General features: G+C 61.7%; 95 protein-coding genes, 2 tRNA genes and 1 pseudogene (2 of these 98 running past the window's edge). 56 read left to right on the top strand and 42 right to left on the bottom strand.

What is annotated here, in order from left to right; translation table 11 throughout:
- The 13 genes from ACSSVH_RS02915 to ACSSVH_RS02855 all read left to right on the top strand — a co-directional run.
- Positions 1-448, top strand: the 3' end of a protein-coding gene (locus ACSSVH_RS02915) for a response regulator (protein WP_115127297.1). Its footprint begins 1,223 nt before the window's first position; the window shows 448 of its 1,671 coding nt (coding positions 1,224-1,671); the start codon falls outside the window, past its left edge; its stop codon occupies positions 446-448.
- A gap of 54 nt (positions 449-502) precedes the next feature.
- A complete protein-coding gene (locus ACSSVH_RS02910) occupies positions 503-2,464 on the top strand; it encodes a methyl-accepting chemotaxis protein (RefSeq protein WP_169952049.1) in 1,962 nt (653 codons plus the stop codon).
- Between the two features lie 297 nt (positions 2,465-2,761).
- Positions 2,762-3,217, top strand: coding sequence for a type II 3-dehydroquinate dehydratase (gene aroQ, locus ACSSVH_RS02905; RefSeq protein WP_170042526.1), 456 nt, complete (start codon positions 2,762-2,764; stop codon positions 3,215-3,217).
- A gap of 24 nt (positions 3,218-3,241) precedes the next feature.
- Positions 3,242-3,706, top strand: a complete 465-nt coding sequence (accB, locus tag ACSSVH_RS02900; protein WP_029297651.1) for an acetyl-CoA carboxylase biotin carboxyl carrier protein — start codon at positions 3,242-3,244, stop codon at positions 3,704-3,706.
- Between the two features lie 17 nt (positions 3,707-3,723).
- Positions 3,724-5,085: an acetyl-CoA carboxylase biotin carboxylase subunit gene (accC, locus tag ACSSVH_RS02895; protein ID WP_003188188.1), complete on the top strand. Its 1,362-nt coding sequence runs from the start codon at positions 3,724-3,726 to the stop codon at positions 5,083-5,085.
- Between the two features lie 274 nt (positions 5,086-5,359).
- Positions 5,360-6,238 (top strand): 50S ribosomal protein L11 methyltransferase, encoded by an 879-nt coding sequence (gene prmA / locus ACSSVH_RS02890; protein WP_170058633.1) that lies wholly within the window; start codon positions 5,360-5,362, stop codon positions 6,236-6,238.
- 30 nt (positions 6,239-6,268) lie between these two features.
- The gene (locus tag ACSSVH_RS02885) at positions 6,269-7,477 is read left to right on the top strand and encodes a DUF3426 domain-containing protein (RefSeq protein ID WP_492634058.1); all 1,209 of its coding nucleotides are present in this window, start codon (positions 6,269-6,271) and stop codon (positions 7,475-7,477) included.
- Between the two features lie 186 nt (positions 7,478-7,663).
- The gene (dusB, locus tag ACSSVH_RS02880; RefSeq protein WP_169952057.1) at positions 7,664-8,677 is read left to right on the top strand and encodes a tRNA dihydrouridine synthase DusB; all 1,014 of its coding nucleotides are present in this window, start codon (positions 7,664-7,666) and stop codon (positions 8,675-8,677) included.
- On the top strand, positions 8,674-8,994 hold the full coding sequence (gene fis, locus ACSSVH_RS02875; protein WP_003186237.1) for a DNA-binding transcriptional regulator Fis: 321 nt from the start codon (positions 8,674-8,676) through the stop codon (positions 8,992-8,994). Before dusB ends, fis begins: the two co-directional genes overlap by 4 nt.
- Before the next feature lie 81 nt (positions 8,995-9,075).
- The gene (gene purH, locus ACSSVH_RS02870; protein ID WP_169952059.1) at positions 9,076-10,683 is read left to right on the top strand and encodes a bifunctional phosphoribosylaminoimidazolecarboxamide formyltransferase/IMP cyclohydrolase; all 1,608 of its coding nucleotides are present in this window, start codon (positions 9,076-9,078) and stop codon (positions 10,681-10,683) included.
- A 155-nt stretch (positions 10,684-10,838) separates the two neighbouring features.
- On the top strand, positions 10,839-12,131 hold the full coding sequence (gene purD / locus ACSSVH_RS02865; RefSeq protein ID WP_170042520.1) for a phosphoribosylamine--glycine ligase: 1,293 nt from the start codon (positions 10,839-10,841) through the stop codon (positions 12,129-12,131).
- 102 nt (positions 12,132-12,233) lie between these two features.
- Positions 12,234-15,011: a response regulator gene (locus ACSSVH_RS02860; RefSeq protein WP_169952063.1), complete on the top strand. Its 2,778-nt coding sequence runs from the start codon at positions 12,234-12,236 to the stop codon at positions 15,009-15,011.
- A 233-nt stretch (positions 15,012-15,244) separates the two neighbouring features.
- Positions 15,245-15,841 (top strand): MarC family protein, encoded by a 597-nt coding sequence (locus ACSSVH_RS02855; protein WP_003171467.1) that lies wholly within the window; start codon positions 15,245-15,247, stop codon positions 15,839-15,841.
- Positions 15,842-15,849: 8 nt separating this feature from the next.
- Here ACSSVH_RS02855 and ACSSVH_RS02850 read toward each other — a convergent pair whose 3' ends face one another.
- From ACSSVH_RS02850 to cobG, 5 genes are all read right to left on the bottom strand, one after another.
- On the bottom strand, positions 15,850-16,632 hold the full coding sequence (locus tag ACSSVH_RS02850) for a hypothetical protein (RefSeq protein WP_169952065.1): 783 nt from the start codon (positions 16,630-16,632) through the stop codon (positions 15,850-15,852).
- 298 nt (positions 16,633-16,930) lie between these two features.
- The gene (cobJ, locus tag ACSSVH_RS02845) at positions 16,931-18,568 is read right to left on the bottom strand and encodes a precorrin-3B C(17)-methyltransferase (protein WP_492634057.1); all 1,638 of its coding nucleotides are present in this window, start codon (positions 18,566-18,568) and stop codon (positions 16,931-16,933) included.
- Positions 18,568-19,302 carry a precorrin-2 C(20)-methyltransferase gene (locus tag ACSSVH_RS02840; protein WP_407073407.1) on the bottom strand — a complete coding sequence of 245 codons (735 nt, stop codon included), beginning with the start codon at positions 19,300-19,302 and terminating at the stop codon, positions 18,568-18,570. Before ACSSVH_RS02840 ends, cobJ begins: the two co-directional genes overlap by 1 nt.
- A complete protein-coding gene (locus ACSSVH_RS02835; protein ID WP_169952069.1) occupies positions 19,299-19,925 on the bottom strand; it encodes a precorrin-8X methylmutase in 627 nt (208 codons plus the stop codon). The genes ACSSVH_RS02840 and ACSSVH_RS02835 overlap by 4 nt, the downstream gene beginning before the upstream one ends.
- Positions 19,918-21,222 (bottom strand): precorrin-3B synthase, encoded by a 1,305-nt coding sequence (gene cobG, locus ACSSVH_RS02830; RefSeq protein ID WP_492634691.1) that lies wholly within the window; start codon positions 21,220-21,222, stop codon positions 19,918-19,920. The genes ACSSVH_RS02835 and cobG overlap by 8 nt, the downstream gene beginning before the upstream one ends.
- 112 nt (positions 21,223-21,334) lie before the next feature.
- On the opposite strand from cobG, the gene cbiE reads away from it, so the two are divergent.
- The 13 genes from cbiE (at position 21,335) to ACSSVH_RS02765 (ending at position 34,189) form a co-directional block, all read left to right on the top strand.
- Positions 21,335-22,540 (top strand): precorrin-6y C5,15-methyltransferase (decarboxylating) subunit CbiE, encoded by a 1,206-nt coding sequence (cbiE, locus tag ACSSVH_RS02825; protein WP_492634056.1) that lies wholly within the window; start codon positions 21,335-21,337, stop codon positions 22,538-22,540.
- Positions 22,537-23,262, top strand: coding sequence for a cobalt-precorrin-6A reductase (locus tag ACSSVH_RS02820; protein WP_492634055.1), 726 nt, complete (start codon positions 22,537-22,539; stop codon positions 23,260-23,262). Before cbiE ends, ACSSVH_RS02820 begins: the two co-directional genes overlap by 4 nt.
- Before the next feature lie 56 nt (positions 23,263-23,318).
- On the top strand, positions 23,319-23,651 hold the full coding sequence (locus ACSSVH_RS02815) for a type II toxin-antitoxin system RelE/ParE family toxin (RefSeq protein WP_492634054.1): 333 nt from the start codon (positions 23,319-23,321) through the stop codon (positions 23,649-23,651).
- A gap of 5 nt (positions 23,652-23,656) precedes the next feature.
- Positions 23,657-23,980: a helix-turn-helix domain-containing transcriptional regulator gene (locus ACSSVH_RS02810; protein WP_076961512.1), complete on the top strand. Its 324-nt coding sequence runs from the start codon at positions 23,657-23,659 to the stop codon at positions 23,978-23,980.
- Between the two features lie 102 nt (positions 23,981-24,082).
- Positions 24,083-24,478, top strand: a complete 396-nt coding sequence (locus tag ACSSVH_RS02805) for a DUF2946 domain-containing protein (protein ID WP_492634053.1) — start codon at positions 24,083-24,085, stop codon at positions 24,476-24,478.
- A 45-nt stretch (positions 24,479-24,523) separates the two neighbouring features.
- The gene (locus ACSSVH_RS02800) at positions 24,524-25,006 is read left to right on the top strand and encodes a copper chaperone PCu(A)C (protein ID WP_169952081.1); all 483 of its coding nucleotides are present in this window, start codon (positions 24,524-24,526) and stop codon (positions 25,004-25,006) included.
- A 19-nt stretch (positions 25,007-25,025) separates the two neighbouring features.
- Positions 25,026-25,448, top strand: a complete 423-nt coding sequence (locus tag ACSSVH_RS02795; RefSeq protein WP_492634052.1) for a DUF2946 domain-containing protein — start codon at positions 25,026-25,028, stop codon at positions 25,446-25,448.
- A gap of 94 nt (positions 25,449-25,542) precedes the next feature.
- The gene (locus tag ACSSVH_RS02790; protein ID WP_492634051.1) at positions 25,543-27,618 is read left to right on the top strand and encodes a TonB-dependent copper receptor; all 2,076 of its coding nucleotides are present in this window, start codon (positions 25,543-25,545) and stop codon (positions 27,616-27,618) included.
- Between the two features lie 151 nt (positions 27,619-27,769).
- Entirely contained in the window at positions 27,770-29,152 is a 1,383-nt protein-coding gene (locus tag ACSSVH_RS02785; RefSeq protein ID WP_492634050.1) for a PepSY-associated TM helix domain-containing protein, read from the top strand.
- Positions 29,153-29,305: 153 nt separating this feature from the next.
- Complete coding sequence (locus ACSSVH_RS02780; RefSeq protein WP_492634049.1) at positions 29,306-31,414, top strand: TonB-dependent receptor; 2,109 nt, start codon at positions 29,306-29,308, stop codon at positions 31,412-31,414.
- A gap of 35 nt (positions 31,415-31,449) precedes the next feature.
- Positions 31,450-32,238, top strand: a complete 789-nt coding sequence (locus tag ACSSVH_RS02775) for an ABC transporter ATP-binding protein (protein WP_492634048.1) — start codon at positions 31,450-31,452, stop codon at positions 32,236-32,238.
- Positions 32,235-33,182, top strand: a complete 948-nt coding sequence (locus ACSSVH_RS02770; RefSeq protein ID WP_170058623.1) for an ABC transporter substrate-binding protein — start codon at positions 32,235-32,237, stop codon at positions 33,180-33,182. Before ACSSVH_RS02775 ends, ACSSVH_RS02770 begins: the two co-directional genes overlap by 4 nt.
- Positions 33,179-34,189, top strand: coding sequence for a FecCD family ABC transporter permease (locus tag ACSSVH_RS02765; RefSeq protein WP_169952094.1), 1,011 nt, complete (start codon positions 33,179-33,181; stop codon positions 34,187-34,189). The genes ACSSVH_RS02770 and ACSSVH_RS02765 overlap by 4 nt, the downstream gene beginning before the upstream one ends.
- A 14-nt stretch (positions 34,190-34,203) precedes the next feature.
- Here the strand turns inward: ACSSVH_RS02765 and ACSSVH_RS02760 are convergent, their stop codons facing one another.
- Positions 34,204-40,119: a DUF4329 domain-containing protein gene (locus ACSSVH_RS02760; RefSeq protein ID WP_492634047.1), complete on the bottom strand. Its 5,916-nt coding sequence runs from the start codon at positions 40,117-40,119 to the stop codon at positions 34,204-34,206.
- A 295-nt stretch (positions 40,120-40,414) separates the two neighbouring features.
- Between ACSSVH_RS02760 and urtA the strand changes: the two genes are divergently transcribed.
- The 12 genes from urtA to ACSSVH_RS02700 all read left to right on the top strand — a co-directional run bounded on the left by urtA (position 40,415) and on the right by ACSSVH_RS02700 (position 51,827).
- The gene (gene urtA / locus ACSSVH_RS02755; protein ID WP_169952098.1) at positions 40,415-41,680 is read left to right on the top strand and encodes an urea ABC transporter substrate-binding protein; all 1,266 of its coding nucleotides are present in this window, start codon (positions 40,415-40,417) and stop codon (positions 41,678-41,680) included.
- A gap of 158 nt (positions 41,681-41,838) precedes the next feature.
- Positions 41,839-43,341, top strand: coding sequence for an urea ABC transporter permease subunit UrtB (gene urtB, locus ACSSVH_RS02750; protein ID WP_492634046.1), 1,503 nt, complete (start codon positions 41,839-41,841; stop codon positions 43,339-43,341).
- Positions 43,341-44,420 carry an urea ABC transporter permease subunit UrtC gene (gene urtC, locus ACSSVH_RS02745; RefSeq protein WP_170058621.1) on the top strand — a complete coding sequence of 360 codons (1,080 nt, stop codon included), beginning with the start codon at positions 43,341-43,343 and terminating at the stop codon, positions 44,418-44,420. Before urtB ends, urtC begins: the two co-directional genes overlap by 1 nt.
- A complete protein-coding gene (gene urtD, locus ACSSVH_RS02740; protein WP_463671612.1) occupies positions 44,417-45,277 on the top strand; it encodes an urea ABC transporter ATP-binding protein UrtD in 861 nt (286 codons plus the stop codon). Before urtC ends, urtD begins: the two co-directional genes overlap by 4 nt.
- A gap of 115 nt (positions 45,278-45,392) precedes the next feature.
- The gene (gene urtE / locus ACSSVH_RS02735; protein WP_170042502.1) at positions 45,393-46,091 is read left to right on the top strand and encodes an urea ABC transporter ATP-binding subunit UrtE; all 699 of its coding nucleotides are present in this window, start codon (positions 45,393-45,395) and stop codon (positions 46,089-46,091) included.
- Positions 46,092-46,121: 30 nt separating this feature from the next.
- Complete coding sequence (locus tag ACSSVH_RS02730; protein ID WP_492634045.1) at positions 46,122-46,961, top strand: urease accessory protein UreD; 840 nt, start codon at positions 46,122-46,124, stop codon at positions 46,959-46,961.
- A 144-nt stretch (positions 46,962-47,105) separates the two neighbouring features.
- Positions 47,106-47,408 (top strand): urease subunit gamma, encoded by a 303-nt coding sequence (locus tag ACSSVH_RS02725; RefSeq protein WP_032862374.1) that lies wholly within the window; start codon positions 47,106-47,108, stop codon positions 47,406-47,408.
- Between the two features lie 9 nt (positions 47,409-47,417).
- Positions 47,418-47,948, top strand: a complete 531-nt coding sequence (locus tag ACSSVH_RS02720) for a GNAT family N-acetyltransferase (protein WP_172312608.1) — start codon at positions 47,418-47,420, stop codon at positions 47,946-47,948.
- A gap of 5 nt (positions 47,949-47,953) precedes the next feature.
- Positions 47,954-48,487 (top strand): GNAT family N-acetyltransferase, encoded by a 534-nt coding sequence (locus ACSSVH_RS02715; RefSeq protein WP_492634044.1) that lies wholly within the window; start codon positions 47,954-47,956, stop codon positions 48,485-48,487.
- On the top strand, positions 48,484-48,789 hold the full coding sequence (locus tag ACSSVH_RS02710) for an urease subunit beta (protein ID WP_169952112.1): 306 nt from the start codon (positions 48,484-48,486) through the stop codon (positions 48,787-48,789). Before ACSSVH_RS02715 ends, ACSSVH_RS02710 begins: the two co-directional genes overlap by 4 nt.
- 113 nt (positions 48,790-48,902) lie before the next feature.
- Entirely contained in the window at positions 48,903-50,603 is a 1,701-nt protein-coding gene (gene ureC / locus ACSSVH_RS02705) for an urease subunit alpha (RefSeq protein ID WP_492634043.1), read from the top strand.
- 99 nt (positions 50,604-50,702) lie between these two features.
- Entirely contained in the window at positions 50,703-51,827 is a 1,125-nt protein-coding gene (locus tag ACSSVH_RS02700; RefSeq protein WP_492634042.1) for a sensor histidine kinase, read from the top strand.
- 454 nt (positions 51,828-52,281) lie between these two features.
- Here ACSSVH_RS02700 and ACSSVH_RS02695 read toward each other — a convergent pair whose 3' ends face one another.
- On the bottom strand, positions 52,282-53,226 hold the full coding sequence (locus tag ACSSVH_RS02695) for a DnaJ C-terminal domain-containing protein (RefSeq protein WP_492634041.1): 945 nt from the start codon (positions 53,224-53,226) through the stop codon (positions 52,282-52,284).
- A 272-nt stretch (positions 53,227-53,498) separates the two neighbouring features.
- On the opposite strand from ACSSVH_RS02695, the gene ACSSVH_RS02690 reads away from it, so the two are divergent.
- On the top strand, positions 53,499-54,767 hold the full coding sequence (locus ACSSVH_RS02690) for an Hsp70 family protein (protein WP_169952120.1): 1,269 nt from the start codon (positions 53,499-53,501) through the stop codon (positions 54,765-54,767).
- A 137-nt stretch (positions 54,768-54,904) separates the two neighbouring features.
- Here the strand turns inward: ACSSVH_RS02690 and ACSSVH_RS02685 are convergent, their stop codons facing one another.
- The 3 genes from ACSSVH_RS02685 to ACSSVH_RS02675 all read right to left on the bottom strand — a co-directional run bounded on the left by ACSSVH_RS02685 (position 54,905) and on the right by ACSSVH_RS02675 (position 57,259).
- Positions 54,905-55,918: an AI-2E family transporter gene (locus ACSSVH_RS02685; RefSeq protein WP_169952122.1), complete on the bottom strand. Its 1,014-nt coding sequence runs from the start codon at positions 55,916-55,918 to the stop codon at positions 54,905-54,907.
- A gap of 181 nt (positions 55,919-56,099) precedes the next feature.
- Entirely contained in the window at positions 56,100-56,399 is a 300-nt protein-coding gene (locus ACSSVH_RS02680) for a PsiF family protein (RefSeq protein ID WP_169952124.1), read from the bottom strand.
- A gap of 71 nt (positions 56,400-56,470) precedes the next feature.
- Positions 56,471-57,259: an AraC family transcriptional regulator gene (locus ACSSVH_RS02675; RefSeq protein ID WP_170058620.1), complete on the bottom strand. Its 789-nt coding sequence runs from the start codon at positions 57,257-57,259 to the stop codon at positions 56,471-56,473.
- 97 nt (positions 57,260-57,356) lie between these two features.
- On the opposite strand from ACSSVH_RS02675, the gene ACSSVH_RS02670 reads away from it, so the two are divergent.
- The gene (locus ACSSVH_RS02670; protein WP_169952128.1) at positions 57,357-58,229 is read left to right on the top strand and encodes a DMT family transporter; all 873 of its coding nucleotides are present in this window, start codon (positions 57,357-57,359) and stop codon (positions 58,227-58,229) included.
- Here the strand turns inward: ACSSVH_RS02670 and ACSSVH_RS02665 are convergent.
- A complete protein-coding gene (locus ACSSVH_RS02665) occupies positions 58,226-59,116 on the bottom strand; it encodes an esterase/lipase family protein (RefSeq protein ID WP_492634040.1) in 891 nt (296 codons plus the stop codon). The two genes, ACSSVH_RS02670 and ACSSVH_RS02665, sit on opposite strands and share 4 nt — an antisense overlap.
- A gap of 177 nt (positions 59,117-59,293) precedes the next feature.
- On the opposite strand from ACSSVH_RS02665, the gene ACSSVH_RS02660 reads away from it, so the two are divergent.
- Positions 59,294-59,824, top strand: coding sequence for a ferritin-like domain-containing protein (locus ACSSVH_RS02660; protein ID WP_169952132.1), 531 nt, complete (start codon positions 59,294-59,296; stop codon positions 59,822-59,824).
- Between the two features lie 112 nt (positions 59,825-59,936).
- Here the strand turns inward: ACSSVH_RS02660 and ACSSVH_RS02655 are convergent, their stop codons facing one another.
- Entirely contained in the window at positions 59,937-62,006 is a 2,070-nt protein-coding gene (locus ACSSVH_RS02655; RefSeq protein ID WP_172312604.1) for an AsmA family protein, read from the bottom strand.
- A gap of 368 nt (positions 62,007-62,374) precedes the next feature.
- Between ACSSVH_RS02655 and ACSSVH_RS02650 the strand changes: the two genes are divergently transcribed.
- Positions 62,375-62,713 carry a hypothetical protein gene (locus ACSSVH_RS02650; protein WP_170058617.1) on the top strand — a complete coding sequence of 113 codons (339 nt, stop codon included), beginning with the start codon at positions 62,375-62,377 and terminating at the stop codon, positions 62,711-62,713.
- Between the two features lie 152 nt (positions 62,714-62,865).
- Positions 62,866-63,498, top strand: a complete 633-nt coding sequence (locus ACSSVH_RS02645) for a TetR family transcriptional regulator (protein WP_076961541.1) — start codon at positions 62,866-62,868, stop codon at positions 63,496-63,498.
- Positions 63,499-63,503: 5 nt separating this feature from the next.
- Here ACSSVH_RS02645 and ACSSVH_RS02640 read toward each other — a convergent pair whose 3' ends face one another.
- Positions 63,504-64,022 (bottom strand): C40 family peptidase, encoded by a 519-nt coding sequence (locus ACSSVH_RS02640; protein WP_169952138.1) that lies wholly within the window; start codon positions 64,020-64,022, stop codon positions 63,504-63,506.
- Between the two features lie 309 nt (positions 64,023-64,331).
- Between ACSSVH_RS02640 and ureE the strand changes: the two genes are divergently transcribed.
- The 5 genes from ureE to ACSSVH_RS02615 all read left to right on the top strand — a co-directional run bounded on the left by ureE (position 64,332) and on the right by ACSSVH_RS02615 (position 68,028).
- Positions 64,332-64,832, top strand: coding sequence for an urease accessory protein UreE (ureE, locus tag ACSSVH_RS02635; RefSeq protein ID WP_492634039.1), 501 nt, complete (start codon positions 64,332-64,334; stop codon positions 64,830-64,832).
- Positions 64,829-65,503 (top strand): urease accessory UreF family protein, encoded by a 675-nt coding sequence (locus ACSSVH_RS02630; RefSeq protein WP_169952142.1) that lies wholly within the window; start codon positions 64,829-64,831, stop codon positions 65,501-65,503. Before ureE ends, ACSSVH_RS02630 begins: the two co-directional genes overlap by 4 nt.
- A 9-nt stretch (positions 65,504-65,512) precedes the next feature.
- Complete coding sequence (ureG, locus tag ACSSVH_RS02625; RefSeq protein ID WP_003217431.1) at positions 65,513-66,127, top strand: urease accessory protein UreG; 615 nt, start codon at positions 65,513-65,515, stop codon at positions 66,125-66,127.
- Between the two features lie 22 nt (positions 66,128-66,149).
- Positions 66,150-66,722, top strand: coding sequence for a HupE/UreJ family protein (locus ACSSVH_RS02620; protein ID WP_169952144.1), 573 nt, complete (start codon positions 66,150-66,152; stop codon positions 66,720-66,722).
- Between the two features lie 184 nt (positions 66,723-66,906).
- Entirely contained in the window at positions 66,907-68,028 is a 1,122-nt protein-coding gene (locus tag ACSSVH_RS02615) for an AGE family epimerase/isomerase (RefSeq protein WP_492634038.1), read from the top strand.
- Positions 68,029-68,139: 111 nt separating this feature from the next.
- On the opposite strand, the gene ACSSVH_RS02610 is transcribed toward ACSSVH_RS02615, so the two are convergent.
- From ACSSVH_RS02610 to amaB, 9 genes are all read right to left on the bottom strand, one after another.
- Positions 68,140-69,045, bottom strand: coding sequence for a cation diffusion facilitator family transporter (locus tag ACSSVH_RS02610; protein ID WP_169952148.1), 906 nt, complete (start codon positions 69,043-69,045; stop codon positions 68,140-68,142).
- Positions 69,046-69,209: 164 nt separating this feature from the next.
- Positions 69,210-69,974 (bottom strand): SDR family oxidoreductase, encoded by a 765-nt coding sequence (locus ACSSVH_RS02605; protein WP_169952150.1) that lies wholly within the window; start codon positions 69,972-69,974, stop codon positions 69,210-69,212.
- An 803-nt stretch (positions 69,975-70,777) separates the two neighbouring features.
- A complete protein-coding gene (locus tag ACSSVH_RS02600; protein ID WP_029300502.1) occupies positions 70,778-71,494 on the bottom strand; it encodes an ABC transporter ATP-binding protein in 717 nt (238 codons plus the stop codon).
- Positions 71,491-72,366: an ABC transporter ATP-binding protein gene (locus ACSSVH_RS02595; protein WP_029300504.1), complete on the bottom strand. Its 876-nt coding sequence runs from the start codon at positions 72,364-72,366 to the stop codon at positions 71,491-71,493. The genes ACSSVH_RS02600 and ACSSVH_RS02595 overlap by 4 nt, the downstream gene beginning before the upstream one ends.
- Positions 72,363-73,640, bottom strand: a complete 1,278-nt coding sequence (gene livM / locus ACSSVH_RS02590; RefSeq protein ID WP_169952152.1) for a high-affinity branched-chain amino acid ABC transporter permease LivM — start codon at positions 73,638-73,640, stop codon at positions 72,363-72,365. Before livM ends, ACSSVH_RS02595 begins: the two co-directional genes overlap by 4 nt.
- 2 nt (positions 73,641-73,642) lie before the next feature.
- On the bottom strand, positions 73,643-74,557 hold the full coding sequence (locus ACSSVH_RS02585) for an ABC transporter permease subunit (RefSeq protein ID WP_029300506.1): 915 nt from the start codon (positions 74,555-74,557) through the stop codon (positions 73,643-73,645).
- Between the two features lie 222 nt (positions 74,558-74,779).
- Positions 74,780-75,916 carry a branched-chain amino acid ABC transporter substrate-binding protein gene (locus ACSSVH_RS02580; RefSeq protein ID WP_104911477.1) on the bottom strand — a complete coding sequence of 379 codons (1,137 nt, stop codon included), beginning with the start codon at positions 75,914-75,916 and terminating at the stop codon, positions 74,780-74,782.
- Positions 75,917-76,305: 389 nt separating this feature from the next.
- A complete protein-coding gene (gene amaA, locus ACSSVH_RS02575; RefSeq protein WP_492634037.1) occupies positions 76,306-77,589 on the bottom strand; it encodes an L-pipecolate oxidase in 1,284 nt (427 codons plus the stop codon).
- Between the two features lie 152 nt (positions 77,590-77,741).
- Complete coding sequence (amaB, locus tag ACSSVH_RS02570; RefSeq protein WP_432754965.1) at positions 77,742-79,232, bottom strand: L-piperidine-6-carboxylate dehydrogenase; 1,491 nt, start codon at positions 79,230-79,232, stop codon at positions 77,742-77,744.
- Positions 79,233-79,382: 150 nt separating this feature from the next.
- On the opposite strand from amaB, the gene ACSSVH_RS02565 reads away from it, so the two are divergent.
- A complete protein-coding gene (locus tag ACSSVH_RS02565) occupies positions 79,383-80,270 on the top strand; it encodes a LysR substrate-binding domain-containing protein (protein ID WP_169952161.1) in 888 nt (295 codons plus the stop codon).
- A 65-nt stretch (positions 80,271-80,335) separates the two neighbouring features.
- Here the strand turns inward: ACSSVH_RS02565 and ACSSVH_RS02560 are convergent.
- From ACSSVH_RS02560 to ACSSVH_RS02530, 7 genes and pseudogenes are all read right to left on the bottom strand, one after another.
- A pseudogene (locus tag ACSSVH_RS02560) lies at positions 80,336-80,689 on the bottom strand (type VI secretion IcmF C-terminal domain-containing protein); the annotation flags it as partial.
- Positions 80,690-80,866: 177 nt separating this feature from the next.
- Positions 80,867-81,112, bottom strand: coding sequence for a PAAR domain-containing protein (locus ACSSVH_RS02555; protein WP_346343156.1), 246 nt, complete (start codon positions 81,110-81,112; stop codon positions 80,867-80,869).
- A 705-nt stretch (positions 81,113-81,817) separates the two neighbouring features.
- Complete coding sequence (locus ACSSVH_RS02550) at positions 81,818-82,213, bottom strand: hypothetical protein (RefSeq protein ID WP_169952167.1); 396 nt, start codon at positions 82,211-82,213, stop codon at positions 81,818-81,820.
- A 236-nt stretch (positions 82,214-82,449) separates the two neighbouring features.
- Positions 82,450-82,926 carry a hypothetical protein gene (locus tag ACSSVH_RS02545; RefSeq protein WP_169952169.1) on the bottom strand — a complete coding sequence of 159 codons (477 nt, stop codon included), beginning with the start codon at positions 82,924-82,926 and terminating at the stop codon, positions 82,450-82,452.
- Between the two features lie 1,010 nt (positions 82,927-83,936).
- The gene (locus tag ACSSVH_RS02540) at positions 83,937-84,719 is read right to left on the bottom strand and encodes a hypothetical protein (protein ID WP_492634036.1); all 783 of its coding nucleotides are present in this window, start codon (positions 84,717-84,719) and stop codon (positions 83,937-83,939) included.
- An 8-nt stretch (positions 84,720-84,727) separates the two neighbouring features.
- Positions 84,728-87,394, bottom strand: a complete 2,667-nt coding sequence (locus ACSSVH_RS02535) for an SH3 domain-containing protein (protein WP_492634035.1) — start codon at positions 87,392-87,394, stop codon at positions 84,728-84,730.
- 30 nt (positions 87,395-87,424) lie between these two features.
- The gene (locus tag ACSSVH_RS02530; protein ID WP_492634034.1) at positions 87,425-89,794 is read right to left on the bottom strand and encodes a type VI secretion system Vgr family protein; all 2,370 of its coding nucleotides are present in this window, start codon (positions 89,792-89,794) and stop codon (positions 87,425-87,427) included.
- Between the two features lie 388 nt (positions 89,795-90,182).
- On the opposite strand from ACSSVH_RS02530, the gene pncB reads away from it, so the two are divergent.
- Both pncB and nadE read left to right on the top strand, forming a co-directional pair.
- Positions 90,183-91,397, top strand: a complete 1,215-nt coding sequence (pncB, locus tag ACSSVH_RS02525; RefSeq protein WP_169952179.1) for a nicotinate phosphoribosyltransferase — start codon at positions 90,183-90,185, stop codon at positions 91,395-91,397.
- Between the two features lie 3 nt (positions 91,398-91,400).
- The gene (nadE, locus tag ACSSVH_RS02520) at positions 91,401-92,228 is read left to right on the top strand and encodes an NAD(+) synthase (protein WP_169952181.1); all 828 of its coding nucleotides are present in this window, start codon (positions 91,401-91,403) and stop codon (positions 92,226-92,228) included.
- Between the two features lie 133 nt (positions 92,229-92,361).
- On the opposite strand, the gene azu is transcribed toward nadE, so the two are convergent.
- On the bottom strand, positions 92,362-92,808 hold the full coding sequence (gene azu / locus ACSSVH_RS02515; protein ID WP_169952184.1) for an azurin: 447 nt from the start codon (positions 92,806-92,808) through the stop codon (positions 92,362-92,364).
- Between the two features lie 382 nt (positions 92,809-93,190).
- Here azu and ACSSVH_RS02510 point away from each other — a divergent pair, with 382 nt between their 5' ends.
- Entirely contained in the window at positions 93,191-93,379 is a 189-nt protein-coding gene (locus tag ACSSVH_RS02510) for a hypothetical protein (protein ID WP_169952186.1), read from the top strand.
- Positions 93,380-93,460: 81 nt separating this feature from the next.
- On the opposite strand, the gene ACSSVH_RS02505 is transcribed toward ACSSVH_RS02510, so the two are convergent.
- The 11 genes from ACSSVH_RS02505 to rnr all read right to left on the bottom strand — a co-directional run bounded on the left by ACSSVH_RS02505 (position 93,461) and on the right by rnr (position 110,482).
- Positions 93,461-94,357: a transglutaminase family protein gene (locus ACSSVH_RS02505; protein WP_492634033.1), complete on the bottom strand. Its 897-nt coding sequence runs from the start codon at positions 94,355-94,357 to the stop codon at positions 93,461-93,463.
- Complete coding sequence (locus tag ACSSVH_RS02500) at positions 94,357-96,843, bottom strand: circularly permuted type 2 ATP-grasp protein (RefSeq protein WP_170042466.1); 2,487 nt, start codon at positions 96,841-96,843, stop codon at positions 94,357-94,359. The genes ACSSVH_RS02505 and ACSSVH_RS02500 overlap by 1 nt, the downstream gene beginning before the upstream one ends.
- Positions 96,844-97,037: 194 nt before the next feature.
- Positions 97,038-100,322: a transglutaminase family protein gene (locus tag ACSSVH_RS02495; RefSeq protein WP_492634032.1), complete on the bottom strand. Its 3,285-nt coding sequence runs from the start codon at positions 100,320-100,322 to the stop codon at positions 97,038-97,040.
- A 467-nt stretch (positions 100,323-100,789) separates the two neighbouring features.
- Positions 100,790-103,093 (bottom strand): YgiQ family radical SAM protein, encoded by a 2,304-nt coding sequence (locus ACSSVH_RS02490; protein ID WP_169952196.1) that lies wholly within the window; start codon positions 103,091-103,093, stop codon positions 100,790-100,792.
- Between the two features lie 99 nt (positions 103,094-103,192).
- The gene (dnaB, locus tag ACSSVH_RS02485) at positions 103,193-104,587 is read right to left on the bottom strand and encodes a replicative DNA helicase (RefSeq protein WP_038445597.1); all 1,395 of its coding nucleotides are present in this window, start codon (positions 104,585-104,587) and stop codon (positions 103,193-103,195) included.
- Positions 104,588-104,695: 108 nt separating this feature from the next.
- A complete protein-coding gene (gene rplI / locus ACSSVH_RS02480) occupies positions 104,696-105,142 on the bottom strand; it encodes a 50S ribosomal protein L9 (RefSeq protein WP_003171376.1) in 447 nt (148 codons plus the stop codon).
- Between the two features lie 18 nt (positions 105,143-105,160).
- Positions 105,161-106,054 (bottom strand): YybS family protein, encoded by an 894-nt coding sequence (locus ACSSVH_RS02475; protein WP_170042461.1) that lies wholly within the window; start codon positions 106,052-106,054, stop codon positions 105,161-105,163.
- A 36-nt stretch (positions 106,055-106,090) separates the two neighbouring features.
- Positions 106,091-106,321: a 30S ribosomal protein S18 gene (rpsR, locus tag ACSSVH_RS02470; RefSeq protein ID WP_003171373.1), complete on the bottom strand. Its 231-nt coding sequence runs from the start codon at positions 106,319-106,321 to the stop codon at positions 106,091-106,093.
- Positions 106,322-106,350: 29 nt separating this feature from the next.
- The gene (gene rpsF / locus ACSSVH_RS02465) at positions 106,351-106,773 is read right to left on the bottom strand and encodes a 30S ribosomal protein S6 (protein WP_003217491.1); all 423 of its coding nucleotides are present in this window, start codon (positions 106,771-106,773) and stop codon (positions 106,351-106,353) included.
- 320 nt (positions 106,774-107,093) lie between these two features.
- Positions 107,094-107,849 (bottom strand): 23S rRNA (guanosine(2251)-2'-O)-methyltransferase RlmB, encoded by a 756-nt coding sequence (gene rlmB / locus ACSSVH_RS02460; protein ID WP_003217493.1) that lies wholly within the window; start codon positions 107,847-107,849, stop codon positions 107,094-107,096.
- Entirely contained in the window at positions 107,846-110,482 is a 2,637-nt protein-coding gene (rnr, locus tag ACSSVH_RS02455) for a ribonuclease R (RefSeq protein WP_170058090.1), read from the bottom strand. The genes rlmB and rnr overlap by 4 nt, the downstream gene beginning before the upstream one ends.
- Before the next feature lie 224 nt (positions 110,483-110,706).
- On the opposite strand from rnr, the gene ACSSVH_RS02450 reads away from it, so the two are divergent.
- The 4 genes from ACSSVH_RS02450 (at position 110,707) to ACSSVH_RS02435 (ending at position 113,792) form a co-directional block, all read left to right on the top strand.
- Positions 110,707-110,793, top strand: a tRNA-Leu gene (locus ACSSVH_RS02450).
- 179 nt (positions 110,794-110,972) lie between these two features.
- Positions 110,973-111,059: transfer RNA gene (locus ACSSVH_RS02445), tRNA-Leu, on the top strand.
- A 142-nt stretch (positions 111,060-111,201) separates the two neighbouring features.
- Complete coding sequence (locus tag ACSSVH_RS02440) at positions 111,202-112,227, top strand: extracellular solute-binding protein (protein ID WP_169952203.1); 1,026 nt, start codon at positions 111,202-111,204, stop codon at positions 112,225-112,227.
- Entirely contained in the window at positions 112,227-113,792 is a 1,566-nt protein-coding gene (locus tag ACSSVH_RS02435; protein WP_492634031.1) for an ABC transporter permease, read from the top strand. The genes ACSSVH_RS02440 and ACSSVH_RS02435 overlap by 1 nt, the downstream gene beginning before the upstream one ends.
- Positions 113,793-113,882: 90 nt before the next feature.
- Here the strand turns inward: ACSSVH_RS02435 and ACSSVH_RS02430 are convergent, their stop codons facing one another.
- Positions 113,883-115,343: the 3' portion of a methyl-accepting chemotaxis protein gene (locus ACSSVH_RS02430; protein ID WP_172312576.1), read on the bottom strand. The gene runs 474 nt beyond the window's last position; 1,461 of the gene's 1,935 nt are visible here — the last part of the coding sequence; the start codon falls outside the window, past its right edge — the gene reads right to left on this strand; its stop codon occupies positions 113,883-113,885.

The raw sequence follows: 115,343 nt of genomic DNA, 5'->3' as shown, positions 1-115,343 counted from the left end.
GAGCTTTGCCATGCTCGACATTGACCACTTCAAGCGGGTCAACGACAGCCACGGCCACCCCATGGGCGACCGCGTGATCAAGAGCCTGGCGCTGTTTCTCAAGCAACGCTTGCGCAAGACCGACTACATCGGCCGTTACGGCGGCGAAGAGTTCGCCATTGTGATGCCCGACACCGACCTGGACGCGGCCTGCAAAGTGCTCGACGAAATCCGTGGGCGCTTTGCCGAAATCCACTACCCGGCCCAGCCCCAGGATTTGTGGTGCACCTTCAGCGCCGGTGTGGTCGAGCTGTGCGATGGCTCCGACAGCCTGATGATGGCCGCCCAGGCCGACGAGGCGCTGTACCGCGCCAAGGATGCCGGGCGTAACCGGGTGCACGCCGCAGGCACCTCAAGGCAAAGTGCCACCTTTTCATCGGATTCCACTCAGTCCGTCATAACGCTGTAACGAAAACGCAATAACTTCAGGCACTTATCTTTCCGCCGTTGGTTGAAACCACGCATGCGCCTGAAGCTGCTGACGAATCTGAACACCCTTCTGCTGGTCGCCGTTTGCCTGGCCCTGGGCGCTACGCTCTGGTGGTCGCAGCGGGCCCTTGAGCGCCCGTACCTGTTGATGGAGCGCTACCTGGGCCTGTCCCAGGCCTTCCAGAACCAGACTGCGCGCAATATCGACGATTATCTTTCCAGCGGCGACGCCTTGCGCCTGAGCGCTGCCGGCCAGAGCCTGGAAAACCTGCTGCTGCACCTGGACGAGCTGCCGCCTGAGCTGACGCAAAAACTGCGGCCCGGCCTGCTCGACCTCGATGGTTTCAGCAAGACCGACCTGCTGGCCGCCGGCAAACTGGCCGGTGACCCACAAGCCCTGCTGCTGCAAGCCGAACGGGAGTTGGGGGCCAATCTGGAGCAATTGAGCCAGTACGCCATCGGCGTCAGCTCAGTAGACGCGCCCCGTTATCTGCCGCCGTTGCTCGCCGCCTCCCAGCATCTGGGCCGACTGTCCCTGGCACGGGACAAACTGGTGAGCAGCGGGCGCAGCGAACTGGCCGACGATGTAGAGCGCGAACTGGCCAACATCCGCAGCCAGGCTGATCTGCTTGGGCAACTGCCGCTGCTGGGCGTGACCGCCAGCAGTGCCTCCAACAGCGATGATTTTTCGGCGTTGATGGGCCTGGAAAGCAGCGAAACCACAGCCGCCGAAGACACCGGCGTGGGCCTCAAGCGCGAGCTCAACAGCCTGCTCACGCGCTACCCGGCCGAACTGGCGCGCACCCGCGAGCAAATCCACAAACGCACTGAGCTGGCCGCCGCCACCCATCTGAAAATCGACACCGTGCAGCAAGCCATTGCCGCACTGGAGCCCGAAGTGCGCGCCCAGCACGCCAGAATCCAGGGCGAAGTGCGGGTGATCCAAGGCGTGATGATTGGCCTGATCCTGCTGATCGCCCTGCTCATCGACACCCTGCAACGGCGCCTGGCGCGGGTGCTGACCAGCCTGGCACCGGCCCTGTCGACCTGGGCCGAGGGTGACTTCAGCCAAGAGATAGCCCTGGGTGCGACCAACCGCGAACTGCATGATATTGAAGCCTCCCTCAATCGCCTGCGGGCTTACCTGGTGAACCTGGTGGGCACTATTCGCACGAATGCCGAGCAAGTGGCCGGCAGCAGCCGCGCCCTGGCCGAACTGAGCGGCGGCCTGCATGACGGGGCCGAACGCCAGGCCGGGGACACTGCGCAAATCCGTGATTCATTGGGCGAGTTGGAGGCCACTATCCAGCAGGTTGCCGGTGACGCCAGCCAGGCTGCCGGGGCCAGCCGCAGTGCCGGCGAGGCCGTGGAACATGGCCAACGGGTGATCGGCTTGAGCCTCACCGGCCTGCACGCGCTGGTGGGCGAAGTGCAAGACAATGCGCAGATGATCGAAAAACTCGCCGAAGAGTCCGCAACCATTGGCAGCGTGCTCACGGTGATCCGCTCGATTGCCGACCAGACCAACCTGCTGGCGCTCAACGCCGCCATCGAAGCGGCCCGCGCGGGTGAGGCCGGGCGCGGGTTTGCGGTGGTTGCCGACGAAGTACGCTCCCTGGCCCAGCGCACGGCAGGCGCCACCGCCGAGATCCAGACCCTGATTGCCGGCCTGCAGACCGCAGCCCGGCAATCGGTGGAAGGCATGCGCGCCCAGGTCGAACACGCCGAAGCCACCGCCCAGCAGGCCCAGGCAGCCGACGGCGCGCTGGATGAAATCGTCGGCGCGATCCAGACCATTTCCGACACCGCCACCCGGATTGCCGAGGTGACGGCCCAGCAGAGCGGCGCGGTCAGTGAAATTCGCGATAACAGCGAGCGCATCCACCAGTTGGGCGAGGACAACCTGCTGCGGATCGGCCAGGGCCGCCGCCAGGGCGAGCATCTGTTGGTGCTCGGCGGGCAGCTTAATACGGCGGTGCAGGCATTTCGCGTCTGACGCCATCTCCCGCCCCATGAAGATCAAATGTAGGAGCTGGCTTGCCTGCGATAGCGGTGGATCAGTAGCCGATTAGTCGCCTGGCACACCGCTATCGCAGGCAAGCCAGCTCCTACAGTCGATCTTCATTGCTTTCCAGACCGTATTACCAATGACCGGATCGTGCGCCCCAGTCACATACTTTGCGCAATCCTCGCTAATCGTGCTGGCTATTGCAGAGAACTGGACAGTCACAAAGGCTTTGCGGCATAGTCGCCGGGTTCTGACGTACCTACCTCCAATAACAAGGAACAGCCGATGGCGACCTTACTGGTTCTGCACGGACCCAACCTGAACCTGCTCGGCACCCGCGAACCGGGTGTGTACGGTGCAGTGACCCTCGAACAGATCAACCTCGATCTGGAACGACGGGCCCGTGAAGCCGGCCACCATCTGCTCTACCTGCAAAGCAATGCCGAGTATGAATTGATTGATCGCATTCACGCCGCGCGCAGCGAAGGCGTGGACTTTATCCTGATCAATCCCGCCGCTTTTACGCACACAAGCGTTGCATTACGTGACGCGCTGCTGGCGGTGAGCATCCCATTCATCGAAGTGCATTTATCGAACGTGCATAAACGCGAAGCTTTCCGCCATCACTCTTACTTCTCCGACGTAGCGGTAGGAGTGATCTGCGGCCTTGGCGCCAGCGGTTACCGACTGGCCCTGGAGGCCGCCCTGGAACACATTGAAGAACAGGCTATACGCCCCTGACCGACCCTTGGGAGTTGATGATTCATGGATATCCGTAAAGTTAAGAAACTGATCGAACTGCTGGAAGAATCCGGTATCGACGAGCTGGAAATCAAGGAAGGCGAAGAGTCCGTACGGATCAGCCGTCACAGCAAGACCCCGGCCCAACAGTTCTACGCGCCACAGATGCAAGCGCCGGCGCCAGCCGCTGCTGCTCCAGCCGCCGCACCTGCTGCTGCCGCTGCACCTGCCGCACCAGCAGCGCCTGTGCTGAACGGTTTCGTGGTCAAGTCGCCAATGGTCGGTACTTTCTACCGCACCCCGGCACCGACCTCGCCAGCCTTCGTTGAAGTGGGCAAGACCGTGAAAGTGGGCGACACCATCTGCATCGTGGAAGCGATGAAGATGATGAACCACATCACGGCCGAAAAAGCCGGCGTCATCGAATCCATCCTGGTAGAAAACGGTCAGCCGGTTGAGTACGACCAGCCGCTGTTCACCATCGTTTGAACCGCGGAGCGCCTTCGATGTTGAAACCTGCGAAGAAACTGCAAAAAGTCCTGATCGCCAACCGCGGCGAGATCGCGCTGCGGATCCTGCGCGCCTGTAAGGAAGAGGGCATCAAGACCGTCGCTGTTTACTCGACGGCCGATACCGAATTGATGCACGTGAAACTGGCGGACGAAAGCATCTGCATCGGCCCGCCACTGGCCACGAACTCGTACCTGAAGGTCTCGAACATCATCGCTGCGGCTGAAGTGACCGGCGCTGATGGCATCCACCCTGGCTACGGCTTCCTCGCGGAAAACGCCGATTTCGCCGAACAGGTGGAAAAATCCGGCTTCGCCTTCATCGGCCCGAAAGCCGAGACCATTCGCCTGATGGGCGACAAGGTGTCGGCCAAGGACGCCATGATCGCAGCCGGCGTGCCTACCGTTCCAGGTTCCGACGGCCCACTGCCCGAGGACGAGGAAACCGCCCTGCGCATTGGTCGCGAAGTCGGTTACCCGGTGATCATCAAGGCCGCCGGCGGCGGTGGTGGTCGCGGCATGCGCGTGGTGCACAAGGAAGAAGACCTGATCGAAGCGGCCAAGCAGACTCGCTCCGAGGCGGGCGCCTGGTTCGGCAACCCGATGGTCTACCTGGAAAAATACCTGACCAATCCACGTCACGTGGAAGTCCAGGTACTGTCCGACGGCCAGGGCCACGCCATCCACCTGGGCGACCGCGATTGCTCGCTGCAACGCCGTCACCAGAAGGTCCTGGAAGAAGCTCCGGCACCGGGCCTGGATGAAAAAGCACGCCAGGAAGTCCTGGCACGCTGCGTCAAGGCTTGCATCGATATCAACTACCGTGGCGCCGGGACTTTCGAGTTCCTCTACGAGAACGGCCGCTTCTACTTCATCGAGATGAACACTCGTGTGCAGGTAGAGCACCCGGTTTCGGAGATGGTCACCGGTATCGACATCGTCAAGGAGATGCTGAGCATCGCCGCTGGCAACGTGCTGTCCTTCACCCAGGACGACGTGAAGATGCACGGTCACTCCCTGGAGTGCCGGATCAACGCCGAAGACCCGAAAACCTTTATCCCGAGTCCAGGCCTGGTCAAGCATTTCCACGCACCCGGCGGCAACGGCGTTCGCGTCGATTCGCACCTGTACAGCGGCTACAAGGTTCCGTCCAACTACGACTCGTTGATCGGCAAGCTGATCACCTGGGGCGCCACTCGCGACGAGGCCATGGCCCGTATGCGCAATGCCCTGGACGAAATCGTGGTCGACGGCATCAAGACCAACATCCCCCTGCATCGGGATCTGGTTCGTGATGAAGGCTTCTGCGAAGGTGGTGTGAACATTCACTACCTGGAACACAAGCTGGCCAACCAGTAAGTTTGTGCTCCACCCACAAAACCGCCTTCGGGCGGTTTTGTCGTTTATGCGCACACAAGAACACCACAAAACCCTGTAGGAGCTGGCTTGCCTGCGATAGCGGTAGGCCTGGCACTGATGAGCAAGCTGACACCCCGCCATCGCAGGCAAGCCAGCTCCCACATTTGGCTCCCGTGCTGTCAGTGGTGTCGTCTTCTGGCCTGCTCTCGCGTAAACTTGCGCCCTTTCGCAGCCCCACCCCGCTGCACACTCATTTTTTTCAAAGGTGCCCGCCATGCCTTGGCTGCAAGTCCGTCTCGCCATCAGCCCAGAACAAGCCGAAACCTATGAAGACGCGTTCCTCGAAGTGGGCGCCGTGTCGGTGACCTTCATGGACGCCGAAGACCAGCCGATTTTCGAGCCTGAGCTGAACACCACCCCGCTGTGGTCCCACACCCACTTGCTGGCGCTGTTCGAAGACGGCACCGACGCCAGCAGCGTGTTTGCCCACATGGAACTGCTCACCGGCGGCCCGCTGCCCGAGCACCATAGCGAAGTGATCGAAGACCAGGACTGGGAACGCAGTTGGATGGACAACTTCCAGCCTATGCGTTTCGGCCAGCGCCTGTGGATCGTGCCAAGCTGGCATGCGGCCCCGGAGCCTGAGGCAGTCAACCTGCTGCTGGACCCGGGCCTGGCGTTCGGCACCGGCACCCACCCCACCACCGCCCTGTGCCTGGAATGGCTCGATGGCCAGGACTTGCAAGGCTGCAACGTGTTGGACTTCGGCTGCGGCTCGGGGATCCTGGCCATCGCCGCGCTGCTGCTGGGCGCCAAGGAAGCCGTCGGCACCGACATCGACGTGCAGGCCCTGGAGGCCTCCCGCGATAACGCCGGGCGCAACAACATCCCTGAAGGCAAATTCCCACTGTACCTGCCGGAGCAATTGCCCCAGGTGCAGGCCGACGTACTGGTCGCCAATATCCTCGCCGGGCCGCTGGTCTCACTGGCCCCGCAACTGTCGAGCCTGGTCAAGCCGGGCGGGCGCCTGGCGCTGTCGGGGATCCTCGCCGAGCAGGGCGAAGAAGTCGCCGCCGCCTATGCCCAGGACTTCGACCTGGACCCCATCGCCAACCGCGATGGCTGGGTACGCATCAGCGGTCGTCGGCGCTAGAATGAGCGCCTGCATGAATCGGATGGCCGCATGACCGACAGTTTTGTCACCCAGTGCCCGCATTGCCAAACCCGTTTCCGCGTCAGCCATGCCCAGTTGAGCGTGGCCCGCGGCGTGGTTCGCTGCGGCTCTTGCCTGCAAGTGTTCAATGCCGCCCGGCAACTGCTGGAGCAGCGCGCCCACGCGCCTGAAACGCCGGCCGCCGAAGCCCCGCCGCGCGCCATCAGCCAGAAGCAATGGACCGCCGAGGAGCTGGACCTGGACCACCTGGACCTCGACGAAGAACTGGCCAAGCTGGAACGCCGGGAAATCCAGCACACCCAGCCCCAGGGCAGCGAACGACGCCAGGCAGGGGCGGACCGCCGGCAAAAAGACGAGCCGATGAGCGCCAGCCGCGACACCGCCAAGGCTGAAGAAGAACAATGGGCCGCCAGCCTGTTCAGCGACCCACCGGACGAACGGGCTGCGACAATCGCCCACGCCGAGCAAGCCGCCGAACCGGCCCCAGCCCCCACGGGCAAAACCCAGCGTACCGAGCCCTCGATGTCCTTCGACATCCACGAGGTGGACGACGAGCCCGTACTGCATGCTGACGAGCCTCTCGACCCGCCCGAGCCAACGCTCAGCAGCGAGCTGGACGAACCCGAGCCTGAGCCACGCCGCAAGCGCACACGCGCCACGGGCAACGCCCATGACGAGATGCTGCAGGACCTGGAAGACGACCCGCTGCACCTGTACACCGGCAAACGCCCGGCCGGCTGGGGCCGCCGTCTGCTCTGGCTGACCCTGGTGCTGCTGGCCGCCGCCGCCCTCGCTGGCCAGTACATCGCCTATCAGTTCGACGACCTGGCCCGTCAGGACAAGTACCGGCCATGGTTCCAGGAACTGTGCCCGAAACTGGGCTGCACCGTGCCGTCGCGGGTCGATATTGCCCATATCAAGAGCAGCAACCTGGTGGTGCGCAGCCATCCCGAGTTCGCCGGCGCGCTGGTGGTGGATGCGATCATCTACAACCGTGCGACGTTCTCCCAGCCGTTCCCGCTGCTGGAGCTGCGTTTTGCCGACCTCAATGGCCGGATGATCGCCAGCCGGCGCTTCAAGCCCGCCGAGTACCTCAGCGGGGAGCTGGCCGGCCAGACCGAGATGCCGTCCCAGACCCCGATCCATATCGCCTTGGACATTCTCGACCCAGGCAACAAGGCTGTGAACTACAGTCTCAGTTTCCACTCCCCCGAGTGATTCGCAGCGCACGTCAAGGTTCGGACGGCAGGTTATTGACTTGCTCGTCCACGACCAAACCGCTGGCGATAAGAAAATAACTGCTCAGATTTTATCCAATTCAGCCTTTAACCAGTCATCGAGAGCGGGTATCATGCCAACCCTTTTTCGAACTCTAATGATCCGGCCCCACAACAGGGAAGTCCTATGTCGGCGGTACGCATCGGCCCATATACATTGCCAAACGCTTTGATTCTCGCCCCGATGGCGGGTGTCACCGACCAGCCCTTTCGTCAGCTGTGCAAACGTTTGGGCGCGGGCCTTGTAGTTTCGGAAATGGTCACCAGCGACATGAGCTTGTGGAACACCCGCAAATCGCGGATGCGCATGATCCACGAAGGTGATCCCGAGCCGCGCTCGGTACAGATCGCCGGTGGCGACGCGCAGATGCTGGCGGATGCAGCCCGGGCCAACGTGGAGCTGGGTGCACAGATTATTGATATCAACATGGGTTGCCCGGCAAAAAAGGTCTGCAACAAGGCCGCCGGCTCCGCCCTGTTGAAGGATGAGCAGTTGGTGGCCGAGATCCTGCACGCCGTGGTGGGTGCAGTGGATGTGCCGGTCACCCTGAAGATCCGCACCGGCTGGGACCGGGACAACAAGAACGGCCTGACGGTGGCGAAGATCGCCGAACAGGCAGGCATTACAGCGCTGGCGGTGCATGGCCGTACCCGTGCGGACCTTTATACCGGCGAGGCTGAATACGACACCATTGCTGCGATCAAGCAGGCGGTGTCGATTCCGGTCTTTGCCAACGGCGACATCGACTCGGCCGAGAAAGCCCGGCGCGTGCTGCACGCAACCGGTGCCGATGGGCTGTTGATCGGCCGGGCCGCCCAGGGGCGGCCATGGATTTTTCGTGAGATCGAGCACTTCCTGCGTACCGGCGAAATCATGCCGGCACCGGGGCTGATCGAGGTGGAACGTATTCTGCTAGAGCATCTGGCCGCCCTACACACCTTCTATGGAGACGTGATGGGCGCGCGCATAGCTCGCAAGCATGTGGGTTGGTATCTCGCAACCCTGCCCGGCGCCAAAGAGTTTCGCGCCGGGTTCAATCGTTTGGATGAAACGCAAGCACAGGTCACCGCCGTTCGTGAGTTCTTTGCCGAACGAGACAAGAGCCTGAGAGCAGGGGACGCAGAAGGGGTGGCCGCATGACGATGATGACCGAGACTTTAGTGAGTGGAACAACACCCGTGAGCGACAACGTCAATTTGAAACAGCACCTCAACACGCCGAGCGAAGAAGGCCAGACCCTTCGCGGGAGCGTCGAGAAAGCGCTGCACAATTATTTCGCCCACCTTGAGGGCGCGGCCGTCACGGATGTGTACAACCTGGTGCTCTCCGAAGTCGAGGCGCCCTTGCTCGAAAGCGTGATGAACTACGTCAAGGGCAACCAGACCAAAGCCAGTGAGCTGCTGGGCCTGAACCGTGGGACCCTGCGCAAGAAGCTCAAACAGTACGATTTGCTGTAAGCATTCAATCAAACCAGAAAGGCGCCCGCGTAAAACCGGTCGCCTTTTTTGCTGACTCCTTTGCTTTTGATGGAAATTGAGATGACCGACCAGACTACCCGCCTGCCGATCCGCCGTGCCTTGATCAGTGTTTCCGACAAGACCGGGATCCTCGAATTTGCCCGGGAGCTGGAAGCCCTGGGCGTGGAAATCCTCTCCACGGGCGGGACCTTCAAACTGCTGCAGGACAACGGCGTGGCCGCAGTAGAAGTCGCGGACTACACCGGTTTCGCAGAAATGATGGACGGTCGGGTCAAGACCCTGCACCCGAAAATCCACGGCGGCATCCTCGGCCGTCGCGGTATCGACGATGCCATCATGAACGAGCACGGCATCAAGCCGATCGACCTGGTGGCCGTCAACCTCTACCCGTTCGAAGCCACCATCAACAAGCCAGGCTGCGACCTGCCGACCGCGATCGAAAACATCGATATCGGCGGCCCGACCATGGTGCGCTCGGCAGCCAAGAACCACAAAGACGTGGCCATCGTGGTCAACGCCAGCGACTACGCCCAAGTATTGCAAAGCCTGAAAGCCGGAGGCCTGACCTACGCCCAGCGTTTCGACCTGATGCTCAAGGCCTTCGAACACACCGCCGCCTATGACGGCATGATCGCCAACTACATGGGCACCGTGAACCAGGCCGCCGAGACCCTGAGCACTGAGGGCCGCAGCCAGTTCCCGCGCACCTTCAACAGCCAGTTCATCAAGGCCCAGGAAATGCGCTACGGCGAGAACCCGCACCAGAGCGCGGCGTTCTACGTGGAAGCCAAGCCTGCCGAAGTGGGGATCGCCACCGCGACCCAACTGCAGGGCAAGGAGCTGTCCTACAACAATGTGGCTGACACCGACGCCGCGCTGGAATGTGTGAAGAGCTTCGTCAAGCCGGCCTGCGTGATCGTCAAGCACGCCAACCCGTGCGGCGTGGCGGTGAGCCCGGACGCTGAAGGCGGGATCCGCCAGGCCTACGAGCTGGCCTACGCCACCGACACCGAGTCGGCATTCGGCGGCATCATCGCCTTCAACCGCGAACTGGATGCCGAGACTGCCAAGGCCATCGTCGAGCGTCAGTTCGTCGAAGTGATCATCGCCCCATCCGTCAGCGAAGAGGCTCGCGCCATCGTTGCCGCCAAGGCCAATGTGCGCCTGCTGGCCTGTGGCGAGTGGTCGGCTGACCGCGCCGCTGCCTGGGACTACAAGCGCGTCAATGGTGGCTTGCTGGTACAGAGCCGCGACATCGGCATGATCGGCAGCCAGGACCTGAAAGTGGTGACCCAGCGCGCACCGACCGAGCAAGAGATCAACGACCTGATCTTCGCCTGGAAAGTGGCCAAGTACGTCAAGTCCAACGCCATCGTCTACGCCAAGAACCGCCAGACCATCGGTGTCGGCGCCGGCCAGATGAGCCGCGTGAACTCGGCGCGTATCGCGGCGATCAAGGCTGAACATGCCGGTTTGCAAGTCGCGGGTTCGGTGATGGCATCGGATGCGTTCTTCCCCTTCCGTGATGGCCTGGATAACGCTGCAAAAGCAGGTGTTACTGCGGTGATTCAACCGGGTGGCTCGATGCGTGATGCTGAGGTGATTGCCGCGGCTGATGAAGCCGGCATTGCCATGGTCTTCACCGGCATGCGCCACTTCCGCCACTGATCCAAATGTGGGTGGGGCTTATGTGGGAGCGGGGTTGCTCGCGAATGCGGTGTGTCATTCGACACATTCCTCACAGGCCCACCGCTTTCGCGAGCAAGCCCGCTCCCACATTTTAAAGCGCTCCAGCAGCGCCTACAGAATTTGAGGTTTTTGAAATGAATGTTTTGATCATTGGCAGCGGTGGCCGTGAACACGCCCTGGCTTGGAAAGTCGCCCAGGACCCACGCGTGCAGAAAGTCTTCGTCGCTCCCGGCAACGCCGGTACCGCCATTGAAGCCAAGTGCGAAAACGTCGCCATCGACGTCTTGGCCCTTGAGCAACTGGCTGACTTTGCCGAAAAGAACGTGTCCCTGACCATCGTTGGTCCGGAAGTGCCGCTAGTGGCGGGTGTCGTGGACCTGTTCCGCAGCCGTGGCCTGGACTGCTTCGGTCCGACCGCTGGCGCCGCCCAGTTGGAAGGCTCGAAAGCCTTCACCAAGGACTTTTTGGCGCGCCACAAGATCCCGACCGCCGACTACCAGAACTTCACCGAGATCGAGCCGGCCCTGGCTTATCTGCGCGAGAAAGGCGCCCCCATCGTGATCAAGGCCGATGGCCTGGCCGCCGGTAAAGGCGTGATCGTCGCGATGACCCTGCAAGAAGCCGAAGACGCGGTACGCGACATGCTCGCCGGCAACGCCTTCGGTGACGCCGGTTCGCGGGTGGTGATCGAAGAATTCCTCGACGGTGAAGAAGCCAGCTTTATCGTGATGGTCGACGGCAAGAACGTCTTGCCCATGGCCACCAGCCAGGACCACAAGCGCGTCGGCGACGGCGACACCGGCCCCAACACCGGCGGCATGGGTGCCTACTCCCCTGCCCCGGTGGTCACCGCCGACGTGCACCAGCGCGTCATGGACCTGGTGATCTGGCCGACCGTGCGCGGCATGGCCGATGAAGGCAATGTCTACACCGGCTTCCTGTACGCGGGCTTGATGATCGACAAGGCCGGCAACCCGAAAGTCATCGAGTTCAACTGCCGCTTCGGCGACCCGGAAACCCAGCCGGTGATGCTGCGCCTGCAGTCGAGCCTGGTGCTGTTGGTGGAAGCCGCCCTGGCGCAAGCGCTGGACAAGGTTGAAGCGCAGTGGGACCCACGCCCAAGCGTCGGCATCGTACTGGCCGCCGGTGGCTACCCTGCCGACTACGCCAAGGGCGACCTGATCCAGGGCCTGGACGCAGCGGCTACACTGGAAGGCAAAGTGTTCCACGCGGGTACCGCGCTCAAGGATGGCCAGGTCGTCACCGCAGGTGGCCGTGTACTGTGCGCCACCGCCATGGGCGCCAGTGTCGATGCCGCCCAGCAGCAAGCGTACAAGCTGGCCGCGAAGATCGACTGGCAGGGCTGTTTCTACCGCAAGGACATCGGCTACCGCGCCATTGCCCGTGAGCGGGGCGAAGATCAGTAAGCAGCTGTCCGTTCGGCTAGGCAGGGGCCTTTGGCCCTTGCCGTCCCATTACGGTCCCGCGCATAGTTAACCCCGTGCATCAACCTACGAAGGGATTTCGCCGTGCGCTGGCTCAGGATCGCCATAGTTTTTACAGTCAGCCTGCTGACCCTGCTCTGCCTTTTGCCGGCCCAGGCCGCCGCACAAGGTAGCGGCTGGGCGGTATTGCTTGATGAACAGGCCGACCTGCAACTGAGCGACATTCGCTCGGCACGCTACACCAACCAATTTAGCCCCATCGAACTGGACCGGATCACCGCCGCCGAGCCCAATGGTGCGCTGTGGGTACGTTTCAGGCTGCAGCCCGGCAAGCACGAGCAAGTGCTGCGGGTCTTCGCGCCGGACCTGGCGCACCTCAACCTGTATGTGCTGGACGGCGACACGCTGATCGAGCAAGTGAACACCGGCACCCGCCAACCCCAGGCCGAACGCCCGCTGCCGAGCAGCGACTTCATGCTGCCCTTGCCCCAGAGCCAGAAGCCCCTGGATGTATATGTGCGCCTGGTTTCGGAGCACGAGCTGCGGCCATACCTGACCCTCGAACCCGCCGTGATGGCCGCCGCCAACCAGACCCAGACCCTGGTCTATGGCCTGCTGTTCGGCTGCCTGCTGATGCTGATCCTGCACAACCTCACCCGCTACGCCTACCATCGTTCGCGCAGCAGCCTGTGGCTGGCGGCCTGCGAAGTGCTGCTGTTGCTCAGCCTGTTGCTGCTGCTCAACCTGCTGGGCCCCTGGCTGCCGAACTGGCACGCCATGCAAACCCCGGGGGCCTATATGGCGTTGCTGCTGACCGCACCGTGCGGCCTGATGTTTGCCTACCGTTTCTTCGCGCCACTGGGCCCGCATCCACTGAACAAGCTGCTGATGGCGGACATCCTGCTGATCGTGCTGTGCGGCCTGTTGCTGCTGTTCGTCAACACCCTGCCACTGAACATCATCACCTATGCCCTGGTGGCGCTGGCCGGCCTGAGCATGCTGTTTGTCTCGGCCTACCACTGGCAAAAAGGCTACCGGCCGGCCCGCTTGTTCCTGCTGGCCATGGTGGTGTTCAACACCGGCACGCTGATTATCCTCCCGGCCCTGCTGGGCCTGACCCTGGTGGCCCCGCAAGGCCTGATCATCACCTTGCTGGCGGTGATCTGCGTCAGCGGCCTGCTGATGAGCCAGGCCCTGGGCGAGCGCCAGCGCAGCATCGTCGAGGACCGCTTCAGCCTCAGCCGCGACCTGGCTGCGAGCAACGCCGAAATCGCGGCCAAGGCCGAGTTCCTGGCGAAGATCAGCCACGAAATCCGCACCCCCATGAATGGCGTGCTGGGCATGACCGAGTTGCTGCTGGGCACGCCTTTGTCGGTCAAGCAGCGTGACTACGTGCAGACCATCCACAGCGCCGGTAATGAGTTGCTGACCCTGATCAACGAGATCCTCGACATCTCCAAGCTCGAGTCCGGGCAGATTGAACTGGACGATGTGCAGTTCGACCTCAACGCCCTGATCGAAGACTGCCTGAGTATCTTTCGCGCCAAGGCCGAGCAGCAGAACGTCGAGCTGATCAGCTTTATCCAGCCCCAGGTGCCCCGGGTCATCAGCGGCGACCCGACGCGCCTGCGCCAGGCCCTGTTGAGCCTGCTGGAAAATGCCCTGCAAAAGACCGACGAAGGCGAAGTGCTGATCGTGGTCGCCCTGGACGAGCGCAGCAGCAAACCGCGTCTGCGCATTGCCGTACAAGACAGCGGCCTGCCGATGGAAGCTGCCGAGCGCGACGCTCTGCTGCACAGCGAACTGCACAGCAAGAATTTCCTCTCGGCCACCCGCCTCAGCGGCCACCTTGGCCTGGTGATCGCCCGCCAACTGATCCTGTTGATGAATGGCGAGTTCGGCATCAAGGCTGGCAGCCAGCAAGGCAGCACGCTATGGCTGACCTTGCCGCTGGACCCGGAGCGCCTGGAACACCCGACCTCCGACCTCGACGGCCCGCTGCAAGGCGCACGGGTGCTGGTGGTGGACGACAACGACACCTGTCGCAAGGTGCTGGTGCAGCAATGTACCGCCTGGGGCCTGAACGTCAGCGCCGTGCCCTCGGGCAAGGAAGCCCTGGCCCTGCTGCGCACCAAGGCGCACCTGCGCGATTATTTCGATGTGGTGCTGCTGGACCAGAACATGCCTGGCATGACCGGCATGCAACTGGCGGCGAAGATCAAGGAAGACCCGAGCCTGAACCACGACATCCTGCTGATCATGCTCACCGGTATCAGCAACGCGCCAAGCAAGATCATCGCGCGCAACTGCGGGATCAAGCGCATCCTCGCCAAACCGGTCGCGGGCTACACCCTCAAGACCACCCTGGCCGACGAGTTGACCCAGCGCAGCAAAGGCGTGGTGCAACCCCGCCACCCCGCGCCGAGCGCCCCGGTGGCCGTCACGGTGCCCAGCGATTTCCGCATCCTGGTGGCCGAAGACAACAGCATCTCCACCAAAGTGATTCGCGGCATGCTCGGCAAGCTCAACCTGCAACCCGACACCGCCAGCAACGGCGAGGAAGCCTTGCAGGCGATGAAGGCCCAGCGCTACGACCTGGTGTTGATGGATTGCGAAATGCCGATCCTCGATGGTTTCTCCGCGACCCAGCAATTGCGGGTCTGGGAAGTCAGCAACCAGCGCACCCGCACGCCGGTGGTGGCGCTGACCGCGCACATCCTCTCGGAACACAAGGAACGCGCACGCCAGGCCGGGATGGATGGGCACATGGCCAAGCCGGTGGAGCTGTCGCAACTGCGCGAACTGGTAGAGTTCTGGGTGACGCAGCGTGAGCAGCCGGCAGAGCAGGCGCATACGTCCTGAATCACCACACATCCCTGCGGGTACCGGAGCTGGTTTGTGTAGGAGCTGGCTTGTGTGGGAGCTGGCTTGCCTGCGATAGCATCACCTGGATATACCTGATGTACCGAGGCGATGCTATCGCAGGCAAGCCAGCTCCTACACAAGCCCACTCCCACATTGGTTCGCAGTCGCGCCTTCCGGCCTGCAAGCCTGATAAACTCTCCCTCGCCCTTCCTTCGCTGTGAGCTCCCACCATGCTCCACGTGTTGTTCAGCGTTTATTTGAAGATGCTGGTGCTGTATAGCCCCTTCTTCGTCCTGTCCTGCTTTATCAGCCTGACCCGTGGCTATTCCAGCAAGGAACGGCGGCGCCTGGCCTGGAAGGTCGCCTTGGCGACGCTGGTGTCGAGCGTGTTGCTCTACCTGTTTGGCCGGGTGATTTTCAGTGTGTTTGGCATCACCGTGGATGCCTTCCGCATCGGCGCCGGGAGTGTGTTGTTTATCTCCGCCCTGGGCATGGCCCAGGGCAAGTCGGCAGTGCAGACCGACAACGTGCAGCAGGACGTGACCATCGTCCCCCTGACCATCCCCTTGACGGTCGGCCCCGGCACCATCGGTGCGCTGCTGGTGATGGGCGTCAGCCAGCCCCATTGGGATGACAAGCTCACCGCGATCCTGAGCATTGCCCTGGCCAGCCTGACGGTGGGCGTGGTGCTGTACTTGTCCAACCGCATCGAACGCATCCTCGGCGACCAAGGGCTGCAGATTGTCAGCCGCCTGATGGGCTTGTTCGTGTGCGCACTGGCAGCGCAGATCATCTTTACCGGAGTGCGCGGTTACCTGGTGCCCTGAGGCAACGGTCAGATCCGGTATTGGGCAATCGCCAGCAAGACCTTGTCGCCTGCACTCTCGCGCAACTGCTTGAGGGTTGCGTCGTTGACCACGGCGGGATTGAGCATCAGGCAGGTCTGGCCACTGTAGGCTTCGACCGTGGAACTGTCCCATTCAAAAAACGGCACCCCCACTTTCTTGCTCACGCCATGGGCGCTGTAGGTCACCAGCACCATCAACACCTCTCCGTCGACCTCAGAACAGGACGCCAGGCCAAAGTCGCCGCCCTCATGGTTGACGATATTGCGCTTGAACAGATCAAACGGTGCCGACAGCTGCTTCAACGCCTCGAAGGCATCCGCCGCCAACTTGGGCAGCGCCATGGCCAGGGAGCCCGACAGGAACGTCGAGGCCACCGTGGACGTGATGATGTTCAGCGCCGCCATCTGCACGCTCAGCCCCTTCACCGAAGTGGTGACCCGTTCGAAACTGCTGCGTATCGGCAACCACCCAAGGTTGCCCATGACCTTGATGAACTCGTCGTACCAGGCCTGCGTACCACGCCCCACTTTCAGCACATCACTCACGTAGCTACTGGCCAACAGGTAACTCTTGCGGGTGTATTCCTTGTTGAGGCGGCTCATACCCGCCACAAACGAAAACACACTGTTGTTGATCACCGCGCCATTCAAGTCGCCATCGGCCTGGGCGGGCCCTGGCGAACCCGACGGCTGACTGGTCAGTGGCAGCCGGTATGCCGCAATCAGCTTGTTCTTTTTCGCCACATCGATTCGTTTATGTTTGCGCTCCATAACTGTTTCTCCACAAAAACCCACACGGGCTTACAAGAAACACTAGTCGTGTGATTGAACTTTTTTCAGGGGGTACAAATAGGGTTATTTGGCCGTAGGAAAAACCTGCGCCCCTTGGCCCCCTCGCAAACACGGGGGATGGGGTGAAGCCTGATAACAGCAGGCTTACTTTCTGCAACTAAAAGGGAGGAACCGTTGATGGCATTGCGAAACGGCGGGGGTGAATGCAGAAATCTCTGTCATCGATGATTAGCGTTTTCTGACAGATCAGCGGCCCCATCGCGGGGCCGCTATCGTTTCAGGAGGCCGGCTTCTCGCCATACCAGCGTGGCGTGTACACCCACTCGCCACCGCCCACCCGAGGGAACGCGCAGGTGGTGGACGAACCGACCAGCACCATGGTGCGCATATCCACCTGGTCCGGGGTCAACTGGCCCAGGGTGGTGGTGCGCAGCGTCTGCCCGGGGCGACCGATATCGCGTCCCAGCACTACCGGCGTGCTGGCAACGCGGTGCCGGGCGACGATTTCCAGGGCGCGCCCCAGTTGCCAGGGGCGCGAACGCGAGATCGGGTTGTAGAACGCCAGGGCCAGGTCGGCCTCGCATGCCAGGTCCAGGCGCTTCTCGATGATCGACCAGGGCTTGAGGTTGTCCGACAGCGACATCACGCAGAAGTCGTGCCCCAGTGGCGCACCCGCCTGGGCCGCCGTGGCCAGGGACGCCGAGACCCCCGGCAGGATCTCCAGCTCGACCCGCTGCCAGGCCGGGTCGCTGGATTCGTGCAACGCCTCCAGCACCGCCGCAGCCATGGCGAACACCCCAGGGTCGCCGGAAGACACCACCACCACCGAACGCCCCTCGGCCGCCAGCGCGAAGGCATGCCGCGCCCGCTGCATCTCTTCGCGGTTGTCGGTGCAGTGCTGCACCTGGTCGGCCCGAAACGGCCCGGCCATGCGCACATAGGTTTCGTAGCCCAGCACGTCGGTACAACGCGCCAGCTCAGCCTTGACCGCCGGCACCATCAGTTCGGCAGCGCCGGGGCCCAGGCCGATCACCGCAAGGCGGCCACGGGGGTGGCCCAGTTGCGCCAGGTCCACCGGCGCAGCGCTCGAATGGATGACCAGCTCCGGTCCAGCGGCCAGCGCCGTAAAGCGCAGCGGTACGCCCAGCTCCAGCGCGGCTTCATGCAATTGGTCACTGGCCATATCGGCGTTATCGGCCAGCAGGCACGCCAGGGACTGCACGGCGATGCCATCCTGCTGCAACGCCTGGCGCACCTGCGCGGCCAAACCGGCGCCCGGGCGGCAGGTGATCCAAGTGTTTTTCGGATAGATCAGCAGCTCATTGGCCGCTGGCACCCGCTCGGCATTGCCGACATGAATGCTCAGGCGCGCCTGCTGGTCCTGCGCCAGGTTGGCCTGCTCCAGCCATGGCGCAGCGCCTTCGATACGCACATGCTCGCCGGCCAGCAGGTCCGAGACAAAGCGCTTGCCCAGTTCAAGGTCCGCCAGTTGATAACCCTGGGGCGGGTTGAGCAGGCAGGTGCCAAAACGCAGCTCACCACTGGTGGTAATCGCGGCAGCCACACCCAGGGCCGCCGCGATTTCCCGCGCCATGATATTCACCCCGCCCAGGCCACCGAGCAACGGCACCACCGCGCTACCGTCTTCAGCAACAGCCAGCACCGCCGGCTCCTCGCCTTTTTCCAGCAACAGCGCCGCCAACGTGCGGATCACAATCCCGGCCGCGCACAAGGCAATGATCGGCGTGCCCTGCTGATACAACTGACGCAGGGTCGCGCCAAATTCGCTATAGGCCTGGTCGGCCCCCTCCACCCGGCCGGCCAGGCCGTGGATCAAGGCGCCGGGGTACACCTGCTGGATACTGCGCGCGGTGGCCAGGCTGCCCTGGCCGAGGACTACGATCGCCGGCGTCATCACCCTTGCCACCTTTCGCCCGGCACGATGATCAGCGAGAAATACGGCGAAGACATGGGCTCGACCTGATCCAGCGCGACGATTTTCTGGTTGGCCATGGTGGCGCGCTCCACATACAGCGCGCGCCCGGCCAGCCCCAGCTCTTCAAGCACCTGGCGCACCTTGGTGAAGTTGCGCCCCAGTTTCATGATCACCGCCGCATCGGCATCGGCCAGGCGGCGCTTGAGCTCGTCGTGGGGCAGCACGCCGGACAATACCGACAGGCTCTGGTTGCGATACACCAACGGCGCGCCCAGCACCGAGGCGCCACCGAGCATCGAGCACACGCCGGGAATGACCTGGGCGTCGTAGCGTTCGGCGAGGCGGTCATGCAGGTACATGTAGGAGCCGTAGAAGAACGGGTCGCCTTCGCAGATCACCGCCACATCGCGCCCGGCATCCAGGTGCGCGGCCACCTCGACACTGGCAGCGTCGTAGAAATCGCTGATCACCTGTTCATAGGACAACGGCGCCGGCAAGGCTTCGGTGGTCACCGGGTACACCAGCGGCATCAGCGTCTGCTGGGGTACCAGGTGCTCTTCGATAATGCCGAACGCATTGCCCTTCTTGCCCTTGGCGACGAAGTACGCCACCACCGGCGATTCGCGCAGCAGGCGCAGGGCCTTGAGGGTAATCAGTTCCGGGTCGCCAGGGCCGACGCCCAGGCCGATCAAACGTCCACGCGCCTGCATCATTCGACCTCCGTGGCCAGGGCGTTGACCGCTGCGGCGGCCATCGCACTGCCGCCCAGGCGGCCCTGCATGATCACAAACGGCACGCCACGGCTGTCTGCGGCGAGCATCGCCTTGGACTCGGCGGCGCCGACAAAGCCCACCGGGAAACCGAGGATCAGCGCCGGCTTGGGGGCGCCGGCGTCGAGCATTTCCAGCAGGTAGAACAAGGCAGTCGGCGCGTTGCCGATCACCACCACGCTGCCAGCCAGGTGCGGGCGCCACAGTTCCAGGGCGGCGGCGGAACGGGTGTTGCCCAGCTCCCGTGCCAGCTGCGGCACGCTATCGTCGCGCAAGGTGCAGATCACCTCGTTGTTGGCCGGCAGGCGCGCACGGGTCACGCCTTCGGAGACCATCCGCGCATCGCACAGGATCGGCGCACCGGCGGCCAGGGCCTCACGGCCGGCCTTGCCTGCGCCTTCAGAGAACTGCAAACCGTCGATAGCCTCGACCATGCCGCAGGCATGAATCACCCGCACGGCGAGTTTTTCCAGGTCGGCCGGGATGCGATCCAGCTTGGCCTCTGCGCGAATGATCGCAAAGGAGTTGCGATAGATCTCCTGACCGTCGCGGATGTAATCAATCATCGGTGCTGCTCCGTGGACGGGCACGCAACACGGCGCCCGCCGCTTCAATAGAAAGGTTGTGCGCGTGCAGGCGGCCGAAACCCGGCTGGCCTGCATCGCGAAAATAGAGGTCGTAGTGCCCGGTGCCCACCGCCAGCAAGGTGACCGGGGCAATGTGCGCCGCAGCGCAGGTGCGCGGGCAGCCGGACAAGTGCACGTCGAGGCCCTGGCCGTGGTCCTGTAGCAACGTGGCCAGGTGCAGGGCGTCGGCCTTGGTGTCGGCCTGGGCCTTGGCGCAGCCGCTGGACCCGGTGCAGGCAATCATCCGCGCCAGGGCCTGGTCGGCCGAACAGAGGAAGCCCAACTGCGCCAGGCCTTCGGTAACGCCCGCGGCAACGTCCGGCGCCAGGTTGGGCAGCAGCAAGCCTTGCCATGGGGTGAAGCGCAATGTGCCGTCGCCATGCTCCAGGGCCAGTTGCGCAGCGCCTCGCAGCATGGCCGAGTCCAGGCGCCCCAATGGCGTGACGGCGGCCACGTAGACCCGCTGCGGTTGGCGCTGTGGATAAGTGCCCAGGCGCAAGCTGCTCGGGCTGGCGCGGCGGCGATAGCCATCGGCGCGGAGCAACGGCAGGTGCAAACGCCCGACGAAGTTATCCACAGACGTTTGCGCCAGCACCTCACGCATGCGGTTCTGCTCCGGGCGCGCCAGGTCGAGGAACAGCTCCAGCACGGCGACGACCAGCCCATGGCCTTGCTCCACGGGGACAGCGGCCAGCGGTTGATCTTGCGCGGGGCAACCGGCCAGGCCGAACGCCAGCCAGGTCTGGCCCTGCGCGGCATAGGCTGATAACCACAGGTCGTGATGATGCTCGAGCATCGCCAGGGCTTCGCCGCCATCCAGTTGCACGGCGAACTTGGCCGACAACTCATGGAACCGTGGATGGGTTTGCAAGGTGGCGAGGATCTGGTCCGCCAGGGGCCGGGTGTCCAGCAGCATGTCGCGGTCGATGCCTGCGCCGGGGCTGAGCATCACATTGCGCACATCATCACCGCCGGCGGTGGTCGGGCCCAGGCCTGCGGCCAGCAGATGCGCGATCAAGCCGTCATGCTCCGGGCCAATACCGCGAATCTGCAGGTTGGCGCGGTTGGTCGCCTCGATCACCCCACCGGCGTAAACCTGCGCGGCGTGCGCCACGGCCAGTGCCTGCGCGGCGGTGATGGCCCCACCGGCCAGTTTGATCCGGCAAATCCCGCCATCCAACGCCTGGACAATACGCAGCAACCCCGGGCAACCCGAGGGGCGTTTGCTAGTGGACAGAGGAAGTGGCTTCACGGGGGGCTACCGGTTCACGGGTAAAGGCGCGGTATTATGCCTGCTTTGTCCGGCGGCATGAAAAGCCTGCCCGTCGGATGTCGTTCAAGGAATCAATATGTCGCCCTGGCTGACGGTAGTAGGCATCGGTGAAGACGGCTTCAAGGGCCTGGGCAGGAATGCCCGGCATGCTCTGTTGCGCGCCTCTCGTATCATTGGCGGCCAGCGCCAGCTGGATTTGCTGCCGGTGTGCATCCGTGGCACACGCGAGCTATGGCCCAGCCCGTTTTCCCTGGAGCCGCTCTTGGCGCGGCGCTTTGAGCCGGTCTGCGTGCTGGCCAGCGGCGACCCGATGTTCTACGGCGTCGGCGCCAGCCTGGCACGGCAGGTAGCGGCGGATGAGCTGTTGATCCTGCCAGCGCCCTCGTCCGTATCGCTGGCGGCGGCGCGCCTGGGCTGGCCGTTGCAGGACGTGGTGACGCTATCGGTGGTCGCCCGCCCTGTGGCCGCGCTCAATGCCCATCTGGCCAGTGGCGTGCGCTTGCTGGTATTGAGCAACGACGGCCAGAGCCCGACCGCCATCGCCGCGTTGCTGCGCGCCAGCGGGTTTGGCCCGAGCCGCCTGAGTGTGTTTGAACACCTCGGTGGCACCGCCGAGCGGCGCATCGATGGCCACGCCGAAGGCTGGCAAGACCCACCGATTGCCACGCTGAACCTGATCGCCATCGACTGCCACGCCGACGCCAATACCCCACGCCTGTCACGCCTGGCCGGCCTGCCGGATGCGGCGTTCAAGCATGACGGCCAACTGACCAAGCGCGATGTGCGGGCCATGACCTTAGCGCGCCTCGCCCCGACTCCCGGCGAATTGCTGTGGGATGTGGGCGCCGGCAGCGGCTCCATCGGCATCGAATGGATGCGCGCCCACCCCAGCTGCCGCGCCCTGGCAATTGAAGCCGACGCCGGCCGCCAACAGTTGATCGAACACAACCGCGAGGCCCTCGGCGTGCCTGGCCTGCAATTGATTCGCGGCAGCGCGCCCCAGGCCCTGGCAGGGTTGGAGGCGCCCGATGCAATCTTCATCGGCGGCGGCGTAACCCGCGACGGCGTGCTCGATACCTGCTGGCAACACCTGCGTCCCGGCGGACGGCTGGTGGCCAATGCCGTGACCCTGCAAAGCGAGATGACCCTGATGAACTGGCGCGCACAACACGGCGGCGAACTGACCCGCATCCATGTGGCCCAGGCCCAGCCCCTGGGCGAATTCGACACCTGGCGCCAGGCGCTGCCCATCACCTTGCTGGAAGTGATCAAGCCGCTATGAAGCGCATCCTGCTGCTGGGTGGCGTGACTGAAGCCCTGGCCATCGCCCGCACCCTGGGGCCCCAGCATATCTACAGCCTGGCCGGGATTGGCCGGGTGCCCACTGACCTGAGGTGCCAGGTCCGCGTCGGTGGTTACGGCGGTGCCGAGGGGTTGGCGCAGTTTGTCCGCGCCCAGAACATCAGCCTGATACTCGACGCCACCCACCCCTACGCCGCACGAATCAGCGCCAACGCCGCCCAGGCAGCGCGCTTGTGCACTGTCCCCTGCTGGGCCCTGCGCCGTCCCGCCTGGCAGCCACAACCGGGTGATGACTGGCGTGAAGTCAGTGACTGGAGCGAACTGATCGAGGCCTTGAAACCCTTCCACCGCCCACTGTTCACCCTCGGCCGCGAACCGCTGCAACACCTCGACGAAATCCCCGCCGGGCAGTTCTGGACCTTGCGTGCGCTGGACGCCTACCCCGGCAACGAACGCTGCGAAGTGATCGGCGCCCGTGGGCCGTTTTTGATCGAGGACGAACGGGCGTTGTTCGAACGGCGGCGCATCGATGTATTGATCAGCAAAAACAGCGGCAGCAGCGCCACCGAACCCAAGCTGCAAGTGGCCCGCGAGCGCGGCATACCGGTGGTGGTTTTGCAGCGGCCGGTGTTGGCGGGGGTGGATCGGGAGTTTTTGACGCTCCAAGAAACACTCACAGCGTTGGCAAGTTTCACTCAATAAGTCAGGATCGCCCGCTTGCTTGATTAGTAACCTATTTGTTACCTTCGAGGCGGGCGATGATTGAGATCGAAGAATATAAACGCGACGCCCAAACCAGCCCATTCAAACAATGGTTTTTATCCCTGAGCGTCCCGGCACGTCTCAAGGTTTCAACCTCATTGCTTCGGCTGGAAATGGGCAACACCAGCAATATCAAGTGGTTCGATGGAATGGGCGAGTACCGGATCGATTGGGGCCCGGGGTATCGAATTTATTTGGTACGGGAGGGCCTGCGACTGATCATCTTGTTCGGTGGCGGTGACAAATCCACTCAGAAAAAAGATATCAAAACTGCAAAGTCGCTGATCCGCGATTATCAACGCGACAAAAAACTGGAACAAAAGAGGTAGCCAGCATGGCACTTACCCGCAGTTATAAACTCACGATTGCCGAAGCCGCCCAGCGCGACCCAGAGTTTGCCCAGGCACTCCTCGACGAGGCTGCTACGCTATTTCTCAACGGCGAACCAGAATTGTCCCGCATCATTCTGCGCGACCTGGTCAACGCCACTGTTGGTTTTGAGGGTTTGGCAAAGGAGACGGCCAAGCCGAGCAAAAGCTTGCATCGCATGCTTTCGGCGCATGGCAACCCAAGCATGGATAACCTGGCTGCGATATTTGCGGTGCTCCGAAAGGGACTTGGGGTCGATATGCAGGTGCATGGCGTTCCCGTTACATAACTTGGGATCACTGCGACACCAAACCACACCAGCAACTTTTACTTATGCCCCCCGATCAGGCTAAATACCCACTTGATCGCTTAACCCTACGGATTGTCCGCCATGGCCCGTCAACGCTTTGCATTTGCCTGGATCGCCTGCCTTGCAGTGCTGTTCAATGCGTTTGCCATGCCGATGGCTGGGGCGATGCAGCAGGGCAAAAGCCCTACCCAGCAATTGCTGTGGGGCAGTTTCTGCTCGTCCACCGGCAGCAAGCTGGTGGCGATGTCCCTGGGCACGCTGGATATACCGGCGCCGCAGCAGGACGAGCATTCCAGCATGCAGCATTGCTGGTGCTGTTCGGGCTCGGCGCCATTGGTGGCGCTGCCGGGGCATGTGCCGCAGTTGTATCTCACCCGCTTCGACGCGGCGCCTGGCCTGCCATCGCCTGCCCTGCAAGCCCCGACCCCGCGCCAGCAATGGCCGAGCCTCAACCCCCGCGCCTCTCCAACCGTTTGATCACTTCGCAATTGAACTGCGTTTGAATCGTTCTGGAGAACTGCCATGCTCAAATCTTCCCTGCTTCTGGCGGCCTTGCTGCTGCCTGTGTTCAGTGCTGCCAATGCCGATGACTACAAGGCCGGCGACCTGCTGGTAAGCGATCCCTGGTCCCAGGAATTGCCGCCCAATGCACCCACGGTTGCCGCCTACTTTGTGATCCATAACCAGGGCGAAGCCCCGGACCGCCTGCTCAGTGTCGATACGCCGGTGGCGGCCAAGGCCGAGCTGCATGAGCATGTGATGCAGGGCGACCTGATGAAGATGCAACAGGTGCCCAGCGTGGCCGTGCCGTCCAAGGGCGAGCTGACCTTTGCACCGATGGCCTATCACGTGATGCTCCTGGATCTTAAAGATCGCAGCCAGTTGCGCGACGGCCAGCACTTCCCCCTGACCTTGAACTTCGAAAAGGCCGGGCCGGTAAAAGTGCAAGTCTGGGTACAAAAAGTGCCGCCGATGGCCAACCACGAGCACCAGCACGCCCAATAACCACCCCAGGCCGCTCCCCATGGGTGCTCCCGCCAACAGCTCGACCCTGCGCCGCCACCAGCCCTTGAGGCTGGCCCGCGGCAGTTGGATCAGCCTGTTCGCCATGCTGATGATCTTTATCGGACCGCTGATTTCCCAAGCGATGCCGATGGACCATCACGCCGGCATGTCCATGCAGATGTCCATGGACGACATCTGCCATGCCGCCCCGCAGCACCCGGCCGGGCATGCCAAGGCCCCCGCCGCCGACCACGTGATGTGGGAGAAATGCGGCTATTGCAGCCTGTTGTTCAGTTGCCCGGCCCTGCCTGGCAGCGTGTCGTTCGTGGCCCTCGGCAGCCCGCCGCCGGCCACCGGCCTGATCCCCGCACCGCGGCTGGGCCATGCCCGGCAGAGCATCTTCCCCGGCGCCCGCAGCCGCGCACCGCCCAGCCAGTCGTAGACCGCCAATAACACACAACTTCGCACGGCCGCCTTCACACAGACAGCCGCAGGCTGCTGGCCGTGTTGTTTACGACTGATTGATGGAATTTTTCATGTCCAGGTTTCCTGCTGACACCCGTATGGGATGTACCCCTGTGCTCGCCGTTTTGTGCGGCGCACTCTTGGCGCCACAGGCGTATGCCGACGACCACGCCGAGCACCGCAACGAGCTGAGCCCGACGGTGATTACTGGCGTCGCTCCCAGCTCCCCGCTGACTATCGTCACCAACCCCAAGGACCCGCGCCAGCCGGTGCCGGCCAGTGACGGCGGCGACTACCTCAAGACCATCCCAGGCTTTGCCCTGGTGCGCAACGGCGGCACCAATGGCGACCCGGTACTGCGCGGCATGTTCGGCTCGCGCCTGAACATCCTCACCAACGGCAGCATGATGCTCGGTGCCTGCCCTGGCCGCATGGACGCGCCCACCTCCTATATCTCCCCGGAAACCTACGACAAGCTGACCGTGATCAAAGGCCCGCAAACCGTACTCTGGGGCCCCGGCGCCTCGGCCGGCACGGTGCTGTTCGACCGTGAGCCGGAGCAGTTCGGCGAACTGGGTACCCGGGTCAACGCCAGCATCCTCGCCGGCTCCAACGGGCGCTTCGACAAAGTAGTGGATGCCGCTGCCGGTGGCTCGCTCGGCTATATCCGCGTGATCGGCAACCAGGCCCACGCCGATGACTACAAGGACGGCAACAACGACACCGTCGCCTCGCGCTACGACAAATGGAACGGCGACGTCGCCCTCGGCTGGACCCCGGACGCCGACACCCTGCTGGAGCTCACCGCCGGCCGTGGCGATGGCGAAGCGCGCTACGCCGGGCGTGGCATGGACGGCTCGCAGTTCCTGCGCGAAAGCCTCGGCCTGCGCTTCGAAAAATCCAATATCGGCGAGGTGCTGGACAAGGTCGAAGCCCAGGTCTACTACAACTACGCCGACCATGTGATGGACAACTACAGCCTGCGCACGCCATCGGGCACCGGGATGATGGCCGGGCCCATGGCGTCCAACGTCGACCGCCGCACCCTCGGCGCGCGGATCAAGGCCACCTGGCGCTGGGCCGATGTGCAACTGATCAGCGGCATCGACGCGCAGACCAACGAACACCGCCAGCGCAGCAGCGCCGGGGTCGACACCTACAAGAACCTGCCGCGCACCAAGGACGCCGACTTCCATAACTACGGGGTGTTTGGCGAACTGACCTGGTACGCCGCCGACAATGACCGGTTGATCACGGGCGCCCGCCTGGATCGCGCCTCGGCCAAGGATTACCGCCAGCGCACCGGCAGCGGCATGATGAGCCGCGCCAACCCGACCGCCGGCGATACCCGCGCCGACACCCTGCCATTGGGTTTCGTGCGTTATGAACATGACTTGGCCGACAGCCCGACCACGCTCTACGCCGGCCTCGGCCACGCCGAACGCTTCCCGGACTACTGGGAACTGTTCTCCCCCGGCAAAGGCCCGGCGGGTTCGCTCAATGCCTTTGATGCAGTCAAGCCGGAGAAAACCACCCAGCTGGACTTCGGCCTGCAATACAAGACCGCTGAGCTTGAAGCCTGGGCCTCCGGGTATGTTGGCCAGGTGCGCGACTACATCCTGTTCAACTACACCCCCGGGATGATGGGCATGACTTCCCAGGCGCAGAACATCGACGCGCGGATCATGGGCGGTGAGTTGGGCGCCGCCTACAAGCTGACCTCCAATTGGAAAGCCGATGCCACCCTGGCGTATGCCTGGGGCAAAAACAGCAGCGACGGCAAGGCCCTGCCGCAAATGCCGCCGCTGGACGCGCGCTTCGGCCTGACCTACAGCGAAGACGACTGGAGCGCCGGCGCCTTGTGGCGCGTGGTGGCGGCGCAAAACCGCATCGACCAGAACAAAGGCAACGTGGTCGGCAAGGACTTCGCCAAGAGCGGTGGCTTTGGCGTGTTCTCCCTCAACGCGGCGTACCGCATCAACAAGAACTTCAAGGTCAGCACCGGCGTCGACAACCTGTTCGGCAAGGCCTACGCCGAACACCTGAACCTGGCCGGCAACGCCGGGTTCGGTTACCCGGCCAACGACCCGCAAGCTATCAAGGAGCCAGGGCGCACGCTCTGGACCAAGGTGGATATGAGCTTCTAACCACATCGCGGGCAATCCCCCCTGTGGGAGCCGGCTTGCCGGTGATGGCGTCCTCAAGGGCCTCATCGCCGGCAAGCCGGCTCCTACAGGGTGATTGCCCGCAATAGCGTCATCAATACCCATAACATTAGAGTCCTTGCGGAGCGCCCTGATGAACCCTCCAAAGATTTCCTTCTACAACCTGGCCTGGCGCTGGCATTTCTACGCCGGGCTGTTTGTCGCGCCCTTCATGGTGTTGCTGGCAGTGACCGGCATCATCTACCTGTTCAAACCCCAGTTGGACCCGCTGATGTATGCCGACCTGCTCAAGGTCGAGCCCGCCGCGCACGTCCTCAGCGCCGACGAGCAATTGCAGCGCGCCAAGGCCGCCTACCCACAAGCCACCCTCAGCAAATACCTGCCACCGGTGGACGCCAGCAGCAGCGCGCAATTTGTCCTGCACAACGCCGGCCACGAACTGACCGTGTTCGTCGACCCCTATCGCGGCAACGTGCTCGGCGAGCAGGACGCGACCTACAACCTGCAAGCCATCGTCCGTGCGCTGCACGGTGAGTTGATGATCGGCACCACCGGCGACCGCCTGATCGAACTCGCGGCGGGCTGGGGGGTGATGCTGGTGGTGTCCGGCCTGTACCTGTGGTGGCCGCGCGGCAGATCCGCCGCCGGGATCCTGTGGCCGCGCCTGGGCAGTCGCGGGCGCCTGTTCTGGCGCGACCTGCATGCGGTCACCGGGTTCTGGGGCGCCGCATTCCTGCTGCTGATGATCCTCAGCGGCCTGACCTGGACCGGCTTCTGGGGCAAGCAATACGCCGATCTGTGGAACCACTTCCCAGCGGCGATGTGGAACGACGTGCCGCAGTCCGACCAACAGGCCCGCAGCCTCAACACCGCCACGCAACAGACCGTGCCCTGGGCCCTGGAAAACACCCCCATGCCGATGTCCGGCGAGCATGCCGAACACATGCAGCACGGCGGCATGCATCACGGCCCGGCCGCCCCCGCGATCAGCCTGCAACAGGTGGTGGACCTGGCCACCGCACGCCAGGTCGAGCCGGGCTACAGCGTCACCTTCCCCACCACGGCCACGGGCGTGTTCACCATCGCCGTGTTCGCCAACGACCCGCGCAATGACGCAACCCTGCATGTCGACCAATACACCGGCGAGGTCCTGGCCGATGTGCGCTGGGAACACTACAACACGGTGGCGCGGGTCACCGAGTCCGGGGTGATGCTGCACGAGGGCAAGATGTTCGGGGTGATCAACCAGATCATCGTGCTGCTGGTGTGCCTGATGATTCTGCTAAGTGCCGTCAGCGGCCTGGTGATCTGGTGGAAGCGCCGGCCACAGGGCGGCCTGGGGGTGCCGCCGTTGCGCCACGACCTGCCGAAATGGAAAACCGCGATGCTGATCATGCTGGCCCTGGCGATCATTTTCCCGCTGGTCGGCGCCTCGCTGATCGTGGTGTGGGTGTTGGATCGGCTGGTACTGGCGCGTTTTTTCAAGCAACGTGAATCGGCCTCATCTTCTGCATGAGGTAGGCGAGATGCCCTACATAGAGGCGTTATGTAGTCTTACGCGGGCTTTCATCCCCAGCGCAAGAAGTGTTAACTTATAACACTTACTGCACCGTCCCCACTCGCCGCGCTCAGCGGCGAGTACCGTCTCGAAGAAGCGATCTGTCGTCCGATGAACAAGTACCTTGCCAGCGGCCTGTGCCTGCTTGCCTTGCAAAACAGTGCCCAGGCCCTGACCCTGCCCGTCAGCCCCGTGACCGCTCCGGCAGTGGACAGCGCACCTGTCGACCTCGACACCCCGACCACCGCCGGCTCGCGCCTGGGCCTCAGCGCCCGGCAAACCCCCGGCAGTGTCGAAAGCCAGACTGGCGAGCAGATCCGCGAACGCGGCGACGCCAGTGTGCAGGACGCCATCTCCCGCGCCACCGGCATCAGCCGCACCGGCACCCCGGGCGACGGCGGTACCTCGCTGCAAGCCCGTGGGTTTGCCGGCCAGGGTTCGGTGATGCAGTTGTATGACGGCAACCGCCTGTACAACGGCATGGGCACCTCGACCTTCCCGGTCGACACCTGGGCCGTCGAACGCGTGGACGTGCTGCGCGGCCCGGCATCGGTGCTGTATGGCGAAGGCGCCACCGGCGCGGTGGTCAATACCGTCGCGAAAAAGCCCTTTGAGGGCGAGATCGAAAACCACATCCGCCTGGGCTACGGCTCCTATGATCGCCAGCAACAGGCCCTGGACAGCGGCGGCTCGCTGACCGATACCTTGAGCTATCGCCTGAACCTCAACCGCCTGCGCAGCCATGGCTTTATCGACCGTGGCGACTCGGCCAGCGAGTTTGCCAGCGGCGCCCTGCGCTGGCAGGCCGCCGACAACCTGAGCTTCACCCTGGCCCACGACTACGGCGACCAACGCCCGCAGAACTATTTCGGCACACCGCTGCTCAACGGCCACCTGCACAAGGGCCTGCGGGACAAGAACTACAACGTCAGCAACGACACCCAGCACTACAACGACCAGTGGACCCGCCTGAGCAGCGAATGGCAGATCAACGACAGTGTCAGCGCGCGCAACGAGTTGTACTACCTCAAGGCCCAGCGCCGCTGGCAGAACGCCGAGAACTACAACTTCAGCGCCGGGCAACTGACCCGCAGCGGTTTTTTTGGCATCAAGCACAACCAGGAACAGGTCGGCGACCGCCAGACCTTTACCTTCAAACACACCCTGTTTGGCCTCGACAGCCAGACCGTGACCGGCGTGGAATACAACCGCATCCGCTTTCGCCTGGCCAGCAACTCACCGTTTAACGACGTCGTGGACGGTGGCCAGCCCATCGATGTGAAACATCCGGCCCAAGCCCCGTTTGAAAGCGCCGATCCGTTCCTGCCGGTGTTCGCCACCACCACCAAGCAGTTCGCAGGCTTTGCCGAAAACCGCCTGCAACTGAGCGAGCGCCTGTCCCTGGTCACCGGCATTCGTCGCGACTACGTGCACCTGGACCGCGATGAACTGCGCAGCGGTGAACGCAACGACAAGACCCTGACCGGCAACAACTGGAAGGCCGGCCTGGTGTTTGCCCTCACCCCGGACACCTCGGTCTACGGCCAGTACGCCACCAGCACCGATGGCGTCGGCGGGCTGATCTCCCTGAGCTCAAGCCAACAGGCGTTCGACCTGTCCACCGCCAAGCAGACCGAAATCGGTATCAAGCAAGCTTTCTGGGACCAGCGTGGCGAGTGGACCCTGGCGGCCTACCATATCGTCAAAAAGAAACTGCTGACCGATGTGCCGGGCAACCCGCAGTTCAAACAGCAAGTGGGCCAGCAATCCTCCGACGGCCTGGAGGCCAGCCTCGACCTGCAACTGCCCCACGCCTGGCAACTGCAGGCCAACGCGGCCATCGTGCGGGCGCAATATGACGACTTCCAGCAGAACGTCGGCGGCGTGCAGGTCTCGCGCGACGGCAATCGCCCGGTGGACGTGCCACGCCGTACGGCCAACCTGTGGGTCAGCAAGGCGGTGAGCGACGACATCCGCGCCGGTGCCGGCGTGCGGTATGTGGATGCGCGCTACGCTGACATGGCCAACCGCAATGAACTGCCCAGCTACACCGTGGTCGACGCCACTGTTTCGTGGAAAGCCCTGCGCAACACGACATTGGGCCTGCAATTGAATAACCTGTTCGACCGCACCTATGCCGTGAGCCAATACAATGACGGCCAGCAATGGATACTGGGTGAGCCGCGCTCGTTCTTTGTGACCGCGGACTACACCTTCTAACCACCCCTGGATCGCTGTTTGACTTGAGATTTTTGATGCCCACACTCAACCTCCACCACCTCGCCTGGTCGCCCCTGGGCCATGGCCACTGTCATCACCAGTTCCACCTGCGTGATGCCAGCCTGCAGGTGGGTGCCGGGGAGTTTGTCGGGTTGATCGGGCCCAATGGCAGCGGCAAGACCAGCCTGTTGCGCTGCGCCTATCGCTTCAGCAAGCCCGAGCAGGGTGAAGTGCATCTGGATCACCAGAGCGTCTGGAAGCAATCCTCGCGCTGGTGCGCCCAGCGCATCGCCGTGGTGCTGCAGGAATTCCCCGACGCCTTCGGCCTGCGGGTCGATGAAGTGGTCGCCATGGGCCGCACCCCGCACAAAGGGCTGTTCGACAGCGATACCCTGCACGACCGCCAACTGATTCAGCACGCCCTCGAATCCGTCGGCCTGCTGGGTTTTGAGGACCATGCCTTCGCCACCCTGTCCGGCGGTGAAAAGCAGCGCGTGATCCTCGCCCGCGCCCTGGCCCAGCAGCCGCAACTGCTGATCCTCGACGAGCCGACCAACCACCTCGACCCACGCTACCAACTGGAGCTGCTGGGGCTGGTCAAGCGCCTGCAGATCGGCACCCTGGCCAGCATCCATGACCTGAACCTGGCCGCCGCCTTCTGTGATCGCCTGTACGTGATCAACCATGGCCGCATCGTCGCCAGCGGCACGCCCCACCAAGTGCTGACCGCCGAGCTGCTGCGCGAGGTGTTCGGTGTCGAGGCACTGATCGATACCCATCCACTTTCCGGCTACCCGCGAATCACCTGGATAACCCAACCATGATCCTGCGTTCCCTGCTGTGCCTTACCCTGCTGTGCGGTGCGACCCAGGCCTTTGCCGAGGCCACCCGCTACCCGTTGAAAATCCAGAGCTGCAACCGCGAGGTGATCTTCAACCAGGCCCCTGAACACGCGGTCAGCCACGACATCAACATGACCCAGATGATGCTCGCCCTGGGCCTCAAGTCGCGCATGGTCGGCTACAGCGGCGTGACCGGCTGGAAGGCGGTGACCCCGCAAATGGCCACGCTGCTCGACGGCCTGCCGGAGCTGGCGGCCAAGTACCCGTCGGTGGAAACCCTGCTCAACGCCAATGTGGATTTCTTCTTCGCCGGCTGGGACTACGGCATGCGCGTGGGGGGCGACCTCACCCCGCAGACCCTGCAACCGCTGGGCATCAACGTGCTGGAGCTGACCGAATCCTGCGCGTTCGTGATGAAGCGCCCGGCAGCAACCCTGGACGACACCTATAACGACCTGCGCAACCTGGGCCGGATCTTCGACGTGCAGGACCGCGCCGACGCCCTGATCGCCCGGATGCAGGCCCAGGTCGCCGCTGTGCACAAAACCCTGCCCGCCACACAGCCACGGGTGTTCCTCTATGACAGCGGCGAAGACCGCGCCATGACCTCCGGCCGCCTGGGCATGCCCCAGGCGCTGATCGCTGCCGCTGGCGGGCGCAATATCCTCGACGATGTGGACGCCAGCTGGACCCGGGTCAACTGGGAGACCGTGGTGGAGCGCAACCCCCAGGTGATCGTGATCGTCGACTACAGCGAAATCACTGCCGAGCAGAAAATCCAGTTCCTGCTGGATAACCCGGCCCTGCAATCGGTGGACGCGATCAAGCAGCGGCGTTTTATCGTGATCCCCTACGTGCAGGCCACACCTGGGATCGACAATGTGCTGGCGGTGGAAACCCTGGCCAAGGGGTTCCACGGCCAATGATCGAGCGCCGCTATGCCCTGCTGCTCGCCGCCCTTGGCGCGGTGCTGCTGGTGTCCTGTGTGGTCTCGCTGGGCTTCGGTTCGGCACGGGTGCCGGTGGACGTGGTGTGGCGGATCCTGCTGCACAAGGCCCTGGGTATCGGGGCGGTGGACTGGTCGGTGGGCCAGGAACATATCGTCTGGCTGATCCGCGTACCGCGCATGTTGCTCGGGGCGCTGGTGGGTGCCGGGCTGGCGTTGATTGGCGCAGTCTTGCAGGCGGTCACGCGCAACCCACTGGCCGATCCGCACCTGTTGGGGGTGACCTCGGGCGCTACCCTGGGCGCGGTAATCGTAGTGCTGCATGTGGGCGAAATCATCGGCCTGCTGACCCTGCCCATCGCCGCCTTCATCGGCGCGCTACTGAGCATGCTGGTGGTGCTGGCGGTGGCCAGCCGCAATGGCCGGCTGGAGAGTGATCGCCTGTTGCTGTGCGGGGTGGCGGTGTCATTCGTGATGATGGCGGCGGCCAATCTGCTGCTGTTCATGGGCGACCATCGCGCGGCGTCGGCGGTGATGTTCTGGATGCTCGGCGGCCTGGGCCTGGCGCGCTGGGAACTGCTGGCGATCCCCAGCGCCACGGTGCTGCTGGGCCTACTGTTGCTGCTGGGCATGGCCCGCCCGCTCAACGCGCTGATGGCCGGCGAGCAGACCGCCGTGACCCTGGGCCTGAACGCGCGCAATGTGCGCCTCAAGGTGTTCTTGATTGCCTCGCTGATGACCGGCGTGCTGGTGTCGATCAGCGGCTCCATCGGGTTTGTCGGGCTGATGGTGCCGCATATCGCCCGGCGCCTGGTGGGCGCCGAGCACCGGCGCTTGTTGCCGGTGTGCGTGCTGGTGGGCAGCCTGTTCCTGGTGTGGGTCGATGTCGCCGCCCGCACCCTGATCGCCCCCGAGGACCTGCCGATTGGCGTGGCCACGGCGGCGATTGGCGGCCTGTTTTTTATTGGCCTGATGCGCAGGCGCTAAGCTCAGGCGCCGGCTTACAGCTCATCCCGGTCGCGGATGCTCAATGCTTCATCGATCTGGGTTTCTTCGGTTTGGTTGCGCGGGTCGACCTGAGCTTCCACCGTGCGCCCCTCGTTGCGCCAGAGCGCATCCCGATCCAGTACAAAAAGCTGGCCATAGCCGGTCACGCGCTTGAGGAACTCACTGGGCTGGAGCCTCACACCCAGCTGCTGGGTTTGGTCTTCCATCTGCGAAAAGCTCGGAATGTATTTGAGTAGCGCCCCCTCGCGAACCGACAGGTAAAGGCTTGCCGGGCGCTCTGCATGCGCACGCAACACCCGCAGGAACAAGCTCAAGAGTGCCGGGCCGACAAAGTTGTTGAGCAGCCGCTGCTCCTGGGGATCGTTGCTTTGCGAGGGCGGCATGGCGCCGTAGATCAGTTGTGCGGCGACCACTTGGTACTGCGTCGGGAACACCGGCTCAGGCACCGGGTGCTCAGTCGGTTGCACCAGCGGCTGTACCGGCCCATCTGGCCCGGTGTAAAACAGCGCCAGCTGCTGCGCCGTGTCGAGCCCGGCCACTCGCGGCAACGTGGCGACAAACGAGGTGCGCGCACGATTGCCCAATATCGCGGCAAGGTACTCCTGGCCACGATACGGCGCGAGCCTGCGCTGTACATCGCGGGCAGCATCGTCGGCATGGGAAAAGAGCGGGCCACAGGCCCGCCAGGTTTCCTCGAAACCTGGCCCCGTACCCGGTTGCCAATCGGAGGAAACCCGTGTCGTGCCAGCCCACACCCGGCCCTCGATCAACACATCCAGATTGCCCCGGGCAACCAGGCTGCGCACGTGGTCAAGCATGCGGGCATTACCCAGCAGCAACTGTTCGCGCAATACCTGCAACGAGCCGAGCGTGTCCAGTTGCTCATCGCTACTGAGGTACTGATACCTGAGCAGCGCGCCGTCCGGGCACGACAGGTAGAGGCGCAGTTTCTTGTCCTTGACCGCGTGCTGGGAGAAACGCAGGCCCGTATCAAAATCCGTGGGCAGGAAGAACGCCTGGTGCAACGGATCCTCCGCCGGCGTCAACAGCTCATTGGTGGCGCAGAGGTAGAGACCTTCCAGGGCATACCCCTGGGGAAGCAGGCCTTGGGGGAACACCTGGCTATAGTCGCGATAGCTCGCACGCACCAGTGGCAGGCTGACCATATAAAGCCCCAGCTTGGGCGACTTGAAAACGTAGCCGAACTGCAAGCTCTCACCGGGCCTGCACTGCTCATGGGCATAGCGCACCGCATCCTGCTCCTGGGTGAAGAGCGGGCTGAACGGCGGGTCGGCCACGGCGTTGCGGATCAACAACGGCTCGGGCCAGATGACGTTGGCAACGAAGGGTGCTGTGACCGTGCGCGGCATGCCCCACACCACGCTACCGTCCACCACGCGCAATGTACCGGCCTGGGCCAGCCGGGTGACGAACTCGATCGGGGTCAGCGTGCCGTCGCGCATCTGCCGCTCGACAAGGTTATCCAACAGCTCGGCACGTTGCGGCTGCAATGGCTGCAGGGCTGTTTTCAACTGATCCTCAAGGGCTGTGCGGCTACGGGTGTAACTGAGCACGCAGCCGTCGGTGCCTAACAGGTACTCGCGGGTCAGATGCACGTCCCGCGACTGCAGCGATGCGCCAATCACCCGGGTGGAAAGCATATTGCGGTAGACGCTCTTTTGCGTGGCCTCCAGGGCAAACGGCAACTCCCGCGCAGCACTGGTGCGGTAACGCGCAACAATTGTATGGCCCGCCGGAAAACCTCCTACCGAGACCACCTCATCGGGGAAAATCCACTTGGGATCGAAATCTTCGCGAGGCACTTTCAAAGGTTCTGTGGCCACGAACAGGCCGTCAGGGCGCTTGAGCACCAAGCCTCCCAGCAAGCCGTTATCGTGATCACCCAGCCGTGAGCGAGCATGGCGCACTGCGTCATCCTGTTCCTGGAAAGCCGGGCCCAGGCGACGGCGGGTGAAACGCCCATAGGGACGCCATAACGTGGCGTTTTCGATGACCAGCCCCCGTCGATCCCAGCACTGGCTGCTGTATAACACCCGCAGGTCACCGGCCTTGGCGATCAGCGTGACAAACCGGCGGATATCCAGGGAGCCGTCATGCAGGCTCATGCCCTGGATCGTCACACCGGCGCCATCAATGCCCTGCTTGAGCATTGACGAAGCCTGGGGTTGATACCGCAACAAGGCGCCGTCCAGTGTTGACACATACACAGGCAATACGGCGGGCCCCGCAGAAGATCGCGGCAAATGCCGGGCATCTTCTTCGGCACGCAACAGCAACTCGGGGGTGACAAAGAACTGGGTCAACCAGGCCTCGGAAGTGTTCAGCCCCACAGGCAGCCATTGCTGTGAATACAGCAGGCCCTTGAGCACAAAGCCCTTGGCGAAGTCGCCACCGGTCAGATACCCAAAGCCCCTGGAGGAGTCGCTCAACCAACGCCCGGGCGGCTTGATCGGCAACAGCTCGCTGACCACATATTCTTCGTGTTGCGGGTGCTTGAGAATGTAGGCCGTCGCCGCCTGTGCATCCAGGTTCCTGCCGTACCAGCGAATGTGCGCATTGAGCGCCGCCGCGTCCTGGCTGTTGAAGATTGCACCAAACGCCGGGGTTTGCAGATCGATCTGGGCATACTCGAAGTTGGGCGTCCAGTCGTCGTAGACCGTGCCACGCGGCCCCCATAACTGGCTACCGACAAGCACTTGCAGATTGCCCGCATCCGCCAGGCGGGTAACGATGTCCACCGGCTTGAGCTTGCCGGTTTCCAGGCGTTCGAAGTAACCATGCTGGCCGGGCTCGCGGGTGGTGTTGCTCAGCACCAGCAACTCATTGGCCGAGCCGCTGGGGGTGTAGCCGATCAGGTTGTTCGGCGAACCGCTCAGGTAAGCCGGCAGGCGGGATTCAATCACCGCCCGGATCTCCACATCCGAGAACATCGTGGCATTGACCTCAAGGTCCGCAAGGGTCCAGTCAAGGCGCCGCTGGCGGGCCAGGTCATTGAAGGACACCGCCCCATGGGAGGCGTAGCGCCCATGAATCTCATGGCCCACCGGAGGCACCAGCAAACCACCGCCCGGTCTCGGCAGCAGCAGGTCGGAGGAAAAGCCGTCGCCATGAATAGTCACAGGTTCGGTGAATAAAAATCGCCCGTCTGGTCTTTTGAGAATGTACCCACCAAAGGCCGTCCCTCGGCGAAAGCCGATCTTCTCGTGGGCAAGGCGCGCGGCATCATCGGCCGTCAGGAATGCCGCACTCAGCAGCGTGGTCCCCGAACCCAGCGGCAGACGCTCGCCGTCATGCATCGGCCCCAGTACGTTCCACAAGTCGCCCTGCTGAATCACCGTCAACTCGCCGGCACGAATCACCCGGTGCACGAACTCCCGGGACGACAACGTACCGTCGAGCAGTGCCGCCTGGTTGCCTTTGTCAGTCACCCTCTGGCCGGCCACGCTAAACAGCTCGTTGGCGGTATCGGCACTCGGCACCTGCCAATGCAGCAGCGCCCGGTCAGGGGCTTGCAGATACAACTTGAGCCCCAACCCGGCGATCTGCAGCTTGGAGGTGGCAAGAGCCTGGGTCATGACCTCCACCCATAGCGCAGGTGGGGCAAACCGCTTATACAGCCAGGCTTCATTGGCCGGCAACGGCCTCGGCTCGGAGGCAAACACATTACGGTAAAGGCCAACCAGGCGATAATTGGAGGGCAGTTTCGCCTGACCGTCGGCACGGGCGGGGAACAGACTGGCCAGGGTTGTGCCTGCTGCAACCGGTAGCGTCGCGATATAGCTCGGGGCATTCTGATGCTTGAGCACAAACCCCTGGTAAGCGCCCGCCGGCATGCCATTGATATGGTTCAGGGCGATCAGCGCGGCAACTTGCCCCGTGTTGGCCTGCGGCGTAAAGAACGGCTGCTCCTGCACGGTGTCCTTGGGAATGACCGGTTCGCCGACCCGCCACCCCCTGGCGACACGACCGCGAGCGCCGCCCCAGACACGGTTGGCCAACACCACCCGCAGGTCGCCCGCATCGGCAAAATTCCAGACAGTCCCTTCAAACTCGGTGACCGGCTGGATCGGCATCTCACCGGTCAACTGCTTGAGCAGCGTCTGCTCCGCCGTTGAACCGCTGCTCACGTACTTGAGCAACGAGCCCTGCGGGCCTGACAGGTAGTGGGCCGGGGCAAACTCACGGTTACCGATGACAAACGCCTGGTCGGCAGACGAGAAAAAGCTGATAAATATCTCCACCTCATCGGCCGTGAACTGAGTGTGCAACCCCTGTTCACCGGGAGAGCCCGCCGGGTGCGAGTGGTAAAAGGCGTAGCAGTCGAAGGGAGCCGGAGCAATGAAGTAGTCATGCTCATCGGTGGCCATGATGGCGCGAAAATCAAACTGTATCGACGCACCGGCCACCGGTTCTGTGGCGAAATAACGCGCGCCTTGTCGCAGCACCGCACCGCCATACTCCTTGTCGCGTCGCTCGCCGATCCGGTTGTGAGCCCAGCGCGCAGCATCATCGGCGGTGACAAAGGGCGGACTCAATACGGGTTTGGGAACCCTGGAGACGGCTCGCCACTGCGCGTCGACCGGGCCGAGCCTGTCCCAGATCTTGCCCGCCCGGATCACCGACAGATACCCGCCTGCCGCCACGCGCAGGACAAAGTCCCGAGGGCTCAGCGTACCCGCGAGCAGCGCCGAATCGATCTGGTTATCCACCACCTGACCGTCCGGCTCGACGCGAAACAGTTCAGTCTCGGCGGTCGAGAACGCGCACTTGTATTGCAACAACGCCCCATCATTGAGGTTGCGATAGAAAAACAGCTGACGCTCCGGCCCCAGCAAATCCCTGGACTGCACCCCATGGTAAAGCTGGGTCGCCAACTCCAGCGGGCTAAAAAAGTTACGGTACAGCCACGCGTCCCTGGACGGGAGGCGCAGGGGCACCGGAGGGCGTCCCAGATAGACCGCCACCCAATGGAAGCTCTCGTGTGACACGCGCTTACCATCCGAGGTGCGCGGGAACAATTGCTGGATGGACACCGGTGCGGGCCCGCCGGCCGGGGGCTCGACCAGCACATAGTCCTCTTTGTTGGCATCCTTGAGGATAAAGGCGCGTTCAGGGTTGCGTTGCTGCAATACCTCCAGCAGGGCATCAAGCCCGGCGTACACCGGCCCGCAGGCCGGCAGCTCGTAGGTGCGCGAGACAAAGGCTGTGAACGGTCGCCATTGCCTGGGCACTGTGCCTGTCGAGCCACCCCACAACGCACTCGGAACCACGAAGGACAACTGGCTGACACTGGCGGCCTTCTTGAAGAAGGTCTCCGGTTTGTTATCGGCCGGGCCATCCGCATGACCAAAGTGCAGCTTTTTGTCGAGCCACACACCAAAACGCTGCTCCTCAGCCGAGCCGGTGGTGACATACTTGAGCAACCCGCCATCGGGCCCAGACAGATAAGAGGCCGAAAAAAAACCGCGCTCCAAAATAAAGATGCTCAGGTCAATATCCGAAAAAAAGCCATTCAGCCCCCTGACCTGACGCTCGGAAAACTCAGGGTTGTTCTCTTGAAAATCATCGAACGCATCGGGATGAGAGTGGTAGTCGGCCACGCACCGATAGCCTTGTGGGTGCAGGTACTGGCTATTGCTGTCGACTTTCAGCACCGTCCAGTAATCGAAGGTGTAAGCCCCGCCCGCTATCGGCTCGGTGGCATAGAAGTAGCCGTCCGCCAAGCTCTCCAGGATCACCCCGCCATACTCCTTATCGCGCCGGCTGCCGATCTGTCGATGGGCATAACGCGCCGCATCATCCATGGTGACAAAGGCCGGTCCCACTGGTGGCAGTACCACATCCGACTTCAATCCGCTGCCGAACCAACCGCGTTTAGGTCGTTCCATGACATCCCCTCAAATATGCCCCGACCAGACGCTGGCCAGGGTCACGGCGATCTTTACCGTTGGCGCGAGCGCGAGGGCGCTAAATAGATATCCACCGCGCCACACGCCCTGCCCCGTTCGGGCGCACGCCACGCACCAGCACGCCCGGCAAGCCCTCACTTGGTGCAGTACAACCGACCAGTGCAGCCCATGGCCCACATAACAAGGCAGCGCAGCCAATAGGCACAGCCTTTGCAAATGCTCTGGCAACGCCCCTATCCGCCCCCTGAAAATATTGAGTTCTGGAGACCGCACCATGAAGCGTCGCAGCTTGATCAAGGCTTTCACTCTGTCGGCATCCATTGCCGCCATGGGCCTGACCTGGACCGTCCAGGCCGCCGAGACCATCAAGGTCGGCATCCTGCACTCGCTGTCCGGGACCATGGCCATCTCCGAAACGTCCCTCAAGGACATGGCGCTGATGACCATCGACGAGATCAACGCCAAGGGCGGGGTGAACGGCAAGATGCTCGAAGCGGTGGTGGTCGACCCGGCCTCCAACTGGCCGCTGTTCGCCGAAAAGGGCCGGCAGTTGCTGACCCAGGACAAGGTCGCGGTGGTGTTCGGCTGCTGGACCTCGGTGTCGCGTAAATCGGTGCTGCCGGTGTTCGAAGAACTCAACGGCCTGTTGTTCTACCCGGTGCAATACGAAGGCGAGGAAATGTCGCCCAACGTGTTCTACACCGGCGCCGCGCCGAACCAGCAGGCGATCCCGGCAGTGGAATACCTGATGAGCGAAGAAGGCGGCAGCGCCAAGCGCTTCTTCCTGCTGGGCACCGACTACGTGTACCCGCGCACCACCAACAAAATCCTACGCGCGTTCCTGCATTCCAAAGGCGTAGCCGACAAGGACATCGAAGAGGTCTACACCCCGTTCGGCCATAGCGATTACCAGACCATCGTGGCCAACATCAAAAAATTCTCGGCGGGTGGCAAGACCGCCGTGGTGTCCACCGTCAATGGTGACTCCAACGTGCCGTTCTACAAGGAACTGGCCAACCAGGGCCTGAAGGCGACCGAGGTGCCTGTGGTGGCGTTCTCGGTAGGCGAGGAAGAACTGCGCGGCATCGACACCAAACCGCTGGTGGGCAACCTGGCGGCGTGGAACTACTTCCAGTCGGTAGAGAACCCGGTCAACGCCAAGTTCGTCGCCGACTGGAAAGCCTACGCCAAGGCGAAAAACCTGCCGGGTGCCGACAAGGCCGTGACCAACGACCCGATGGAAGCCACCTACGTCGGCATCCATATGTGGGCGCAGGCGGTGGAGAAAGCCAAGTCCACCGACGTCGACAAAGTGCGTGAAGCCCTGGCCGGCCAGACCTTCGCCGCGCCGTCGGGCTACACCCTGACCATGGACAAGACCAACCACCACCTGCACAAGCCGGTGATGATTGGCGAGATCCAGTCCGACGGCCAGTTCTCGGTGGTGTGGCAGACCGAAGGGCCGATCCGCGCCCAGCCGTGGAGCCCGTACATCCCTGGCAATGACAAGAAGCCGGATCACGCGGTCAAGAGCAACTAAGCCCAACCCACGAGCCCGCCCCCTGTAGGAGCTGGCTTGCCGGCGATAGCAGCGTGTCAGTGACAGATGAATCGACTGACACACCGCAATCGCCGGCAAGCCGGCTCCTACAGGGGGTAGGTGTTCACCCCGTCCGCGCATGTTCAGGACAATTTGTTATGCCCACTGCCCTCCACCGCTTCCTCCTGGCCTGCCTGCTGTTGCTGCCCCTGGCCGCACACGCCGGCGATGCCGAAGATTTCCTCGCTGCCAACCCGAGCCAACAGGCCAAGCTGTTGCAGGACTGGGCCGCCCAGCCTGACCCTGCGCGTATCGAGTTGGTCAACGCCCTGCAACAAGGCCAACTCACGGTCAACGGCGAAACCAAGACCGTGCGCCTGAACAACCGCCTGCGCGGCCTGATCGACAACGTGCAAGCCAGCCAGCAACTGCTCGCCGCCGATCCCAAGGTGCGCCTGGCCGCCGCCCGAACCCTGCAAAAAAGCGCGCAACCGGCGCAGCTGAAATTCCTCGACCAGCAGCTCGCCAGCGAAACCCATGACCCGGTGCACAGCGCCCTGAGCCTGGCCCTGGCCAACCTGCAACTGGTCGACACCGACCCGGCCGTGCGCCTGGCTGCCGTGCGCCTGCTCGGCAGCACCGGCGACCCGCTGGCCCGCACGCGCCTGGAGGCCCTGCTGGCGCCCGGCGTGGAAGCCGACGCCGCAGTACACACCGCGGCCGAAACCAGCCTGGCCCAGGTCAAGCGCAAGCTGCTGGTGGGCGAGATCCTCGGGCAAGCCTTCAGCGGTATGTCCCTGGGCTCGATCCTGTTGCTGGCGGCCCTGGGCCTGGCGATCACCTTCGGCCTGCTCGGGGTGATCAACATGGCGCACGGCGAGATGCTGATGCTCGGTGCCTACTCCACCTATGTGGTGCAGTTGCTGATGCAGCGCTATGTGCCCCAGGCCATCGAGTTCTACCCGCTGATCGCGCTGCCGGTGGCGTTTTTTGTCACCGCCGGCATCGGCATGGCCCTGGAGCGCACGGTGATCCGTCACCTCTACGGCCGCCCACTGGAAACCCTGCTGGCCACCTGGGGCATCAGCCTGATGCTGATCCAACTGGTACGCCTGCTGTTCGGCGCACAGAACGTCGAAGTGGCCAACCCGGCCTGGCTGTCGGGCGGGATCCAGGTACTGCCCAACCTGGTGTTGCCATACAACCGCATCGTCATCATCGGCTTTGCCCTGTGCGTGGTGGTGCTGACCTGGCTGCTGCTGAACAAGACCCGCCTGGGCCTCAACGTGCGCGCCGTCACCCAGAACCGCAACATGGCCGCCTGCTGCGGCGTGCCCACCGGGCGTGTGGACATGCTCGCCTTTGGCCTCGGCTCGGGCATCGCCGGCTTAGGCGGCGTAGCCCTGAGCCAGATCGGCAACGTCGGCCCGGACCTGGGCCAGAGTTACATCATCGACTCGTTCCTGGTGGTGGTGCTCGGTGGCGTCGGCCAACTGGCCGGCAGCGTCATGGCCGCCTTTGGCCTGGGCATCGCCAACAAAATTCTTGAACCGCAGATCGGTGCCGTACTCGGCAAGATCCTGATCCTCGCGCTGATCATTCTGTTTATCCAGAAACGCCCGCAAGGACTCTTCGCACTGAAAGGACGGGTGATCGACTGATGAACCAGCCATTGATGCTCACGGCCGCGCAAAAGGCCGGCCCCAAGGTGACGATTGCAGTGGGCGCGGTGATCCTCGCCGTGCTGCTGGCGTTGCCGCTGCTGTCGCTGCTGCCGGCCGATAACGCATTGCATGTCTCGGCCTACACCCTGACGCTGGTGGGCAAGATCCTCTGCTACGCCATCGTCGCCCTGGCCCTGGACCTGGTGTGGGGCTACGCCGGCATGCTGTCCCTGGGCCACGGCCTGTTCTTTGCCCTTGGCGGCTACGCCATGGGCATGTACCTGATGCGCCAGGCCGCCGGCAGCGAGTTGCCGGCGTTCATGACCTTCCTGTCGTGGACCGAACTGCCGTGGTATTGGCTCGGCACCCAGCACTTCCTCTGGGCCCTGTGCCTGGTGGTGTTGGCGCCGGGTTTGCTGGCGCTGGTGTTCGGCTTCTTTGCCTTCCGCTCACGGATCAAGGGCGTGTATTTCTCGATCATGACCCAGGCCCTGACCTTTGCCGGGATGCTCTTGTTTTTCCGCAACGAGACCGGCTTTGGCGGCAATAACGGCTTTACCAACTTCCGTAGCATCCTGGGGTTTGGCATCACCGAGCCGGGCACCCGCGCGGTGCTGTTCCTGGCCACGGTGCTGCTGTTGGTGGGCAGCCTGTTTATCGGCTGGCGCCTGGCCCGGAGCAAGTTCGGCCGGGTGCTGACGGCCCTGCGCGACGCGGAGAACCGCCTGATGTTCTGCGGCTACGACCCGCGCGGTTTCAAGCTGTTTGTGTGGGTGTTGAGCGCGGTGCTGTGCGGCCTGGCCGGTGCGTTGTACGTGCCGCAGGTGGGCATCATCAACCCCAGCGAAATGTCGCCGACCAACTCCATCGAGGCCGCCGTGTGGGTGGCCCTGGGCGGGCGCGGCACCCTGATCGGCCCGCTGCTGGGTGCCGGCGTGGTCAACGGCATGAAGAGCTGGTTCACCGTGGCCTTCCCGGAGTACTGGCTGTTCTTCCTGGGAGCGCTGTTCATCATCGTCACGCTGTACCTGCCCAAGGGCATCATCGGCCTGCTGAAGAAAAGGGGCGAACAATGAGAGTCACGGCAACCGACCAGTTCATGCTCGAACCGATCATCGAACCGAACCGCGACCAGGGCACCAGCCGCGACGCCATCGGCCTCGGCCAGGCCGCCGGCAAGGGCCTCAATACCCGCCACGGCACGATCCTGACCCTGGAAGACATCAGCGTCAGCTTCGATGGCTTCAAGGCCCTCAACGACCTCAACCTGTATATCGGCGTCGGCGAGCTGCGCTGCATCATCGGCCCCAACGGCGCGGGCAAGACCACCCTGATGGACGTGATCACCGGCAAGACCCGCCCCAGCCACGGCAAGGCCTGGTTCGGCGAAACCCTGGACCTGACGCGCATGAGCGAAGTGCAGATCGCCCAGGCCGGCATTGGCCGCAAGTTCCAGAAACCCACGGTGTTCGAGGCCCTGAGCGTGTTCGAGAACCTGGAGCTGGCGCAGAAGACCGACAAGTCCGTGTGGGCCAGCCTGCGGGCGCGCCTGAGCGGTGAACAGAAGGACCGCATCGATGAAGTGCTCGACACCATTCGCCTGACGACTTCGGTACAGCGCCCGGCGGGTTTACTGTCCCACGGCCAGAAGCAGTTTTTGGAAATCGGCATGCTGCTGATGCAAGACCCACAACTGTTGCTACTCGATGAACCGGTGGCCGGCATGACCGACGCCGAGACCGAGTTCACCGCCGAGTTGTTCAAGCGCCTGGCGGGCAAGCATTCGCTGATGGTGGTGGAGCACGACATGGGCTTTGTCGGCGCGATTGCCGACCATGTGACGGTGCTGCACCAGGGCAGCGTGCTGGCCGAAGGGTCGCTGGCACAGGTGCAGGAAAATGAGCGGGTGATCGAGGTGTACCTCGGTCGCTAAGCCTGATGCAATCCGCTTTATGTAGGAGCTGGCTGGCCAGCGATAGCCAGGGTGACTGACACAGCGCCATCGCAGGCAAGCCAGCTCCCACAGGGGAATTGAGGAGATTTTGAACATGCTGCAAGTCGACAAATTGCACCAGTACTACGGCGGCAGCCACATCCTGCGCGGCCTTTCGTTCGACGTGAAAGTCGGCGAAGTCACCTGCCTGCTCGGCCGTAACGGCGTGGGCAAGACCACCCTGCTCAAATGCCTGATGGGCCTGCTGCCCGCCAAGGAAGGCGCGGTGAACTGGGAAGGCAAGGCCATCACCGGGTTCAAGCCGCACCAGCGCGTGCACGCCGGTATCGCCTATGTGCCCCAGGGCCGCGAGATTTTCGGCCGGCTGACCGTGGAAGAAAATCTGTTGATGGGCCTGTCGCGCTTTCCGGGCTCTGAAGCCAAGGAAGTCCCCGCGTTTATCTACGAACTGTTCCCGGTGTTGCTGCAAATGAAGCATCGGCGCGGCGGCGACTTGTCCGGTGGTCAACAACAGCAGTTGGCGATTGGCCGTGCGCTGGCCAGCCGTCCGCGCCTGTTGATCCTCGATGAGCCCACCGAAGGCATCCAGCCCTCGGTGATCAAGGAGATCGGCGCGGTGATCAAGAAGCTCGCAGAACGCGGCGACATGGCGATTTTGCTGGTGGAGCAGTTCTACGACTTCGCCGCCGAACTGGCCGATCAATACCTGGTGATGTCGCGGGGGGAAATCGTCCAGCAGGGCCGCGGAGAAAATATGGAGGCCGAGGGTGTACGCGGCCTGGTTACCATCTAATCTGTAGCGTCTCGTTGATAAGCCCTGACCATGACCGTTCCTGCCCCCCCCGCTCTGTTCACCCCCAGTTGGCACGCCGCGCTGGAGTTGGGTTATGCACGCTTTGGCGCCAGCACGCGCCCGGTGCTGCGCCGCCACCTGGGCCCGCTGCGGGTGCAAAAGCACCTGTATGCCGAAGGCCCCGAGGTGTGCCAGCACATCATCGTGCACCCGCCGGGCGGGATTGCCGGGGGCGATCGCCTGGAGATCACCGCCCACCTGGCTGAGGGCGCGTGGGCGCAACTGACCAGCCCCGGCGCCGCCAAGTGGTACCGTGCCAGCGGGCCGGCCTACCAGCAGGTGGCCTTGACGGTCGAGGCCGGCGCCACCCTGGAGTGGCTGCCCCAGGAAACCATCGTGTTCAGTGCGGCCCAGGCCGAACTCAGCACCCGCATCGACCTGCACGGCGACGCCCGGCTGCTGTACTGGGACGTGGTGGCGCTGGGGCGCCCGGCCAGCGGCGAACGTTTCGACCGTGGGCACTTCCAGTCGCACCTGGATATCCGTCGCGACGGCCAGTTGCTCTGGCATGAACGCCAACGCATCGTAGGCGACGACGGCCTGCTCGACTCGCCGATTGGCCTGGATGGGCAGCCGGTGTTCGCCACGTTGCTGGTGAGCGGGGAAATCGATACCGAACTGCTTGAACAATGCCGAGCGCTGCCCCATGCAGTGCGTGGCGACCTGACCCAACTGCCGGGTTTGCTGGTGGCGCGCTGCCTGGCCAGCGAGACGTTACTGGCGCGGGCCTGGTTGATTGATCTGTGGCGGCTGTTGCGCCCGGCATTGCTGGGGCGTGAGGCCATACCACCAAGAATTTGGAACACATGAGATCAAAATGTGGGAGCGGGCTTGCTCGCGAATGCGGTGCATCAGTCAACATATCCATTACTGACCCACCGCATTCGCGAGCAAGCCCGCTCCCACATTGGACCTGTGTTGTTAATAATTGTTTTTCAAAACGGACTGCTGACCATGGACCTGACCCCAAGGGAAAAAGACAAGCTGCTGATCTTCACCGCAGGCCTGGTGGCCGAGCGCCGCCTGGCGCGTGGGGTGAAGCTCAATTACCCGGAAACCATCGCCTACATCTCCGCGGCCCTGCTCGAAGGCGCGCGCGACGGGCGCACCGTGGCCGACCTGATGCACTTTGGCACCACCCTGCTCAGCCGCGAGCAAGTGATGGAAGGCATCCCGGAGATGATCCCGGATATCCAGGTCGAAGCCACCTTCCCCGACGGCACCAAACTGGTGACCGTCCACCAACCCATCGCCTGAGGCCCGGCCATGTCCTTGCTGATTCGTGACGCGGTGCACGGCGATCTGCCGGCGATCCGCGATATCTACAACGATGCCGTGCTCAACACCACGGCCATCTGGAACGATCAACCAGTGGACCTGGGCAATCGCCAGGCCTGGTTCAGCGCACGCCAGGCGCAGTTTTATCCGATCCTGGTGGCGGTGGAGGCCGAGCAGGTGCTCGGCTATGCCTCGTTCGGCGACTGGCGGCCCTTCGACGGCTTTCGCCACACCGTCGAGCATTCGGTGTACGTGCGCAACGACCAACGCGGCAAAGGCCTGGGCCCGCTGCTGATGCAGGCCCTGATCGAACGCGCCCGGGCGTGCGACAAACACGTGATGGTTGCCGCCATCGAAAGCGGCAACCAGGCCTCGATCCGCCTGCACGAACGCCTGGGCTTTGGCATCACCGGGCAGATGGCCCAGGTGGGCACCAAGTTTGGCCGCTGGCTGGACCTGACCTTTATGCAACTGCTGCTCAGCCCCGGCGCCCAGCCGCCCGCGGTCCACAAGGAGTAACACCGATGAATGCTGCCCAACTGCGTCGAGTCAATGCTGAAAGTTTTGCCCATTACCGCCTGGGTTTGATTGAGCTGTTGCTGGACGCGGTGAAGCATGGCGCTTCGGTGGGTTTCATGGCCGATTTCGATGATGCCCAGGCCTGCACCTATTTAAGCGGTGTGCAGGCGAGTATCGAAGAGGGCAGCCTGCTGCTCTGGGTAGTGGTGCGCGACGAGCAAGTGATCGCCAGTGTGCAATTGGCGTTGTGCCTCAAAGCCAACGGCCTCAACCGCGCCGAAGTGCAAAAACTGCTGGTGCACAGCAGCGCCCGCCGCCATGGCCTGGGCCAGCAACTGATGAGCGCTCTGGAACTCGCCGCGCGCCAGCACAAGCGCGGCCTGCTGTACCTGGACACCGAGGCCGGCTCCGGTGCCGAAGCCTTCTACCAGGCGCTGCGCTACACAAAAATCGGCGAGTTGCCGGATTACTGCCAAAGCCCGGACGGGCACTACAGCCCGACCGCCATCTACTTCAAGACCCTGGGGCAACCTGCATGATTCCTGGTGAATATCAGATCCAGCCTGGTGCAATCGAACTCAACGTGGGCCGCCGCACGGTCACCCTGAACGTGGCCAACAGCGGCGACCGTCCGATCCAGGTGGGTTCCCATTACCATTTTTTCGAGACCAATGACGCGCTGACCTTTGACCGCGCCCTCAGCCGCGGCATGCGCCTGAACATCCCGGCGGGCACGGCGGTGCGCTTTGAACCGGGGCAGAGTCGCGAGGTGGAGTTAGTGGAGCTGGCAGGGTTGCGCCGGGTGTTCGGGTTTGCCGGGAAGATCATGGGTGATCTTTAGGGCCTCATCGCAGGCAAGCCAGCTCCCACATGGGAATGCATTTCAAATGTAGGAGCTGGCTTGCCGGCGATAGCGGTTTCACATTCAACACATATTTTCCAGGGTTCACACACATGAAAATCAGCCGCCAAGCCTACGCCGACATGTACGGCCCCACCGTCGGTGACAAGGTTCGCCTCGCCGACACCGAACTGTTCATCGAAGTGGAGCAGGACTTCACGGTTTATGGCGAAGAAGTGAAGTTCGGCGGCGGCAAAGTCATCCGCGATGGCCAGGGCCAAAGCCAACTGCTCGCCCGTGAAGTGGTGGATACGCTGATCACCAACGCGCTGATCATCGACCACTGGGGCATCGTCAAGGCCGACGTTGGCTTGAAGAATGGCCGCATCCACGCCATTGGCAAGGCCGGTAACCCGGACATCCAGCCCGGCGTGACCATGGCCATCGGCGCCAGCACCGAAGTGATCGCCGGTGAAGGCATGATCCTCACCGCCGGCGGCATCGACTCACATGTGCATTTCATCTGCCCGCAGCAGATCGAAGAGGCGCTGACCAGCGGCGTCACCACCATGATCGGCGGCGGCACCGGCCCGGCCACCGGCACCAATGCCACCACCTGTACTTCAGGCCCGTGGCACCTGGCGCGCATGCTGCAAGCCAGCGACTCATTCCCGATGAACATCGGCTTTACCGGCAAGGGCAATGCCAGCCTGCCCGAGCCGCTGATCGAGCAGGTCAAGGCCGGCGCCATCGGTTTGAAGCTGCACGAAGACTGGGGCACCACGCCCGCCAGCATCGACAACTGCCTGAGCGTGGCCGATGAGTACGATGTGCAGGTGGCGATCCACAGCGACACGCTCAACGAGTCGGGCTTCGTCGAAACCACCCTCGCCGCGCTCAAGGGGCGCACCATCCACACCTATCACACCGAGGGTGCCGGTGGCGGCCACGCGCCGGACATCATCAAGGCCTGCGGTTTCCCTAACGTGCTGCCCAGCTCCACCAACCCGACGCGGCCGTTCACCCGCAACACCATCGACGAGCACTTGGACATGTTGATGGTCTGCCATCACCTGGACCCGAGCATTGCCGAAGACGTGGCGTTCGCCGAAAGCCGCATCCGCCGCGAAACCATCGCCGCCGAAGATATCCTGCACGACCTTGGCGCCTTCTCGATGATCAGCTCCGACAGCCAGGCCATGGGCCGCGTGGGCGAAGTGATCACACGCACCTGGCAAACCGCCGACAAGATGAAGAAACAACGCGGGCCACTGCCTGGCGACGGCGCGGGCAACGACAACTTCCGCGCCAAGCGCTACATCGCCAAGTACACCATCAACCCGGCGATCACCCACGGCATCAGCCACGAAGTGGGCTCCATCGAAGTCGGCAAATGGGCCGACCTGGTGTTGTGGCGCCCGGCGTTCTTCGGCATCAAGCCCACCCTGATCCTCAAGGGCGGGGCGATTGCGTCCAGCCTGATGGGCGATGCCAATGCGTCAATCCCCACCCCGCAGCCGGTGCACTACCGCCCGATGTTCGCCAGCTTCGGCAGCTCGCTGCACGCCACCAGCCTGACGTTTATCAGCCAGGCGGCGCTGGCAGAGGGCCTGCCGCAGGCCTTGGGCCTGAAGAAGCAGATCGCGGTGGTCAAGGGTTGCCGCCAGGTGCAAAAGAGCGACTTGATCCACAACGACTACCTGCCAGACATCGAGGTCGATCCGCAGACCTACCAGGTCAAGGCCGATGGCGAGCTGTTGTGGTGCGAGCCGGCGGACGTGCTGCCGATGGCCCAGCGTTACTTCCTGTTCTGACCGTTCATCGGCAGGCACCTGCTGTGCCAGTGAAGCCGGGAGACGTTGGCGCTACGATGCCCGACGTTTGTTCACTGTCTTGCACTTGGGAACCTGGCTATGCGCCTATCCGAATTCATCGTGTTGCATGCCGACCGAATCGTCGATGAATGGGAACAGTTTGCCGAAACCCTGACCCCGGCCGCCGAAACCCTGAACCGCGCGCAACTGCGCGACCACGCCCGTTCGATCCTGCTGGCCGCCGCGCGGGACATGAACACCCGCCAAAGCGCCAGCGAACAGGCGGCCAAGGCCAAGGGCGAAGGCCCGGAAAAGACCCCGAGCCTGGACGAAGCGGCCGCCAGCCATGGCGAACTGCGCCATACCGTGGGTTTTGACCTGGTGCAGATGACCTCCGAGTTCCGCCACCTGCGCGCCTGTGTGATTCGCCTGTGGGTCAATAGCCTGGAATCGCCGGACCTGGGCTATTTCCAGGACATGATCCGCTTCAACGAAGCCATCGACGAAGCCCTGGCCGAATCCACGGCGGCCTACGCCGAGCAGGTCAATCGCTCGCGGGATATTTTCCTCGCCATCCTCGGCCACGACCTGCGCGCGCCCTTGCAGGCGGTGAAGATGTCCACCGAGATGTTGTTGCGCAAAGCTGCGTTGGACAGCAACGGTTTGAGCCTGCTGGGCAATATCCAAAATGGTGCGCGGCACATGGAGGCGATGGTCAGCGACCTGTTGGAGTTTGTTCGCAGCCGACTGGGCAGCAGCCTGCCTATCGAGCCCAAGCCGATGAACCTGGCCGATGCTGCCAAAGAGGCCATCAATGAAGCGTGCGCAGGCCGCCCGGACTGCCGGGTTCACCTGCACATCGACGGGGAAACCCAAGGGTTGTGGGATCGCGGGCGCATTGATCAACTGTTGCAGAACCTGATCGGCAATGCATTGCAGCACGGCCTCAACAGCCAGGCGGTGACCCTGAGCCTGGACGGCACGCCCGACAGCGTGGAACTGCGCATGCACAACTACGGCCAGCCGATTCCCCAGGCGGCGCTGGGCACCGTGTTCGACCCGCTGGTACGCAGCGCCAACGAAGAGCTGGGCAGCAACTCGACCAGCCTCGGGCTGGGCTTGTTTATCGTCAAGGAAGTGGTGCAGGCCCATGGGGGCACGATTGAAGTGACGTCCAGCGAGGCGGCGGGCACCACGTTTACCGTAGTGCTGCCACGCCAGTAGACACCACCGCTCCCTTGTAGGAGCTGTCGAGCTTTAGCGAGGCGGCGATGGCGGTGGGTCAGGCAGCATCCATGCTGGCAATAACGCCGCCATCGCAGCCTCGCCGGGGCTCGACAGCTCCTACATTTCATTTGCGATGTGGCGCAAATCTATGCCCGCCAACGATCCTCGGTAGGAGCTGTCGAGCTTTAGCGAGGCAACGATGGCGGTGGGTCAGGCAGAATCAATGCTGGCAGTGCCGCCGCCATCGCAGCCTCGCCGGGGCTCGACAGCTCCTACATTTCATTTGCGATGTGGCGAAAATTTTTGCCCGGCAACGATCCCTTGTAGGAGCTGTCGAGCTTTAGCGAGGCGGCGATGGCGGTGGGTCAGGCAGCATCAATACTGGTAATGCCGCCGCCATCGCTGGCAAGCCAGCTCCTACAGGGTTTTGCTGATTTCCCACACAGGGTGGTTAGCGGCCCCAGGTTTCCCGTGGATCAAAATTGGCCTTTTGCGCCAGTTCCTGCCACAGCGCCTTGACCTCATCGTCACTGCTTTTGGGCATCACGGCCTTGAGCTGCACAAACAGGTACCCGCGCTGCCCGGCCTTGTTCAGCAAGCCATGGCCCTTGGCCCGCATGCGCTGGCCGTTCTGGCTGCCGGCCGGGACCTTGAGGTTGATCTTGCCGGTCAGGGTCGGCACTGCGACTTCCGCGCCCAGAGCCAATTCCCACGGTGCCAGCGGCAAGGTAATCACCAGGTTTTCACCTTCGACCTCGAACTTCGGGTGCGGCGCAAAGCGGATGATCAGGTACAAGTCGCCATTGGCGCCGCCACCGATCCCCGGAGCACCCTGGCCCTTGAGGCGAATGCGCTCGCCATCGGCCACACCGGCCGGAATCTTCACGTTCAGGCTCTTGGTAGTGTTGCTGGCGTGCTGGCCCGCCGCATTGTATTGCGGCACCTGGAAGCTGATTGCCTTGGGCTCGGTGGACAGGGTCTCCTCCAGGAACACCGGCAACTCCATCTCCACATCCTGGCCGCGCCGCCCGGGGCTGCGCCCCTGGGCGCCGCCAAAGCCGTTGCCACGCGAGCCGAAGATCGAGCTGAAGAAGTCCGAAAACTCGCCCGTATCCTGGCCACCGCCAAACCCGCCACGGCTCTGCCAGCCAGGCGGCCCCTGGAAGGGTTGACCATGCTGGCCATAGCGGCGCAATTCATCGTACTCGGCGCGCTTGTCGGCACTTTTCAGCGCTTCATAGGCTTCCGAGGCGTCCTTGAACTTCTCTTCCGCGTCCTTTTCCTTGCTGACGTCGGGATGATACTTACGGGCCAGCTTGCGATAAGCGGCCTTGATCTGCTTGTCATCGGCCGTCGGCTCGACACCAAGAATCTTGTAATAGTCTTTGAAATCCATGGGGGCATCACCATCCGTTATCGAGATCGCACAGTCGGGCCCTGCCTGCCTGGGCATTGCGGGGCGATTCGAGGTGCGTCAGAAAAATATCGGCGGCTTGCAGGACAAACTTGATCCTTTCGACAGCCACCAACCGTATGCACAGGAGTTGGGGGCAAGGAGCCGACCTTTCAAGGTAACAAGTCTGCTGTATTTAGCGGATAGTCGGCCTACGCATCTGCACGCGAGTGACATACACTGCGCGGCCGTTTTTTAACCGGAACCTGTTAGACATGAACAACACCTCTCCAGCCCGTGCCTGCGGCATCGACTTCGGCACGTCCAACTCCACTGTCGGCTGGATCCGTCCCGGCATGGAAACGCTTATCGCGCTGGAGGACGACAAGATCACCCTGCCGTCGGTGGTGTTCTTCAACTTCGAAGAACGCCGCCCGGTGTACGGCCGCCTGGCGCTGCACGAGTACCTGGAAGGCTACGAAGGCCGCCTGATGCGTTCGCTCAAGAGCCTGTTGGGCTCCAAGCTGATCAAGCACGACACCAGCGTGCTGGGCACGGCCATGCCGTTCAAGGACCTGCTGGGCCTGTTTATCGGCCAGCTCAAGAACCGCGCCGAAGCCACTGCCGGCCGTGAGTTCGAAGAGGTGGTATTGGGCCGCCCGGTATTTTTCGTCGACGACGACCCGATGGCCGACAAAGAGGCCGAAGACACCCTGGTGGACGTGGCCCGCAAGCTCGGCTTCAAGGAAGTCTCGTTCCAGTACGAGCCGATCGCCGCAGCCTTCGACTACGAATCCACCATTGAACAAGAAGAGTTGGTCCTGATTGTCGACATCGGCGGCGGTACCTCCGACTTCTCCCTGGTGCGCCTGTCGCCCGAGCGGCGCAAGCACGACAACCGCCACGACGACATCCTCGCCACCGGCGGCGTGCATATCGGCGGTACCGACTTCGACAAACAGCTCTCGCTGGCCGGCATGATGCCGCTGTTCGGCTACGGCAGCCGCATGAAAAGCGGGGCCTACATGCCCACCAGCCACCATATGAACCTGGCCACCTGGCACACCATCAACTCGGTGTACTCGCAAAAATCCCAGCTGGCCCTGGGCAGCATGCGCTACGACATCGAAGACACCGGCGGCATCGACCGCCTGTTCAAGCTGATCGAGCAGCGCGCCGGCCACTGGCTGGCGATGGAAGTGGAAGAAACCAAGATCCACCTCACCCACGACGACAGCCGCCACGTGCCGCTGGACCGGGTAGAACCGGGCCTGAGCGTGGAACTGAGCCGCGCCCTGTTCGAATCGTCCATCGACAACCTGCTGGAACGGGTGCGCAACAGCGTGACCCAACTGCTCGACGACGCCTCGGTGGACGTGGCCCAGGTCGACACGGTGTTCTTCACCGGCGGCTCCAGCGGCATCCCGGCCCTGCGCCACAGCATTTCGGCGATGCTGCCCAATGCCCGGCACGTGGAAGGCAACATCTTCGGCAGCATTGGCAGTGGGTTGGCGATCGAGGCAAGCAAGCGTTACGGCTACTGAGTATTAGCTGAAACCGCGGCGCGCCCTTTCGCGAGCAAGCCCGCCCCCACATTTGGACCGCATTCCCAAGGCGGAACCCGGTCGAAATGTGGGAGCAGGCTTGCCCGCGATAAGGCCAGCCTAGACGCCCTCAATCTTCAGACCATCCCACCCAGCTTCAACTCACTCTTCAAATACGCATAATAAATCGGCCCTGCCACCACCCCAGGCAGGCCGAATGCGGCTTCAAACACCAGCATCGCCAACAACAACTCCCACGACTTGGCGCTGATCTGCCCGCCGACGATGCGGGCATTGAGGAAGTACTCGACCTTGTGGATCACGATCAGGTAGCCCAGCGCCGCCACCGCCACCCAGATCGACATCGACAACGCGACGATGGTGATCAGGGTGTTGGACATCAGGTTGCCGATCACCGGCAGCAGGCCCAGCAGGAAGGTGAGGACGATCAGGGTCTTGGTCAGCGGCAGGTGGATCCCCGCCAGCGGCAGCACCACCGCAAGGAAGATCCCGGTGAAGATGGTGTTGAGCGCAGCGATTTTGATTTGCGCAAAGACAATGTTGCGAAAAGCCTGGACCAGCAGGTGCAGGCGGTCGAACAACGCGGCGGCCAGGGGTTTGCGCTTGGTCAGGTCCGGGACCCGTTGCAGGGCGATGATGGCGCCCAGGACCATGCCGATCAGCAGGGTCACGAACATATGCGCCGCGTCCTTGCCCACCAGCTGCAGTTCGCTCAGGTGCTTGCTCAGCCATTCACCGATAGCCACGCGAAACTCGGCGGCGCTGGCCGGCAGGTAGGCGTCGAGGAACGGCGGCAGCTGGCCGCGCGCGCGGTCGACCACGCCCATGAATTTATCGAGGGAAGCCCCGGGGTTTTCCGCTTCGTGCAGCAAAAAGCTGATGGCACCGGCAAAAATCAGGGTCAGCACGCTGACAATCACGGTGCCGAGCAATGCCACCGCCAGCCAGCGCGCGCGCCGGCCTTCGATCAAGCGTTGCAGTTGCGGGGTGAGCATGTTGACCAGTTCGAAGACCAACAGGCCAGCCAACAGGCTGGGCAGCAGTTTTAACGGGAGGACCAGCAGCAACCCGCCGAAAATGATGATGTAGCTGGCCAGCAACAACACATGACGCTGAGAAAACGTTGGCATACAGCCTCTAAACGAACGGCGTTAAAGGATGGGCAGTCTGCCAGCCTTGGGGCAATCAAGCGAGAAGTCTGATGGTTGTGAACACCATCAACTGTGGGAGCGGGCTTGCCCGCGATGGCGCTGGTTGGCTGACACACCGCAATCGCGGGCAAGCCCGCTCCCACAGGGGTATTTAAGCGGGTCAGCCTTTAAGGCAGGTGCTCATGAAGGTTTTACGCGCATCGCCGGCCAGCGCCTTGGTTTTTGCCGTCGCGTTGCAGTCCTTCATTTTTTGCTGCTGCGGGGTCAGGGTCTTGGCGTCATTGGCGGCCGGGGCCGAGAGGCAGGTTTTCATGAAGGCCTTGCGCTCGTCGCCCTTCAAGGTCTTGGTGGAGGCTTCGGCGTTGCAGGTGGTCATTTTGTTTTGCTGGGCAGTGGCCGCAAACCCTTGGGAACAGAGCAGCAGACCGATCATCAACAACGGAATACGCAACATCTTCATGGAGTTTTCTCCCTGTTACCACGCCGAGGGGCGCGGCCTCCCCTGCAGTGTAGACAAAGCCTGTTACACCTTCACCTGCTACGTAAGTTCGTTCGTCGATACTGCTCCGGCGTACAGCCGGCCTGGCGCTGGAACATCGCAATAAACGCCGAGGCGGTGCTGTAGCCCAGGTCAAAGGCCACTTCCTGCACGCTGCGCGTGTTTTCCAGCGCCTCGATGGCCGCCAGAAAGCGCAGGCGCTGGCGCCATTCGCCAAAGCTCATGCCCAGTTCGCGCACAAATTGCCGGGCCAGGGTGCGCTCGCTGACGTGTACCTGCTGCGCCCATAGCGCCAGCGCGCGGTTGTCCCCGGGATCAGCCTGCATGCCTTCAAGCACGCTGAGCAGGCCGGGGCTGCTGGCATACGGCAGGAAACAGTCATGCACCGGCGCCTGGCGCAGTTGGTCCACCAGCACCTGGGCCAGGCGCACGTCGGCTTCGTTGGCCGGGATATTCACGTCGCGCTCGGCAAAATCACTGAGGATGGCCTTGAGGATGTTGCTGATGGTCAGGGTGCAGGGCTGCGTGGGCAATTGCTCGCACAGGGACGGCGCCAGGTACACCGAGCGGTAGATAATCGCCTGGGCGTTGTAGGAACTGTGCTGGGTGTTGGGCGGGATCCACACCGCATATTGCGGCGGCGACATAAACCGGTTGCCGCCCACTTCAAAGCGCATCACGCCGCGGGCCGAGTAGTCCAGGGAGCCCCAGGCATGCTGGTGGCGGGAGGCGCGGCTGTCGGCGGCAAATTCCGAGTAGCGAAAGTACACCGGGGCCGGTAGCACGTCGAAATCGGGCAGGTTGATGTAGGTCTTCGGCATATTGTCTGGATACAGAGGCGGCTTGTCTGGATCGAAGTATAGGCTTCGATCCAGACAAAGGATAATCACCCCTCACTAACGTTCCTGGTTCCTTGCAATGCAATACGCTTATCCGCTGCTGGCCATCTTTATCTGGGCTGGTAATACCGTGGTCAACAAACTCGCCGTGGGCTCGATTTTCCCGGCCGAGATCGGTTTTTATCGCTGGCTGCTGGCCGCCATCCTGTTTACCCCGTTCATGCTCAAGCCAGTCATTGCCAACTGGGCGCTGATCCGCCCCAACCTGGGCAAGATCGCCGTGCTCGGCGTGCTCGGCATGGCGGTCTACCAGAGCCTGGCGTACTACGCCGCCAGCCTGACCAGCGCCACCAATATGGGGATCATCCTGTCGCTGATGCCATTGATGGCCCTGACTGCGGCGATTATCAGCCTCGGCCAGCGCCTGACCTTCGGCGCCCTGACCGGGGCGGTGCTGTCGTTTGCCGGGGTGGTGGTGGTGGTGTCGGCCGGCAGCCTCGGCGCGCTGCTGCAACACGGGGTTAACCTGGGCGACGCGATGATGCTGGTGGCCACCCTGGCCTATGCGATCTACAGCACCCTGCTGAAAAAATGGCAATTGCGTCTACCGCCCCTGGTGTTGCTGTATTTGCAGGTGCTGGTGGCGGTGGTGGTGCTGTTTCCGCTGTTCCTGGCCTCGGACAAGGTCGGCCTGGGCCCGTCGAATATTGGCCTGGTGGTGTACGCCTGCCTGCTGGCATCGATGATTGCGCCGCTTTCGTGGATGCATTCGGTCAAAAACCTGGGGCCGAGCCGGACCACGCTGTTTTTCAATTTGCTGCCGCTGATCACGGCGCTGATTGCAGCGGTGGTGCTCAAGGAGCAGTTGGCGCTGTATCACTTGGTGGGGGGGGTGTTGACCTTGGGCGGGGTGATTTTGTCGGAGCGCTGGACCACGCCGGTAAGGCGTTAAAGCCCGGCCGCCTTCAACCGCTGCGCATGCTCGACAAACAGGCGGATCGGCTCGGCGCCCTTGCCCACCAGGCCCAGTGACTGGTTGACGATATCGAAATGGTCCAGCGCATAGTCATCGCCAATCACCGTGCCCAGGTGTGAGCTGTAACGCCCGACCATGCCGTCGCACTGGCCTTTCTCCTTGACGAAGGTGCGCGCAAACAGCCGGCAACTGCGGTTGGTGCCGTCCAGCAGGTTGCGCCCGCGATCGGTCTTGCCCGGCTGCAAGGTGCCGGACCAGGAGTAATAACGCACTCCGCCCACTTCTTCGGCGCCCTGCCCGCCCCAGGTGTCTGGCAGGCCTTGGGGGTATTGACGATTGAACAGCGCCACACCCGCGCTGGTCAGCGATTGATGGGAGGCGTGGATATCCGCCGCAAAACGCGGGCCGCGATGGCCGGTTTCCAGAAGCCCCATCAGCACGCCCACCAGGCGCAGCAGCGCACTCATGATCCGGCCCTTGGCGCTGTCGGCCGGATAGTGGGTGTGCAGGTAGTCCGCCAATTCCGAACCGTGATTGGGCCCGGCCACCGAGGTCACCGAGGCCACCCATTCCGGGCGTTTTGCCGCCGCGTAACGGGCGGTGAGCGAACCCTGGCTATGGCCGATCAGGTTGACCTTGTCGGCACCGGTCTGGCGGCGAATCTGCTCGATCTGCACCAGCAACTGCTCGCCGCGCACCTCGCTGGAGTTGAGCGGCGCCACCTGCACCGCAAACACTTGCGCCCCGCCCGCACGCAAGGCCGGGACGATGCCGTACCAATACGGGTACAGCAGCAGCCGCACAAACCCGAGCATGCCCGGCACCAAAACCAGGGGATAACGTGTAGCCAATGTCTGCGGCATGGGGGCAAACGTCCTTCAAAGGGGCGATTGAGCTGATCCTAGACCAGCCCTGCGGCAATCGATATGACACCCGGCAACATCCGATAAAACTTTTTGCGCCGCGCAGCACTCACAACCTTGAGCGATCACACCCCGAGAGTGTGGCGCAAAACCGGATATCGCCCTGAGGAGATTGAAATGACCGACATGCATTTGTCTGACGTAAGCACCCTTCGCGAACGCGCGCGCAAGAATGTGGAAAACGGCGCAGTGACCGAAGGCTACAGCGCCGACCGCGAAGAGATCCTGCGCCTGCTCAACGAGTCACTGGCCACCGAACTGGTCTGTGTGTTGCGCTACAAGCGCCACTACTTCATGGCCAGCGGCCTGAAAGCCAGCGTGGCCGCCGATGAGTTCCTGGAGCACGCCAACCAGGAACTGGAACACGCCGACAAACTGGCCGAACGTATCGTACAGCTGGGCGGCGAACCAGAGTTCAACCCGGACCTGCTGTCCAAGCTGTCCCACGCACAGTACGTGGCCGGCAAGACCTTGAAGGACATGGTCTACGAAGACCTGGTGGCCGAGCGCATCGCGGTGGACAGCTATCGCGAGATCATCCAGTACATCGGCGAGAAAGACCCGACCACCCGCCGGATCTTTGAAGACATCCTGGCCCAGGAAGAAGAGCACGCCGACGATATGGCGGACATTCTCAAAGACCTGTAAGCCTGCCAGCAGCACTCACTAATGCGGGAGCGGGCTTGCTCGCGAATGCGGTAGATCAGTGATGGATATGTTGACTGATACACCGCATTCGCGAGCAAGCCCGCTCCCACAGTTAGCCTTTCACCGTCTTCGGCGCCTTGCCTTCCCGCATCTGCTGCAACAGCGGCACGCACTGGTTGGGCTCATCCCCGCTCGGCGCCACCAGTGCCAGCAGGCCTGCCGCAGGTGCAACGATCACACCCAGCGCCACCATCCCCGCGCCACGCAGCAATAGCGGCACTGCCTTGACCCCGGCATTGGGCTTGATGAACGGCCCGTTGACGTACAAGGGCGAACGCAGCGAAAACAGGCGAAAGCCCTTGGACTCTGGGGTGATTGTCAGGTCCAGTTGTTCGCTGGCCATGTTCGCGGTGCCGTCGATGTAGATGATCGCGTTCTCGGTATCGAACACAAACAACCGACTGGTGGCCAGGCCGGTCTTGATGCCGAAGTCCGCCGCCGCGCAGTTGATCTTCACTTCCTTGTCGCCAAACATCTTGCCGACCACATAGTTACCGACGTTCAGCCCGGCGATTTCCATCAGGCCTCGGCTGATGGCACCGTCGTTGATGAGCATTTTCAGATCGCCATTGGCACTGCCCAACAAAGCCGCCACCGAGTTGCCGCGCCCGGCGATATCCGCATCGCCGTTTAGCTCGCCAAAGCTGGTCTTCATCGGTTCAAAGGTGGGGAACAGTTGCTTGAGCTTGAAGTTGCGCGCCGTCAGTTTCGCCCGGCCTTCCAGCGGGGTGATGCGGCCATTGAGGCGAATCTGTGCATCGAGCTTGCCGCCCGCCACACCGAAACGCAGGGGTTCGAGGCTCAGTTGGCCGTCGTTGAGCACCAGGTGCGTGTAGAGGTCGGTAAAGGGCAGTTCGGCGCTGTGGACAATGCGCTTGCCGGTGAACTCGACATCGGCGTCCATATCGCGCCAGCGCTCGGTGCGAAACTCCTCCACCGGCAGCACCTTGGTCGCCGGTTGCTTGCTTTCACCGCCACGGGCCTTTTGCTTGGCGTTGGAGTCGGCACCGATCAGCGGCGCCAGGTCGGCCAGCAGCAGTTGGTTGGACACCAGTGCGCCACTGAGCTTAGGCCGTGGCTGGCTGGCGACATAGGCCAGGTCGCCGTGGATGTCGCTGTTGCCGATCTTGCCGTTGAAGTTTTCATAGCGGAACGACGCACCGCCCGCCTCATGCAACTTGGCGATCAGGCGCCCATCGGTGGAATAGGCCGGCGAGTCCGGCAGGGTCACGCCGGTCAGTGGGTAAAGGTTGCCCAGGCTGGTGCCAGACAGTTTCAGGCGCAGGTCCAGGGCGCCGAGGTTCAGTGGGTCGGTCAGGGTGCCGGCCAGGGCGATGCTGGTATCCCCGACCTTCGCCTGGGCCTGCAGGGGGAACGGCTTGGCGGCGTCTTGCAGGGCCAGCAGCCCACCGATCTTGCCGCTGCCGGCGAGTTTCTGGCCGTGGTACTGGCCGCTGACCTTGAGGCCAAACGCATAGTCCTGGGGTGTGGCGCCCTGCTCCAGGGCTTTTTTTGCATCGCGCTCACCGACGATTTCGCTGAACGCAATCGGCTTGCCCAGGGGGTCGATCAGCACATCGAGACGGGTCTTGAGGGTCTGGTCGTCGAGGGTCACGTGGCCCTTGTCGAAGCCGATGGCGCCGATATCCACCACCCAACTGGACGGTTCGGCATTCGGGTCCTTGGGATCAAAGGTGAAGGTCCAGTTGGCGCGGCCATCGGCCAGGCGCTGCAATTGGGCACTCGGCTCGGTCAGATCGATGCGCGGGATCACCACGCGCTGGGCCAGCAGGGCCAAGGGTGAGATGCGCAGTTCAACGCGCTTGAGGGTGACCATCTGCGGCTGTTTCGACCACTCGGGGTTGCCCAGGCTCAGGTCTTCGGCCACCACATGGGGCCACGGCACCCAGGCGCGCCAACCGCCCTCGTCCGGCTCGCGCTGCCAGACCACCGCCAGGTTGCCATTGATGGCAAAGGCGCGATGCAGCTCTTCGGAGACCTTGGCATTGAGTTGCGGCTTGATCCGGTTCCAATCGAAGAACACCAGGATCAGTACCACAGCGGCGATTAACAGAACGAAGCAGGCACTGCTCCAGGCGAGAATTTTACGAGTGCGCGTCATTGCACAGGGCTCCTGATTACGACTGCGCGTGCCACTGGCAACGCGCGCAAGGACTAAAGCTTATATGGCTACGACTGGCAAATGGCCTGGGGGTTTAACCGCAGATGGCAATTAGCGCTGAAAAGCGCTTTTTCTGACTAATCCGACAGCTTCTTTCATCAACGACGCACCGTTGTTACCCACGCCCGTGTCGAAAATACCCACCCCGGTGCAAAAGCGCGTGCTTGAGAGGCGCGATCTAGAGCCTCGGCGCAGAACAATCAATTCTGTTGATTATTACCATTGTGTTTATGAACTTTTATATCGAGATATCGAGAGTAGCATTAGCCCTGTACCCACTTTATCGCCCTCCCAAGGAGCAACTCATCATGAAACGCCAATTACTGCTCAGTGTTGCACTCTCTGTCCTGGCCACCAGCGCTTTTGCCCTGCCAGCTGCCGAACAAGCCATCCCGCAAGCCAAGGCTGACGCCACGCACATCGGTCAGACCGTTGCCGAAGGTGGTCGCGATCGCCTGGAACAAAAAGGCCTGGTTGAAGGTGGCTCGGACCGTCTGCAAAAACGCGAATTCGTCGCCGAAGGTGGCCGTGATCGCCTGGAACAAAAAGGCCTGGTTGAAGGTGGCTCGGACCGCCTGCAACAACGCGAATTCGTCGCCGAGGGCGGTTCCGACCGTCTGGATGACATGCATAAAGCTACGAGCTAAGCCTGTGCTGGCCCTGAAAAAAGCCCGATCCCCAGAGATCGGGCTTTGACTTTGTGGGATCTGCGCCACCTTTGTCCCGTTACAAGTTCGACGCAGGCAAAGTTGATTTGCTAGAGTGCGTCGCTGTCCTTGTCTACAAAGCTCACCCGCCAATGCTGCCCCGCGCCGAACAGAAGCAACAGACCCGCCTTGCCTTGATGGACGCAGCCCGCCATCTGATGGAGGGTGGCCGAGGGTTTGGCAGCCTGAGCCTGCGCGAAGTGGCCAAGAGCGCTGGCATCGTGCCCACCGGTTTTTACCGACACTTTGCCGATATGGACCAACTGGGCCTGGTGCTCGTCAGTGAGGTCGGCCAGACCTTCCGTGCCACCATCCGCCTGGTACGCCACAACGAATTCGTCATGGGCGGCATCATCGATGCCTCGGTACGGATCTTTCTCGATGTAGTGGCGGCCAACCGTTCACAATTCCTGTTCCTCGCCCGCGAGCAATACGGCGGTTGCCTGGCCGTGCGCCAAGCCATCGGCGCCTTGCGCGAAGACATCACCTCGGACCTGGCAGCCGACCTGACGCTGATGCCCAAGCTGCAGCACCTGGATGCCGACGGTTTGCATGTGATGGCCGACCTGATCGTCAAGAGCGTGTTCGCCACCCTGCCCGACATTATCGACCCGCCCGCCGCGGCCTTGCCGGCGCACCTCACGCCCCAGGCCAAGATCACCCAGCAACTGCGCTTTATCTTTATCGGCCTCAAGCACTGGCAAGGCCTGGGCAGCACCGAATAGGCCGGTCAGCGCAGCGCCTGGAAACGCTTGGCGGTGGTGTAGTTTTTCTTCCAATAGCTGTTGGCCAGTGAGTCGATGCGGATGCTCTTGCCCTTGCGCGGCGAATGAATGAACTTGCCCTCGCCCACATACAGGCCGACATGGCTGACCTGGTTGCGTCCATTGGCCCTGAAAAACACCGCATCGCCCGGTTGCAGTGCGTCACGCTTGATCGTCGCCGCCGTTGACCGGTGCATCGCCGCCGTGGTGCGCGGGATGACAATGTTGGCCTCGGTCTTGAACAGATAGACCAGCAAGCCGCTGCAATCGAACCCCTGGTCCTGAGAGCTGCCGCCCCATTTGTAGGCGGTGCCGAGCAATTGGTGGGCGCGGTCGACTACATTCTCGATGCTCGGCTGCGGCACGGCCTGTAGCGAGGCACTGAAGGGGGCCAGTGAGGTGTGGCGTTTGTTGAAGTTGGCCGAAGCCGATGACGTGACGCCAAACAGGCCGACCATCACTACACATAAAAATGACTTGAACATGATAAACAACGCAGTGGATTAAACACGGGGTGCAATCCTAGTGAAGCGATGCGAAGCAAGATGAACGGCAAATCCAAGATGGTCGTAGGACAAATCCCAAATCACCCCTAGCTATAAATAGCCCCGGCCAAATCGCCCAATTCAGGTGCCATCGCCCCCTACGGCGCACCAAAATAGACCACTCCAACCTCCTGCCACCGCCCCGTTTAGTGGCGCAATGCCCAGAACCTACGGCTATTTCCTACGCTAAGCGTGGTTGGCAAGCCCCTTGCTCTAGCCTGTTTATCGCTCATTGCTGGAAGCTTCCCGATGCTGGTCATCCACCGCCGAATTGCGCCCCAACCCACCTGGGCCGCGGAGTTGCTGCTGAACTTCGAAGCCCGCAGCAAAAGCCGCCTGCGCTGTTTCAGTGCCGAGGGTGAAGATGTCGGCTTGTTTCTGGAGCGCGGCCAGCCGCCACTCCACGATGGGGAATTCCTACAAGCTGAAGACGGACGTGTCGTACGCGTCTGCGCACGCCCTGAACAACTGCTGCACGTCACCTGCAGCAGCGCCTTTGAACTGACCCGTGCGGCCTATCACCTGGGCAACCGGCATGTGGCCCTGCAAGTGGGGGACGGCTGGCTGCGCCTGCTCGATGACTACGTGCTCAAGGCCATGCTGGAGCAACTGGGGGCCCATGCCGCAACCCTCGAAGCGCCGTTCCAGCCCGAGCACGGCGCCTACGGTGGCGGCCATCATCACTCGCGCCACGGTGACGAAGACTTCAACTACCCGCCCAAACTGCATCAGTTCGGCGTGCGCCTGTGAACCCGGCCTGGGCGCTGCTGCGTCTGGCCAGTCCGCAATTGCCGATTGGCGGCTACAGCTATTCCCAAGGCCTGGAAATGGCCGTGGACAATGCCCGTGTCAGCGATGCCGACAGCGCCCGACGCTGGATCAGCGACCAACTGTTGCTCAACCTCGCGCGCTTCGAAGCGCCGCTGTTGCTTGCCCATTGCCAGGCGGCAGCTGCCCAGGACTGGGTGGGCCTGCGCCAACTGTGTGAAGAACACCGCGCCAGCCGCGAAACCCGCGAGCTGTTCCAGGAGAGCCGGCAAATGGGCTACTCCCTGCAACAACTGCTCAACGGCCTGCCGGAACTGGATGACGCGGCGCGGCGCTTTCTCGACACCACCCACGAACCCCATCTGGCCCTGGGCTGGGCACTTGCCGCACGAGCCTGGGCGATCAGCCCCGACGATGCCCTGGCCGCCTGGCTGTGGAGCTGGCTGGAAAACCAGTTGGCCGTGCTGATGAAGACCCTGCCCCTGGGCCAACAGGCCGCCCAACGCCTGACCAGCGAACTGCTGCCGTTGCTGCAACAAGCCCAGCAGGACGCCAGCCAGCGCGATCCCCACCACTTTGGCAGCGCCGCGTTCGGCCTGTCCCTGGCATGCATGGCCCACGAGCGCCAGTACAGCCGCCTGTTCCGTTCCTAGGAGAACCCCATGAACACACAACCTTTGCGCGTCGGTATCGGCGGCCCCGTTGGCTCCGGCAAGACCGCCCTGACCCTGGCGCTGTGCCTGGCCCTGCGTGATCGCTACAACCTGGCGGTGGTCACCAACGACATCTACACCCGCGAAGACGCGGACTTTCTGGTACGCAACCAGGCCCTGGCGCCCGAACGCATCATCGGCGTAGAAACCGGCGGCTGCCCGCATACGGCGATTCGCGAAGATGCGTCGATCAACCTCGAAGCGGTGGATCAACTGAACCGGCGTTTTCCCGGCCTCGACCTGATCCTGGTGGAGTCGGGCGGTGACAACCTATCGGCCACCTTCAGCCCAGAACTGTCGGACCTGACCATCTATGTGATCGATGTGTCGGCCGGCGACAAGCTGCCACGCAAGGGCGGGCCGGGGATCTGCAAGTCGGACCTGCTGGTGATCAACAAGATTGACCTGGCGCCGCTGGTCGGTGCTTCGCTGGAACTGATGAACAGCGACACCCAGCGCATGCGCGGCGGCAAGCCGTTTGTCTTCAGCAACCAGAAAACCGGGGTCGGCCTGGAAGAAATCGTCGCCTTTATCGAACGCCAGGGCCTGCTGACCGCAGCCTGATCCCCTTACCAAGGAGCTGTTTATGAGCCTCAACAAACTGTTTGCCGCCGCCGCCCTGCTACTGGCCCCGGCCCTGGCCCTGGCCCATCCGGGCCACGGCGACAATGGCCTGGTGGCCGGTATCAGCCATCCCCTCGGCGGGCTGGACCATTTACTGGCGATGCTGGCCGTCGGCCTGTGGGCGGCACAGCAACAAGGCGCGGCGCGTTGGGCGCTGCCGTGTACGTTTGTCGGCACCATGCTGATCGGTGGCTTGCTGGGTTTTGAAGGGTTGGCCTTGCCGGCCCTGGAGAGCGGGATTGCCGCGTCGGTGCTGGCCCTGGGCCTGGCAGTGGCCTTGGCGATCCGCCCGCCGGTGGCGGTGGCCGTGGCCGCAACAGCCGTGTTTGCCCTGTTTCATGGCGTGGCCCATGGCCTGGAGCTGCCGGACATGACCAGCCCTTGGGCGTATGCGGCCGGGTTCGTCGGGGCGACGGCGGTGCTGCATGCGGCCGGGTATGCGCTGGTGCGTTTCCTGCCGGCTGCGGCGGCACCGCTGGTGCGGGTGGCCGGTGCGGCTTCGGCGGCGACGGGGGTTTGGTTGCTGGCGGGCTGAGTCTGGCGGCGCCTGTAAGGTACTCATCGCAGGCAAGCCAGCTCCTACATTTGACCGAGTTCTACCTTTGGAATGGGGTCGAATGTGGGAGCGGGCTTGCTCGCGATAGCGGTAGCAAAACCACCGCAGCCCCCAAGCCTGCTACCATGCGCGGCAAACACCCCTGCCGTGACGACGCCAGCCGATGCCCATCGCTCCAAGCTCTGCCAACAAGCCTCAATTGAACGCTGTGCTCACGCACTTCAACGACCTGATCGTGCCGCTCTGGCAGGGTCCGGGCTGGAATGCCGAGTTGGCGCTGCCCTATGAGGCGCTGGATGCCGATCACCGCCCGTTGCCCCCGCAACGCTACCGCGCCATGGCCTGTGCCCGACAGTTGTATGTGTTTGCCAGCCTGATCGGCGCGCCGGGCAAGGACTTTGCCGAAGAACGCGCCGCGACGCTGTTTCGCTCGCTGCAAAGGCACTTTCATGACGCCGAGCACGGCGGCTGGTTCTACAGCATCGACCCCCACGGCCAGCCGCTGGACAAGCGCAAAGACCTGTATACCCACGCGTTTATCATCTTCGCTTGCGCCCATTACTGGGCCAAGGTTCGCGAGCCGTTGGTGGAGTCGGTGCTCAATGCCGCCCTGGAAGTGGTCGCCGAGCGCTTTGCCACGGGCGACGGCCTGTATGAAGCGGTCCTGGAGCGTAACTGGTCGTCCCTCAAGTCCGGCCCGCTGCAGAACCCGCTGATGCACCTGGCCGAGGGCTTCCTCGCCACCCTCGCAGTGCGTGAAGATGCGGCGGTGCAACAGGCCCTGCTGGCACTGGCGACGGCCATGCAGCAACGCTTTATCGAGCGCCAGCATGGCGTAATGATGGAAAAGCCCCTGGGAGCTGTGGATAACTGGTTCGAGCCGGGGCATCAGTTTGAATGGTTCTTCCTGCTGGAGTCCTCGCCCCTGCTGCGCGGCACTGCGCTGCATGCCTCGCTGAGCCGGGCATTCGCCTATGCCGAGCAAACCGGTGTGGATAACCTCAGTGGCGCGGTCAGCGGCATGTTGGCGCTGGACGGCAGCGTGCGTGACGCCACCCAGCGCATCTGGGCCAAGGCCGAGTACCTGCGCGCACTGACCTTGCGCCCGGGCAGCGCGGCGGTGCTGGAGCGCCAGTTGCTGGCGTTGCAGCAGCATTTTTTACATGCCAAGGGCTGGAATGAGTGCCTGGATGCCAAGGGTGAGGTGAGCCGGCGGGATATGCCGTCGACTACGCCTTACCATTTGGCGACCTGCTATCAGGGGTTGAGCGAGTTTCTCGGCTGATCTTTCTGGCCCCATCGCAGGCAAGCCAGCTCCCACACTTGAAGGGGTTCACCCTTCAACAATGTGGGAGCTGGCTTGCCTGCGATAGCCTCACCTCGGTCTAACGGCCAATCAAGCAATCCACTTGCGATCCCCAGTAAAGCTGATCGTCAACCACCGCGCCTTGTCCGGCGCGCCCAGCCCTGTGGATATCTCTTCGCGCAGCCCGTCGAGCGTCGCGACCTTATCCACCGGGTAGTCCGCCGGCAGCACCACATGAATCTCGATAAACCGCGCCCGCCCGTGCTTCTGCACGTAGGACACGTAGTCGTCGAAACCATGCCGGGCCTGGGCCGCGTCCATCACTTCGCGCACTTTGTCGTCCAACTGGTCGGGGGCAATTCCCAGCACATCGCGCAAGGCCGGGCGCAAGATCTTCAACGCCGGCGCCAGCATGCTCAGGGCCAGCAGGATCAGGATCAAGGGGTCGACGTACACCGCCCACTCGCCATAGCCCTGGGACTTGAGCAGCAGCGCGGCCAGGAAGCTCACCAGCAGGCCCACGGAGAGCATGGCGTCTACCAGCCAACTGATGTTGTCGAACTGGATCAGCGACGACTGCAGCTTGCGGTTGCGGTGCCGCACATAGAAGAAGTAGGCGAACTCGACCACGGTAAACACCGCAGCGTAGATGATCACCAGCCCCAACTCGATCTCGCGCCCGCCATTGATAATGCCGAACACCCCGTTGAGAAACGCGTAGATGGCGATCAACAGCAGGAAACTGCCTTCGATCAGCAACACCATCGGCTCCAGGTGCCAGTAGCCGAACTGGAAGCGGTCGTTGCTTTTCTTGGCGATCAGCTTGGCCGTGATCAGCATCAGCACCTTGATAAAGGTCGCGATCAGCGAGAAAAAGCCGTCGAATAAAATGGATTGGGCGCCTGATATCACACCCGTGACAATCCCGGCGATCGCCACGGCGAACATCAGGATGGTCGATTGTTTGAGCAGTGCCTGCTCACCTCGGTTACTCACATATCCTCCTGTCAAAACCTTTAAACCGCTGGGTGCGGTGGGGTTTTCAGGAGTGGAGTGTACCTTATGCCGCCTTTTGGCCGATTTGCCGCCTTCGCGAGCAAGTCGAATCGGCGGTGCGGCGATTGGACTTGCTCGCGAAACAGGCGACGCGGTCTCAAGCCTTACTTGGCCCCACGCTCAATCGCAAACCCAGCCCAGGTCTGGCTTACCGGCATCAGCTCCAGGCGGTTGATGTTCACGTGCGCCGGGGTGTTCATCACCCAGAAGATGGTGTCGGCAATGTCCTGCGGCTGGATCGGCTCGGCGCCGGCGTAGGTGGCGTCGTAACGCGCCTGGTCACCGCCAAAGCGCACCAGGGAGAACTCGCTCTCGCACAGGCCCGGCTCGATGTTGGTCACGCGCACGCCGGTGCCTTGCAGGTCGCAGCGCAGGTTCAGGGAGAACTGTTTGACGAACGCCTTGGAGCCGCCATACACATGGCTGCCCGGGTACGGGTAGTTGCCGGCGATGGAGCCCAGGTTGACGATCCCGGCGCCACGGCCATGGGCGATCAGGCGCGGCAGCAACAGGCTGGTGGTGGTCAGCAGGCCCTTGATATTGGTGTCGACCATGGTCTCCCAATCGTCGAGGCTGCACTTGGGCGCCGGGTCGGTGCCCACGGCCAGGCCCGCGTTGTTGATCAGCCCGCGCAGCTTGCTGAACGACGCCGGCAGGTTGGCAATCGCCTCTTCCATGCCCTTGCGGTCACGCACGTCCACTACCAGGCCATGCACCTCGGTTTGCTTGGAAAGCTCTTCGACCAGGGCATTCAAGCGCTCGGCACGTCGACCGGTGAGCACCAGTTTCCAGCCAGCCTCGGCAAAGCGACGGGCACAGGCTTCGCCGAAACCTGAGGTTGCGCCAGTAATAAACAGCGTGTCGGACATGGTGTTCTCCTTGCGGGCATCGAGAAAAAATCAGCCAGCAGAATGCCCTTACGCCGCCGTCGCGGCAACCGCTATGCACACAACTTGAAGCACACCTGGTCAATTTTTAACCACCACAGGCAAAGCCTTATAAAACGTGGCACGCAGCCATGTGCGCGCAGGTTATCCACAGCTGCGCCCACAGTCTTTGGGGGCAAGTGCAAAACCCTCCAGGCCGCTGTGTACAAGGCTTTCAGGGCGATTCAAAAAGTTTTTTGCTTGACCTTGGGCGGCCCATATGTAGGCCCATGGGGGAGGACGCGCCAGGAGGCATGGCTCCAGGCCAGTAAATCCGGCCCCTGCACACGTCTTTCCAGAGTTTAACCACAGACTTATCCACAGGCTTGCAGGTCATGTTCCGGTCATATACCTGTGTCTATGAACAGGTTGACAAAACCTGCGGCACCTCCCGAAAAAGCCCCTGATCAAAAAACAGCCACCGCGCTGTAAGCCCCGTAGATAAAGGCGTACAGCCAGCTACTCCCATGTTACCCACAGCCGGTTCCACAGTGGATGGGGACAAGTCATTTGTGTGACAAAACAGGGATTTGCGGCGGCTATATGTCGCGCTTTGGGAGGTGTGTGGATTTGTTTTCCACAATTTGCCGGAAGGCCTGCGGACTACCGAAAAATGTAGGCGCCGGCTTTATGTGGGAGCCGGGCTTGCCCGCGATGGCATCACCTCGGTGTACCTGAAATACCGAGGTGTCTGCATCGCAGGCAAGCCAGCTCCCACACAAGCCGGCGCCTAGGGTGATGGCGGGTTAGTGCCCGCCGAGGTAGGCGTTGCGCACTTCCTCGTTCACCAGTAGCTCCTTGCCACTGCCGGTCAAACGGATTTCGCCGTTGACCATCACATACGCCCGGTCAGACAGGCGCAGCGCGTGGTTGGCGTTCTGCTCCACCAGGAAGATGGTCATCCCGGTGGCCGCCAGTTCGCGCAAGGTGGCAAAGATCTGCTTCACCACAATCGGTGCCAGGCCCAGGCTCGGTTCATCGAGCAGCAACAGCTTGGGCCGGCTCATCAACGCCCGGGCAATGGCGAGCATTTGCTGCTCGCCACCGGACATGGTCATGGCCCGCTGGTTACGCCGCTCCTTGAGCCGTGGAAACAGCTCGAACATGCGCTGCATATCCTCGCTGGCGTGCTTGTCGCCAATGGGGATGGTGCCCATCAGCAGGTTTTCCTCGACAGTCATGTCGGGGAACACCCGCCGCCCTTCCGGGGACTGGGCGATACCGTTGGAGGCGATGTAGTGGGACGACTTGTGGGTAATGTCCACGCCCTGGTAGAGGATCTGCCCGGACTCGGCACGCGGCTGGCCGAAGATCGACATCAGCAGCGTGGACTTGCCCGCGCCGTTGGAGCCGATCAGGCTCACGGTTTCGCCCTCGTCGATGTGCAGCGAGACTTTCTTCAGGGCCTGGATCGGGCCATAGAACACGTCCAGGTCCTTCATTTCGAGGATAGGCGTCGTCATACCAGCTCCTCCTCATCGGCGCCCAGGTAGGCCGCGATCACTTTCGGGTCGTTACGGATCGCTTCCGGCCCGCCCTCGGCAATGACGTTGCCGTGGTCCAGCACCACGATGTGGTCGGAAATACTCATCACCATGCCCATGTCGTGCTCGATCAGTACCACTGTGAGGTCGTGTTCGTCGCGCAGCAGGCGAATCATCGCACTGAGGGCTTCGGTTTCCTGGGGGTTGAGGCCAGCTGCCGGTTCGTCCAGGCAGATGATCTGCGGCCGGGTGCACATGGCACGGGCGATTTCCAGGCGGCGCTGCTGGCCGTAGGACAGCTCGCCAGCCAGGCGGTTGGCGCAGTCCACCAAATCCACCACTTCCAGCCAGTAAAAGGCGTGGTCCAGTGCGTCGCTTTCTGCCTTGCGGTAGCCCTTGGTGTTGAGAATGCCCGCCAGCATGTTGCGGTTGACCCACATGTGCTGGGCCACCAGCAGGTTTTCCACCACCGACATTTCCTTGAACAGGCGAATGTTCTGGAACGTACGGGCCAGGCCTGCGCGGTTCACCAAGTGGGTGCCGCCGAACATCTTGTAGTACACCCGACTGAAAAAGCTCTTGGGCGACACGAAGTCGGTAGGCTTGAAGCGCTCGCCGAGCAACTGGATCACGTTGGTCTGCTTGCCGCGGATGTTGAGTTCGATCTTGCCGCCACTGGCCGTATAAAAGCCGGTCAGGCAGTTGAACACCGTGGTCTTGCCGGCGCCGTTGGGGCCGATCAGGGCGAAGATCGAGTTGCGTTCGACCTTGAGGCTCACATCGCTCAAGGCCTTGATGCCACCGAAGTGCATCATCAGGTGTTCCACGTTGAGGACAACTTCCTTGCTCATGGCGCTACCCCCTTGCGTGGTGTCACACCGGTACGGCTGATCCGGATCAGGCCGCGTGGCCGCCAGATCATCATCACCACCATCAACACGCCAAACAGCAACACCCGGTACTCGGAGAAGCTGCGCAGCAGTTCAGGCGCCACGGTCAGCACGAACGCGGCAATGACCACGCCCACCGTCGAGCCCATGCCACCCAGTACCACGATGGCGAGGATCAGCGCCGACTCGAAGAAGGTGAACGAAGACGGGTTGACGAAGCCCTGGTAACTGGCAAAGAACACCCCGGCCAGGCCGGCCGTCGAAGCGCCGATGGTAAAGGCCGAGAGCTTGACCAGTACGTGGTTCAGGCCCATGGAACGGCAAGCGATTTCATCCTCGCGCAAGGCTTCCCAGGCGCGGCCCACTGGCATGCGGGTCAGGCGATGCTTGATGTACAGCACCAGCAGCACCACCAGAAACAGCACGATGTAGATGAACAGGAACTTCACGTTGGGGTTGTAGGCGATGCCGAAGAACTCATGGAACGGCACCCCGCCCTCCTTGGCACGCCGGCCGAACTCCAGGCCGAGGAACGTCGGCGATGGCACCGGCATACCGTTTGGCCCGCCGGTAAACGACAGCCAGTTATTGAGCACCAGGCGGATGATTTCACCAAAACCCAGGGTCACGATGGCCAGGTAGTCACCGTGCATTCGCAACACCGGGAACCCGAGGATGCACCCCGCCAGCGCAGCAGCGATGGCCGCCAGCGGCAGCACCGTCCAGAACCCCAGCCCGAGGTATTGGTAACCCAGGGCCAGGCCGTAGGCGCCGATGGCGTAGAACGCCACGTAACCCAGGTCAAGCAGCCCTGCCAGGCCGACCACGATGTTCAGGCCCAGGCCCAGCAACACGTAGATCAGCCCGAGGATCACCACGGTCAGCAGGTATTTGTTGGCGAAAAAAGGAAAGACAATGGCGATCACGATCAACGCCGGGATGATCCAGCGCAGCCGCGACTTGTAGTCCGGCGCCAGCACATGCACGCCAGAGCCCGAGCTTTCAAAACCCTGGAGAATCTTCAAGCCCTTGGGGGTTTGCAGGAACAGGCTCATGAGCAGGCGCCCGGCCATGACGATCGCCACCAGCAAGCCGACGCGGGCCGGTTCCAGGTTGAAGCTGTAGCCGTCCAGGACCACGCCGACGATAGGGCCGAATACGATCAGGGAAATCAGCCCGGCGAGGACCGCATCGACCACACTTTTCTTGATATCGATAGATTTGGCAGCAGACATGTTTACACCTTCGCCACGAGCGGGCGACCAAGCAGGCCCTGGGGACGGAAAATCAGAATCACCACCAGCAGGGAGAAACTGAACACGTCTTTGTAGTCAGAGTTGATCAACCCCGAGAACAGCGACTCGGAAATCCCCAGGATAATCCCGCCCAGCATCGCCCCAGGCAGGGAGCCGATGCCGCCGAGTACCGCTGCGGTAAATGCCTTGATGCCGATGATAAAGCCGGCATAGAAGTCGAACGTGCCGTAGTTCAGGGTGATCAGCACACCGGCCAGGGCCGCCATGGCGGCACCGATGACAAAGACGTAGGAGATCACGCGGTCGGTGTTGATCCCCAGGATCGAGGCCATCTTGCGGTCTTGCTGGGTCGCGCGGCACATGCGGCCGAGCTTGGTGTACTTGATGATGTAGGTCAGCAGCGCCATGCCGGCAAAGGCCGCGACCAGGATGAAGACCTTGGTGTAGGTCAACTGTACGAACCCGGTGCCGATATCGACGCGCCAGGCGCCGGCCAGCAGGGTGGGAATGCCTTGTTGCTTGGCGCCCTGGGCGATCTGCGCGTAGTTCTGCAGGATCAGCGAGATCCCGATGGCGCTGATCAGCGGGGCCAGGCGAGTGGAGTTGCGCAACGGTTTGTAGGCGACACGCTCGATGACCCAACCATAGACGCCGGTGACGACGACGGTGAATATCAGGGTGCCGAGAATGAGCAGCGGGAAGGATTCGAGGCCGAAATAAGCCAGCAGTGCCAGACTGATCGCCGCGAGGTAAGCGGAAATCATATAAACCTCGCCATGGGCGAAGTTGATCATGCCAATGATGCCATAGACCATTGTGTAGCCGATGGCGATCAGGCCATAGACCGACCCGAGGGTCAGGCCGTTGACCAGTTGCTGCAGGAAAATACCATCCATAACGCAATCTCACGCGGTGAGAACCTGCACACCCTTGGGCGTGCGGCCCTTCTGGAGGAAAAAACAGATCTGGTGCCGGACGCAATGGCCCGGGCAACCGCGATCCAGTGTGGGAGCTGGCTTGCCGGCGATAGCGGTCTCACATTCAACACAGGTGCTGGCTGTCAGTCCGTCATCGCGGGCAAGCCCGGCTCCCACAAGGGGTCGGTGGTGGCTGGTTGATTACTTCTGCTTTTCCAACTGGTGGTACTTGCCGTCCTTGTCCCACTGGTACACCACGTAGTCGGAGACCTTCAGGTCACCCTTGGTATCCCATTCCTTCTTGCCCATCACGGTTTGCACCGGGTTGGCCTTGAGCCACTTGGCCGCGTCTTCGCCCTTGTTGGACTTGGCGCCGTTGAAGCCGGCCGCCAGGGCCTGGATCGAGGCGTAGGCGTACAGGGTGTAGCCTTCAGGCTCGGTGCCATTTTTGCGGAACTCTTCCACCACGGCCTTGCTGTCTGGCAGCAGGCGCGGGTCGGCGCCGAAGGTCATGTAGACGCCATCGACGTATTGCGCACCACCGGCGGTCGCCACCAGTTCGTCGGTCACCACACCATCGTCAGACATGAACTTGACGTCTTTGAGCCCCGCTTCACGGATCTGGCGCACCAGTGGGCCGGCTTCCGGGTGCAGGCCGCCGAAGTACACGACATCGGCGCCCAGCGAACGGATCTTGGTCACCAGGGCGCTGAAGTCTTTCTCGCCACGGGTCAGGCCTTCTTCGAGCACCGGCTTGACGCCGCGCTTGGTCAGTTGGGCTGCGGTGGCATCGGCCAGGCCTTTGCCGTAGGTGTCCTTGTCGTTGATGACCGCGACTTTCTTGCCCTTGAGCACGTCGACGATGTAGTCGCCGGCCACGATGCCCTGCTGGTCATCCCGCCCGCACATGCGGAACATGGCGCCCAGGCCACGCTCGGTCACTTGGGGGTTGGTGGAGCCTGGAGTGATTGCGATGATGCCCGCTTCGTCGTACACCTCGGAGGCTGGAATGGTGTTCGACGAGCAGAAGTGCCCGACCACGCCGATCACTTTGTCCTGGTCGGCCAGGCGGTTGGCCACGGCTACGGCCTGCTTGGGTTCGCACGCGTCGTCACCGGCCACCAGCTTGATCTGCTCGCCGTTGATCCCGCCCGCCTTGTTGATCACATCGGCCGCCGCCTGGGCACCTTTCATGTACTGCTCACCGAAGGCAGCGTTGGCACCGGTCATCGGCCCCGCCACGCCAATCTTCACATCAGCTTGAACAAACGTAGAAACGCCCAGCGCGGCAGCTACCGCGAGGGCCAGGAAACCTTTCTTGTAAAACGTCTGGGACATGAGTGGTGCTCCGAGTTTTTTGTTGAATGGGCACTGCAATTTCACTTCAAACTTTCACTTGAAACCTTCACTGGAAAGCTGAGAGCAAGCGGCGTGCCATTGCGTTTTTATATTTCAAAAAGACACGGTGTCATTGTTATTACAGGCGTTTCGGTGCCTTTTTGGCGGGACGTGCAACCCTCTGGAACGCAGAGGTGCAACCACTGGCCCGAAAGAGTGAAACCTGCCCATTGGACTGATGTCAGCCAGCCATCAAGCGCCCCTTCGAGCATCTGTAACCATGCGCGTAACGGAAGTGCACATTTACAGTGCGTCACTGCTACGACTCGCACCAATACAGATTAGTAGCCGGCTAAGAAAATGCCGGCTTTTGAAGGGTATTTCGCTGATCAGATGACAATTCGCAGGCATTGGCCCGCGTGGTACAGCGAGAATCCGGCCTCGTACAGGCAACTGCGCAGGCCCACGCCGGCCAGCGGCTGCATCGGCGCAAACGGAATCGGCAGGGCCGTGGGGTCCTGGTGGCACAAGTAATCGGCAAATGCCTTGCCCACCACGCTGCCAGTGGTCACCCCACGCCCGTTGTAACCAGTGACTGCCACCAAACCGGGCGCCGGCTCGAAAAGACGCATCAGATGGTCTGGGGTGAAAGCGATGCAGCCGGTCCAGGTGTATTCCCAGTCCACTGCCTTGAGAAATGGGAAATAGTGCTGCTGCACGCGGTCGGCCCAGGCCTTGAGGAACCAGGTGGGTTTCTGGTTGCCATTGCCCAGGCTGCCCAGCAACAGCCGCCCATCGGCATCGCGGCGGATGCTGCTCAGCACCTGGCGGGTATCCCAGGAACCCTGGCCGCCCGGCAGGATTTGCTGCGCAGCACCACCGCTCAGGGGCACCGAGGCCACCTGATAGTAATAACCGGGGAAAAAATTGCGCCGCAACTCGGTCCACTCGCCTTCGGTGTAGGCATTAGAGGCGATCACCACTTGTGCAGCCTGCACCGCACCCTGGGCCGTTTGCACAGACCAGGATTGGCCCTGGCGCTCCAGTTGGGTCACCGGTGAATGATCGAACAACTGCCCACCCAGGCCCACTGCGGCATTGGCCAGGCCACTGGTGTAGGCCATCGGGTTCAAGGTGCCGGCACGCCGGTCGAGCAAGGCGGCAGCGATCTTTTGGGTGCCGGTGGCCTGCTCGCACGCAGCACCGGTCAGTAGCTCCACGGGCGCGCCACGGCGCTTCCATTGTTGCTCGCGGCTGCGCAGGTCGGCTTCGCCACGGGCGTTGTGCGCCATGTGCAACGTGCCCTCGCGGCGCAGTTGGCAATCTATCCTGTACTTGTCGATCAGGCTGAACACCAGGGACGGCGCTGCGCCAAGCATTCGGTTGAGCTGGCTGCCCACCGCCGTGCCGAAACCAGCCTCGATCTCATCCGGAGGGATCCACATCCCGGCGTTGACCAGCCCCACGTTGCGCCCAGAACCGCCATGGCCGGTGCGATGGGCCTCCAGCACGCAGACACTTTTACCTTGCTCCAGCAGGTGGATGGCCGCCGACAAACCGGTGATACCGGCGCCGATCACACACACATCCACCTTGACCTCGCCCGCGAGTGCTGCGCGATCCGGCCGGCCAGGGGTCAGTTGTTCCCACAAACACGCTTCGCGTAATGGCATTGCCAGACTCCGGGATCTAACAAACAACTCTTATTCTGAATTGCGAACCCAATCGAATGTGGGAGCTGGCTTGCCAGCGATGACGATGGTGAATTCAATACCGCTATCGCCGGCAAGCCAGCTCCCACATTGACCGCATTTCGGCTGGAGGCTCAGTCGAAGGTAATACCCTGGGCCAACGGCAGCTCCAGCGAATAGTTCACAGTGTTGGTCTGCCGGCGCATGTATCCGCGCCAGGCATCCGAACCCGATTCACGCCCGCCACCGGTTTCTTTCTCGCCGCCAAACGCGCCACCGATCTCCGCGCCACTCGGCCCGATATTGACGTTGGCGATCCCGCAATCACTGCCCACCGCCGACATGAACTGCTCGGCCTCGCGCACATCGGTCGTAAAGATGCACGACGACAGGCCCTGCGGCACAGCGTTGTTCAAACGCAGCGCCTCGGTGAAGTCCTTGTAGCTCACTACATAGAGAATCGGCGCGAAAGTTTCGCTGCACACCACATCGCTCTGCTCAGGCATTTCGACGATGGCCGGCGCCACGTAGTAAGCGTTGGGGAACTGGTCCTGCAACTGACGCTTGCCGCCAAACACCTTGCCGCCTTCGCTCAGGGCCTGCTCCAGGGCGTCCTGCATGTTTTCAAAGCTGTGCTTGTCGATCAGCGGGCCGACCAGATTGCCTTCCAGAGGATGGCCGATGCGCACCTTGGAATACGCGGCCTTGAGGCGCGTGACGATTTCATCCTTGACCGACTCGTGGGCGATCAGCCGGCGCAGGCTGGTGCAGCGCTGGCCTGCGGTACCGACCGCGCTGAACAGGATGGCGCGCACGGCCATGTCCAGGTCGGCGCTGGGGCCGAGGATCATCGCGTTATTGCCGCCCAACTCCAGAATGCTGCGGGCGAACCGCGCGGCAACCTTGGGCGCCACTTCGCGGCCCATGCGCGTGCTGCCAGTGGCGCTGATCAGCGCCACGCGCGGGTCGTCCACCAGGGCGGCGCCGGCATCGCGCCCGCCAATGACCACCTGGCTGAGGTACGGTGGTGCATCGCTGAAGTTTTTCGCCACCCGCTCGAACAAGGCCTGGCAGGCCAGTGCGGTGAGCGGGGTCTTTTCCGAGGGTTTCCAGATCACCGCGTTGCCGCACACCAGCGCCAGCGCGGTATTCCACGCCCACACTGCGACCGGGAAGTTGAAGGCGCTGATCACGCCCACCACGCCCAGCGGGTGCCAGGTTTCACGCATATGGTGGCCAGGGCGCTCGGAGGCGATGGTCAGGCCATACAACTGGCGCGACAGGCCCACGGCGAAGTCGCAGATATCGATCATTTCCTGCACTTCCCCCAGGCCTTCCTGGGTGATCTTGCCGGCTTCCCACGACACCAACTCGCCCAGGTCGGCCTTGTACTCACGCAAAAGGTCGCCGAACTGGCGCACCAGTTCACCGCGACGGGGCGCCGGCACCTTGCGCCAGGCGTCGAATGCATGCTCGGCACGACTGACCTGCTGCTCGACCTCGGCGGCGCCTTCCCAGTGCACACTGGCAATGCGGCTGCCATCGATAGGGGAATGCACGGGCTGTTTCCCCGCCTGGTACAACGCCGGGTCTACCCCCAGACGATCAAGCAATGCGGCAACCATGGGTCACTCCTTCAATCCATCAACAAAAAATGCGCCGCAGCCCGCACGACGATCCAGGCCTTATTTGTAGCTGGCCCAGGACTTGCCAACAAACGACGATTAGGCGAGATATCATTCCGTTTATTCATGCAAAACAAAAAGAGGCATGCCGTGCTCAATAAAAGACATTTGCCCTCGATCACCGCGCTGCAATGCTTCGAGGCCGTGACCCGCCACCTGAGTTTCACCCGTGCCGCCGAGGAGCTGAACCTCACGCAGAGCGCCGTCAGCAAGCAGGTCGCGCAATTGGAAGAGTTGCTGCAGCACCTGCTGTTTCGCCGGGTGCGTCGGCGCTTGCAGATGACCCCGGCGGGCGACCTATACCTGGTGGAAGTGCGCAAGATCCTGAGCCAGGTGGAGATGTCGACCCACTACCTGCGCTCCTACGGCGGCGAGACCGAAGTACTACGGGTGTCCACGCCCTACACCTTTGGCGCGCGCTGGCTGGTGCCACGGCTCAAGGGCTGGCGCCTGCGCCACCCGCAGATCCACCTGGACCTGTGCAACGAACAGACGCCAGACGAGTTGCTGCAAGGCAAGGCCGACCTGGCCTTCTACTTCGGCGCAGGCGCAAGGCCCGGCACCGAGAGCCTCAAGCTGTTCAGCGAGGAACTGGTGCCGGTGTGCGCCCCCGAGAGCCTGCCGGCCCTGCCCTTGCGCGACCCGACGCAACTGAGCGAACTGGTGCTGCTGCAAAACGCCTCACGCCCCCAGGGCTGGCACGACTGGTTCGCCAGCCTCGGCTACCAGACCGAACACAGCTACCACGGGCCGCGCTTTGACACCTTCTATATGTGCATCCGCGCCGCCCAGGTAGGGTGTGGCGTGGCGCTCCTGCCGCGTTTTCTGGTGGAAGAAGAGCTGGCAGACGGCAAGTTGGTGATCCCCTGGCAGCACGCACTGCCCAGCCAGGATGCGTACTACCTGGCGTACCCGGAGCATTCGGCGGAGGTGCCCAAGGTGCGGGATTTTGTGAAGTGGATGATGGAGCAGAAGTGAGCAAAGTGTCTGCGGCTAGAGCGGGATAGCAAACCATCCGCAGCAAGCCCCGCTCTCCAAAACCACTACCGATCAATCTGCGCATAGGGCACCTCTACAGCGCCCTCACTCAGAAATATCTGCTGCGGCAAGGTGAAGTCACGCAATTGCAGCAAGGCCAACGGCCCTGCGCCTAGTTCCGTGCGCAGGTTCCAGGTCAGGCTTGCGCCGTCTGGGGCCTTCAGCACCATACGATAGTGGCTGTCACCATCGTCCAGATGCGTGATTTGGGCTTTTTCCAGCAGGCGGATCAAGCCCCAAGTGCCCTGGAAGTCGCCGAACAGACGCTCGCCGGTATGAATGCTGGTCCAGCTCAGGCTGGCCCCCGGGTGGTCACTGCGGCCCGGCCAGTTGAAGCGCTGCCAGATTTCGCGCTGGTTGTTGGCGCAACGTTTGAGTGCCGAACAAAAACGTTGCCCCCACACCCAGCAGCAGCAGCAACAGCAACAGCAACAGCAACAGCAACAGCAGCGGAAATACGCCCAGCCAAAGCCAGCACCTCGGCCGCGCAGCCCGTGGCGCAAGAGCTGGGATTTGATCCAATCTGACCGGCATGGCTATCTCGCGCTCGCTTCAGGCAGTGACGAAATCAAGGCGCGACCGCAAGCGCAGCGATGCCCGTGAAACGCAACCGGAACACCCTTGTCGTGAAACGTTGGGTGCCCCTCGGCAATCTCTGTTCGACCATGACCGGGAATCGGGCAATCTACCGGGTCACCCTTGCGAGCCACACCGATACCGCGGAACTTCATAACGACAGAACCCGATTGAACCGTGCGGCCGCCGGTTGTTTTATTGCCGATACGAATTATGTTTTCATGCCTTATCCCTACTCAAAAAATATCCACTTACTTAAAAGAGAACTTATTCGGCACACTCGAGAGCAGTTCGATTCTCTTTCTCGCAGTCTATTCTCAACGCCAATTATTAAACTCATCTAAACGCCCCACCAAGACTTGCTTCTATGCACCTGCAGGATCAAAAAAACGTTACTGGCGGCCACAAAAACCAATATCTTCACACCGAACCCATTTTTCGATCACCTTCCCGCTTTCTTGTTGGTAGCGAAATTTTACGAGGGAATTATTTGAGCTCGGAAGCACAAAGATAATATCGCCACGAATCAGGTAAGCCGTAGATGTGTCGGATAACGATGGCGAGCTATATAGATAGGCTTTTTCAGAGAGAATTGACTTTACAGCCCAGTTATTGACACTTTTTGCAGAAACGAATACACCACCTGAGTTCATAGCGGCTCTCAGTCTTTCAAAGTTTTTAGTATCGCCGTCACGCTATAGTAACGACAGCATGTCAGTGTACGTTTTTTTATTTGTATCACGGGGAGGATCGCAAGCTAACAAATTATCAAATGTCGTCCCCTCTGAAAAATATGCCAAAATCCTAGGAGAGGAGACCTGGGTTAAATCCTTTCTTCCCGACTCATAATCTTTGTAGATTTTTTCGACAGTTGGTGCTTCTTTAAAAGAATAGTCGATAACACTGCTAATTTAACTGCTCCACCGCTCAGACCCACTCCACTCGCCACCACATTGTTCTCCACTCTCCACATTGACAACGCAACCATCGGACATTCGTACAAATGCACAAAGATATATTTTCTTTGGCTCCTGCTGCACGCCCACCCCCGACTCAGAAAACTGTACGACCGAGTAGGTCTTATCAGGAGACAGATTGCCAGCATCATAACGGCTGTCGTAATTAAAACTTAATCCCTCATCAAATACTCGCAGAATACCCCCTGAGTTCGTTTTGTAGACTAACGAATTAAAGTTGCCGTCAACACCATCCGAATAGACCAGGGAACCTGATCCTCCCTGGACGCTGGCAGCCCTTAACTGGGTAGAAACCAATATAAAAATAAACAGTAGAACCAAACCTCTCATCACTGCACTCCTTATAACAGCCCACTAAGGTGACTATAACGTTCCATCGGCGAGTTCATACTGCGAGATGGTCCGTAAATCCCAATCAACTCCTCCTCGTACTGCATGCGATTTTCACCCCACTGGCGCGGATCGGAACTCGATCCCGAGTGACGATGACGCAGTGTATCAATTGCACTCTTAAGATTACGCGACACGTTACCAGGTGCGTTCACATCATGATCAAGAACCAGAGCTCACCCAAGCTTTGATTGGAAAAAGTCACTTGCGGAATTACTATAGCCGCGAGGTGACTTAGAGAGCGCCGCCCTCATGCGAGCAATAAAGTCTACCACCTGCTTTTTCTGAAACTCTTCATGAATCACAGCACTCGCAATTGAAGCCAAAGATTCTGACTTCTTAGGAAACCCAGAGTCCGTCTGACTAAACCCCCTTTTTATAAAATCGCACAGAGCACTTCCTGTTATATCTTCATACTCCGTCTCTCTGGACGAATAATAAATTCTTACACCGCCGGCTTCTTGTTTAATGGACCAGCCGCACTGAGAAAAAATCTCACTAAACAAAGCTGGGTTTTCTTCTTGAAATTCACTGATCTGCTTGGGTAACTCACCGTAGCCCTTAGGAGTTACAGTCTTCTGCATGGCTCCGGCACTAAATGTTTGCCAGTCCCAAGCTTGAACTGCATCCATTGCCCCTTCATTCGATGACATGGCAATCACGATGGCCTTTCGTCAGTTGTTGCTTTCCCCTTACCGATTAGATCGCCCCAGCCTGTAAAATTATTTAGTTTCTTAGTTCCATTAAATACAGGGCCGTAATAGGTTACATCTGGATGCCCATCCCTCTTCCTAACCCATCTATATCTTGAGAACTCAATACCCAAGCAACAACCACAAGCGCACTCATCTTTCGCCAAGAATCACCTCACCAACCCAACCGGGTGGATGTGATACACCTGCCCATGCGCCGGTAGTCCAACCTTTGTCGCCACCTCATCCCACCAACTCATTTGCTTGATCCGCTCTTTCTCCGCCAACCAGTTAAGGTGCGGGGTCGAACCACTATGACCAAGCACTTCGTCCAGCGCGTCCCACTTCTGCGGCTTGTAGTGCCACTCGCTTTCGTAATGAATGACTAACTGCGACAGCGATTGCGCGTGCGCTGGTAGCGCTAATCGCTGCTTGCAACTCTTCAGCGGTCATTTTCCCATCGTGGTCACGGTCGATGATGTCGTACAGACGACTCTTCATCGGCCCTTTGTCCGACGCATCTGCCAAGGCGCCATGACGTTCGAGTTGGTCCTCACTGAAGCGGTTAGCGGCCCGGAGGAAGGAGGCCAAAGCTTGCCGAGGGGTGTCGTAGTTGAAGATCGTATCGTAGCCCTCCCACGACCAAGGATTAACCCAGAGGGTGACCCCAACTTCTTCGCGTACCCAGCCGTTGAGCAACGTATTGCTGGCATCGTGGAGCAGCCCATCAAGGCGGTACCAGTTGCAGGCTTTGCGTTCTGCCGTCGCAGGGACCACGATTTTGTTCTCAGCAAGTAGGCCATCGAGCAGGCTCTTAGGTACCAATAGATCGGCATCACTATAGCTTTCAATCTTAATTCCCCCCTAAGGTACCTGGCTCTATTTCGGCCTTGCTCATACTGCAACAATCCTGGAGCTTCTTTAATATATATTGCTAAAACCCCCTATTGTTTCCGCGAATGACTCACACACTAAAACTCATTACAGCCATCAAGATCGCTACACTTCAGCCATCCTTCAGTAGTGGTACTTCCTGAGAATCTAAATTCAATCCATTCTTCACCGCGCGCCTTTCCCCCTCCAAGAATCGTAACTTCATCCCCACGTATCAAATACTTTCTTGTCGGTTGCGCAGCGCCTAGCGAAGAAAAAATCCAAGCCTGGAGAGAAGCCACCTTAGCGATCAGTGGAGTTCGCTTTTCAAAATCAACTTCATCAGACACTAACAGCCTAACAAACGAACCATCAGGGAGATATTCTTTCCGAACTATTTCTCCACACCCAACGCAACGATCCGAGATTTTAATGTACGCCTTCCCACCTTTAACAACATAGACATCCTCAGCCCATACTGCTCCGTCCTTATAAGAGCTAATAACATAGCCATGGCGAATTTTAAAATCACACAGCCCGCCCCCGCTGAACATCAATTCACTCAATGATCGATCGCTATCGGTATAATGCAGCACCCTTGAACAAGCGTTTACCCTTCCCCCGCCCAAGTTAAAAACAACTTCCCCTACCCCATCCCCAGTCAAATCCTCAACATGAACATCCTCATACACGTCCTCAATTTCACGCATAAAATCGCCAGGTGGCGATAAGCCATATGACTTTCCTTGCTCAAAAACGGATAGCTTAAGAGGAAAGTGACTCTCCACCTCTAGTATCGGCAAAGATCCACTAGCATAAGCCACAGATGAAAAAGCAAAGTAAAGAGATAGCCCACCTGCCATCGCAATAGAAGAGTTCATCCTACTCATTATGCTAGCCCCCACTCTTTTCGTATTGCCTCGTATACCTCCACGCGCTCATGCAGGCCATTATCGCCCCCATTCACGGCCAAAGTCACAAGCCGAACATTACCAGGCTCATTATCCACCAAGACATTAATATCACCCTGTGCATTATGCCGCCTACTGACAGCTCCATTATGCCGCCAATACCAACACGAAACATCTATAGCATCGAACATATTTTCAGCGAGCATATTCGGAACACTAACAAAATCAACTCCCCTATAACTAGAATAAGCGACATAGTTGTTTTTCCATGTGAGTTGAATCAGTCCCCTCCCCTTATATTTTGGACCATCGCCAATCTCCGTATTACCGTTAACTATAGCACCAGAATGCCTTCCAGGGTCATACTGTGTACCGGCGGCAAACTCAACTGCTGTTTCAAAGGCGGCAGACTCATGGAAACATTGAGCAATAAAGTGCGCCTGCTGGTACGGGGTTATTATTTCATACCGCTCAAGAGCATCATTTAGCTCGACAACAAACCTATGCTTATCATACTTATATATTCGTGGATATTTCTCTTCAAACTCTCGCACGAACGCACGACCTCCCCCACGCCCTGTGAACCAGTTGCCCGACTTACCAGTTACCCTTTCCAAAAGTTCTACTGTAATTCTCCGCTCACTAGCTTGAAACCTGCCCGCCAGCCCCACCGGGTGGATGTGATACACCTGCCCATCCGCCGGTAGTCCAACCTTTGTTGCCACCTCATCCCACCAACTCATTTGCTTGATCCGCTCTTTCTCCGCCAACCAGTTAAGGTGCGGGGTCGAACCACTATGACCAAGCACTTCGTCCAGCGCGTCCCACTTCTTCGGCTTGTAGTGCCACTCGCTTTCGTAATGAATGACTAACTGCGACAGCGATTGCGCGTGCGCTGGTAGGCTAATCGCTGCTTGCAACTCTTCAGCGGTCATTTTCCCATCGTGGTCACGGTCGATGATGTCGTACAGACGACTCTTCATCGGCCCTTTGTCCGACGCATCTGCCAAGGCGCCATGACGTTCGAGTTGGTCCTCACTGAAGCGGTTAGCGGCCCGGAGGAAGGAGGCCAAAGCTTGCCGAGGGGTGTCGTAGTTGAAGATCGTATCGTAGCCCTCCCACGACCAAGGATTAACCCAGAGGGTGACCCCAACTTCTTCGTGTACCCAGCCGTTGAGCAACGTATTGCTGGCATCGTGGAGCAGCCCATCAAGGCGGTACCAGTTGCAGGCTTTGCGTTCTGCCGTCGCAGGGACCACGATTTTGTTCTCAGCAAGTAGGCCATCGAGCAGGCTCTTAGGTACCAATAGATCGGCATCGCTGGGAGTGCTGGCGTCCCTCAGGGTGGGCGGCTGTGTGGCGTTGAAAGCAGGCTGATGTGCCACCACGGCGGTGCCCTTGGCAATTTTTAGCCAGGTCTTGCTAATAGCGGGCAGTCGCTTTGCCCAGTCCCGGCTGGCCTCGATGAACGTTTCCACCTCATCGCCACTGAATACTTCCAGGTGCAACTTCTTTTCCGGGTGCTCTGCACAACTGTCTTGATACTTGCCGATGTGACCGATTAGCTCGCCGGCCTTGATGGCTATGGGCTGGTCAAGGACCACGATGCGGTCAGCCATAGGTTCTCGCGCACCCTCCAGCGAATTGAAATGAACGTACTGGTTCACTCGCTCCAGCTTTCGAAACGCCCCCTCACCGCTGATTGTCACTTCCGTGCCATTTGGCAACGTCGTAATAATGGTACTGCTGGCATTCGCTTCTTCGCGGACATTCAGAGCGGTGGCGTTGATGCGAAACTCACCTCCAGCGATAGGTTCCAGCTTGTCAAAGAAAAGGTAGCCGCGCAGCGAGCCATCGGCACTTTTCAGGACATCTGGCCCGTTGGAGTTTTCCAGTTTTCGAAACTCACCCTCACCGCTGACGGTCACCTCCGCGCCTCGTGGCAGGAGAGCGAGTACTTTGCCCCGCTGTACCTGGTTACGCACATTCAGGCCCTGCTGCCCAGGATGCCCTAGGAGTACGTCTTTTACCGTTGCCTTGACCCGACGGCTCTGCCCCTCGGGCCAGAACGCCGGGCGGGCGATGGCAGGGTCACGCTGATAAACCGTCCAATCCTGCAAGTGCATGTACAGGCTGTAGAAGGTCAAGCAGGGCGGCATGTCCGTACTGCCCTCGATCTTCGGAGCTTCGAGTCGATGACGTGCCAGCACAAAATTACGTGAAAAGGGCTTTTGCACAATCAGTGTATTGACGAAGTAGCTCGTGGTCGGCGAGTGCTCGTCGATGCGGTAAGCCACCACTTCGCCGTCGGCCAAGCAATGCACGCTGGATTGTTGTTCCAGAGAGCCTGCGGTACCGCTGTCAAAATGCACGCCACCGTGCCACAGGCCATTGCGTCCTAACGGGTAGTAACCCGATGCCGCCTTGGCCAATTGGGTTAATTGCAGCAGTGGGGGATTTTTATCCTTGAAGGGATGGCTCCAGTTCTTCAGCGGTTGCGGAGTCGCGGCGCTTGCTGGGGCCAGCGCATGAGGCTGAATGGGATGTGTATCTAGCGTCGGCAAGATTGGGGCATCTGACGCATAGACTTGTGCCTCCCGGTAACTGCTGAAGAAATCAAGAAACCGAAGTAACGAATTGGCCATGGTGTGCTTCACTCCTGGTTTGCAAAGGGATCAGCCAGAGAAATCCATCAGTCCCAGGGACTTGGATTTATGCTCGGTCAATTGAGGTGGCTGCGGCATTTCCAGTACTTGCTGAGCGGGGCCCAGATAGTCGAAGTGCCCCGACTTGATGTTGTAGTCCCCTGGGGTACCGGACTCGATGCGGCTCTGATCAAGGGTGATGTAACTGCCCCCTGCATTGAGGGTGATTTTCTTTTTCGCAACGATGCGAACTTCATCTTCGGTACTGATGATCTCCAGGCCATGGCGGGCCATCAGTTCCAGGGTGTCGTTCTGTGCCTTCACACTCACCGGCCCTTGGTTGGCGATCAGCTTGATGCCCAGCTTGCGCACAAACAGGCTTACCCCCTGACCCACGCCTATAAATAGTCGCTTGATCACGCTGATATCAGCCTCTGCCCCGACGTTAATCATCAGGTTGCCCTGCGCAGCCAACTGCAAATGCTTGCCGCTGGTGAGAACGATGCCCTGGGGAGCACTAAGAAGCACCACAGCCGCTTTGAGCGTATCGAGTTGGTCTCGCATCAACGTCAGTTGCGCCTGCACATCCGCTGGATCCGCGTTGGCGGCCTGGGCATCGACCGACAACCCGTCCAACTGGTCGCCGGCCCGCTGTAACCGGCCCAAGGTGGCATCCATTTCCAGCATCTGCCCCTGAGCTTTGGATTGCGCGTCAGCACTGATGAAGACGCCGCTGCCCGCCCGGATAGCGGCATGCCCGTCCGTGCGCAACTCCGCGCCCTGGCCTCGTGGCTGTCTCTGGCCATCGACGACATACCCCAGGTTGAGCTGGCTCTTACCGCTGTACTCCGTACTGAGCTTGACGTGCTCCTGCCCCCGCGTGTCATCCATGCGCAGTTTGTTATTCGCCGGCGTACGCAGCACGTTGCGTTTGTAGTTACGCAAGGTCACGTGGTCAACGTGCTGGCTGTCGTGCAGCGCGTGGGCAATGTAGGGCCGGTCTGGGTCGCCTTGTTCGAAGGCGATGGCCACTTCGGTGCCGGGGATCAGCGGCAGGTGCAGGCCGTGGGTGTCGCCGGCGTACGGGCGGGCCAGGCGTAACCACAGGCTTTCTTCGCCGGGTTTCCAGCTGTCGCGGTCGAAGAGGAAGTTAACTTTGTATCGACCTTCGATATCGATATGGCCGTACGGGTCGTGCTCCTGCGGGCTGGTGACGCGGGCCGGGACGGTGCCGGCGATTTGTGGCTTTTTTTGCAGCGGGGGGCGGAAGCACACAGTTTCCGAGTAAGGAATCGCCTCAAAGTTGACCTCAAAACTGCGATCACGAGCAGCACGGGTGGTCAGGTGGGTAATCACCGCACCGGGACCAAAGGCTTGCGGGGCGCCGCCGGAGATTTTCAGGACTTGGCCGGGTGCCAGGGTGGCGCTGCTGCTGGTGCCGCTGAGATGAGTCTGGTCGTTGAGGTAGCGTTCGTGACGCAGGCGCGCGTAGAAAAAACCGCTTTCGCTTTGCAGGTCTTCGTCCTGGGCATGAGGATCGCCGAGGCCGGTGTAGGGTTCAGCGTAGTGATAGGCCTCGCCGTAGGTGGTACTCGCGCCACGGCTTTGGTCGACGTCGCCGTTGAGTTGGGCATTGGCGACACGGTGGTAGTAGGCGCGGATGTTGACGTGCTGCTCCACCACCTGATGGCTCGATTGCAAGGCCCACACGCCGTCTTGCCCGCTGCTGCTGGTGCCGGACTGCGGACGGTAAGGCAGCTCGACGTCGAACTGGTAGTGACGCTGATCATCGTGAAATTCCACCACGTCGATGTTCAGGCGTTCGTCGCGGGTGAGGCGGTACCAGATGCCCACGTCGGCCAGCAGACGCGAGATAAAGGCCAGGTCGCTTTCGCCGTATTGCATGACCTGTTCGCGCTTGGGGTATTCGCGCACCAGGCTGAAGAGAAAGTCCTGGCCTTCAAAATCGTGGCGGCTGCGCAGGATACTTTCGACAATGTCCGGTACTGATTGGTGTTGATAGATACGAAATTGTTGGCCCCGTCCCAGCAACGCCAGACGCGGTTCCAGGATGACTTCGTAGCGGGCTTCGTCCAGCGAGCCGGACAGGCGCTTGAATCCGGTGACCACGCCATGAAGTGTGCGCAGTGGTTTAACCGCCAGTGGGGTGAAACCGCGCCTCTGCACATTTTGCGGCGCACCATTCATGCTGAAACTGGCACTCTGCCCAATCATGGCACCGGCAGTAAGATCACGCTCGATACAGGTGAACTCAACACGATAGACAAAGGGCAGGCTAAGCCGCTCTTCGCCGGTGAAATTCAAGACATCAAGGCGGGGCTCAACGTTGCGCACCCTCAGGGTGTGTCGGCTGTGGTCGAAAAAGGGAGTCGAATTCATTGGCGCTCCCTATTCAGCACACAAGACACCGGGTCGCCCCTTCGCTGAAACGTGTGGTTCGAACCTGCTGATACAGTGCTGGATATCATTCATGTCAGTCCCTGGGTAAGCCTCTTCACAAAGAGCCAGGAGGGTAAAGGCTCCTTATCACCCAGTAATGTCGGAGCATTCGTCTTTCCCAGAAGGGAACTTCTCGATTCCTTTTTCTCACCATGAGCACCGGGATCGGCACGACGTCATTGAGGTTCACAGTGGCCAATATCGGCCTGGGTGGCCCTAGCAAAAAAACTGCTGGCAAAACGGCACAAATCTATGCGCCACTAGCACCCTTCCTTTAATTGCGCGTACAAGGTCGGCGCCATCGCCGCCCCGTTTGGAGATTCCCGCCATGAGCGAGAGTGTGTTTGCCGATCGCATCGTGCAGAACCTGCTCGACACCGACTTCTACAAGCTGACCATGATGCAGGCGGTGCTGCACAACTACCCCAATGTGGAAGTTGAATGGGAGTTCCGTTGCCGTAACAGCGAGGACCTGCGCCCCTACCTGGCAGAAATCCGCTACCAGATCGAGCGCCTCGCCGAGTTGAGCCTGAGCCCGGATCAGTTGGGCTTCCTGGAACGCATCAGCTTTATGAAGCCGGACTTCCTGCGCTTCCTTGGCTTGTTTCGCTTCAACCTGCGCTACGTGCAGACCGGCATTGAGAACGGCGAGCTGTTTATCCGCCTGCGCGGCCCCTGGCTGCATGTGATTCTGTTTGAAGTGCCGTTGCTGGCCATCGTCAGCGAAGTACGCAACCGTTATCGCTACCAGACCATCATCCTGGAGCAGGCCCGTGAGCAGTTGTATCGCAAGTTCGACTGGCTGACCGCCAACGCCAGCAGCGATGAGCTGGCCGAGTTGCAGGTCGCGGACTTCGGTACCCGCCGGCGCTTTTCCTACCGCGTGCAGGAGGAAGTGGTGAATGTGCTCAAGCACGACTTCCCCGGCCGCTTCGTCGGCACCAGCAACGTGCACCTGGCCCGCGAGCTGGACATGAAGCCCCTGGGCACCATGGCCCATGAATGGATCATGGCCCACCAGCAACTGGGCCCGCGCCTGATCGACAGCCAGATCGCCGCCCTCGATTGCTGGGTCCGCGAGTACCGTGGCCTGCTGGGTATCGCCCTGACCGACTGCATCACCACCGATGCCTTCCTCAGCGATTTCGATCTGTACTTCGCCAAGCTGTTCGACGGCCTGCGCCATGACTCCGGCGACCCGGTGCAGTGGGCCGAAAAAGCCATCGCCCATTACCACAAGCTGGGCATCGAGCCGATGAGCAAGACCCTGGTGTTCTCCGACAGCCTGACGCTGCCCAAGGCCCTGGAGATTTTCCGTGCGCTGCGCGGGCGGATCAATGTCAGCTTTGGCATCGGCACCAACCTGACCTGTGACATTCCAGGTGTGGAACCGATGAGCATCGTGCTTAAAATGACCGCCTGCAATGGCCAGCCCGTGGCGAAGATCTCCGATGAAGCGGGCAAGACCCACTGCACGGATCCGAACTTCGTCGCATATTTGCGCCACGTTTTCAAAGTACCTGCCATCTCTAGCGAGGAGTGAATCATGCAAGCCGTACAGCGTGAGATTGCCCAACAGCTCAAGGTCCAACCACCGTTCCAGGACCACGCCGCCCTTGAAGCGGAAGTGGCCCGGCGGATTACCTTTATCCAGGACTGCCTGCTCAACTCGGGGCTCAAGACCCTGGTACTGGGCATCAGCGGCGGTGTCGACTCCCTGACCGCAGGCCTGCTGGCCCAGCGGGCGATGAAAGAGCTGCGCGCGCTCAAAGGTGATGAGGCTTACCGCTTTATCGCGGTGCGCCTGCCTTACGAGACCCAGTTCGACGAGCACGATGCCCAGGCCAGCGTGGACTTTATCAACCCCGACGAACGCCACACGGTCAATATCGGCCCGGCGGTCAAGGCCCTGGCCAACGAAGTAGCGGCCTTCGAAGGCAAGGCTGCGGTGTCTCGTGACTTTGTGCTGGGCAATACCAAGGCGCGGATGCGCATGGTGGCGCAATACACCATCGCCGGTGCTGCAAGTGGCCTGGTGATCGGCACCGACCATGCGGCGGAAGCGGTGATGGGTTTTTTCACCAAGTTCGGTGATGGCGCGTGCGACCTGGCACCGTTGAGCGGGCTGGTGAAAAACCAGGTCCGCGCGATTGCGCGGCACTTTGGTGCGCCGGAGTCGCTGGTGGAGAAAATCCCGACGGCCGACCTGGAAGACCTGTCACCGGGCAAGCCGGATGAAGCGTCCCATGGCGTGACCTATACCGAGATCGATGCGTTCCTGCACGGCCAGCCGGTGCGTGAGGAAGCGTTCAGGATTATCTGCGAGACCTATCGCAAGACTGAGCACAAGCGGGTGATGCCGTTTGCGCCTTGAGGTGAGGCGGGGGGTTGTGTATTGATTGTCAGGCCGCTATCGCGGGCAAGCCCGCTCCCACAGTTGAATGTATTCACAAATCAAAATGTGGGAGCTGGCTTGCCTGCGATGAACGATAACGCGGTCTTGAGCCTTACTTCAGGGTCACAGTGCCTTTCATCATCGAGATGTGGCCTGGGAACGAGCAGAAGAACATGTACTTGCCGTCAGCCTTGAGCTTGGACACGTCGAAAGTCACCGAATCAGTCTCGCCAGCGCCGATGATCTTGGTGTGGGCGATGATGCGGGCGTCGTCTTTTTTCAGGTAGTTGTTGTCGATACCGGCAGCCATGCCTTCGGTTGCAACCGGCTGCATATCAGCCTCAGTGGTCAGCACCCAGTTATGGCCCATGACGTTCTTTGGCAGGTTACCGGAGTGCTTGAGCTCAACGGTGAACGTCTTGCAGCTCTTGTCGATTTCAATGGCCTTGGTGTCAAAGGACATTTGGTCGGTGGAGTCGACAGTGACCTTGCACTCTGCAGCAAGCAACTGGCCGCTAGCCAGAGTCAGCAGGGAAACAGCAACGATTTTGGCAAACATGTGAATCTCCAAGGCAGGGTTTAGAAAACGCATATGCGACAAGGGTGCCTGAGGCAGGCAGATGTTCCAATGATCTGAATCAACAAATTGTATACAACTTTAGGCTATCAGACTGATCGACAGAATCAACCAGCCAAAGTGCCGCACGGGGCCTATGATCGGCTCATCTTTGTTTCCTGGAGTCCGAGCCATGCACCTCAATAGCCTGTTATGCAGCCTGCTTGCCGCTTATGCCTGTGGCGCCAGCGGTACTTACGAAACGGTTAATGTCGACTAACGTTTAACCTGGAGAGGCGATTCTGAAACCCGATTAACCCTTGGGGCACGTTTAAAGGCAGAATACCCGCCGCTCAACCTCACCTTCGACCCCAGAGGATCGCCCATGGCAAAACCTAATTACTCCTTCGCCAAACGTCAGAGAGACTTGGCCAAGGAACAGAAGAAAGAGGAAAAGCTGCAACGCAAGAAAGCTGCGGCCGACGAAGAAGCAGGCGCACTGAACCCGGATGCCGAGGGTGAAGTGGCTGCTGACGATACCCAAACACCGAAAGACCAGGCACCCGAGGCCTGAGTAACCACACAGGCTTATGTAGGAGTCGGCTTGCCGGCGATGGCGGCGCCCGGTAGACCACTGTCGCCGGCAAGCCGGCTCTTACAGTGGGTCTAATGGCATCACCGTCACTCGCACTTCCGGGTCATGGCTGCCCCCTCCCAGGATCACCCCGCGCAACGGCGAGACATCGGAGAAATCCCGGCCCCAGGCCAGGGTGATGTGTTCCAGTGCCGGCTGCACATTGTTGGTCGGATCAAAATCCACCCAGCCCGACAACGGGCAAAACACCGACACCCATGCGTGCGACGCATCGGCGCCGATCAGCCGTGGCTGGCCGGGCGGCGGCTGGGTCAGCAGGTAGCCACTGATATAACGCGCCGCCAGGCCCCGTGAGCGCAGGCAGGCGAGCATCAGGTGGGAAAAGTCCTGGCACACACCCCGTCGACGCTCCAGCACCTCCACCAGCGGCGTGGCCACCTGGGTGGCTTCGGCATCGAAGGTGAACTCGCAAAAAATCTTCTCCATCAACGCCTGTACCCCCAGCAACAGCGGCCGGCCGGGCGCAAAGCAGCTCTCGGAGAACTCGACGAAGTTTTTCTTCAAGTGCACGTAGGGCGACTCGAAACGATAGCGGCACGCCTCGATGGCCTCCAACGACAATGGCTGGCCGCTGTAGGTCAGGCGGTTGCGGGTCTGGTCCCAGGGCGGTGACTGGCTGAAGTCCAGCACGGGCCGGGCCAGCACTTCCACGGTCAAGCCAGCGTTGACCAGCAATTCATCATGGGGCCGCTCGAACGCCAGCCGGGTGATCGGGTTGCCAAACACGTCCAGCTCATCACGACGCGCTGTCGGCTCGGGGCTGATCTCCAGTTGCCGCGAGGTACAGCGCTGCCAGGCACACGGGCGCGGCCATAAGTGCGCCAGTTGCTGGGCCAGGGACACCGGGCTGTCATAGTGGTAATGGGTATCGTGGAAAATCTGGTAGCGCGCGCTCATCACACAGACACCGTTTGCTGGCTGACATCATCTACATGGGCAAAATGGCGCAGGGCCAGGCGATCGGAGACCTGCCCGCTTTCATCGGCGACGGCCTGCAGCAGGTCCGCCAGGCCATCGAGGGCCGCGCGCACGCTGGCATCACCAAACAGCGGGTTTTCCAGGCAGCCCAGGTCAAAGCGCGCCAGACGCTCCACCAGCGGCGCCAGTCCGGCCTCGCGGGGCACGCCGAAGTCATCGTTGAGCCGACGCAAGGTGCGGCTCACCAGCTTGAGCTGGAACAGCACCGCATGGGGGTTCTGTTCATCCAGCAACAACAGGTCCAGCACCGGAATCAATTGCGGCACCGCCAGGTAGCGCGAACGGTAGGTGATGCTGCTGTTGCCCAGCTCCAGCAACCACTCCAGCCCGGCCTGGTCGAACACCGCCACCCCGCGCAGGAAGGCCGCGAGGCTGCTGCTGAGAAATTGCAGGCGCTCGATGCGCCGACCCATCATCAGAAAACGCCAGCCTTCGTCGCGGGTCATGTCGTCGAGGGCAAAGCCGGACAGCGCCGCCAGGGACATCACCAGGCGGTTGAGGAAGTCCAGCAACTGGCCAAAGTCCGGCGCTTCGCGCTCCAGCTCTATGGCTTCGCGCTGCAGCTCCACCAGAGCCTGCCAGTTCTCCCGGGACAGCTTGCCGCGCACCTGGGACGCCGCCCACTGCAAGCGCTGCAGGTTGGCACGCAGGCTCGACGGCCAGTCATCACCGAGCAGGGCCTGTAGCAGGCGCTCGGGCAACTCGCCCTCCTCCGGCAGCAGGCGCAGGCTTTCGCCGAGTTCCACGGCGGCCTGCAAGGCCAACGGGTCGTCACCATCGACATAGCGGGCGAGGACGATGCGCAGCCAGCGCGCGCTGTCATCGCAGCGCTCGCAGTAGCGGCCGAACCAGAACAGGTTTTCTACCACGCGCGACGGCAGGTACGGGTCGCGGCGCACCAGGTCATGGGTGCCGATCACCCTTTGCGCGCGCCATTGCTCGCCGCCGGGGGCACGCTCGCCCAGCACCCAGGTGTCCTTGCTCGCCCCGCCACGCTGCATCGACACCACTTCGGCGTCCGCATGGGCTGCCACGCGGGTCAGGCCACCCGGCAGCACCCGATAGCCATCCTCACCGGCCACCGCGTACACACGCATGCCGATGGCGCGATGTTGCAAATGGTCATCCACGGTGTGCCAGACCGGCGCCTGAGACAGCTGCGCCAGCTCCTGGGCCACGTAGGCGTATGGGCGCGCCTGCATGCGTTCGGCCAGGGCCTGGCGTTGTTCGGCATTCAAGTCGCGGCCAAATACCGGGGCAAAACTCTGCGAGGGAAATGCTGGCTTGATCAGCAGCTCCGGCAGTTTTTCCAGGGCTTCGGCCAGCACCGGCGCTTCGCCGCACCACCAGGTGGCGATGGACGGCAGGATCAGTTCTTCGCCAAACAGAAACTGATTGATCTTCGGCAGGAAACCCAGCAGCCCAGGGGACTCCAGCACGCCGGCGCCCAGGGCGTTGGCCACCAGCACATTGCCCTGGCGCACCGCGTCCAGCAGGCCGGGCACGCCCAGGGCCGAGTCGGTGCGCAGCTCCAGGGGGTCGCAAAAATCATCGTCCAGCCGCCGCATGATCGCGTGCACGCGGCGCAGGCCGCTGAGGGTTTTCAGGTACACGGTGCTGTCGCGCACGGTCAGGTCGCCGCCTTCTACCAGGGGGTAGCCAAGCTGGCGGGCCAGGTACAGGTGTTCGAAATAGCTTTCATTGAAGCGCCCCGGGGTCAGCAGCACGATCAGCGGCGGCTGGTCATCGCCGGGGGCCTGGCGGGCCAGGGTTTCCTGCAGGGTGCGGAAGAACCCGGTGAGGTGCTGCACCTGCAAGTCGCGATACAAATCCGGGAATGCGCGGGAAACGATGGTGCGGTTTTCCAGGGCGTAGCCGGCACCGGACGGCGCCTGGGTACGGTCCGCCGTGACCCACCAGCGGCCATCCGGGGTGCGCGCCAGGTCCACCGCGTACAGATGCAGGAACACCCCATCAGGCGGCTGGATGCCCTGGCAAGGCCACAGGAAGTTGTTATGCCCAAACACCAGCTCTGCCGGCAGCAAGCCTTCGGCAATCAGGCGTTGCGGGCCGTACAGGTCGGCCAGCACCGCATTGAGCAAGCGCGCGCGTTGGGCAATGCCTGCCGACAAATGCGCCCACTCATCCGCCGCCAATACGTGGGGCAGCAGGTCCAGTTCCCATGGGCGATCGGCGCCCTTGGGGTCGGCATAGACGTTGTAGGTCACGCCGTTTTCCTGGATCTGCCGCGTCAACAACGCCTGGCGCTGGGCCAGTTGCGCCGGGGTGCTGCGTTGCAGATGGTCGAGCAGGCGCTGCCAATGGGCGCGCACGGCGCCGCTGTCATCCAGCAGTTCGTGATAGGTGCCCGCAGTCAGCGGGTAACGGTCGAGCAAGTCGGACATGGAACGCTCGGCAGGGGCAAGGGGGCTCAGATTAACCCAACAAACATTGCAAATCCTCTGTGGAAACTGGGCTTGCGTGGGAGCGGGTTTGCTCGCGATAGCGGTGGGTCGGCCAATGCATGTACTGGCTGATATTCCGTCATCGCGGGCAAGCCCGCTCCCACATAAGCCCGCTCCTATAGGTGGAGTTGTGTTTAGTCATTTTTATTGGCGAAGCGCCGCAGATCCAGGGTCATTGGCAGTTCATCGTTGATCACCACCGTCGGCACCGGTAATTTCCCCGGGCTGTGGCCCAAACGGAAGAACCGCGCCATGCGTCGGCTTTCCGCTTCGTTGGCATTCACCGGCAAGCTGTCGTAATTGCGCCCGCCCGGATGGGCCACGTGGTATTGGCAACCACCCAGGGAGCGTTGCATCCAGGTATCCAGCAAGTCGAATACCAACGGCGCATGCACGGCGATGGTCGGCTGCAGGCAATTGGCCGGTTGCCAGGCGCGATAACGCACGCCCGCAACGAACTCGCCGACCCGGCCGGTAGCGTGCAGTGGCACGGCCACCCCGTTGCAGGTCAGCACATAGCGCTGCGGCGCCAGGCCGCTGAGTTTTACCTGCAGGCGCTCAAGGGATGAATCCACATAGCGCACCGTACCGCCCGCCGCGCCCTCTTCGCCCAGTACATGCCAGGGCTCCAGGGCCTGGCGCAGTTCCAGCTCGATACCGCTGACGGCATAGTCGCCGACCTTGGGAAAGCGAAACTCCAGGTGTGCCGCGAACCACTCGGCACGCAGCGGATAACCGGCGGCGTTGAGCTCGACAATCACGTCGGCAAAGTCCTGCTCGATAAAGTGCGGCAGCAGGAAGCGATCGTGCAGCTCCGTGCCCCAGCGCGCCAGCTTCGGCGGCGCGTAGGGTTCACGCCAGAAGCGCGCCACCAGGGCGCGCAGCAGCAACTGTTGGGTCAGGCTCATGCGCGCATGGGGCGGCATCTCAAAGGCGCGCAACTCCAGCAGGCCCAGGCGCCCGGTGGCGCCATCCGGCGAGTAGAGCTTGTCGATGCAGAATTCGGCGCGGTGGGTATTGCCGGTGACGTCGATCAACAGGTTGCGCAGCAAGCGGTCCACCCGCCACGGCGGGCATTCCTCGCCTGGCGCGGGCATTTGCGCGAAGGCGATTTCCAGTTCATACAGCGCGTCGTTGCGCGCCTCATCCACCCGTGGTGCCTGGGAGGTCGGGCCGATAAACAGCCCGGAAAACAGGTACGACAACGACGGGTGGTTATGCCAGTAGCTGATCAGGCTGCGCAACAGGTCCGGGCGGCGCAGGAACGGCGAATCCTTGGGCGTGGCCCCACCCAGCACAAAGTGGTTACCGCCGCCGGTGCCGGTGTGGCGCCCGTCGATCATGAATTTTTCGGTGGTCAGGCGGGTCTGCCGGGCCTCTTCATAGAGGAACTCGGTGCGCTCCACCAGTTCGTCCCAGGTGGCGGACGGCTGCACGTTGACTTCGATCACGCCAGGGTCTGGCGTCACACGGAAGTTGCTCAGGCGTGGGTCACTCGGCGGCTCGTAACCTTCCAGCAGCACCGGGCAATGCAGTTCCTGGGCGGTGGCCTCGATGGCGCTCACCAACTCCAGGTAATCCTCGACCCGCTCCAGGGGCGGCATGAACAGGTAGAGCCGCCCGCCCCGCGCTTCGGCGCACAAGGCGGTACGGGTCAGCCAGTCGGCAGACTCGTCGATCTTGGGCACACGCTCATCGCTGGGCGCAGGCTCGCCAGGGCCTGGCGTGGTGATGGCCAGCGCCGGCAGATCCTGATTGGGATCGGTCGGATGCACAAAGGGGTAATCTGCCGCCGCCACCCAGGGCTGCGAGGCCAGGGGCAGGCGATAGCCCAGTGGCGAATCACCCGGCACCAGCCGGCAGTGGGTGTCGCGCAGGTACCAACGGCCGCTCTGCCAACGGTCGTTGGCCGCCGTGCGCGCCAGGGGCAGTACGTGGCCGATGACTTTATCCAGGCCCTGGCTGAACACCTTGCGCAGGCGTTCACGCTCCAGCTCATCGTCCAGGCGCGAATCCTGGGGGCTGACGTTCTGCGGCAAGGCTCCTTCGCGCCACAGGTAGTAAAAATTGTCCTCGAAGGCCGGGAATACAAAGCGTGCGGGGAGCTTCAGGCGCTCGGCAATGCTCGCCAGGAAGCGCCCGGCCATCACGTCATCCGCACCGTAGTCCTGCTGCTCGTCGGCAATCAACGCGTCGTTGTGCCAGACCGGCACGCCGTCCCGACGCCAATGGCAATTGAGCGACCAGCGCGGCAGTTGCTCCCCGGGGTACCACTTGCCCTGGCCGAAGTGCACCAGCCCTTTGGGCGCGTAGTGCTTGCGCATGCGCTGGAACAGCTCAGCAGACAGCCGGCGCTTGTCCGGGCCGAGGGCGGCGGTGTTCCACTCTGCGCCGTCGGGGTCGTCGATGGAAACAAATGTCGGCTCGCCGCCCATGGTCAGGCGCACATCGTCCCTGAGCAGGTCGCTATCAATCTGCCGGCCCAGGGCCTGGATCGCCAGCCATTGCTCTTCGGTGTAGGGCTTGGTGACGCGCGGCGCTTCCCAGATGCGCTCCACCGACATTTCGTGGGTAAATTCGCACTCGCACGGTTCCACCAGCCCACTGATCGGGGCGGCAGACGATGGATCGGGGCTACACGCCAACGGGATATGCCCTTCACCAGCGAACAGGCCGGAGGTGGCATCCAGGCCGATCCAGCCGGCACCGGGCAAGTACACCTCGCACCAGGCATGCAGGTCGGTGAAGTCCACCTCGGTACCGGAGGGCCCGTCGAGGGCCTTGACGTCGGCGGTCAACTGGATCAGGTAGCCGGAGACAAACCGTGCCGCCAAGCCCAGGTTGCGCAGCAATTGCACCAGCAGCCAGGCCGAGTCACGGCAGGAGCCGGAGGCGTTTTCCAGGGTGAATTCGGGGGTTTGTACGCCAGGCTCCATGCGGATCAGGTAGCCGATATCGGCGGCCAGGCGCTGGTTGAGGCCGACCAGGAAATCCACGGCCGGCAGCGGCGTGCGGTCGATACCGGCCAAGTACGCGGCAAACTTGGGGGTCAGCGGCAGGGTTTCCAGATACGGTGCCAGCTCGCGCTGCTCATCGGCGGCGTAGCTGAAGGGGATGTGTTCGGCGTAGGGCTCAAGGAAAAAGTCGAACGGATTGAACACCGCCATCTCGGCCACCAGATCGACCTCGATGCGCAGCTCGTCGGTCTTTTCCGGGAACACCAGGCGCGCCAGGTAATTGCCCTGGGGATCTTGCTGCCAATTGATGAAATGCTGCTCGGGCAGCACCTTCAGCGCGTAGGACAGGATCCGCGTGCGGCTATGGGCTGCCGGGCGCAGGCGTACAATCTGCGGGCCAAGCTCCACAGCGCGGTCGTAGCGGTAATGCGTAACATGGTGCAACGCGACATGAATCGACACGGCGGCCTCCTGCGAGCCAGGGCATGGAAACAAAGCGCGCAAGACTTATGCCAGTGCGGCGGTCATTGCGCTTTATCGAGGGACCCGGTGCAGTACAGCACCAAAACGGCGCGAGAGTGACCGCCGTGGTGCGAGGGTTGCACATATTTGTGGCGCAAGTGCGGGGCGCAGTGGTGAATCTACCCAATCAGCGCGTTTTGCGCGCGGCGATGACGGCTTGGCGCATGGAGTATGTGGCGCTGGTGCTTGATGTTGAGCTGGTTTCTCTCTCAAGGTCGAGGGTGACTGGTCTGGCGTCATCGCAGGCAAGCCAGCTCCCACAATTTAAATTGTGAACCTGATCAGATGTGGGAGCTGGCTTGCCTGCGATGACGGCTTGACGGGCGCCACCTTAACAAGCAGGTTTCCCACCCGCGACAAAGCAAAACGCCAGCACGGAGGCTGGCGTTTTGCATTTCAGGCGGCGATCAACGCGGCACGACCGGCTTGCGCGCAGGCTTCTTGCCTTTGCCCTTGGCCGCGTCGGTGCGTTCTTTAGCTGCCTGCTTGTTGCGCGCCATGGCCGCGGCCTTGGCTTGTTCGCGCTTGTCCCACGGGTTGCTGCCGTCGCTGCCACGGGGCGGCAGGCCGGTGTGCTGGGTGAGGATCTTGGTGGTGGTTTCCTTGGCGACCTTATGGCTGCCCACCGGCGTCGAGTTCTTGCGACGAGCACTCTGGTAGCTGTCGGTGGACGGCTGGTGCAGCGGGATCAACTGCTCCTTGCCCGGCCCGATCAGGTCGGCGCGGCCCATGCGCGTCAGCGCTTCACGCAGCATCGGCCAGCCTTTGGGGTCGTGGTAGCGCAGGAACGCCTTGTGCAGACGGCGCTGGTCTTCGCTCTTGACGATGGTCACCGCGTCGCTCTTGTAGGTGACCTTGCGCAGCGGGTTCTTGCCCGAGTGGTACATCGCGGTGGCAGTGGCCATTGGCGAAGGGTAGAACGCCTGCACCTGGTCGGCACGGAAGCCATTGCCCTTGAGCCACAGGGCCAGGTTCATCATGTCTTCATCGGTGGTGCCGGGGTGGGCGGCGATGAAGTACGGGATCAGGTACTGCTCCTTGCCCGCTTCCTTGGTGTACTTCTCGAACATACGCTTGAACTTGTCATAGCTGCCGATGCCCGGTTTCATCATCTGGTTGAGCGGACCTTCCTCGGTGTGTTCCGGGGCGATCTTCAGGTAACCACCGACGTGGTGGGTCACCAGCTCTTTGACATATTCCGGCGACTCCACGGCCAGGTCGTAGCGCAGGCCGGAAGCGATCAGAATCTTCTTCACACCCGGCAACGCGCGGGCGCTGCGGTACAGCTGGATCAACGACGAGTGGTCGGTGTTCAGGTTCGGGCAGATGCCTGGGAATACGCAGGACGGCTTGCGACACGCGGATTCGATTTCCGGGCTCTTGCAGGCGATGCGGTACATGTTCGCGGTCGGCCCGCCGAGGTCGGAAATCACCCCGGTAAAGCCCGGGACTTTGTCGCGGATTTCTTCGATCTCGCGAATGATCGACTCTTCGGAACGGTTCTGGATGATCCGGCCTTCGTGCTCGGTGATCGAGCAGAAGGTGCAGCCGCCGAAGCAGCCACGCATGATGTTCACCGAGAAGCGGATCATGTCGTAGGCGGGGATCTTCTCTTTGCCATACACCGGGTGTGGGACACGGGCGTAAGGCATGCCGAACACGTAGTCCATTTCTTCGGTGGTCATGGGAATGGGCGGCGGGTTGAACCACACGTCCACTTCGCCATGTTTCTGTACCAGCGCGCGGGCGTTGCCTGGGTTGGTTTCCAGGTGGAGCACGCGGTTGGCGTGGGCATACAGCACGGAGTCGCCCCGGACTTTTTCCACGGACGGCAGACGAATGACCGTCTTGTCACGGGTCATGCGCGGGCTGGCCAGGATCTGTACGACCTTGGCCTCTTCCGGGTCTTCAACCGGGCCCTTTTCCTGCTCGATGGCACAGGCCTGGGTGTCCTGGGTATTCACGTACGGGTTGATGATCTTGTCGATCTTGCCCGGACGGTCGATACGGGTGGAGTCCACTTCGTACCAGCCTTCCGGCGTGTCACGGCGAATGAACGCGGTGCCGCGCACGTCGGTGATGTCTTCGATCTTGTGGCCCCACGACAGGCGCTGGGCAACTTCGACAATCGCCCGTTCGGCGTTGCCGTACAGCAGGATATCGGCGGTGGCGTCGATCAGGATCGAGTTGCGCACCCGGTCCTGCCAATAGTCGTAGTGGGCGATGCGGCGCAGCGAAGCCTCGATGCCACCGAGCACGATCGGCACGTTCTTGTAGGCTTCCTTGCAGCGCTGGCTGTACACCAGGCTCGCCCGGTCCGGGCGTTTGCCGGCCATGCCGCCTGGGGTGTAGGCGTCGTCGGAGCGGATTTTCTTGTCGGCGGTGTAGCGGTTGATCATCGAGTCCATGTTGCCGGCCGCGACGCCGAAGAACAGGTTCGGCTCGCCGAGCTTCATGAAGTCGTCTTTGGACTGCCAGTTGGGCTGGGCAATGATCCCGACGCGAAAGCCCTGGGACTCCAGCAGCCGGCCGATGATCGCCATGCCAAACGACGGATGGTCAACGTAGGCATCGCCGGTGACGATGATGATGTCGCATGAATCCCAGCCAAGCTGATCCATCTCCTCCCTGCTCATGGGCAGGAATGGCGCTGGACCGAAACATTCGGCCCAATACTTGGGATAGTCAAATAACGGCTTGGCTGTTTGCATGACGGTGACCGGTGTTGAGATGAAAAATCGCGGGCGCGGAATATAGCACAAATTTTGACCAATTCCGACCTTTGCAGTCGGAATTGGCGAGACCGTCTTTTACTCGTCCTCGAAGTTGTAGCTGCCCGGCGCGAGGTTTTCGAAACGTGTGTATTTACCGATAAACGCCAGGCGCGTGGTGCCGATCGGCCCGTTCCGCTGCTTACCGATAATGATCTCGGCGATGCCTTTGTGTTCGGTCTCCGGGTGATAAACCTCGTCCCGGTACACGAACATGATCACGTCGGCATCCTGCTCGATCGCTCCGGATTCACGCAAGTCGGAGTTGATCGGACGTTTGTTCGGTCGCTGCTCCAGGGAGCGGTTGAGCTGCGAGAGCGCAACCACCGGGCAGTTGAACTCCTTGGCCAGGGCCTTGAGGGAGCGCGAGATTTCGGAAATCTCGTTGGTCCGGTTGTCGCCGCCGGAACCAGGGATCTGCATCAATTGCAGGTAGTCGATCATGATCAGACCGACATCGCCGTGCTCACGCACCAGGCGCCGGGTGCGTGCGCGCATTTCCGACGGGCTGATGCCCGCGGTGTCGTCGATGAACAGCTTACGGTCGTTGAGCAGGTTGACCGCCGAGGTCAGGCGCGGCCAATCGTCGTCTTCGAGGCGACCGGCACGCACCTTGGTCTGGTCGATGCGGCCCAGGGACGAGAGCATCCGCATGATCAGCGATTCACCTGGCATCTCCAGGGAGTACACCAGTACGGCCTTCTCGCTGCGCAGTACCGCGTTCTCCACCAGGTTCATGGCAAACGTGGTCTTACCCATGGACGGACGACCGGCGACGATGATCAAGTCAGCCGGTTGCAGGCCGCTGGTCATGCCGTCGAGGTCGGTGTAGCCAGTGGACAAGCCGGTGATGGCATTGTCGGTGTTAAACAGCGTATCGATGCGGTCGATGGCCTTGGTCAACAGGTCGTTGACGCTGACCGGGCCGCCGGTCTTGGGCCGCGCTTCGGCGATCTGGAAGATCTGCCGTTCGGCTTCATCAAGGATTTCTTCTGCCGTGCGGCCTTCGGGGTTGAAGGCGCTGTCGGCGATTTCCGTGGCGATGCCAATCAGCTGTCGCAAGGTGGCTCGTGCGCGGACGATCTGCGCGTAGGCCTTGATGTTGGCGACAGATGGCGTGTTTTTCGCCAATTCGCCCAGGTAACCGAGGCCGCCCACCTGCGAGGTCTGACCTTCCTTGTCCAATTGCTCGGCAAGGGTCACGACATCGATGGGGGAGTTGAGGTCGGCCAGTTTGGCGATGGCGCGGAAAATCAGGCGGTGGTCATGGCGATAGAAATCACCGTCCGAGACTTGATCGAGCACGCGTTCCCAGGCGTTGTTGTCCAGCATCAAGCCACCGAGCACGGCCTGTTCGGCCTCGATGGAATGCGGCGGCACCTTCAGGGCAGCGGTTTGCAGATCGTATTGCTCAGGAGCGGAGATATCGTTCATGGCCACTTGAAATTAGGGGGTCTGAAAAAACAAAAGGCACGACCTGTAAACAGGATCGTGCCCGATGTTAACCGCCTGGCACCGGGGGTGCCAGTCAGTTAGCTTGCTTTAAGCTGCTACCACTACAACGCGTACGGTGGCTTCAACTTCAGCGTGCAGGTGCACGGCTACGTCGAATTCGCCTACGTTGCGGATGGTGCCGTTCGGCAGACGAACTTCGCTCTTCTGCACTTCAACGCCGGAGGCGGTCAGTGCATCAGCGATGTCGTGGGTGCCGATCGAACCGAACAGCTTGCCTTCGTCACCGGCGGTGGCAGTGATAGTCACTTCCAGCTCAGCCAGTTGGGCGGCACGGGTTTCAGCCGAAGCTTTCTTGTCTGCTGCAGCTTTTTCCAGCTCAGCACGACGCTCTTCAAACGCGGCCAGGTTGGCAGCGGTTGCAGCGGTGGCTTTGCCGTATGGCAGCAGGTAGTTACGACCGTAGCCGGCCTTAACGTTTACTTTGTCGCCCAGGTTGCCCAGGTTGGCGACTTTTTCCAGAAGGATCAGTTGCATGTGAAAATCCTCTAACTTTTAACCTTCACCGTTCGCGTTATCGGCGTCTTTCGGCGCCAGACGACCGCGAAAATCAATCAGGCCGTCGACAATGGCCAAGACCACGAGTAACGGATAGATCAGTTGCATAAACAGCAACAGCGTCACGTACAACCCCACCAGCCAGAACCTGGCCAGGCGCTTTTGCGCCACCAGCCCGTGAATCAGGGCCAGCCCGGCAATCACCAGCGGTACGCTGCACAACGGCGTCAACATGGCCATTTGCGGACCGAAGTTCGGCCCTACAAGCATGCACGCCAGCAGCAACATCGCTGGTCCTGCGGGGATTCTGATACTGCGAAACTCGCGACCAAAACCACCTGGGTTATACAACAACGCCTGCCAGTAGCGCCCAAGAATCAGGCTCAGCACACTGACGATCTGCAACAGTGCCGCTATCAGGCCGGTAAGGACCGGAGCAATCAGTGTGGCCATGCGCGCTCGCTCATCTACCGACAATTGCTGGTAGAGATCCCCGAGGGCCAGTGGCAGGATTTTTACCAACTCCTGCGACAGCGCCTCGATTTGCGGGCGGAAAGCCGCGCCAAGCACCACTGAATACACCACTCCCAATGCCACGCTGACCAGCAGCGTACGGACCCAGGACTCACTTGCGCGCAGAACCAACGCAAGGCTCGAAGACCCCAGCAGTACCAGAAGTACCCGCGGATCGTCGAATTGCAGCCACCAGATCAAGGCCGGCAGCAACCCCAGGGCAAGGACGCCCAGGGCGTCCTTCAAACCGCGCCGCAGCAGCACAAGGCTTCCTGCGGCAGCACCCAACCAATACAACAACGGCAATGCAGCACATCCAGCCACTACCAGAGTGGCCTGCACACGACCGCGCATGATGAACTCAGCTAAGGCGCGCATGCATTCAATCCCTTACTACTTGTCGACTGCCCGGTCTCAGCGGCCGTGGCTGTCGGTGTAGGCCAGCAGGGCCAGGAAGCGGGCGCGCTTGATAGCGGTGGCCAGCTGACGCTGATAACGAGCTTTGGTACCGGTGATACGGCTTGGAACAATTTTGCCGGTCTCGGATACGTAGGCTTTCAGAGTGTTGAGATCTTTGTAGTCGATCTCCTTCACTTCTTCAGCGGTGAAGCGGCAAAACTTACGACGACGGAAGAAACGTGCCATTTGATAGGCTCCTTAATAAGGTCCGTGGATTACTCGTCAGCGTTATCGCTGTTGTCGCTGTCATCACTATCAGCGCTTTCAGCGCCTTCGTGCTCAGGACGGTCGCGACGCTCACGGCGCTCACTGCGGTTTTCTTCAGCCTTGAGCATCTCGGATTGGCCGGTAACGGCTTCTTCGCGACGGATGACCAGGTTACGGATCACTGCATCGTTGTAGCGGAAGTTGTCTTCCAGCTCGGCCAGGGCCTTGCCAGTGCACTCAACGTTCAGCATCACGTAGTGAGCCTTGTGAACATTGTTGATTGCGTAGGCCAGTTGACGACGGCCCCAATCTTCCAGACGGTGGATTTTGCCGCCGTCTTCTTCGATCAGCTTGGTGTAACGCTCAACCATGCCGCCGACTTGCTCGCTTTGATCCGGGTGGACCAAAAAGATGATTTCGTAATGACGCATGAATGCTCCTTACGGGTTGTAGCCTGCCGCTCAAAAACGGTCAGACAAGGAGTGAATGACACTTAGGAATCTTGCCGAAGGGAGGCACATCGGTGCCCGCCAGGAAGGCAAGGGGCGTAATTGTAGAGAAGGGGGAGAAAGGGTGCAAGGCAATTGGTGATTATTTGACCAAAAACCAATGTGGGAACAGGCTTGTGTGGGAGCTGGCTTGCCTGCGATGCAGACACCTCGGCACATCAGGTGTACTGAGGTGATGCTATCGCAGGCAAGCCCGCTCCCACACAAGCCCGCTCCCACATTTGGACCTGCGCCAGACCTGATTACTTCTTGGCCTTGGCCTTGGCACCACGCTGGCGCTGGGCTTCGAACAGGCAGACGCCCGTCGCGACTGAAACGTTGAGGCTGCTGACGCTACCCGCCATCGGCAAGTGCACCAGGTAATCGCAATGTTCACGGGTCAGGCGACGCATGCCCTTGCCTTCGGCACCCATGATCAGGATGGTCGGGCCAGTGAGGTCCTGGTCATAAATGCTGACCTCGGCCTCTCCCGCCGTGCCCACGACCCACAAGCCGCGCTGCTGGAGTTTTTCCAGGGTGCGCGCCAAGTTGGTCACGGCCACCAGCGGAATCACTTCCGCCGCGCCGCAGGCGACTTTACGCACAACTGGCGTCAACGTGGCCGACTTGTCTTTAGGCACGATCACCGCCAGCGCACCGGCAGCATCCGCCGAACGCAGGCAGGCGCCGAGGTTATGCGGGTCGGTCACGCCGTCCAGCACCAGCAACAGCGGCGCGCCTTCGGTACGGTCGAGCAGCTCGTCGAGCATGGCCTCGCCCCAGACCTGGCTCGGACTCACGTCCGCTACCACGCCCTGGTGCACGCCTTCGACCCACACGTCCATTTCGCGACGTTCGGCCTGGCCGATGGCAACCTTGTTCTGGTTGGCCAGCTCCACCAGCGCTTGCACGCGCGGCTCGCTACGACCCTCGGCCAACCACACTTGCTTGACGCGCTTGGGATGGTGACGCAGCAACGCTTCTACGGCGTGTACGCCGTAGATTTTTTCCAGACTCATGACTTGGCCTTAGGTTTGCGCGACCCGCCGCTCTTGGCAGGGGCCGAACCCGCTTTTGGCGGGCCTTTACGGTGTTTACTCGGTTTGCTCGACGGCTTGTCGGCGGCCTGGGACTTTCCCCCAGACGCCGCTTTACCACCGCTTTTGGCTTCATTGAGCAACTGCTGCTTCAACTCGCGACTCTTGCGCAGCTCGGCGTTTTTCGCCGCCGCATCGCTAGGGCGGTAAGCGTCACTGACCTTTTCCTTGCTCGACGAACGGCGAGCAGGCTTGGCGGCTGGCTCGGCGGCAACGGCCGCGGCAGCTTTGGCCGGAACGCCTTTTTTCGCCGGCGCTGCAGTTTCAGCACCACGCTTCTTGCGACCAATCGGTGCATCGATGGTTTTTTCGGCCATCTCGAAGTCGATCTTGCGCTCGTCGAGATCGACGCGCATGACCCGCACTTCCACGGTATCGCCCAAGCGGAAGCTGCGACCGGTGCGCTCGCCCGCCAGGCGGTGATGCACAGGGTCGAAGTGGTAGTAGTCACCCGGCAAGGCAGTGACGTGCACCAGGCCTTCGACGTAGATATCGGTCAGCTCGACGAACAGGCCAAAGCCAGTCACCGCGGTGATCACGCCCGGGAACGACTCGCCTACGCGGTCTTTCATGAACTCGCACTTGAGCCAGTTCACCACGTCACGGGTGGCTTCGTCAGCACGGCGCTCGCTCATGGAGCACTGCTCGCCCAACTGTTCCAGGGCCGCTTCGTCGTACGGATAGATCCGTGCCTTCGGAATGGTCATGGCACCGGCACGCTTGACGTGCGGGGTGTTCTGCTTGGAATGGATCACGCTGCGGATAGCACGGTGCGTGAGCAGGTCCGGGTAGCGGCGGATCGGCGAGGTGAAGTGGGTATACGCCTCGTAATTCAGGCCGAAGTGGCCCTGGTTGTCGGCGCTGTACACCGCCTGGCTGAGGGAGCGCAGCATGACGGTCTGGATCAGGTGGAAATCCGGACGGTCCTTGATGCTGGCCAGCAGCGCCTGGTAATCCTTGGGCGACGGGCCGTCCTTGCCTTTGTGCAGGGACAGGCCAAGCTCACCGAGGAAGGCGCGCAGTTTTTCCAGGCGCTCCGGCGGCGGACCATCGTGCACTCGGTACAGCGCAGGAATCTCGTGCTTTTTCAGGAATTCGGCGGTGGCCACGTTGGCCGCCAGCATGCATTCCTCGATCAGCTTGTGCGCGTCATTACGGGTGGTCGGCGTGATTTCGGCGATTTTGCGCTCGGAACCGAAAATGATCCGGGTTTCCTGGGTTTCAAAATCGATCGCGCCACGCACATGACGTGCGCCCAGCAACACCTTGTACAGCGAGTAGAGCTGCTTGAGGTGCGGGACTACGTCGGCGTACTGGCTGCGCAAAGCCTTGGCTTCGCTGGTCTTCGGTGTTTCCAGGATGGTGCTGACCTTGTTGTAGGTCAGGCGCGCCTGGGAGTGGATCACCGCTTCATAGAACTGGTAATCGGTCATTTCGCCGGTTTTCGAGATAGTCATCTCGCATACCATGGCCAAACGGTCGACTTTCGGGTTCAGGGAGCACAGGCCGTTGGACAGCTGCTCAGGCAGCATCGGGATCACGCGCTCAGGGAAGTACACGGAGTTGCCGCGCACCTGGGCTTCGTTATCCAGGGCCGAACCGATCTTCACGTAGCTGGATACGTCGGCAATCGCGACAAACAACTTCCAGCCGCCGGAGAACAGGCGCAGCTTGCCGGGCTTGGCTTCGCAGTAGACCGCATCGTCGAAGTCGCGGGCATCTTCGCCGTCAATGGTGACGAACGGCAGATGGCGCAGGTCGATGCGTTTCTCTTTGTCTTTTTCTTCGACTTCCGGCTTGAGCTTGGCGGCTTCTTTGAGCACTGCCTCAGGCCAGACGTGAGGAATATCGTAGGTGCGCAGCGCAACGTCGATTTCCATGCCCGGCGCCATGTAGTTGCCGACCACTTCGACGATATCGCCCTGTGGTTGGAAGCGCGGGGTTGGCCAGTGGGTGATTTTCACCTCGACGAACTGACCGACCTTGGCAGCGCCGTTGCGGCCCGGGGTCACCAGCACTTCCTGCTGGACCTTGGGGTTGTCCGGAATCACGAAGCCGATGCCGCCTTCTTCGAAGTAACGGCCGACGATGGACTCGTGGGCACGGGACACCACTTCGACAATCACGCCTTCGCGCCGACCGCGACGATCCAGGCCCGACACACGCGCCAGGGCACGGTCGCCATCGAACACCAGGCGCATTTGCGCCGGGCTCATGAACAGGTCATCGCTGCCATCATCAGGGATCAGGAAGCCGAAGCCGTCACGGTGACCGGCAATGCGGCCAAGGATCAGGTCGAGCTTGTCCACCGGTGCGTAAGTGCCGCGGCGGGTGTAGATCAACTGTGCATCGCGCTCCATGGCGCGCAGGCGGCGGCGCAGCGCTTCGAGTTGGTCTTCGGTGGTCAGACCGAATTCTTCAACCAGCTGCTCGCGGCTAGCAGGCGAACCCCGATCGGCGAGATGCGCCAGGATCAGTTCGCGGCTAGGAATAGGGTTTTCATATTTTTCCGCTTCACGAGCGGCCTCGGGATCGAGGGACTGCCAATCGGCCATTAGAGAGTTTTCACCTTGTCTATATGTGGGTTAGTTTGGCATACGCGTATTGAAACGGGAAATTTCCAGCAATAACTAGCCGGGAAATGCGTTTTATAGCCCCGCAAAACCACCTTGCGCGACCGCCCGCGAAATTTTCCAGGCTTTTTTGATGACGGGGGTTTACAGCTCAAAAGTCACTCCGTATAGTGCGCGCCATCGACGACGGCAACGTTGAAGATACTGCCCAGATGGTGAAATTGGTAGACACGCCAGCTTCAGGTGCTGGTGACCGCAAGGTCGTGGAAGTTCGAGTCTTCTTCTGGGCACCAATTCAAAACTTGAGGTTTGCGCCTTGAGTCTCACAAAAACCCGCGAAAGCGGGTTTTTGCGTTACAGGCCTTTGATTTTTAACCGAAAAATTGATTTATAAAATCAAATCAGGGGTTTACAGATCAAAAAGCCCGCCGTATAGTTCGCCCCATCAACAGCGGCAACGTTGTTTGATAATGCCCAGGTGGTGAAATTGGTAGACACGCCAGCTTCAGGTGCTGGTGATCGCAAGGTCGTGGAAGTTCGAGTCTTCTCCTGGGCACCAAATTCAGATCAAACCCGCGAAAGCGGGTTTTTTCGTTTCTGGGGTTAAAAACTCCCACTGCATTGCTCCCCTGTCCGCACTTGAGAAGTTTTATCGTTTATCCTTGCAATGATTTGTTGCACTCAAGTGAGGAAAACCCCGGATGATGATCCGCGATACCCGTCTCAAGACATCCCTTCTGCGTGGCCTGACCATCACTCTGCTCGGCCTGACCCTGCTCTCTCCCGCCGCCTACGCCGCCGACAAGGTTGAACTGACCCTGTACAACGGCCAGCACAAGGAAGTCGGCGATGAACTCGCCAAGGCCTTCGAAGCCAAGACCGGCATTCATGTGAATGTGCGCAAGGGCAGCAGCAACCAACTGGCCAGCCAGGTCGTCGAAGAGGGTGAGCGCTCCCCCGCCGACGTGATCTACACCGAAGAATCCCCACCGCTCAACAAGCTCGGCGAACAAGGCCTGCTGGCCACTATCGACGCCAGCACCCTGGATGTCTTGCCCAAGGAATACGTAGCTGCCAACGGCGCCTGGATGGGCGTGACCGCACGCACCCGGGTCGTGGCCTTCAACCCGAAGTTGATCAAGGAAGAAGAACTGCCCAAGTCGGTCCTGGATTTTGCCGGCCCCGAGTGGCAAGGCAAGGTTGGTTTCGTCCCCACCAGCGGTGCCTTCCAGGAACAGGCCGTGGCCATCATCAAGCTGCATGGTCGTGAAGCCGCCGAGGAATGGCTGACCGGCCTGCGCGCGTTCGGCAAGGTCTACAGCAACAATATGGTGGCCCTCAAAGCCGTGGAAAACGGCGAAGTCGCGACGGTACTGGTGAACAACTACTACTGGTTTGCCCTGAAAAAGGAAAAGACCAACCTGGATTCGCAACTGCACTATTTCACCGACGGCGATGCCGGCGGCCTGATCACCGTATCGGCAGCGGCGGCACTCAAATCCAGCAAGCACCCCAAGGAAGCCCAGCAACTGCTGGCTTTCATGGCCAGCGAAGAAGGCCAGCGGGTTATCACCAATACCTCGGCTGAATACCCGTTGCGCAAGGGCATGGAGTCCAATCGCGGCCTCAAGCCTTTCAGCGAGCTGCAACCGCCAAAAGTCACTCCCGCCGACCTGGGCAATGCCGAAGAAGCCTTGGAGCTGGAACGTGAGGTTGGCCTGAACTGATGAACCCATCGCTACCGACCCCCGCCTTGCGCGGGGGTTTTAGTCCACGGCGCAAGCGCCCTTCAATCTGGTTGCTGCTGCCGGTCTTGCTCCTGGTGGGCCTGAGCCTGCTGCCATTGGTGTATGTGGGCCTCAAGGCCTGGCAAGCGGGCTGGACCGAAGCGGTGCATCTGCTGTGGCGCCCGTATGTGTTCGGGTTGCTGCGCAACACGTTGGCACTGATGGTTGGCGTGACCATGGCCTGCGCGGTGATCGGCCTGTCCCTGGCCTGGCTGCTGGAGCGCAGCAACCTGCCGGGCCGGCGGATCTGGGGAGTGATCCTGTGCCTGCCGTTTGCCGTGCCAGCGTTTGTCAGCAGCTTTACCTGGGTGTCGCTGAGCGCCCAGTTCGAAGGCCTGGGCGGTGCGATCCTGGTGATGACCCTGTCCAAGTACCCATTGGTGTTCCTACCGGTGGCGGCCACCCTGCGCAACCTGGACCCGTCCCTGGAGGAGTCGGCCCGCACCCTGGGCCTGAATCGCTGGGGCGTATTCTTTCGCATCACCCTGCCGCTGCTGTGGCCATCACTGTTGGCCGGCGCGCTGCTGATTGCCCTGCACATGCTGGTGGAATTCGGCGCCCTGTCGATCATCGGCCTGCAAACCTTCACCACGGCGATCTACCAACAGTTCGAGCTGGAATTTAGCAACGCCAATGCGGCGATGCTGTCTGCGGTACTGCTATTGATGTGCCTGACCCTGCTGTGGCTGGAGTTGCGCGTGCGCGGCAAGGGCCGGCATGTGCGCACTGGACAAGGCGCGGCGCGGCATGCCGAACAGGTTCGATTGGGCAGATGGGCGCCACTGGGCCAGTTGTATTGCGTGATACTGGCGATCATTGGCAGTGGCATTCCGTTAGGGATGCTCGGTTACTGGCTGGCCGTGGGCTCTTCGGCGGCCTTCCCGGTTGCGCAAATCAGCGAGGCACTGCTGTCGTCCCTGGCCCTTTCCCTCGGCGGCGCCGCACTGTGCCTGGCGCTGGCTGTGCCGGTAGGCCTTTTGGTGGTGCGCTACAAGGGTCAACTGGCGCTATGGGCCGAACGCCTGCCGTACCTGCTGCACGCCCTGCCCGGCCTGGTGATTGCCCTGACCCTGGTGTATTTCGCCCTGCATTACGTGCCGGCGCTGTACCAGACCTCGGCGCTGCTGCTGATCGCCTATGCGCTGTTGTTCCTGCCACTGGCCCAGGCCCCCATCCGCACTGCGCTGAACAAGGCTGCGCCGCAGTTGGAAGAGGCGGCACGCACACTGGGCGCATCGTCGTTCAGCGCGTTCTGCCGGGTGACCCTGCCGATTATCTTTCCGGCATTGGGTGCGGCGTTTGCGCTGGTGTTCCTCGACGCGATGAAGGAATTGACCGCAACCTTGCTGCTCAGCCCGACGGGACTGAATACCCTGGCCACGGCAGTATGGGCACACACCTCGAATGTGGAGTTTGCGGCGGCGGCGCCTTATGCGGCGTTGTTGATTCTGGTGTCGGGGTTGCCGGTGTATCTGCTGACGACGCGGATGTATCTGAGCCGCTGAGAGCGCCATCGCGGGCAAGCCCGCTCCCACATTGGAACGCGATTACCTGTGGGAGCGGGCTTGCCCGCGATGGCGCCCGATCAGGCGACGCTAGGCCCGAAACTGCCCCAGGCTGGCCTTCAACTGCGCCGCCAACCCATCCAGCACCTTGCCACTGGCCGTGGTTTCCACCACCGCCTGCGCCGCACGCTCGGCCTGGGCGTGGATCACCTCGACCCGGCCACGCACCGCATGCGCGCCCTGCGCCTGGTGCTCGGCAGCCCGGGTCGCCAGGCCAATCGCCGCGTGCACCTGCTCTACCGAGGCCTGCACCGTTTGCTGCAGGCGCACGCTGTCACGCAGCACCAGCAGACCTTCGCTGGCCTGGCGCCCGGCCTTGCCGATGGTTTCGACTGCCTCGCGCGCGCCTTGCTGCAACGCCACGATGTGCGCCTGGATATCACCAGTGGAGCTTTGGGTTTTACTCGCCAGCGCCCGCACTTCGTCCGCCACCACCGCAAAACCGCGCCCGGTCTCGCCGGCACGCGCCGCTTCGATGGCCGCATTCAGGGCCAGCAGGTTGGTCTGCTCGGCAATCCCGTGGATCACCGTCAGCACCACTTCAATCTGCTCGCTTTGCTGGGCCAGGCGCTCGATCACCTTGGAGCCGGCCTGCACCTGGCCTGCCAGTGCTTCGATCAAACTGCCGACCTCAGCCGAGGTCCGCGAATTTTCATCGGTGGCCTGGCGGATATCCACCACCTGCTGCAACGCGGCCTGCATGGCGTGACTTTCAGCCTGGGCCTCGTCGGCCATTTGCGACAGCGCCCGCAGGCTTTCGGCCACCTCGTCGCGCTGCAAGCCCGCCGCCGCATCAGCACCAGCATTGCGTAGGGTCATCGCGCCGATTTCCACACCAGTACGCTGGGCCACATCGCCCGCCTCGCGCACGATGGGCTGCAACTTATCCACAAACCGATTGACCGCCGAAGCCATGGCGCCGATTTCGTCCTGGCTGTTGATCTGCACACGCTTGGTCAGGTCACCCTCGCCAGCGGCCAAGTCATCCATGGCGGCGATCAGCAGCTTCAGGCGATTGACCACCCGCCGCCCCAGCACCACGGCAATCAGCAACAGCACGCCCAGGCCAACCACCGCCAGGCCCAGGCCAATCCGCCAGCGTAGGGCCTGCGCGGCCTCTTGTACGGCGCTTGAGGTGTTAGCCGTCATTTGCGTGGCCGTGGCCTGCGCCGACTGCAAGCGTGCGCCCATGGCCGCTGCGCTGTCAGCCGCCGCGCCCTTGAGGCTATCGCCCACCAATTGACCGCCACTGGCGATCAGCGCGATGAAACGCTGGTCCAGCGCCGCCAGATCCGCCTCGACACCAACGGTGGAAACCCCCATGAGCACCTTGCCGATCTCCACGCCATTGGGGCTGATCGATGCCTCAACGTAATACACCGACGGGTCGTTTTTCGCGGCATTCAACACTTTATCCAGCGCGCGGTCGCCTTCGCCTTTCTCCAACAGCGCCTTATTGATCGGGTTTTCCCGGTTCAGATAACGGGTCAG

The sequence above is a fragment of the Pseudomonas sp. HC1(2025) genome (assembly GCF_058742075.1).
Note: the sequence above shows the minus strand (reverse complement) of the source record. Positions and strands in the feature narration are given on the sequence as shown.

Coding starts and splice junctions, on each gene's coding strand:
- ACSSVH_RS02910 (WP_169952049.1), top strand. CDS start 503: ATGCGCCTGAAGCTGCTGACGAATCTGAACACCCTTCTGCTGGTCGCC.
- aroQ (WP_170042526.1), top strand. CDS start 2,762: ATGGCGACCTTACTGGTTCTGCACGGACCCAACCTGAACCTGCTCGGC.
- accB (WP_029297651.1), top strand. CDS start 3,242: ATGGATATCCGTAAAGTTAAGAAACTGATCGAACTGCTGGAAGAATCC.
- accC (WP_003188188.1), top strand. CDS start 3,724: ATGTTGAAACCTGCGAAGAAACTGCAAAAAGTCCTGATCGCCAACCGC.
- prmA (WP_170058633.1), top strand. CDS start 5,360: ATGCCTTGGCTGCAAGTCCGTCTCGCCATCAGCCCAGAACAAGCCGAA.
- ACSSVH_RS02885 (WP_492634058.1), top strand. CDS start 6,269: ATGACCGACAGTTTTGTCACCCAGTGCCCGCATTGCCAAACCCGTTTC.
- dusB (WP_169952057.1), top strand. CDS start 7,664: ATGTCGGCGGTACGCATCGGCCCATATACATTGCCAAACGCTTTGATT.
- fis (WP_003186237.1), top strand. CDS start 8,674: ATGACGATGATGACCGAGACTTTAGTGAGTGGAACAACACCCGTGAGC.
- purH (WP_169952059.1), top strand. CDS start 9,076: ATGACCGACCAGACTACCCGCCTGCCGATCCGCCGTGCCTTGATCAGT.
- purD (WP_170042520.1), top strand. CDS start 10,839: ATGAATGTTTTGATCATTGGCAGCGGTGGCCGTGAACACGCCCTGGCT.
- ACSSVH_RS02855 (WP_003171467.1), top strand. CDS start 15,245: ATGCTCCACGTGTTGTTCAGCGTTTATTTGAAGATGCTGGTGCTGTAT.
- ACSSVH_RS02850 (WP_169952065.1), bottom strand. CDS start 16,632: ATGGAGCGCAAACATAAACGAATCGATGTGGCGAAAAAGAACAAGCTG.
- cobJ (WP_492634057.1), bottom strand. CDS start 18,568: ATGACGCCGGCGATCGTAGTCCTCGGCCAGGGCAGCCTGGCCACCGCG.
- ACSSVH_RS02840 (WP_407073407.1), bottom strand. CDS start 19,302: ATGATGCAGGCGCGTGGACGTTTGATCGGCCTGGGCGTCGGCCCTGGC.
- ACSSVH_RS02835 (WP_169952069.1), bottom strand. CDS start 19,925: ATGATTGATTACATCCGCGACGGTCAGGAGATCTATCGCAACTCCTTT.
- cbiE (WP_492634056.1), top strand. CDS start 21,335: ATGTCGCCCTGGCTGACGGTAGTAGGCATCGGTGAAGACGGCTTCAAG.
- ACSSVH_RS02820 (WP_492634055.1), top strand. CDS start 22,537: ATGAAGCGCATCCTGCTGCTGGGTGGCGTGACTGAAGCCCTGGCCATC.
- ACSSVH_RS02815 (WP_492634054.1), top strand. CDS start 23,319: ATGATTGAGATCGAAGAATATAAACGCGACGCCCAAACCAGCCCATTC.
- ACSSVH_RS02810 (WP_076961512.1), top strand. CDS start 23,657: ATGGCACTTACCCGCAGTTATAAACTCACGATTGCCGAAGCCGCCCAG.
- ACSSVH_RS02805 (WP_492634053.1), top strand. CDS start 24,083: ATGGCCCGTCAACGCTTTGCATTTGCCTGGATCGCCTGCCTTGCAGTG.
- ACSSVH_RS02800 (WP_169952081.1), top strand. CDS start 24,524: ATGCTCAAATCTTCCCTGCTTCTGGCGGCCTTGCTGCTGCCTGTGTTC.
- ACSSVH_RS02795 (WP_492634052.1), top strand. CDS start 25,026: ATGGGTGCTCCCGCCAACAGCTCGACCCTGCGCCGCCACCAGCCCTTG.
- ACSSVH_RS02790 (WP_492634051.1), top strand. CDS start 25,543: ATGTCCAGGTTTCCTGCTGACACCCGTATGGGATGTACCCCTGTGCTC.
- ACSSVH_RS02785 (WP_492634050.1), top strand. CDS start 27,770: ATGAACCCTCCAAAGATTTCCTTCTACAACCTGGCCTGGCGCTGGCAT.
- ACSSVH_RS02780 (WP_492634049.1), top strand. CDS start 29,306: ATGAACAAGTACCTTGCCAGCGGCCTGTGCCTGCTTGCCTTGCAAAAC.
- ACSSVH_RS02775 (WP_492634048.1), top strand. CDS start 31,450: ATGCCCACACTCAACCTCCACCACCTCGCCTGGTCGCCCCTGGGCCAT.
- ACSSVH_RS02770 (WP_170058623.1), top strand. CDS start 32,235: ATGATCCTGCGTTCCCTGCTGTGCCTTACCCTGCTGTGCGGTGCGACC.
- ACSSVH_RS02765 (WP_169952094.1), top strand. CDS start 33,179: ATGATCGAGCGCCGCTATGCCCTGCTGCTCGCCGCCCTTGGCGCGGTG.
- ACSSVH_RS02760 (WP_492634047.1), bottom strand. CDS start 40,119: ATGGAACGACCTAAACGCGGTTGGTTCGGCAGCGGATTGAAGTCGGAT.
- urtA (WP_169952098.1), top strand. CDS start 40,415: ATGAAGCGTCGCAGCTTGATCAAGGCTTTCACTCTGTCGGCATCCATT.
- urtB (WP_492634046.1), top strand. CDS start 41,839: ATGCCCACTGCCCTCCACCGCTTCCTCCTGGCCTGCCTGCTGTTGCTG.
- urtC (WP_170058621.1), top strand. CDS start 43,341: ATGAACCAGCCATTGATGCTCACGGCCGCGCAAAAGGCCGGCCCCAAG.
- urtD (WP_463671612.1), top strand. CDS start 44,417: ATGAGAGTCACGGCAACCGACCAGTTCATGCTCGAACCGATCATCGAA.
- urtE (WP_170042502.1), top strand. CDS start 45,393: ATGCTGCAAGTCGACAAATTGCACCAGTACTACGGCGGCAGCCACATC.
- ACSSVH_RS02730 (WP_492634045.1), top strand. CDS start 46,122: ATGACCGTTCCTGCCCCCCCCGCTCTGTTCACCCCCAGTTGGCACGCC.
- ACSSVH_RS02725 (WP_032862374.1), top strand. CDS start 47,106: ATGGACCTGACCCCAAGGGAAAAAGACAAGCTGCTGATCTTCACCGCA.
- ACSSVH_RS02720 (WP_172312608.1), top strand. CDS start 47,418: ATGTCCTTGCTGATTCGTGACGCGGTGCACGGCGATCTGCCGGCGATC.
- ACSSVH_RS02715 (WP_492634044.1), top strand. CDS start 47,954: ATGAATGCTGCCCAACTGCGTCGAGTCAATGCTGAAAGTTTTGCCCAT.
- ACSSVH_RS02710 (WP_169952112.1), top strand. CDS start 48,484: ATGATTCCTGGTGAATATCAGATCCAGCCTGGTGCAATCGAACTCAAC.
- ureC (WP_492634043.1), top strand. CDS start 48,903: ATGAAAATCAGCCGCCAAGCCTACGCCGACATGTACGGCCCCACCGTC.
- ACSSVH_RS02700 (WP_492634042.1), top strand. CDS start 50,703: ATGCGCCTATCCGAATTCATCGTGTTGCATGCCGACCGAATCGTCGAT.
- ACSSVH_RS02695 (WP_492634041.1), bottom strand. CDS start 53,226: ATGGATTTCAAAGACTATTACAAGATTCTTGGTGTCGAGCCGACGGCC.
- ACSSVH_RS02690 (WP_169952120.1), top strand. CDS start 53,499: ATGAACAACACCTCTCCAGCCCGTGCCTGCGGCATCGACTTCGGCACG.
- ACSSVH_RS02685 (WP_169952122.1), bottom strand. CDS start 55,918: ATGCCAACGTTTTCTCAGCGTCATGTGTTGTTGCTGGCCAGCTACATC.
- ACSSVH_RS02680 (WP_169952124.1), bottom strand. CDS start 56,399: ATGAAGATGTTGCGTATTCCGTTGTTGATGATCGGTCTGCTGCTCTGT.
- ACSSVH_RS02675 (WP_170058620.1), bottom strand. CDS start 57,259: ATGCCGAAGACCTACATCAACCTGCCCGATTTCGACGTGCTACCGGCC.
- ACSSVH_RS02670 (WP_169952128.1), top strand. CDS start 57,357: ATGCAATACGCTTATCCGCTGCTGGCCATCTTTATCTGGGCTGGTAAT.
- ACSSVH_RS02665 (WP_492634040.1), bottom strand. CDS start 59,116: ATGCCGCAGACATTGGCTACACGTTATCCCCTGGTTTTGGTGCCGGGC.
- ACSSVH_RS02660 (WP_169952132.1), top strand. CDS start 59,294: ATGACCGACATGCATTTGTCTGACGTAAGCACCCTTCGCGAACGCGCG.
- ACSSVH_RS02655 (WP_172312604.1), bottom strand. CDS start 62,006: ATGACGCGCACTCGTAAAATTCTCGCCTGGAGCAGTGCCTGCTTCGTT.
- ACSSVH_RS02650 (WP_170058617.1), top strand. CDS start 62,375: ATGAAACGCCAATTACTGCTCAGTGTTGCACTCTCTGTCCTGGCCACC.
- ACSSVH_RS02645 (WP_076961541.1), top strand. CDS start 62,866: ATGCTGCCCCGCGCCGAACAGAAGCAACAGACCCGCCTTGCCTTGATG.
- ACSSVH_RS02640 (WP_169952138.1), bottom strand. CDS start 64,022: ATGTTCAAGTCATTTTTATGTGTAGTGATGGTCGGCCTGTTTGGCGTC.
- ureE (WP_492634039.1), top strand. CDS start 64,332: ATGCTGGTCATCCACCGCCGAATTGCGCCCCAACCCACCTGGGCCGCG.
- ureG (WP_003217431.1), top strand. CDS start 65,513: ATGAACACACAACCTTTGCGCGTCGGTATCGGCGGCCCCGTTGGCTCC.
- ACSSVH_RS02620 (WP_169952144.1), top strand. CDS start 66,150: ATGAGCCTCAACAAACTGTTTGCCGCCGCCGCCCTGCTACTGGCCCCG.
- ACSSVH_RS02615 (WP_492634038.1), top strand. CDS start 66,907: ATGCCCATCGCTCCAAGCTCTGCCAACAAGCCTCAATTGAACGCTGTG.
- ACSSVH_RS02605 (WP_169952150.1), bottom strand. CDS start 69,974: ATGTCCGACACGCTGTTTATTACTGGCGCAACCTCAGGTTTCGGCGAA.
- ACSSVH_RS02600 (WP_029300502.1), bottom strand. CDS start 71,494: ATGACGACGCCTATCCTCGAAATGAAGGACCTGGACGTGTTCTATGGC.
- ACSSVH_RS02595 (WP_029300504.1), bottom strand. CDS start 72,366: ATGAGCAAGGAAGTTGTCCTCAACGTGGAACACCTGATGATGCACTTC.
- livM (WP_169952152.1), bottom strand. CDS start 73,640: ATGTCTGCTGCCAAATCTATCGATATCAAGAAAAGTGTGGTCGATGCG.
- ACSSVH_RS02585 (WP_029300506.1), bottom strand. CDS start 74,557: ATGGATGGTATTTTCCTGCAGCAACTGGTCAACGGCCTGACCCTCGGG.
- ACSSVH_RS02580 (WP_104911477.1), bottom strand. CDS start 75,916: ATGTCCCAGACGTTTTACAAGAAAGGTTTCCTGGCCCTCGCGGTAGCT.
- amaA (WP_492634037.1), bottom strand. CDS start 77,589: ATGCCATTACGCGAAGCGTGTTTGTGGGAACAACTGACCCCTGGCCGG.
- amaB (WP_432754965.1), bottom strand. CDS start 79,232: ATGGTTGCCGCATTGCTTGATCGTCTGGGGGTAGACCCGGCGTTGTAC.
- ACSSVH_RS02550 (WP_169952167.1), bottom strand. CDS start 82,213: ATGAGAGGTTTGGTTCTACTGTTTATTTTTATATTGGTTTCTACCCAG.
- ACSSVH_RS02545 (WP_169952169.1), bottom strand. CDS start 82,926: ATGTCATCGAATGAAGGGGCAATGGATGCAGTTCAAGCTTGGGACTGG.
- ACSSVH_RS02540 (WP_492634036.1), bottom strand. CDS start 84,719: ATGAACTCTTCTATTGCGATGGCAGGTGGGCTATCTCTTTACTTTGCT.
- ACSSVH_RS02535 (WP_492634035.1), bottom strand. CDS start 87,394: ATGGCCAATTCGTTACTTCGGTTTCTTGATTTCTTCAGCAGTTACCGG.
- ACSSVH_RS02530 (WP_492634034.1), bottom strand. CDS start 89,794: ATGAATTCGACTCCCTTTTTCGACCACAGCCGACACACCCTGAGGGTG.
- pncB (WP_169952179.1), top strand. CDS start 90,183: ATGAGCGAGAGTGTGTTTGCCGATCGCATCGTGCAGAACCTGCTCGAC.
- nadE (WP_169952181.1), top strand. CDS start 91,401: ATGCAAGCCGTACAGCGTGAGATTGCCCAACAGCTCAAGGTCCAACCA.
- azu (WP_169952184.1), bottom strand. CDS start 92,808: ATGTTTGCCAAAATCGTTGCTGTTTCCCTGCTGACTCTGGCTAGCGGC.
- ACSSVH_RS02510 (WP_169952186.1), top strand. CDS start 93,191: ATGGCAAAACCTAATTACTCCTTCGCCAAACGTCAGAGAGACTTGGCC.
- ACSSVH_RS02505 (WP_492634033.1), bottom strand. CDS start 94,357: ATGAGCGCGCGCTACCAGATTTTCCACGATACCCATTACCACTATGAC.
- ACSSVH_RS02500 (WP_170042466.1), bottom strand. CDS start 96,843: ATGTCCGACTTGCTCGACCGTTACCCGCTGACTGCGGGCACCTATCAC.
- ACSSVH_RS02490 (WP_169952196.1), bottom strand. CDS start 103,093: ATGCAAACAGCCAAGCCGTTATTTGACTATCCCAAGTATTGGGCCGAA.
- dnaB (WP_038445597.1), bottom strand. CDS start 104,587: ATGAACGATATCTCCGCTCCTGAGCAATACGATCTGCAAACCGCTGCC.
- rplI (WP_003171376.1), bottom strand. CDS start 105,142: ATGCAACTGATCCTTCTGGAAAAAGTCGCCAACCTGGGCAACCTGGGC.
- ACSSVH_RS02475 (WP_170042461.1), bottom strand. CDS start 106,054: ATGCGCGCCTTAGCTGAGTTCATCATGCGCGGTCGTGTGCAGGCCACT.
- rpsR (WP_003171373.1), bottom strand. CDS start 106,321: ATGGCACGTTTCTTCCGTCGTCGTAAGTTTTGCCGCTTCACCGCTGAA.
- rpsF (WP_003217491.1), bottom strand. CDS start 106,773: ATGCGTCATTACGAAATCATCTTTTTGGTCCACCCGGATCAAAGCGAG.
- rlmB (WP_003217493.1), bottom strand. CDS start 107,849: ATGAGTCTGGAAAAAATCTACGGCGTACACGCCGTAGAAGCGTTGCTG.
- rnr (WP_170058090.1), bottom strand. CDS start 110,482: ATGGCCGATTGGCAGTCCCTCGATCCCGAGGCCGCTCGTGAAGCGGAA.
- ACSSVH_RS02440 (WP_169952203.1), top strand. CDS start 111,202: ATGATGATCCGCGATACCCGTCTCAAGACATCCCTTCTGCGTGGCCTG.
- ACSSVH_RS02435 (WP_492634031.1), top strand. CDS start 112,227: ATGAACCCATCGCTACCGACCCCCGCCTTGCGCGGGGGTTTTAGTCCA.